The following is a 115343-nucleotide window of genomic DNA, read 5'->3' as shown; positions in this document are numbered from 1 at the left end:
CCAGTGGACAGGGTAGTTCAGCCGCCGCCGGTCTCTCAATCCTCCTCACTACCCTCCGCCTTCCAATACCCCACCGCCTTCACAAAGTCCTGGTCCAACCCTTTCTCCTCCAGCAACACCTTGCGAATCTGCCGCGACACCTTGCTCTCGGTCGCGACCCAGGCGTACAGCTTGCCGCCGGGCATTTCCAGCTGTTGCACGGTTCGCAGCAGGTTGTCCTGGCGGCCTTCGCGCAATACCCAGATCACGTGGACCTGCGCCGGGCTCTGGAGGATCTGTTGTTCGGCACCGTTTTCCACTTCCACCACCACCAGGGCCCGTCGGTTCGGTGCCAGGCCTTCGAGGCGGCGGGCGATGGCGGGCAGGGCGGTTTCGTCGCCGACCAGCAGGTAGCTGTCGAAGATGTCCGGCACGATCATCGAGCCCCGGGGCCCGGCGATATTGAGGTATTGCCCGGGTGCGGCCTGGGCCGCCCAGGTCGAGGCCGGGCCGTCGCCGTGGAGCACGAAATCGATGTCCAGCTCCAGGGTGTCCAGGTCATAGCGGCGTGGCGTGTAGTCGCGCATCTCGGGCATCGGGCCCTGGGTCTTGCCCGCGCTGGGGTTGAAGTTATCCAGGGCGGCCTGTTCCTCGGCGTTCTGCGGGAACAGCAATTTCACATGGTCATCCGTGCCCAGGCTGACGAACCCGGCCAGTTCCGGCCCGCCGACGGTGATGCGGCGCATGCGTGGGGTCAGGTCCACTACCCGCAACACTTGCAGGCGGCGACGCTTGATCTCGTGGCTGACGCGGTGAATGGTGTTTGGATCGTGTTCAGTCATTGCTTGACTCCGAAACAGAGGGACGGGCAGGGCCGTCGACGATGGCTTTGGCGGTGTCGTTGAGCAGGCCGCGCACCCGCAGGATTTCTTCCGGGCTCCAACGGCCCTGGTGCATCTGTAGCGCATCACGCAGGTGACCCACCGCCTCGTGGATCTCGGCCGGCCGATCCTGGTCACGCAGGGTGCGCTTGCTGGTTTCGATGCGCATCCGCACGCCGTCCAGCGCTTCGGCCTGGTCTCGAAGGAATAGACGTCCGGCATCGGTCGCGCTGTAACACTTTTTTCCAGCCTCGGCGTCGCCGCTGATCATCTTACCCATTTCAAGGTGGGTCAGGGTCGGGTAGATCACGCCGGGGCTGGGGCTGTAGGCACCGTCGAACATGGACTCGATCTGCCGGATCAGCTCGTAGCCGTGGCAAGGTTTCTCGGCAATCAGGGCCAGCAACAGCAATTTCAAGTCGCCGGGGGCGAAAACCCGAGGGCCGCGACTGCCGCGCTCGCGACCGGGCGGGCGTCGTTCGAAGCCATCCTGACGACCCTGTTCATGAGTGGAAGGGGGATAAAGGACTGTCATGTGTTTGCTCTCTGTTCCGCATAAATAGAACCGAGATATATCTTTGACTTCAGATATATCTTCGCTTATATAGATATATCTTGAAATGAAGATATATCTTCGTTGGGTCCTACAAGAAGTGAAGTGTGACCTTACCTGAATCCCTTAAGTTTGCGGGACGAAACCGGGTGGGTATCAGGAAGTATTAACCGTAACTAGTGGGAATGTGGGAATGCTCTTACATTAAAAGTTACGTTTTATCGAAAATTGCGTATTTTTCCTTGTGTTGCATGTTCGCTTTACTACAAGTCTATGCGAACTTTCCTGCTTATTTTTAATTAAAGAGCGACGATCATGCACCGGCGTTGAAGGGGCACGCCAAGCTGTATTTGGCCTGCAACTTCAACCCTCCCTCTTTATTGCTATGAACAGGTGTTAACAATGCTCATGAAAATCGTAACCGCAGCTTCCCTGACCGCCGCGGCCCTGAGTTCTTCGCTGGCGTTCGCTGCAGACGACGCACGTTCGTCCATCCACATCACCGCGAACATCCCGACCGAGCAGTTCCACGTGCAGCCACGTGACGGGAACTGGGGTAAGGACGAGACCATGACCTACAACACGGTCAGCGGCACCCTGACTTCGCTGCGTCAGACCTACGATGTGAAAAACACCAACGGTTCGGTCAATGCCTACATCGAAAACGGCCCGGCTGCGCTGTACAACGGCCGCGATGCCATCGACCTGACCACCACTTTCAACGGCGTCACCCTGACCGCCATGTCCCAGGAAGTGGTTGACGATGCAACCTCCACCCCAGGGACCCAGGCCGAGATGGTCATCCTTCCAGCCAAGCCTCTGGCAACCCAGAACGGCAAGTACACCGCCGACATGACCGTCATCTTCGACGCCGTGCCGCGCCCGTAAGGCCATTCTCTGCCCGGTGAGTCTCACCTTCCCCCGGGCCTGGCAGCAGGCCGACCGGTTCTCCCCGACCGGTCGGCCCGCATCTGAAATACCCCGATAGCTCGCTGATTATGAGAGTCCGTTGATGTTACCGATGACACCCATCGCGGGTGCGCTCGCGCTGTTGATGTGCGTCAGCGCATTGGCCGCGCCGACTGCCCCCGGTACGACGCCGAGAAGCCTGCTGTCTCAGGCCAAGGGCCTGCCGGCGGAGTTTGAATCCCACTTCTTCGATGTGCCCATCGCGGTTCGTATTGAACTCAATCAACAGCTTCTCGGTGAAGCCATGGTGGTCTTGACGCGCGATGATCGCATCACCTTGCTTGAGTTCAACGACACCCAGGACAGCACCATCAAGGCCGTCGAGCGCGAGCAATGGGAGCAACGGCTCAAGCAGGGAATGGCATTGGGCGCCTGCGAGACCAATTGCACGGCCGGACTGCTGGCGGTGCATTACAGCCTCGAAAACTCGCTGGTCACGATTCTGACCCGCGACGTCGAACGTGGCACCGAAACCCAGCGTTACTACGAACAACCGGAAGGCGGCAGCCTTGGCCTGATCTTCAACAACCAGCTCAATCTCAATGGCGGCCAGGAACAGGACACGGGCGGGCGCTATGGCCTCAACGCCAGTTCCAGTATCGGCAACTGGAGCCAGTCGCTGGACCTTCAGCTTTCCCGCCTTGGCGGGCCGGACGACAAGCTGTATCACGCGGTCCATGAGCTGTTCACCCAGCGGGAAATGGAAGGCAATTTCTTCCGCCTGGGCTACTTCACCCCCAGTTCCGATGGCTTGAATCGTCAGATCCGTTCCTTCGGCGCCAACCCGGATACCGCCCTGGGGCTGATGTTCGGCAGCTCCGACAGCCTGGCGATCGACAATCCCAAACCCAGCGTCTACCCCATTTATGTCACCGCCAGCCGCCAGGCGTCGGTGGAGATTTATCGCAATGGCCTGTTGATCAACACCCAGGCCGTCGCCGCAGGCTTGCAGAGCCTCGATACCCGGCCGTTGCCCGGTGGTATCTATGAAGTGGAAGTCCGTTTGATCGAGGACGGGCAAACCACCGCCACCAGCCAGGAGCTGGTCTACAAACCGAACAACTGGAGCAACGCCGAGGACCGCTGGCGCTACAACCTGTTCGCCGGCCGGGAAACCCGCCTCTGGAGCAACTGGGAAGAGCAGCCTTCCGGCTTCACGACGGCGGGCTTCGGCCTCAACTACCTGCTGCATCCCCGGGTCATCTTGGGGGCTTCTACCCGCAAGGTGCAGGACAAGATGCAGGTGGGCACCTCGGTGGACTGGACGCTTGCCAGCAGCACCAGCCTGTACGCCAACGTCTATCACACTGAGCAGTACGGCAACGGCATGGACTTGCAGGCGCTCTACAGCTACGGCCAGGGCAGCGTCGTCGCCAGCCACAACCGTAGCTGGCTGGACACCCGTAACACCTACGAAACCCTGCCGGACGGCACGCGCATCCGTCAGCGCAACGTCTACGTCGGCCAGACCAGCAACTCGTCGTTGTCGGTCAATCATCGCTTGAGCAACAAGACTTCCATCAACGGACGGCTGGCGTACAGCGAAGGCAACGTTCAGGGCACCGGCCTGGACCTGGGCTGGACCCAGCGCGGCAAGCTGCGCGGCAGCGATGCCAACTGGCGGGTGTCGCTGTTCGACCGTCCCGGCACGTCGAGCACCAACGACCGGCGCAACCGCGGCATCGACCTGAGTGTCAGCGTGGCCCTGGGCGGCCCGGGCGAATACTGGTCCGGCAGCATCGGCACCCGCACCTCACGCGAGGGTGACCGGGACAACAACGCGTCGCTGACCTATCGCCGCGACCTCGAAGACCATGTGTTGCAAAGCGTCTCCGCCACGGCGCTGGCCGATACCTATGGCGTGGGCCTGTCCGGCATCGCCAGTTTCAGTACCGAATCACTCTATGGCGACGGCTTCCTGCAGCGCTCGTCCTACAACGACAACCTCACCGGCGGCCTGAACCTGAGCAGCACCGTGGCCGTGGGCGGACAGAAGGCTGCCTTCACCGGCCTGCCCCATGGCCGTGGCGCGGGGATGATCGTCGACGTGGAGACCGACCTGGACGACGTCGTCCTGCGTGCCGACGATCTGACAGGGGGTAGCACCACCCTGCATCCGGGCCGCAACTTCGTTCCGATCACCGCCTACCGCAACAGCATGGTGACCTTCGACTTCGAGGGCGTCCATCCACCGGCGGCGAACATCGAGCCTGCTCGCACCCGCTATCACCTGAACAAGGGCGGCGTGGACTACCGCAAGGTCAGCGTGATGAGAACCGTGACCGTCCTTGGTCGGCTGCTGGACGAAAACGGCGAACCGCTCAAGGGCCATCACGTGATCAACCACGCCAGCCGTGGGGTCAGCGAGGCGGACGGGTTCTTCTCCATGGAAATGAACGCCGCGTCCCCGACCCTGGAAGTGCGTTACGGCAACGAACTGTTCTGCCGCTTCCGCCTCGACCCGGAAAGCGCCAGCGACGATGGCGACGTGCTGATGATCGGCGACCTGCGTTGCACGCCGGACACCCTGGCCGACAGCTCGCTGGCCGAGGCCGGCAAGGACAGGCAGCGCTCCTGATTCTTGGATGTGGTGGGGAGCAAGGGTTGCTCCTCACGCAAGGATTTTCCTTCCAACTTGCAGGGATTCGCTTTGATGTATGAGGTTGTATAGATGAAACCCTTTTCGGTAGCCGTGCGCAGCGTGGTTTCGGTGTTGTTGTTTGCCTGCGTGCCGGTGGCCAATGCCGTGAGTCGGGATATCAGCGCGATATTCAGGCCTGATGCTTCGAAGCCCCAGGAGAATACGTTCCTCAATACCACGCCGGTCAGTGGTTATTGCGCAACGCGTCCGGATGATTGTGCGAAATCCAAGATGTTCAGTCTTCGATTACCCGTTACCTCTAATTCGGTCGCCCCTATTCAGGCCAGTCATGGTGACGTCCGACAAGGTGCAATGTTCAAGGTGCCTGTTGACTGGCGCCCAGTACAGGTCACTCATAGCGTAACGGGTGAAACCGAAGTGGTTGAAATACGCTTTTCCGGAATCGGCTCCAGATACCGGATTCCTGGTGGGGCGGTCAATCTGGTAGGTGGCGGGGTGAACCCTCTTGTCGCCCACCAGCGGTTATGGCGAGGCTCCTCTTGGGTGAATGCCCCCGCGCCATGTGGGAACACTGGTGTTGGCCTTGTCACCGATCCGGATTACGAGTTTTTTTGGAAAACTCCGCGCGAAGGGATATGTGCCAAGCAGGCCCTTTATTCGATTCCTGACATGCGTTACACCCACTTGGATTTCGCCTACGAGCTGCGAACCCCTAATCCATTGAAAATGTCGTCGGGTCAGTACACCGGGGCGCTGACGTATGGTATCGGGCCGGGCCAGGATCTCGACCTGGGCGATGTCATGATCCCTAATGATTCAGTGGTTACCTTCAACTTCAAACTCGACGTCGAACACACCCTCAAAGTCGAAGTGCCTCCCGGTGGCAACCGTGTGGAACTGGTGCCTCAGGAGGGCTGGCAGTCCTGGCTCAACAGCGGAAGCAAACCGACTCGGCTGTTCCGCGACCAACGTTTCCATATTTCCGCCTCTTCCCGTTTCAAGATGGCGCTCGAGTGCGAGCGTATCAGTGGCAATACCTGCGCGATCTCCGATAGCAGCACCGGCCATGCCGTACCGGTGGACGTCAGCGTGACCCTGCCCGATGGCTTGACGGACGCCGGTGGGCAACCGGTCAACCGTCGCCGATTGCTGCGCGACGGCAGTGGCACCGAGCTGTTCCAGCCGGGCCTGTATGTCGACCGCAGGTCGGGGATGCTGCACTTCGAAGTGGCCCGCAGCAATGTCGAAGAGATGCTCGACAGTGGTGCGAAAGCCTACGCCGGCAATGTCACGGTGATCTGGGATTCGGAAGTATGAAAGGCATGAATGTGTCAGCCCGAGCGGATGTGAAGGGCGGGGAGCAGATGAAGCTGTTATCAGTGGCAGCGCGTGGCCTGGTTTCGCTGTTGTTATTGGCCTGTGTGCCGACGGCCCATGCGTTGAGCCGGGATATCAGTGCGGTGTTCAGGCCTGACCCTTCGAAGCCGAACGAGAACACATTTACCAATACCACCCCGGTCAGTGGTTACTGCGCGCAATATCCGGCGCAATGCGGGACGGCAAGGATGTTCAGCATTCGATTGCCCATGACATCCAATTCCACCAGTCCTATTCAGGCAGGCCATGGAGACGTTCGGCAAGGTGCGATGTTTAAAGTGCCCGCCGGCTGGCGTACCGCACAGGTGACTCACTCAGTTACAGGTGAGACTGAAACCGTTGAAGTACGCTGGTCCGGTATCGGCTCACGTTACCAATTCCCTGGAAGCGTCGTCGATCTGGTCGGTGGAGGCGTGGATGTCATCGCTGCCCATAAGGCGTTATGGAACGGCTCAAGTTGGGTGAATGCACCCTCGCCATGCCAATACAGTGGTGTCGGGGCTTATGGCAGTAACTGGTACATGTTCTTCTGGAAGACGCCAGTAGAGAGTGCGTGTGCCAAAAGAGCCAATTATCTGATTCCCACTATGAGTTACACGTACCTGGACTTTGCCTACGAGTTGCGCACCCCAAACCCGCTGAAAATGTCGAGCGGTCTTTACACGGGGTCGTTGACCTACAGCGTTGGACCGGGCCAGGACCTCGACATGGGCGATGTCATGATCCCTTCCGATCCGATACTCACCTTGAACTTCAACCTGACTGTCGAACACACCCTCAAGGTCGAAGTCCCCCCCGGCGGCAACCGCGTCGAACTGGTCCCCCAGGACGGCTGGCAAGCCTGGCTCAACAGCGGGCGCAAGCCGACGCGACTGTTCCGCGACCAGCGCTTCCATATCTCCGCCTCTTCCCGTTTCAAGATGGCGCTGGAGTGCGAGCACATCAGCGGCAATACCTGCGCGATTTCTGAAACCGGCACCGGCCACGCCGTACCGGTGGACGTCAGCGTGACCCTGCCCGATGGCTTGACGGACGCCGGTGGGCAGCCTGTCAACCGTCGCCGATTGCTGCGCGACGGCAGTGGCACCGAGCTGTTCCAGCCGGGCCTGTATGTCGACCGCCGGCCGGGCATGCTGCACTTCGAAGTGGCTCGCAGCAGCGTCGAGGAGATGCTCGACAGCGGTGCGAAAGCCTACACCGGCAACGTCACGGTGATCTGGGATTCGGAAGTTTAAGGGCATGGATTGTCCAGCCTGAGGCGAAAGGACGGTGAGGTATCGATGAAACAGTTACCGATGGCAGTGCGTAGTGTGGTTTCAGTGGCGTTGTTGGCGTGCGCCTCGACGGCCAGTGCCGCGAACAAGGATATCACCGCAGTCTACAGGCCAGATCCTTCGAAGCCCAATGACAACACCTTCCTCAACACGACGCCAGCCTCGGGGTATTGCCAGCTTTATGCAGCGCTCTGTGAAAGGGAGAAAATCTACAGTGTGCAATTCCTGCTCAAGGCCCACTCGAACGCACCCATCCAGCCGGGACACAGCGACTCGCGACAGGGGGCGATGTTCCATATGCCTGCCACTTGGCGTCCGGCGCTGGTGACGCATACGGGGACCGGTGAAACGGAAATCGTCCAAGTACGCATAGCCGGCATAGGGACGTACTACCAGCTCCCCGTCAGCGTAATCGACCTGGTCGGTGGCGGTGTGGATATGGGAACCGCCCATTCGAAGCTTTGGGGCGGTTCTCCTTGGAGGTATGCCCCTTCGCCCTGTCAATCCTCGGGGCACTCGGGTCTGAATACCCTCGTCTACATATTCTTCTGGAAGACGCCGGTCGAAGGGGTGTGTGCCAAAAGGGCCAGTTACCTGATTCCCAGCATGACTTACCACGGCTTGAACTTTGCCTATGAGCTGCGCACACCCAATCCATTGAGAATGTCGTCCGGTCAATACATCGGTTCTGTCTCCTATGGCGTTGGTCCGGGGCAAGACCTGGACATGGGCGACGTCATGATCCCCGATGACTCGGTGCTCACACTCAATTTCAAACTGGATGTGGAGCATGCCCTCAAAGTGGAAGTACCCCCCGGCGGCAACCGCGTGGAACTGGTACCCCAAGAGGGCTGGCAAGCCTGGTTGAGCAACGGTAGCAAGCCGACGCGGCTGTTTCGCGACCAGCGCTTCCATATCTCCGCGTCCTCGCGTTTCAGGATGGCAATCGAATGCCAAACCATCAGCGGCAACACCTGCGCGATCTCCGACACCGCTACCGGCCACGCCGTGCCGGTGAACGTCAGCGTGACCTTGCCCGAAGGGTTGACGGATGCCGGCGGGCAACCGGTCAACCGGCGCCCGTTATTGCGTGACGGCAGCGGCACCGAGCTGTTCCGGCCGGATTTTTACCTCGACCGTAGAGCCGGAACGCTGCACTTCGAGGTGGGCCAGAGCAACGTCGAACAAATGCTGGACTCCGGTGCAAAAGCCTACAGCGGTAACGTCACGGTGGTCTGGGATTCAGAAGTCTAAGCGGCCCATCGGCCCACAAATTTTTAGTGAGTTGCGTCAAATGCATGAGGTTCTAAAAGCGATGAAACATTTATTGGCATGGGTTGGTTTTTCTCTGTTTTGCGGCGTGGCCCAGGCCGGTCCGCAGATTGGGGTAGGGGTGGTCTACGACTATCTGGACAGCAACAAGACCACCTACATGAAACGGATATTCAACGGCGGCACGTCTACGGCGTTCGTCAAGGTCAACATCCTGGAGATTATCTATAACGAGGACGGCACCTACCAGGAAGTGCCGCTGAAAAACCAGGACAGTGCCCAGGCCAAGGATGGCCTGATGGCCAGCCCGGCGCGGCTGATCGTGCCGGCCAACGGTGTCCAGGGCACGCGGTTGTTGTTCATGGGCAACCGCGACAAGGAACGCTACTTCCGCGTGCGCTTCGTGCCGGTGGTGCCGGAGGCCGAAGACGAGTTTGCCGTCAGCAAGGAAGAGCGCGAGCAGTATAAAAAGGAGCGTGTGGGCGCTGGGGTCAAGGTCCTGGCGGGCTACGGCACAGTGTTTTTCGTGCGGCCCAAGGAAACCCGTTTCGAGTCGGTGATCGAGGACAGCCCCAACCGCTATCTGCTGCGTAACAAGGGCAACAGCGTGGTAGTGATCGATGAGTTCAAGGACTGCGAGGCCAAGAAAGACAACGAATGCCGACCCACCACCAAGCACCACGTGATGGCCGGCCGTACGTTCTCCTTCGACAAGGAAGCGGGGCGGGAATATCGCTTCACCCTGATCGAAGGCAGCGAGAAGAAAAACGTCGAGATCAAAGGCTGACGGCTGCCGTCGCCGAACCGTCGTAGACGCCACAGGTATACAGATATGTTCAAGACACTGCTGCGCCCCCTTGCTCTGACTGCGCTCACGTTGCCCTGGGTTCCGGCCTGGGGCGCGGTCGAGCGGGAGACTTTCGAAGTCTACGTGACCATCCCGACGGCTGACTTTCATGTGGTACCCCTTGACCCGCAACTGGTCCAGCGCGAACAGCGCTTGCCCTTCAGCACCATCACCGGCGAGCTCAGCCCGTTGCGGGCCACCTATCAGGTGAAGAACAGCAACGGCTCCATCGGCGCGCGCCTCGGGGAGGAGGCGTACCTGTCCAATGGGCGTGATCGCATCGATCTGCGGGTGAAATTCAACGGCGTCGAATTGACCCTGGACTCGGCCCAGGTGGTCACCGCCATCGATGCCAGGCCGGGGCGCCAGGTGCCACTGGAAATCGCCGCGATCAAACCTTCTGACGATTACAAGCCGGGTGACTACTACGGCACGGTGCACATGGTGTTCGACGCTACCGCGCCGTAACACCCAATAAAAATCATCGAAACAACACAAAACCCTGTGGCGAAGATCATTTGAACCAGCACCGATCCCTGTGGCGAGGGAGCTTGCTCCCGCTCGGCTGCGTAGCAGACGCAACGTATCCGAAGAACGCGGTGTTTCAGGAAAAGAGCGGGGGCAAGCTCCCTCGCCACGGGGTGTGTGTTGGGTCAATGAAGGTGGGAGCAAAGTTTGCTCCTGCGCGGTTTATTACTACAAAAAGGTATCAAGCATGTTCAAGAAAGTTCTATCCGTTATTACCCTGGGCGCTGCCGCCCTTAGTCCGTCCCTGGTACTGGGCGCCGACGACGCACGTTCATCCATTCACATCGAAGCGAACATCCCGACCCAGCAATTCCATGTGCAGCCACGGGATCCGGAGTTCGGCAAGGATGAATACATGTATTACAACCCGGTGACTTACAAACTCACCTCGTTGCGCCATACCTATGATGTGAAGAACACCGACGGTTCGGTCCACGCCTACCTCGAGAATGCCAACCAGACAGGTGCCATTCATTTAACCAACGGTGTGGATATCGTGTCCCTGAGGGCTATATTCAACGGAGTACTTCTGGACGACCGACCTCAGGAGGTCGTGGACGATGCCACGTCCACACCGGGTACCCAGGCTGAAATGCGTGTCGTTGTTGCGAACCAGCCTACTCGTCCACTCTCTCCTGGCATGTACAACGCTGACTTCACGGTGATTTTCGACGCAGTGCCTCGAATCAACCCCTGATTTTGGAATGCGTGTAACGGCGGGATGCAGACAACGCTCCCGCACTTCCATAACGATAAAAAAAAGGTTTAACCGTGTTCGAAAAATTTGTATTCATCGCTGCCCTGGGCATTGTGGCCCTGGGTTCTTCGCTGGCGTGGGCTGGCGATGACGCGCGCTCATCGATCCATATCAGCGCGAACATCCCGAACAAGCAGTTTCATGTACAGCCACGCAATCCAGACTTCGGTAAGGACGAAGTCATGCATTTCAATCCTGTGAACAGAATGTTGTCCCCAGTGCGTCAGATCTTCGATGTGAAAAACACCGACGGTTCGGTTCATGCCTACATTGAAGGGAATTCCTGGTTGTTCAACGGTACTTATGGAATCCACACTGTCACCATGTTCAACAACGTTTGGTTGGAAAAAGTGCCTAAGGAAGTGGTGGATGACGCTACGTCCACGCCAGGCATGACGGCTGAGATGCGCATCTTCGTCCCTCTCCCGGTTTCTCCCATGTTGTCCGGTTTGTTCACGGGGCATATCACTGTGATCTTCGACGCGGTGCCTCGGGTTAATTCCTGATCTGAGGGCAACCCCTGATCTTTGTGGCGAGGGGATTTATCCCCGTTGGGCTGCGCAGCAGCCCTGAAAGCCGACACCACGGTGGATCAGGTTAATGGCGTGCTTTTTTAGGGGCTGCTGCGCAGCCCAGCGGGGATAAATCCCCTCGCCACAGGTACCTGCCCCAACTTGCCGTGACTCATTGACGCGCCACCAACGGCTTGCACTGGGTATGGCTTCCCGGTTGCAGGTAGGGCGAGAGAAACGGCGCCATGCCCTTGAGTACTTGTACCGGCAAGGCCGAGGTGAACTTGAAGTTCTGCGCCGACGCGCCCGGTACATAGGCGGTGAGGGTGCCGAAATGACTGTCGCCGATATAGAACACGAAGGTGGCGGTGCGGTTGATCGATTTGGAACTGATCACTCGTCCGCCGGAGCCGACCGCTTCGATGCGGTTGTCACCGGTGCCGGTCTTGCCGCCCATGGCCAGCGGCGTGCCGTCGGCCAGCTTGAAACTGCCGGCCACGCGTTTCGCGGTGCCGGCATCCACCACCTGGGACAGTGCCCCGCGCAAGGCCCGGGCCACTTCCACGGGCATCACGCGCTTGCCATTGTCCGGGTTGCTCACCAGCCGTGTCTCGTAAGGCGTGTCGATGGCAAAGTCGAGGCTGTCCACCCGCAACGCCGGTTGGCGGATGCCATCGTTGAGAATGGTGCCCACCAGTTCGGCAAGCGCAGCCGGGCGGTCACCGGAGCTGCCGATGGCGGTGGCCAGGGACGGCACCAGGTGATCGAACGGATAGCCGACTTTCTGCCAGCGCTGATGGATATCCAGAAAGGCTTCGATTTCCAGCATGGTGCGGATGCGACTGTCGCGGGCGCTCTTGTGTCGGCTCTTGAACAGCCAGGCGTAGACTTCCTGGCGCTCGAACTGGCTGGCCTTGACGATCTGGCTGAACTTGGCGTCGGGGTTGTTCAGCAGGTAACCCATCAACCACAGGTCCAGCGGGTGGACCTTGGCGATGAAGCCCTGGTCCGGCAGGTCATAGGCGCCGGGGCCATAGCTTTGGTAGAGCCGTTCGAGGCGTTCGTCGGTGAGTTTTTCGGCGCTCTTGGCTGACTTCAAATGGGCGCGCACGAAGCGGTTGAAGCTCTCCTGGCTGTCGTTGGGAAAGAAATAGCGGTGCACGGCGGCCAGGCGGATAGCGGTGGGGCGCATGCCGTCGAGGAATGTTTCCAGGCGCTGGCCGGTGTCCTTTTTCTGGTATTTCTTCCAGAACCTGAGCAGGAACGAGGTGCCTTCGCGGTCGGCGAATTGGGCCAGGTATTCCTGGCGGCGCGGGTCCTTGTCGTCCTTGAGCAGTTCGGAACTGTTGTTGGGCCCGGCATAGGTGGCGTAGCGCACCAGGTCGCGCATCAGACGGATGAACGGCAGGTTGATCGACTCCCGCAGGGCGTCGCGCAACGTCGGGTTGCGACCGTTGTCCTCGTTGCGGAAGTTGTGGAAGGTGTGCAGCCCGCCGCCGGTAAAAAAGGCTTCGCCAGGGCTGGCCGAGTAGGTCCGGTCCAGCGCGGCCTCGAGCATCGTCGGCAGGCTGCGGTCGGTGTTCTGGATCAGGTAGTCGACGGCCCAGCGGGAGAGGCGGTCCTGCTCGGCGACTTCGGTTTTCTTCAACGCCGCTGGGGTCTGCTGGGCATAACGGTCGTGCAGTTCGGCGATGATCTGCAGGTAGGTGGTGAGCACCCGCAACTTGGCGGTGGAGCCCAGTTCCAGCTTGCTGCCTTCATTGATGTCGAAAGGCTGGTCGGTGCTGTCGGTCTGCACCCGCACGCGCGAGCCATCGGGGGTCAGTTCCAGCAGGGTGAAGCTGTAGCGCACCTGGGTGGTGCTGGTGGGGGTCAGCAGGCGTTCTCCCATCAGGCCGATCTCGGTCGCGAAGGCCGGGTCGGCCAAGCGCTTGAGGTAGTCGGTGGCCTGGGCCTGCAAATCGCTTTGCAAGGTGCTGGTGGCGGACAGGTCGAGGCGATCGAGGTCGTACAGCGGACGGTTGAGCAGGGTGGCGAGGCGACTGCGGGCGGCGCTGATGCCTTTGTTGGTTTCGTTGGGCTGCACGGTCGGGTCCTGGACCCAGTCGCGATAGCTGACCTTGCTCGCCAGGGCCGCCTCGGCCAGCGCCGCGTCGATCACGCCGTTCTGTGCCAGCAGGCGGATGTGGCTATCGGTCAGGCGCGCCAGTTCATCGTGACCCTTGGACAGGTAATGGGACGGCCGGCGCTGGGCGATCATCAGCGACAGCATCTCGCGCAGGGCTAGGCCTTTTTCCGCCAGGCTCTGGGGATCGGTCGCGGTGCTGGCCAAGCGCTCATTGGCCCGATTGAAGTCGGCGCCATACCAGACCCGCAAGCCTTCGGCCATGCCATGGACTTCACCATGCCCCGGCACGGCGGAAAGCGGCACGCTGTTGAGGTAGTCACGAATGATCCGCTGCCGCGCCTCGAGGGTTTGCGGGCCGCCCTGGTAAGCGCGCACGCTGGCGGAAATCATCTGGCGGATTTTCTCCGCGCCGGACACGGTCAGGCCCTCAGGCGAGTGACGGTATTTCTCCAGTTGCGTGGCCAAGGTGCTGCCCCCGGCGGATTGCCCCGGCAGGCTCAACAGCTTGGCGACTTGCGACCAGGCCGCCATGCCGAAGCGCGGCCAGTCCACGGCCGGGTTGGCCAAGGGTTGCTTGGGGTCGAGCAGAAAACGGTTCTCGATGAACAACAGGCTCTGCACCACCACGGGCGGGATCGCTTCGAAGTTCGCGTACAGCTGTTGCGGGTACTTGAACTGATAGACCGGCGCGGCGCGGCAGTCGGTGATGGTCAGTCCAGCCTGGATCTTTTCCGCGTAGGGTACGAACAGGCCTTTTTCGACGTAGTCCATCAACGCCGGCGAAAACCGCGCCTGTGCCTGGATAACGTAGTCACGCTTGAGCAGCCGCGGCAGGAACTCCCCCAGCGCGCTGTAGCCCAAGCGCCGGTCGAACGGGCCTGCGCCAGGGTAGACGATGGCATCGCTGGGCCCCGGCTGCACCGAGTAACTCAGGGACGCGGCATACTGGCTGAGCTCCCGGGCCTGAAACCGCGACGTGCGCATTTCCTTGGTCACTGCGAGGCCGACCACCACCACGATAATCAGCAACAACAACCAGAATGCCCGCCAGCCATGTCGTGCGCGGCGTTTTTTTTGAGGTAAAGGCGCTTCTTCCATACGTTCAGTCGGGACCACAGGTTCATTTGAATCGGTTTGCCACAAAGCGCCCATAGTCGACTGATCCATTAAGCAGATTGATCGGACTTGCTTGAAGCTTAGACGGTGGTTGGCGTGGGGGAGGGGAAATTGTGGGCAAGCCCATACACGAACACTTGTGAGAGGCCATTGGCTGAGGAACTTTTGTGGCGAGGGAGCTTGCTCCCGCTCGGCTGCGCAGCAGACGCAACGGTGGCATGGGCTGAAGCGTTTTCAGCGGTTGAAAAGCGAGGGCGGCTTCGCCCCCCAGCGGGAGCAAGCTCCCTCGCCACGGTCGGTATGCCTTCAGGATGGGGACTGCCTGCCTGGAGTGAAGAAATGCCCGGGTGTTTGGGGGGGGGATGGTCTGACAGGCTTTTGTGGCGAGGGAGCTTGCTCCCGCTCGGCTGCGCAGCAGACGCAACGGTGGCATGGTTGAAGTGTTTTCAGCAGTTGAAAAAGCGAGGGCGGCTTCGCCCCCCAGCGGGAGCAAGCTCCCTCGCCACGGGTACTACGTCGTTTTCGGAAAAGTCGCTCAACCATCATCGCGTCGGATCGTCGTGGGAGAGGCTACCGTAAGTAGGTCTCCCAACCACAGGAAGCCAAAGCATGCATCCTCCACGCCCAAACTCCCATTGCTTGCGTCGCGGACGCTCTTCGGAACCGGGGCGAGGTTACCTCGTCACTACGGTCGTTCACCGACGCATACCTATCTTCAAGAACTGGCAGTTGGGCCGCTTATTGGTGGCAGAAATGCGCTTGGCCCATGAGCGAGGCCAGGTCAATTCGCTGGCCTGGGTTGTGATGCCGGATCACCTGCATTGGTTGGTGCAGCTAGAGCAGGCTCAGCTCCCCCATGTGATGCAGATGGTCAAATCCCGCAGCACGCTCACAATCAACCGAGCAATGAACAGAAAAGGCGCGTTCTGGCAAAGCGGCTTCCATGATCGCGCGATCCGGGACAACGAGGACCTACGGCCTTGCGCACGCTACATCATTGCCAATCCGCTTCGTGCAGGTTTGGTGGATCGCATTGGCAATTATCCACTGTGGGACACAGTGTGGCTCGGTGAGGGACGTGATGTCTGAAAGCTTTGCACTAGAGCCATCGCCCCATGCCAAAACATGACGCTGCACCATCACTGTGCAATACTCGGCGGCGTTTCCGAGAGGTCTGAATCCCAGACAACACCTCTCTAAAAGTCGATTCTGGCGCAGGCTTATCCCTGAATTTCCCTGGTTTTACAGTGAATCTTTCTATCCCTGGCTTTTTATACTGCATGACCCGCTGATCCTGAGGTTGTCGTTCCACAGGACGGTCTGCCCACAAGACAGACCCGGTTTCGGCAAGGCGGCAGGCTTACCGGCCTGCGGCTTTGGACACTCGGTGGCTAATCCAATAACAAGACGAGGTTATCCCTATGCCTGTCGGCAATCATCTGCCCCATGGCGAGACCGCTCAGGGCGGTCCGCTCAAACGTGAACTCGGCGAGCGGCATATCCGCCTGATGGCGCTTGGCGCCTGCATCGGTGTCGGGCTGTTCCTCGGTTCGGCCAAGGCCATCGAAATGGCCGGCCCGGCGATCATGCTGTCCTACATCATTGGCGGCCTGGCGATCCTGGTGATTATGCGCGCCCTCGGTGAAATGGCCGTGCACAACCCGGTGGCCGGTTCGTTCAGCCGCTATGCCCAGGATTACCTCGGCCCACTGGCAGGTTTCCTGACCGGTTGGAACTACTGGTTCCTGTGGCTGGTGACCTGTGTGGCGGAGATCACCGCCGTGGCGGTGTACATGGGCATCTGGTTCCCCGATGTGCCCCGCTGGATCTGGGCCTTGGCGGCACTGGTCAGCATGGGCTCGATCAACCTGATCGCGGTCAAGGCCTTCGGCGAATTCGAATTCTGGTTCGCGCTGATCAAGATCGTCACCATCATCGCCATGGTCATCGGTGGCGTCGGCATCATCGCCTTTGGCTTCGGCAACGACGGTGTAGCCCTGGGCATTTCCAACCTCTGGGCCCACGGCGGCTTCATGCCCAACGGCGTGTCCGGCGTGTTGATGTCCCTGCAAATGGTCATGTTCGCCTACCTGGGTGTGGAGATGATCGGCCTGACCGCCGGTGAAGCGAAGAACCCACAGAAAACCATCCCCAACGCCATCGGTTCGGTGTTCTGGCGGATCCTGCTGTTCTACGTCGGCGCGCTGTTCGTGATCCTGTCGATCTACCCGTGGAACGAGATCGGCACCCAGGGCAGCCCGTTCGTGATGACCTTCGAGCGCCTGGGCATCAAGACCGCCGCCGGCATCATCAATTTCGTGGTGATCACCGCCGCACTGTCGTCCTGCAACGGCGGCATCTTCAGCACCGGGCGGATGCTCTACAGCCTGGCGCAGAACGGCCAGGCCCCGGCCGGTTTCGCCAAGACCTCGACCAACGGCGTGCCGCGTCGCGCATTGCTGCTGTCCATCGCCGCGCTGCTGCTGGGCGTGTTGCTCAATTACCTGGTGCCGGAAAAGGTCTTCGTCTGGGTGACCTCCATTGCCACCTTCGGCGCGATCTGGACCTGGGTGATGATCCTGCTGGCCCAGCTCAAATTCCGCCGAGGCCTGAGCGCTTCCGAGCGTGCGGCCTTGAAGTACCGCATGTGGCTGTACCCGGTCAGCTCGTACTTGGCCCTGGCGTTCCTGGTGCTGGTGGTGGGGTTGATGGCGTACTTCCCGGATACCCGCGTGGCGTTGTATGTGGGGCCGGCGTTTCTGGTGTTGCTGACTGTGTTGTTTTATGCCTTCAAGTTGCAGCCGACGGGGGAGGGGCAGGGCGCGGTGGGTTCGGTTTCATAGCTCCGGTCCGTCAGGCCCTGTAGCGGCAACGCTACTGTCAGGTTTGACAGTAGCGTCGTTCAAATCATGCGGGTTATGGTCGGGGGATACTTCCGAAATCACGGTAACTCCCGATGTATTTCTCATTAGGCCAGCCGTTTTGCGCTTTAACCCGTGCACCGGAAAAGACCCTGAAGCGGATAGCATGGGGGATTGTCTTCGCTGCGCTGTTGATCGGATGTGCGACGATACGCAGTGGCGATGATTGGGTAACAGTCATCAACGCTACGTATCCGACGGGCTGTGCGGAGGAGGACAACGTTTATGTGAAACTGGTCGGAAACGCCATCCAGACGTTCCGAATCGAAGCGTTGCATCCGGCCTACATCGACTCGCTGGGATCAGATCGGTCGGCCCCGGATTTTTCCGGTTGCTCTTTCGATGGAAGCGCCAATGCACAGGACCCGGTATTTACCTTCACCCCCTGGCGCAGGGTGCTTTGGGAATCGGATGAGCTCCTGGTCAACGGGATTACGCTGGAGCGTTTCTGGCGTGCTCAATCCGTCGATGTCAATGTCCTGGGCGAGCAACAAGGCACCGTGCATCTGGTTCAGGTGTTCCTTAAAGACAAGCACCGGCCGGAACAAGCTCCCGAGGAGTTCCTGGTATTTTACCCCACGGATGGGTATTGGCGTCTCAAGCCGCTTGCGGCACCTCATCTCAAAACGGGCGCATATGGCACGTCTTTTCTCGTTGGCCCGATCGAAGAGGCTCTTCGACCTGTAGTCGATTTGGCAAAGGTTGAGTTCGTACCGGCAACCTGGACGTTTGAGCTCGACTATCGAGACGGCTCTCACGGCAGCATGAAAATAGTCGAAATCAATCAGCAACGTGCCGTGCTGGATTATTCCCATAACCGGCCATCGACTCTGGACAGGCCTTTCGCCGCTGTCCGTTCCATGTACGTTGCCGCTGATAATGCCGATGTCTCGCAAGTATCTTTTCATCGGCCGGGTTCGAGCGATGAAGTCGATGAGCCCTTGGATGAGTTCAGGCGTGCGGATGTGCAGACTGTCCGGTTGGGGCGCACGACGCTCTCAAGGCATAACGCTTCGGCACCTGATATGTGGTTTGGTCGTTTCGAGCGGCAGTGAAGACTTAACGCACGGGCGTATCGTCGCGTAACCACCGCGGAATGGCCGAGCCACGCCCCATCAGTTGGGCGCCTTTGGTCACCTCGAAACTGGCCTGATTGTCCGTGGTGGAGCTACCCCCGACGAAAACAGTGAATGTCCCGGATTCGACAAGTCGCAGATAATCGGTGCCCAGCAACGCGAAGTCGTCCTGATCGAGTAAAAACTCGACGGTCTTCGATTCGCCGGGCGCCAGTCGAACCTTGGAAAAACCACGCAATGTCCGCACGGGGCGCGTCACGCTTGCGGTGTTCTGGCGCAAATACAACTGAACTGTTTCGTCACCTGCTCGTTGACCGCTGTTGCGGACCGTCACCTGTACCGTCAGCGTTTCGTCGAAGGCCAGGCGCTGCCTACTGAGGGTTGGCGTTCCATAGGTGAAGGTGGTGTAGCTCAAGCCATGACCAAACGGGTAGAGCGGGGTCCAGGGTTCGTCCATGTACTTGGACGAAAAGACACTGGTTTTGCTCGGTGGTCGACCGGTGTTCTTGTGACCCTGGTAAAGAGGGATCTGTCCGACCGAGCGTGGAAAGGTGATGGGAAGTTTGCCGCTGGGATTGAAATCGCCAAATAGCACATCGGCTACCGCATGGCCCATTTCCGAACCCAGAAACCAGGTTTCGAGGATTGCCGGTACCTGTTCGTCGAGGGAGGGTATGGCCAGTGGGCGGCCATTCATCAGGATGACCACCAACGGTTTGCCGGTTTCGAGCAACTGAGCGAGCAGTGCGTTCTGCGCGCCAGGCAAGCCAAGGGAGGCGCGGCTGCGGGCTTCGCCACTCATCTGTGCTGTTTCGCCGAGTACGGCAACCACCGCATCGGCGTCCCTGGCGTCGCGCTGGATCTGGTCGATATCCACAAGGTTGGTGTCGTCGGGGGAGGCTCCAGGTCGGTAGACGATCTGGGTTGTGGATGCTACGGCGCGTTTTATGCCTTCCAGCACGGTGATCGACTCTTCGGCCCGCCCCACGCCTGACCAGGGGCCCAATGTGGATGGCGCATCGTTCGCCAAGGCTCCGACTACGACAAGCTTGCGCAGTTGCTTGGACAGCGGCAGCAGCGAGTGGTCGTTTTTCAATAGAACGATGGATTTTTGCGCGGCTTCCCGGGCCAGCGCACGGGTGGGGAGGGTCAGCAGCAACGCCCGTTCACGCGCCTGATCGCTGTAGCGATAGGGATCCTCGAACAACCCCAGCCGCTGCTTGACCAGGAGGATTCGTCGTACTGCATCGTTCAGTTGGCGTTCTGAAAGTTGACCGTTGCGCACCAATGTCGGTAGCTCGCTAGCGTAGTCGCCGCCCACCATATCAATATCGACCGTCGCGTCGAATGCCCGCAACGTGGCGGTTCGGGACGTCGATGCGATACCGTGCAGAATCAGTTCGTGAATGCCACTGTAATCACTGACGATAACTCCCTGAAACCCCCAGTCGTTGCGTAACTTATCCTTAAGCAACGATTGATTAGCATGCATCGGTACGCCATTTACTTCGTTGAATCCGGGCATGATCGCATCGACGCCGGCCTGCACGGCTGCACGAAATGGAGTGAGATAAACTTCCTCCAGTGTGCGTTCGGACATATCAGAGGTGTTGTAGTCGCGCCCCCCTTCGGCCGCACCGTAACCGACGAAATGTTTCGCGGTAGAGAGCATCTTCGAGGTGTCGGGAGCTCCGTCGCCACGAAAACCGCGGACGCGTGAAGCGGCCAGCGCCGCACCCAGAAACGGGTCTTCCCCGGCGCCTTCTACCACCCGGCCCCAGCGGGGATCTCTCGCAATGTCCACCATAGGCGCGTAGGTCCAGTGTACGCCTGCTGCCGTTGCTTCGGCGGCGGCGGCCCTTGCGGTGCGTCGTGATAAGTCAGGGTCCCAGGCCGATGCCTCGGCCAGCGGCACGGGGAAGAGGGTTCGGAAGCCGTGGATCACATCGAAGGAGAACAGCAGTGGGATATGCAAGCGCGAGCCTTCGACGGCTTCGCGTTGCAGTTTTCGGGTGTCCTCGGCGCCATACACGCCCAGCACAGAACCGACATCAGTGAGGGCAAGGGGGCGCGAACTTTTGTTATCCACCACCGGGCCGGTGGGGGTGGGTTGCATACCCATTTGAGTCAGCTGACCGGCTTTCTCTTCGAGGGTCATCCGCCCGATCAACTGTTCTATAAAGGCGTTTTTATGCCTGACCAAGCCGCCATCGGCGTCGGTCGTAGACTCGAGCCAGAGCAACGCAGCCAGCGTACCGAGCAGGACGGCTGTGGCAAGGCGCATCAGATTCATGGTGTCAGACCCTTCGTATGCACGTCAGGTGAGCACTGGCTGCGTCACCGCAGCTTATGACGGCTCGAACGGGTGATATTGATAAAGCCACGTCTCTGAGAGCGTTTCGCTCTGCAGACCCAGGTACAGGCGCATTTCCACAGGGTCGCCACCTTCGACATTCAGATCGAACTGAGCACGCCAATGGCCCGCCTCGTCATCCGGCACGGGTTCGGTGAACACGTTTGAAAACGTTCCCCTGGAAGCCCAGAGCACGGCATCGGGTTTCACGCCGAAGGGCAGCTTTTTCAGCGGAGCGCCCGCGAACTCCACGACAAATTTACGCACACCCTTGGGACGTGGCTGGCCAGGTTGGCCTCCGTTCCCTAGCCGTGTCGCTACACAACGTGCCAGATCGGAGGGATAGGGCTCGTCGGCCAGCCAGTGCAGGCGATATTTCAACCGGTATTGATGACCTGCCTCGGCGGGTTCCTTGGGTACCCACATCGCGACGATGTTGTCGTGGATTTCATCGTCAGTGGGAATTTCCACCAGTTGGACGCTGCCTTCCCCCCAGTCTCCGAGCGGCTCGACCCACAAACTGGGGCGACGCTGATAATTCACGCCGTCCAGGTAGTGATCGAAATTGCGGTCGCGCTGCAGGAGCCCGAAACCTCGCGGTTGCTTGTCCGAAAACGCCGACGCCATGGTGCGCGGAGGATTGTTGAGCGGGCGCCAGATATGCTCACCCGTCCCGGTCCATAACGCCAGGCCATCGGAGTCGTGGATTTCTGGGCGCCAGTCGACCGCGGTACGCTTGGCCGCTTCGCTAAACCAGTACATGGAGGTCAGCGGGGCGATGCCGAAGCGATCGACGTTCTGACGCAGGAACAGGGCCGTTTCGATGTCCATGATCACCCCTTTGGTGCGGTTGATCACGAAGCGATAGGCACCACACAGGCTGGGACCGTCGAGCAGTGCGTACAGGGTCATGCTCGGCTGGCGATTGTCGGCGGGTGTCTCGATCCAGAAATCGGTGAAGGTGGGAAACTCTTCGGCCATACCCGCTTGTGCGACGTTCAATGCGATCCCCCGCGCAGAAAGGCCGTATTGGTACTGTTCTCCTATGGCTCGAAAATAGGAGGCGCCGAGAAATGCCACCCAATCGTTCTGCTTCCAGTCGAGATTCTTCTGCTTGCCCAGCCGGCTTTCCTGGAGGCGCAAACCGGCAAAGCCGCTATTGGGCGCGAGTGCCTGGGCCGGGCTGTCGGCGGGCATATCGAAGAGCGTTTTGTCATAAGGGATGTCATGGGCGATGCCGTCGGTGACGACATGCATTTTGACCGGGGTGCGAAAGAATTTTCCCATATGGAAGAAGGTGACGGGGTACTGGCCGGGCCCGTTGGCAAAAAGCGCACGTGCGCTGTCAAATCGAACCTTGCCCAGCACCTCGTAATCGATGTTCGCCAGCAGGTGCTCGGGGACAGCGGTCGACTTGACGTAGGGCTTGAGCGCCGTTGCTTCGGCGAGCTGGATCAGTGTGTCAAAGCTGAAGGGGAGCGGGGTGTCGGGCTTCACGTCGCTGGCCAATACCGAGATAGGCAGAGGCAACGAGGCCAATGCTGCACAAAGTGATGTGATGCTCACCAGATCGCGGCGCGTCAACATAGTATCGTCCCTGCAATTGAACTCTGAAGGGATGTTCAATTGAAGGGACATAGCCGTCTACTGTCAGAGTTGACAGGTGGGGAGCGCCGACACCTCGGTCATTCGAGGCTTTCGGGCCCTCCGTTCACGGTTACGCAGCCCCCGCTTCCAAAGGCTCAAAACTGTCCGCCCGCGCCATCTGCCACATCCGCGAATAAAACGCCCCATTGACCTCACCGGTCAGCAATTCCCCCGGCTTCAGAAACACGTGCAACTCAGAGAACAACTTGACCTCGGTGGCCGACATCCGCCGTACCAAATGCTTGGGCTGCAATTGCGACGGGTGTTCGAGCCCGGCGGCGGCGAGCATTTCGGCCAGGGCCTTGAGGGTGTTGCGGTGGAAGTTGTAGACCCGCTGGGCCTTGTCCGGGACGACCAGGGCGCGCTGGCGCAAGGTGTCCTGGGTGGCGACGCCGGTGGGGCATTTGTTGGTGTGGCAGCTTTGGGACTGGATGCAGCCGATGGCGAACATGAAGCCGCGCGCGGCGTTGGCCCAGTCGGCGCCGATGGCCAGGACGCTGGCGATGTCGAAGGCGCTGACGATCTTGCCACTGGCGCCGAGCTTGATCTTGTCCCGCAGGTTCAGGCCCACCAGGGTGTTGTGCACGAACAGCAGGCCCTCGCGCAGCGGCACGCCGATGTGATCGGTGAATTCCACGGGCGCCGCGCCCGTGCCGCCTTCCTTGCCGTCCACTACGATGAAGTCGGGCAGGATCCCGGTTTCCAGCATGGCCTTGGCGATGCCCATGAATTCCCAGGGATGGCCCAGGCAGAATTTGAAGCCCACCGGTTTGCCCCCGGACAGCTCACGCAGTTGCTGGACGAATTGCATCAGTTCGATGGGGGTGGAAAACGCGCTGTGACGTGATGGGGACACGCAATCCTCGCCCATGAGGATGCCACGGGTCTCGGCGATTTCCCGGGTGACCTTGTGCTTGGGCAGGATCCCGCCGTGGCCGGGTTTGGCGCCCTGGCTCATCTTGATTTCGATCATCCGCACCTGCGGGTTCTGTGCCTGGGCGGCGAAGCGCTCGGGGTCGAAGCGCCCGTCGCTGGTGCGACAGCCAAAATAGCCACTGCCCAGTTCCCAGGTCAGGTCGCCACCGTGTTCGCGGTGGTAGGGGCTGATGCTGCCTTCACCGGTGTCATGGGCGAAGTTGCCTAGCTTCGCCCCCTGGTTCAACGCCCGGATGGCATTGGCGCTCAGGGAGCCGAAGCTCATGGCCGAGATGTTGAACACCGATGCTGAGTACGGCTGGGTGCACTGCGGGCCGCCGACGATCACGCGAAAACCGCTGGGGTCGCTCAGCGGGGCCGGGCGCATGGAATGGCCGATGAATTCGAAGCCGGTCTGGTACACGTCGATCAAGGTGCCGAACGGCTTGTCGGCGCTTTCGTTCTTGGCCCGGGAATACACCAGCGAGCGTTGGGCCCGGGAGAAGGGCAGGGCATCGCTGTCGGATTCGAGCAGGTACTGGCGGATCTCCGGGCGGATGCCTTCGACCAGATAGCGGATGTTGCCCAGGATCGGGTAATTGCGCCGTACGGCATGGCGGCTTTGCAGCAAGTCGAACACTCCCAACAGGCTCAACAGCCCGGTCACCAGCGCAATGGGCCAGAGCCAGTCGTGTTGCAGGAATGGCAGGCTGGCGAGGGTGAAGATGACACAGCCAGCAAAGAAGGCGTAACGACTCAGCAGAGACAGGCTCATACGGTTTCCTTGGGGGGAGCGATTGGCGAGACATTAGCTTGGAATTCAGCTTGTGGCGAGGGTGCTTGCTCCCGCTGGGCTGCGAAGCAGCCGGCCTACCGCTATCGCGAGCAAGCTCGCTCCCACAATTGGATTGGCGGCGACGCTCGGCAGTTGTGGTGAGGGAGCTTGCCACAGGGGCTGTATGTTGGCTGGAGTAACGAACGCCAGAAAAACCTGTGGGAGCGAGCTTGCTCGCGATGGCAGTCGTCCGCTCGACACCTGCATTGACTGGCCTATCGCTATCGCTATCGCGAGCAAGCTCGCTCCCACAATTGGATTGGCGGCGACGCTCGGCAGTTGTGGTGAGGGAGCTTGCTTCCACCGTTTGAACCGCCGGGGTGGCTCAGCTCGCCTGCTTCATCTGCCGCAACGGCAATTCCACGCGGAAGGTGGTGCCGACGCCGACTTCGCTGCGTACGGTGATCTCGCCGTTGTGTTTTTTCACGATGCCGTAGGACAACGACAGCCCGAGCCCCGTGCCCTGGCCGATGGGTTTGGTGGTGAAGAACGGGTCGAAGATTTTCTGCAGGGTCTCGGGGGGAATGCCCGAGCCGTTGTCCGCCACTTCGATCCAGACGGTTTCTTCACCGACTCCGTTGCGCAGGGTGATGGTGCCGCGTTCGGGGCCGATGGCCTGGGCGGCGTTGACGATCAGGTTCATGATCACCTGGTTGATCTGCGATGGCAGGCATTCCACCTCCGGCAAGGGTGTGTATTCCTTGACCACGTCGGCCTTGTACTTGATTTCATTGGCGACGATGTTCAACGTCGAATCCATGCCCTGCTGCAAATTGGCCATCTGCCATTCCTGGCTGGAATCAACGCGGGAGAAATCCTTCAGGTCCTTGACGATCTGCCCGACCCGGCCAATGCCATCCTTGGATTCCTTGATCAGCAGGGGGATGTCCTCGACCAGGAAATCCAGCTCTACCTGTTCGCGCAGCTTTCTCAAGTTCACCACCAGCTCCGGCGAGGCGATGGCCTCCTCGGCGCTGCCGTAGGCCGTGAGCATTTCCTGGAGTTTGCCGAAGTAGCCGTCCAGCGCCCCCAGGTTGGAAGAAATGAAGCCGATCGGGTTGTTGATCTCGTGGGCCACCCCGGCCGCCAACTGGCCCAGCGAGGCGAGCTTTTCCGATTGCACCAACTGGGTTTCCAGCATCTTGCGTTCGTCGATCTCCATCTGCAGCAGCTCGCTGGCCTGTTTGAAAGCCTGGGTGCGTTGTTCTACCAGGTCTTTGAGCTTGTTCATTTTCAATTGCGCGCGCGAGGTCATTTCCCATTTGGTGGTCAGGGTGTTGGCCATCTGCTGGACTTCGATGTTGTCGAACGGCTTCTTCAGGATCAGCAAGCGGTCGTGGCCGTTCAGACGGTCGAGCAATTCATCCCAGGAATAATCCGAATAGGCGGTGCAAACCACCACCTGCAACTGCGGGTCGCGCTTCCAGAGTTCTTCGATGGTCTTGGCGCCGTCCCAGCCTTCGGGCATGCGCATGTCGACAAAGGCCAGGGCATAGGGACGCTCCTTGGCCATGGCCTCCAGCAATTTGTTCAGGCCTTCCTGCCCACCGTAGGCCGAGTCGAGTTCGAACACGGTGGTGGCAGGTTTCGGCGCTTCGCCAAACAGCGCGCTTTCCATGTCCTGCAAATCCGTGTTGCCGTCATCCTCCGGGGTGAGGATCTTGCGGAAATCTTCATGAATGGCGGGTGTATCGTCGATCAACAGGATGCGGCGGTTACTCAGGCTGTTCATGGTTCACCTTCTGCAAGTTTCAGGGGCACCTGCAATTGGAATGTCGCCCCTTTGCCTGGCCCCTCACTGTGGGCGGTGAGGTGGCCGTTCATTTCGATGGCCGCCAATGCGCAGCTGTGCAGGCCAAAGCCATGGCCTTCCTTACGCGTGGTAAAACCATGGGCGAAGATGCGCGTCATGTTTTCCTCCGGGATGCCTTCGCCTTCGTCCTTGACGCTGATTTGCAGGGTCTGGCCATCGACGACGGCGGCCTTGAGGGTCATGTTCCGCGCATCGTTGGACACCCCGGCCATGGCGTACTTGGCATTGCTGATCAGGTTGATCAGGATCAGCAGCAAGCGGTGCTTGTCGCCCATGATCCGCGGCACGTCGCCGTATTCCTTGATCACCGTAACATGATGGCGGGTCAGGGCGCCGGAGTTCATGCGCAAAGCGTCTTCGAGCAGTTCGCTGACCACCAAAGGTTCCTGCAGGCTGCTGGCCCCGGCGTAGGATTGCTGGGTGGAGACGATGTCCTTGATGTGGTCCACGCTCTTGCTCAATTGGGCCAGTTCATCGGTCAGGCTCTGCTGCTCCGACGCGATGGCCTCGACCAGTTGGTTGAGGTAGCCGGGCAGCAGCTTGCCCTTGGCGTCCTCGGTGAGGAAGTGCCCGAGGTCATCGGCGTGTTCGTTGATCAGTTGCATCGCCTTGCCCAGCCCCAGGGCCTTGCTGCTGCGCAGTTTGCGGCTGACCAGGTCGGCGGAGATGTTCACGCTGTTGAGGACGTTGCCGACGTTGTGCAACACGTTGGTGGCGATTTCCGCCATGCCGGCCTGGCGGGCGGTGTCCATCAACTCGCTCTGGGTGTCCTTGAGCTGGCGGGTACGCTCCTCGACCCGTTGTTCCAGCTCATCATTGGCGGTTTGCAGGGCGTTGTTGACCCGATTGATTTCGGCGAAGCTGCGTATCAACCGGATCGCCAGCCAGATCAATATCAAGACCAGGAACGTGGCGAACACCAATAGGTAAATGTGGTTGCGCTCGTACTGGGCGGCGGCTTTTTCCTGGTCCGTCTCGAGCAGGTGGCTGATGGTGTCCAGGCGATCGGCCACGGGGATCGCTCCGATGCCCAGCAATAACTCATTCACCTTGGGTTGTTCGCGCAGGATCACCCCGATGTGCCTGCGCAGGACTTCGATGGAGTTGAGCAACCCCTCAGGCAGGCGCTCCTTGTTGACATCCAACTGGTTCAAACCCAGCAGGACCTCGGCTGCGATCTCCGGGGAGCTGACCTGGGCGAACTCCATACTGCTGAGCAACAGATCGTAAGTGTCGATGGCAACGTTCTGCAACGCCAGTTTGTACGTGTCGGGCAGCCGGGCGAACTGGCCTTGGATGTCGTCCTCGCCGGTGGGCAGAAAGGCCAGGGAGTTACGCAACACCGCGTTATGGGACTTGAACTGTTCTATCAGACGGGTTTTTTCCTTGACCAACTTGAGGTATTCGTCGCGCTGGGCGTCCCAGAGCGACGGCCCGTGGCGCCCCGGTTCCGATTCGATGGCGTCCAGGCGCTGCCACAGGCGTGCCATTTCGTGCAGGGGGGAGACCAGCGGGTCATAGTTGTGGGTCAGGGCGATTCGCGACTTGAGGACTTCGTTGTCCCAGATGGCGTCCTGTTGCTTGAGCAGGCGGATCAGGTCCCGGGATTCAATGTACGAGGCGGCCTGCTGGGCCCCCGAATTGACATACATGAACAGCAGGACCGAAGCCAGTAACAGGCCGATGAAGGCAAGACCGAGGCGGCGCAGAGTGGTCATAGGGGCTTGCCCTCCGATTCACCGGTCAGGGTCTTGAGGAACTCGACGATCAGTGTCGTATCGTTCTTGAGGGGCTCACGACCCAGTTGGTACTTGAACATCACCTCCACCGCGTGCTCCAGCGTCATCGCCGACCCATCATGGAAATACGGCGCGGTGACGGCCACGTTGCGCAGACTGGGTACCTTGAAGACTTGGCGGTCCGCTTCATCGCCAGTGATGTTGAAGCGTCCTTCGTCGGCCCGGGTCGGGTTGCCCCGGTCGCCGATGTAGTCACCCATGATGCCGAATTTCTGGAACATGTTGCCGCCGATGTTCACGCCCTGGTGGCAAGCGATGCAGCCGTACTCCTTGAACCGCTGGTAACCGAACTTTTCCCGGGGCGTGAGGGCGTCGGTATTGCCCAGCAGGTACTGGTCGAAACGCGAATTGGGCGTTTGCAAGGTGCGTTCGTAGTCGGCCAGGGCGCTCTGGATATTGGGCTTGGTCACGCCGTCGGGGTAGGCGTCCTTGAAGTCCTTGGCATAGCCGGGGTCTTCGGCGATGCGCTTGACCACCGATTCCCAGGTGCTGCCCATTTCCACCGGGTTGGTCACGACCTCGTGGACCTGTTCTTCCAACGTATCGACGCGGCCATCCCAGAACTGGTGGAAGTTCAGGCCGGCGTTGAATACGGTAGGTGTATTGACCTCCACCGGCTTGCCGTCGAAGCCCAGGGAAAACGGCTTGTCGTCGGCGCCGCCCTTGTCCAGGCGATGGCAACTGGCGCAGGACAGGGTGTTGTTGACCGACAGCCGTGGGTCATTGAACAGCCGCAGCCCCAGCTGGACGCGCTTGGGGTCCAGGGCCGGCACCGGTGGCAGGGGCTTGAGGGGTTCATCCAGGGGGGCGGCGTGAGCGGTTACGCTTGCTCCCACGAGCAGGCCGAGGGCCAGAATCAGTCCATGTGACGCCATGGGATGTTTTCCTTGAAACTTTTGGTTGAGGACTCAGCTGTTCACGAGAACGGGTTCTGGCGTTTTTCCCACTCGGTCATCCAATCGGCAAAGGCCTGCGGTTCGACGGCCTTGCTGAAGTAGTAACCCTGGGCTTCCTCGCATTGGTGCTTCTTGAGAAATTCAAGCTGTTCAAGGGTTTCCACCCCTTCGGCGATGATGTGCAGATTCAGGCTCTTGCCCAGGCTGATGATAGTGCTCACCAGCTTGGCGTCATTGCTGTCGATGCTCAGGTCACCGACGAACGACTGGTCGATCTTCAGCACATCCACCGGAAATTTCTGCAAATAGCTCAGGCTCGAATAGCCGGTGCCGAAATCGTCGATGGCCAGGCGTATCCCCTGTTGCTTGATGGCCTTGAGGATGGCGACCGTGGTATCGATGTTCTGCATCAGTACGCTTTCGGTGATCTCCAGTTCTAACTGTGTCGGGTCCAGGCCGGTTTCCTTGAGGGTGCGGGCGATGCCTTCGACGAAGCCGCGCTGGCGAAAATCGATGGCCGAGATGTTCACCGACAGGCACAGCGGCCGCATGCCTTGGGCTTGCCAACGGCAGGCCTGCTGGCAGGCTTCCTGGAGTACCCATTGGCTCAGCGGAACGATCAAGCCACTGTCCTCGGCCACCGGAATGAAGTCCCCCGGGTAGACCAGGCCATGTTCCGGCCTGTTCCAGCGCACCAATGCCTCGACACCGACCACCTTGCCGTTCTTGAGGTCGAGCTTGGGCTGGTAATGCAGCACGAATTCCTTGCGTTGCAGGGCCAGGCGCAGGCCCGATTCGATGGTCTGTTGCTGCCGTGCCCGGCGGTTCATGTCCTCGGTGAAGAAACGGTAGTCGTTGGGGCCGGTCTCCTTGACGTTGCGCATCGCCGTCTCGGCTTTCTTGATCAGCGCCACGGCGTCGAACCCGTCGCTCGGATACACGCTGATGCCCAGGCTCGCGGTGACGCTCAGGTCATGGCCGTCGATGGGCTGCGGGGTGCTGATGGCCGCCAGCAGTTTTTCGGCCACGCCTTTGGTTTGCTGCGCCTCGGCGAGGTCCCCCATGATCACCACGAATTCATCGGAACCGTAGCGGAACACCGAATCGGACTCACGCACCACGCTCGCCAGCGCCCGGGCCACGCGCTTGAGCATCTCGTCGCCCACCGGATGGCCCAGCGCGTTGTTGATGCGCTTGAAGCGGTCCAGGCCGATGAACATCACCGCCAGTTGCCGGTCGTGCCGACGGCACTGGGCCATGGCCTGGGTCAGGCGGTCGCCGAGCAACATGCTGTTGGGCAGCTCGGTGAGTACGTCGTATTGCAGCAGGTGGGACACCTTGAGCAATTCCTGGACGCGCTCTTCGATCGTGCGTTCCAGGCTGCGCATTTTTCTCGCCGCGTCCTGGGCCAGCTGCCATTTCCAGGTCATGGCGCTGGCCATCTGGCGGATTTCCAAGGTGTCGAACGGTTTCTTGAGAATCAGCAATTGATCATCGAACTCGATCCGTTCGGACATGGTTTCCCAGGAATAATCCGAGAAGGCCGTGCACAGGGCGATTTGCAGGCGTGGGTCGGCTTTCCACAGTTCTTCGATGGTTTGCAGGCCATCCCAGCCCGGTGGCATGCGCATGTCGGCGAACACCAGCGCATAGGGCTGGCCTTCGGCCTGGGCGCGCTTGACCAGTTCCAGTGCCTCCTCGCCCTGGTAGGCCGAGTCGATCTGAAATTGCAGCCGGTTGACCTGCGGGGTGCCGAACAGCAGGCTTTCGGTGTCGTTCAGCGAGTCATCGCCGCCGCCGCTGGGGCTGAGGATCTTGCGAAAGTCCTGGTGGATCGCCGGCGTGTCGTCCACCACCAGGATCCGCCGGTTGGCAGGCACCGACATGGGGTTCATGGATTGTTCTCCGATAGCTGGCTCGCTGGTCGGGTCCAGTGGTCTGTCGCGGGAATGATCGTGCCGGCCTTGAGCAGTTCGGCGGCCTGGCCGCTGTCGACCACGGTGCTGAAGTAATGCCCCTGGGCCTGCATCGCGCCGCCGCTGGACATCAGTGTGGTGCGTTGCTCCTGGGTCTCGACGCCCTCGGCAATGATCCCGATGCCCACGTCCCTGGCGAAATTGATGATCGCCCGCAACGTCGTCGCGTTCTCGGGGTCGGCGTTGGCGCTGTCGAGAAAGCGCTGGGCGAGCTTGAGGTGATTGACCCGGTAGGTCTTGAGGTAATCGAAGGAGGAATATTCGGTGCCGAAGTCATCGATGGCGATCTGCACGCCCAGTTCGCAGAGGCGCGGCAGCACGTCGTTGTGGGTCCACTTGGTCTGGGCCAGGGTGGCTTCGGTGACGTCGAAACGCAGGTCCCAGGGTGCCAGCTCCCAGCGCGCGGTGGTGCGCAGCACGTCGTAGATCAGTTCCGGGCCGGTCTTGAGCTGGGTCAGGGACAGGTCGATGGCGATCACCGGCGGGGCCATGCCCTGGTCGCGCCATTGGCGCATCTGTTGGCAGGCCTGGTCCAGCACCCAATGTCCCAGGCCAATGATGATCCCGGTCTTCTCGGCCGCTGGCATGAAGGCCTCCGGTTCCAGCCAGCCCCGTTGGGGGTGGTTCCAGCGCACCTGCACGCCCATGCCGAGGATCTTGCCGGAGCCGAGGTCGACTTCGGGCAGGTAGTGCAGGTGCAGTTCCTGGTTTTCGATGGCTTGGCGCAGATCGTTGGCCAGGGCGACCCGGTCGGTGACTTCCTGGTTAATTTCCTCGTTGTGGAAGTGATACTGGTTGCGTCCCTTTTCCTTGGAGCGGTACAGGGCCATGTCGGATTGCGCCATCAGGCTGTCGGCACTCAGGCTTTGTGGGGTGTACAGGGCGATGCCGATGCTCACCGAGATCCGTATGTCGTTGCCGTCCAGGGAGTACGGCGCCACCAGCGCATCACGGATCTTGCCCGCCAGCGCGGCGCAGTGGGTCGCTTCATGGACGTCCAGTTGCAGCAGGGCGAATTCGTCGCCGCCCAGGCGTGCCACCACATCGTTTTCCCGGGTACAGGACTTGATGCGGGCGGCGACTTCCTGCAACAGCAGATCACCGATGGGATGGCCCAAGGTGTCGTTGATGCGTTTGAAGTGATCCAGGTCCAGGTAGAACATGGCGAACGGCGCCGCTCCCCGACGAGCGGCGGCGAAGGCCTGGTGCAGGCGCTCGATCATGGTGGCGCGGTTGGCCAGCCCGGTCAGGCCGTCGGTGCGGGCGAGCAGGGCGATCTTCTCTTCGGCCAGCTTGCGCTCGGTGATATCCAGGATGATGCCTTCCACTTCCAGCAACAGGCCCTGGTCGTTGCGCACCGGAATGTAGCGGTTCTCCACCCAGCGGAACGTGTCGTCGCCAGTGCGCATGCGAAACTCGATGGAGGCCCCGGCAGTGTCACGGTCGAGGACGCGGACCATGGCCTCCTGGACTTTGCCCTGGTCGTCGGGGTGGATCAGGGTTTGCGCCCAGTCCGGCGCGTCGATCAGTTGCGCCGCGGAATGGCCGAACTTGGTGATGTTATGGGAAATGTACATCAACGCGAACGGCGGCTCGCCCCGCAGGCGATAGAGAATGGTCGGGCTGTTCTGCACGATGATGTTGGCGTCGGCCAACTCACGGGTGCGTTCCTCGACCGCCCGTTCGAGCATGTCCATTTTCAGCGCCGCGTCCTCGGTCATCTGCCATTTGACGGTCAAGGCGCTGGCCATCTGGCGGATCTCGATGGCGTCGAAGGGTTTTTTCAGGATGAGCAGGCGGTCGCCCAGTTCGAGGCGCTCGGAAATATCTTCCCAGGAATAATCCGAATACGCGGTGCACAGGGCCACTTGCAGCTTGGGGTCGGCGCGCCACAGCCGTTCGATGGTTTCCAGGCCGTCCCAGCCCGGCGGCATGCGCATGTCGATGAACGCCATGGCGAAGGGCTGCCCTTGGGCCAGCGCCGTCTCGACCTTGTTCAACGCTTCCATGCCCTGGAACGCCGAATCGAGGACGAAACTCATGGCGGCAACGGCCACCGGCGCCCCGAACAGAGCCTCTTCGGCGCTGCTCAGGTTGTCTTCGGCGTTCATCTGGGGGCTGAGGATCTTGCGAAAATCCTCATGGATGGTCGGGGTGTCGTCGACGATGAGGATCCGCCGATTGGTTTTATCCAAAGGCAGGCTCATGGCCGTGCACCACTTTGATGCTGACTATAGAACCCTGGGAACATCTGATATCCCTTTCACTGGCATGAGTATTCGGCCTGTACATGGCCCTTCATGGGGTAGAGCATAGTCGCCTCATCGCGATGCGCTCGGCCACTGATGGCAAATGTGTCTAAATTTTCGCAATCTACTAGGCTGTATTTCGGGGCTAGTAGAACGGTTGTCGTGAACAGGAGGGGGTTTCAAATGGAAGATCAATCGCCGGACGTTCCGGTAAAGAAGCCGGTGGTGCTGCTGGTCGATGACGAAGAGTCGATTCTCAATAGCCTGCGTCGGCTATTGCGCAGCCAGCCGTACGAGATCCTGCTGGCCGACAGCGGCGCCAAGGCCCTGGAGATGCTCAAGGAGCGGCCCGTCGACCTGGTGATGACCGACGCGCGCATGCCGAACATGGATGGCGCCACGCTGTTGGCCGAGATCCGCAAGCTGTACCCATCGACGTTGCGCATCCTGCTCACCGGTTATGCCGATGTGGACATGATGACCAAGGCCATCAACGAGGGGCAGCTCTATCGCTACCTCAGCAAACCCTGGAACGATGAGGAGCTGGTGCAGGCCTTGCGCCAGGCCCTGGCCCACCAGCATTCCGAAAGCGAGCGCCAGCGCCTCGAAGCGCTGAACCGCGAGCAGAACCAGCAACTCAAGACCCTGAACGCCACCCTGGAAAAACGCGTGGCGTCGCGCACCTCCGAGCTGCAGCAGACCGCCGACATGCTCGACCTGGCCTACGACGAGCTCAAGCGCAGTTATGTGACCAGCACCGAGGTGTTTTCGCTGATCGCCAACCTGCGCCTGCCCAAGGCCAAGCAGACCAACCGGCAGATCATTGAGTTGATCAGGGTCTACAGCCGACTGCATTTCCTCGATGAGTCCACCGACCGCGACCTGACCATGGCCGCGGCGCTCTACAACATCGGCAAGCTGAGCTGGACCGACAATATGATGGTCACGCCCGCCGACTTGCTGCACCACAATGAACTCGATCTCTATCGGGCCTATCCGAAGCAGAGCGAATCGCTGCTGATGACCCTGGACCCGATGAAGGACGCGGCCCGGATCATCCGCCATCACCAGGAGCGCTGGGACGGCAGCGGTTTCCCCGAGCACCTCAAGGGCGAGGCCATTCCTTTCGGCTCGCGACTCTTGAAACTGGCGGTGGATTTCATCGAGCTGCAGCGCGGGTTGATCCTCGAACGACAGATGAACAGCGACGAAGCGCTGGTCTACATCCGCAAATACGCCGGCAAGCTGTACGACCCGGGCATGGTCGAGGATTTCATCAAGGCCTGCGGCGAGTACCTGGAAGACGTGACCTTGTCGGATCCGACGGTGAAGGTCATGTCCACCCGGGAGTTGGCGGCCGGCATGATCCTGGCGCGCAACCTCAACGCCGACAACGGCATGCTGCTGCTCAACGCCGGCAAGGTCCTGAGCGGCCCGCTGGTGGAAAAGCTCATCGCCTTCGAGTCGATGGAGGGGGCCCGGTACAGCGTGTTCGTCAAGATCCCCGAAGAACTGGCCGACCCTTCGGCGCCGAAGCCGATTTTGGGGTGATACGGATCGGACAGACGACGCAGTCCAACCTGTGGGAGCGGGCTTGCTTGCGAAGGCGGCGTATCAGTCGCAGCCAATGTCGCCTGATACATCGCCTTCGCAAGCAAGCCCGCTCCCACATGGGTATGTCTGGATTCTGAAACCAGCGCCAGGCTTTGCTCCCTGCCACTGTGTCTGTAATCTCCCCGGCATTTTTCCTTCCAAGGCTTTGACTCATCATGACCACCTCCCTCATCCGCATCGCCGCCGCCCTGTTGCTCGGGCCGGACGGGCGAACCCTGCTGGTGCGCAAGCGCGGCACCCGGGCCTTCATGCAGCCGGGGGGCAAGATCGAGGCCCATGAACAACCGGTGCAGGCGCTCGCTCGGGAGCTGGAGGAAGAGCTTGGGTTGCGGATCGATCCGGCCCAGGCCCGCCATTTGGGCGTATTCAGCGCGCCGGCGGCCAACGAACCGGGGTTTATCGTACAGGCCGAGGTGTTTTTGCTGAACATCGACGCCCCGGTTTCGCCGGCGGCCGAGATCGAAGAGGTGTGCTGGATCGACCCGGCCGGCGACGGCGATCTTGTACTCGCACCGTTGACAGGCGAGGTGATCCTGCCGTTTTATCGAGCGACACACCTCGCCACTTGCTGATTCATGCCTCAAGGACTGACGCCCATGATTCCATTGCCAGACCTGTTGATTTTCGCCGCCGCCGCGTTACTGATGGTGCTGACGCCCGGCCCGAACATGATCTACCTGATTTCCCGTTCGATCTGCCAGGGCCGCAAGGCCGGCGTCACGTCGCTGTTGGGCGTGGTGGCGGGGTTCTTCGTGCACATGTTCGCCGCCGCCGCGGGGCTGACGGCGGTATTCCTGGCGGTGCCCATGGCCTATGAAGTATTGAAATGGGCCGGCGCGCTGTACCTGTTGTGGCTGGCCTGGCAGGCGGTGAAGCCGGGTGCGCGTTCGCCCTTCGAGGCCCAGCGGTTGCCGGCGGACCCGGCACGCAAGCTGATCACCATGGGTTTTCTCACCAGTGCGCTGAACCCCAAGATCGCGGTGTTCTATCTGTCGGTGTTCCCGCAGTTCATCAGCCCGGAACACGGTTCGCTGTTCACCCAGAGCATCATCCTCGGGCTGACCCAGATCAGCGTCAGCTTCAGCGTCAACCTGCTGATTGCCCTGTTCGCGGCCGGCATTGCCTCGTGGTTTGTCCACAACCCCACCTGGCTGGCGGCCCAGCGCTATTTCATGGGGTTTGTGCTGGGTGCATTGGCGCTGCGTCTGGTGCTTGAGCAACGCAGGGCGGCGTGAGCGTGTGGATCGAACGATTGGATGCCAATCACGCCCTGGCCTACCGCGAGCTGATGCTTGAAGCCTACGATCGCCATCCGCAGGCGTTCACTTCCAGTGTGCGGGAGCGGGCGCTGATGCCGTTGAATTGGTGGGAAGAGCGGTTGAGCAGCAAGCTCGATGTGGTGCTGGGTGCGTTCGAAGCAGGAACGTTGGCCGGCATCGTTGGTCTTGCGTTCGAGCCGCGGGAAAAGGTCCGCCACAAGGCAACACTGTTTGGCATGTATGTGTCGGCCGAATTTCGTCAGCGCGGTTTAGCTCATGAACTGGTGCAAGCGGCACTGGCCGAAGCGCAAAACCACCCTGCGGTACAACTCATCCAGCTCACCGTTACCGCTGGCAATGAGGCTGCCTTCAAGTTGTACCAGCGCTGCGGCTTCATCCAGTTCGGGCTTGAACCTTTGGCGGTGCGGGTGGGCGAGGATTACTTCGACAAAATCCACATGTGGCGCCAGATATCGATGCTTGGGATCAAGGGCGAAGAGGTCGATTCGCCCCTGTCCCGATAGTCGTCAAGGGTATTTGATCTCTGGCCGTGGCCCGGTATAAACGGGCAGATCGGATTCCTCCGCAGGCGTGCTCATACTTCCTGCTCCACTGTTCAATCGCACGATTCTTATGTCCCGTATGCCGAAATCGTTGCCGTTACTGCCATCCTGGTCGTTGTTTATATACATCCGTACCATCCCTCGTTCGATGATGGTGAATACGATTGAAAACACGTACCAAACTCCGTCCTTGGGGACATGACGGGGAACGCCACGCCATTGCGGCATGCCGGTATCGGGGTAAAGGATCGGGTTGACCAGCCCTGGAATGTGGCTGCCGTCGGCAACATGGGTTGCTTCGAACGTGAACTGGTACTGCCCGGGAATGAAAAGGAAGTCTTGATAGAGGATGACCCCGGCGAAGCCGTATGGGGCGCCTTGGTCAGTGAAGTTGAAAAACGCGTTGACTAATTGATGGTTCATGACGTGCGGGCGGATAGATCCGGAACGGGCCGCCAGATAGGGAATCCAGCCGTTATAGGAGTCCGCCAGTGAAGTGTAGTGATCCTCCCATTCCACCGGTGCCGTGTTGATGACGATCGAACTCGTAGGGGATACATCGCTGTTGTCCAACTGATCGACTATCCGGGCACTCACCGTATGGGTGCCGTCGCCGATTTGCTGAAGTTCGGCCGCAGTCAAGGTGTAGGTGATCGGATTAGCAGGATGGACATAGGGAATGTTTTTACTCCAGGTCCCTACGGTCAGTGTCACCACATCATATTCGCGCGGGTAGCTGCGGTTTAACGTAAACGTGCCTGGCTGTGCCGGGTTGACGTTGGCCGGATGGCTGACAGTGATCCCGGATGGCGGGTAATGGAACAACAGGTCCAGGACCGGGGTCGAGTCATCGAAATTCCCGCTGGGCCGGGTCACTCGGTAAAACATTGTATTGTCTCCGTTCACCAGCCACCCCCATGGCAATTCCATGTCTATGCGGTCGTTCTCCTCGCCCGCCTTGATGATCTTGATCACGGATGTCGGTTGGTCATTGACCCACAGCTCTACGGAATCGTTGACGGCCAGTGGTTTAGAGAGCGTCTTGAACGGATCAATCACCATGTACAGGCGGATGGACGGCGAGTGAATGCTCAGGGGAATGCCGCCGTGGTAGGCCCCTGTCGGCAGCACGGGGGTCTTCCATCCTGGAATATACATGGGCCACAGCGCAAGAGCTGCGTCGGCCTGGGATGAGTTGTGGACGCTGTCCATTTTTCTCCTCGGCTACGGTGCCTGAACTGACTCGGGACAGACACCATCAGAGCGCGAAAGGAGAGGAGTGTCACCTGTCAGACCTGACAGGTGAGTGTGACATTAAGATGACTGGTCATCTTGCAGGCCGAGTGAAAAACACGCTGAGCTTCAGCGCACGGCACTAACCCCATCCAATGTGGAAAACGAAGTGTCCTTGGCCGTCAGCAAAAAATCGCGCATGTACGGCGCGTCGAGCATGTCGGTACGCACCGCCGCGTACAGCGTGGCGAACAGACCTTTCTCCCCCAGCCGCTTGGCCTTCACGTAGCCCCGCGAGCTGTATTCATGCAGCGCCCAGTGCGGCATGCCGCAGACGCCACGACCGCTGGCCACCAATTGCATCATCATCACCGTCAGCTCGGAGGTGCGCACCTGAGCCGGTTCGATGTCGGCCGGTTCCAGGAAACGGGTGAAGATGTCCAGCCGGTCTCGCTCCACCGGGTAGGTGATCAGGGTTTCGCTGATCAGGTCCTCGGGCACGATGTAGGGTTTGCCCGCCAACCGATGTTGGTTGGCCACGGCGAGCATCGCTTCGTAAGTGAACAGCGGCACGTACGTGATGCCGGCCAGTTCCAGCGGGTCGGAGGTCACCACCAAATCGAGATCGCCCCGGGCCAAGGCCGGCAAGGGGGCGAAGGCGAAACCCGAGGCCAGGTCCAGCTCGACTTCCGGCCAGGCATCGCGGAACTGGTCGATGGTCGGCATCAGCCACTGGAAGCAGCTGTGGCACTCGATGGCCATGTGCAGGCGTCCGGCGGTGCCGCCCGCCAGACGGGCGATGTCCCGTTCAGCACTGCGCAGTAACGGCAGGGCGGCATCGGCCAGTTGCAACAGGCGCAGGCCGGCGCTGGTGAAACGTACCGGCTTGGTCTTGCGCACGAACAACTGCATGCCCAAGCGCTCTTCCAGTTCCTTGAACTGGTGGGAGAGGGCTGACTGGGTCAAGTGCAGGCGTTCGGCGGCTTCGACCAGGCTGTCGGCTTCGCGCAGGGCGTGCAGGGTCTTGAGGTGACGGAGTTCAAGCACCGGAGTTGCTCCATGAGTAAAACTTGTGATCAACACGAAAAGGTTGAGTTTGTCTCATGCAGGTCGAGCTGTCGACAATGGCGCCATCTTTTACAGGAGGACGCACACCATGGCCCTGGCCCACACCCTCGGTTTTCCCCGCATCGGCGCCGACCGCGAATTGAAAAAAGCCCTCGAAGCCTACTGGAAGGGCGACCTGGCCCCGGCTGCGTTGCAAGCCGTGGGTCGTGAACTGCGGGCCCGGCACTGGCAACTGCAGAAAGACGCCGGCATCGACCTGCTGCCTGTCGGCGACTTTGCCTGGTACGACCAGGTGCTCAGCCACACCTTGACCCTGGGCGCGGTCCCGCAACGTTTCCACGGCACCTTGGATGCCCAGGGCCGACCGACCCTCGACACCCTGTTCGCCATGGCCCGTGGCGCCACGGCCAGTTGCTGCGGTGCCGAGCACGGCCAGGCGCAATATGCCCAGGAACTGACCAAGTGGTTCGACACCAACTACCACTACCTGGTCCCGGAGTTTTCCGCCGACCAGACCTTCGCCCTGAGCTGGGAACAGTTGTTCGACGAAGTGGACGAGGCCCATGCCTTGGGCCACCGGGTCAAACCGGTGATCATCGGTCCGTTGACCTACTTGTGGCTGGGCAAGGCCAAGGGCGAGGCGTTCGACAAGCTCGACCTGCTGGAGCGCCTGTTGCCGGTCTACGGTGAAATCCTCAACCGCCTCAAGGCCCAGGGCGTGGAATGGGTGCAGATCGACGAGCCGATCCTCACCCTGGACCTGCCCCTGGCCTGGAGGAGCGCCTTCGAGCGGGCTTACCACATCCTCCAGTACTCGCCGTTGAAAAAGCTCGTGGCCACCTACTTCAGCGGCCTGCAAGACAACCTCGGCCTGGCGGTGAGCCTGCCGGTGGACGGCTTGCACATCGACGCGGTACGTGACCCGGAACAACTGGGCCAGGTGCTGGACCGCCTGCCGACCTACAAGATTCTCTCGGTGGGCCTGGTCAACGGTCGCAACGTCTGGCGCTGCGAACTGGAACAGGCGCTGGCGCAATTGCAACCGGCCCAGGAGCGCTTTGGCGACAATCTTTGGGTCAGTACTTCATGCTCGTTGTTGCACAGCCCGGTGGACCTGGAACGTGAAGACCGGCTCGACCCCGAACTCAAAAGCTGGCTCGCCTTTGCCGTGCAGAAGTGCGGTGAAGTCGCGGTGTTGCGCGATGCGCTGAACGATCCACAGGCCCCCGCCGTGCAGCAGGCCTTGAGCGACAGCCGCGAGGTGCAGGCCCGTCGCGCCGGCTCGGCGCGCATTCACAAAGCCGAGGTCCAGGCGCGCCTGGCGGCGATCAGGCCACAGGACAGCCAGCGGCATTCACCGTTTGCCCAGCGCATCGAACGCCAGCGCGCACGCCTGGCGCTGCCGATCTTTCCTACCACCACCATCGGCTCCTTCCCGCAGACCCCGGCCATACGCCTGGCCCGTCAGGCCTACAAGCAGGGCAAGTTGTCGGCCAACGACTATCAGGACGCCATGCACACCGAGATCCGCCATGCCGTGCAGATCCAGGAACGCCTGGGCCTGGACGTGTTGGTGCACGGTGAAGCCGAGCGCAACGACATGGTGGAATACTTTGCCGAGCAACTGGACGGCTACGCCTTCACCCGTTTCGGCTGGGTACAGAGTTACGGTTCGCGTTGCGTGAAGCCGGCGATCATCTACGGCGACATCAGCCGCCCGAAAGCCATGACCGTCGACTGGATCCGCTACGCGCAAAGCCTGACCGACAAGGTCATGAAGGGCATGCTCACCGGCCCCGTGACCATGCTGATGTGGTCGTTCCCCCGCGAAGACGTGTCGCGCCAGGTCCAGGCCCGACAACTGGCCCTGGCCCTGCGCGACGAGGTGCTGGACCTGGAAAAGGCCGGGATCAAAATCGTGCAGATCGACGAGGCGGCGTTCCGCGAAGGGCTGCCACTGCGTCGCGGGCAATGGCAGCACTACCTGGACTGGGCCGTGGAGGCTTTCCGCTTGTGCGCCTCGGGCGTGGGTGATGACACCCAGATCCATACCCACATGTGCTACAGCGAGTTCAATGACGTGATCAAGGCCATCGCCGACCTGGACGCCGATGTCATCACCATCGAGACCTCCCGTTCGGACATGGAGTTGCTGGAAGCATTCGAGGCATTCGACTATCCGAACGATATCGGCCCGGGCGTCTACGACATCCACTCGCCAAGGGTGCCGGATACGGCCGAGATGGTTGCGCTGATGAGCAAAGCGGTGAAACGCATCGCCGCCGAGCGGCTGTGGATCAACCCCGACTGCGGGCTGAAGACCCGGGGCTGGCCAGAAACGGAAGCGGCACTGGTGAACATGGTGGCGGCGGCGCGGCAGTTGCGGAGCCAGTTGGCCTGAGGCCCGGCTGTTGCGGGCGAGCACCCTGTCCCTGGCAAGGGGGGCTTTTTTGTGGCGAGGGAGCTTGCTCCCGCTGGGCTGCGCAGCAGCCCCAAATGTCATGCCTTGATCATATTTTGAGGTCGAAACCTTTTGGGACCGCTTCGCGCTCCAGCGGGAGCAAGCTCCCTCGCCACAGGGTGCCCGCATGACTTCAGATCACCACTCGGCAATCTTCATCAAACTGTCACGCAACTGTGGCAGCGCGCTTGAACAAACTTCATCAGACTCGCGCTCTACTGGGGTTCTGCGTTTCGGTGTTTCTTCATGCGTGTACTTATTTTTCTGGCCGCGTTGTTTTTCGGCCTGCCGTCGATGGCGGCGTCTCGTTGCGATGTCAATGTTGCGACCCAACGGGTCGATCTGGATCAGGTCAGCCTGGCCTACCAGAGCATTGGCCGTGCCTCGGATCCTGCATTGCTGTTGGTGATGGGCCTGGGTGGGCAGTTGATCCATTGGCCGGACGAAGTGGTGGTCGCCCTGTGCGAGCAGGGTTTCCGGGTGATTCGCTACGATAACCGCGATGTCGGCCTGAGCACCTGGCGCCAGGCGCCCGGCAGCGCCAACCTGACCTTTGAAGCCCTGCGCTACAAACTCGGCTTGCCCGTGGCCGCGCCCTATACCCTCACCGACATGGCCGACGACGGGCTCGGACTGATGGACGCGTTGCATGTGCAAAGCTTCCATGTACTGGGCGCGAGCATGGGCGGGATGATCGCCCAGCACATGGCGGCCATGGCGCCTGAGCGGGTTGAAAGCCTGACCCTGATCATGACCAGTTCCAGTGCCGCCGGCTTGCCCGCGCCCAGCGAAAGACTGGTGCAACTGTTGTCCCGGCGCGGTGCTCCGAATCGCGAAATGGCCCTCGAACAGCAGGCCGATCTGCTGGCCGCGTTGGGCAGCCCGATGGTGGTGGATGATCGCCAGGCCTTGCTGCATCAGGCTGCACTGGCCTATGACCGGGCCTTCAACCCCGAAGGCGTGAAGCGCCAGATCATGGCGATCATGGCCGAGCCGAGTCGGGTCGCACTGCTCAATCAACTGCGGGTGCCGACCCTGGTCGTCCACGGCACCGCCGACCCGTTGCTGCCGGTGATGCATGGCGTGCACTTGGCGGCGCACATCCAAGGCAGCCAACTGAAACTGATCCCGGGCCTGGCCCATCGCTTCCAGGACGCGTTCAAGGCGCCGTTGCTGGGGGCGGTGTTGCCGTACCTGCAGCAGCACCGAGAAGACACCTCTCATTGGGCGCAGATCGAACCGGTGCAGGCGCCGAACCTGCTCTGATAACCCTGATGGCTGGCTTTTGTGGCGAGGGAGCTTGCTCCCGCTGGGCTGCGCAGCAGCCCCCTAGGGTTCAGCCCGAGGCATCAAGGTGGCTGGATAGATTATGGGTTGCTTCGCAACCCAGCGGGAGCAAGCTCCCTCGCCACAGTTTCATTCACCCTCGAAGGGGCAGTCGCTACCGCACCTGAGCCTGCGCCACCAACCAGTCCATCAACGCCAGCAACGGCGCCGAGGCCTGGGGCTTGCGCGGGTGCACCAGGTGATAACCCAACCCGGTCTTGACCTTCAGCTCGAACGGCACCACCAGCCGGCCGGCGCTCAGGTCGTCGCCGATCAGCGACCAATCGCCAATCGCCACGCCGGTGCCCTGGGAGGCCATGGACATCGCCAGGTCCAGGGTTTCGAAATGCTGGCCCTTGCTGACCTGGTTCAAGTGCACATCGGCCGCCGCCAGCCAGGCGTTCCAGTCACGCTCGTCAAGGGCCGGGTGCAACAGCAAGTGGTGCTGCAGGTCGGCGGGTTCATGCAGCGGCACCGGTCCTTCCAGGGTCGATCGGGAGCAGACAGGCGTCAGCTGTTCATCGAACAGGTGCAGGCACGCCAGCGAGGCATCCGGTGGTGGGCCATAGACCACCGCGGCGTCGAAGGCTTCGCGCTGGAAATCCACACCGTGCCTGACCGTGGTGGTCAGTTCCACCGGCACGTCCGGCCGTTCCTTTTGCCATTGCAACAGGCGCGGCAGCAACCAGCGCATCACACAGGTCGGGGCCTTGAGCTGTAGGGTCTGGCGCTTTTCGCCGATCTGCTGGACCGCTTCGCCGATCAGGCCGAACACCTGCTGCACCCGTGGCAGCCACGCCTGGCCCTCGGCGGTCAGGCTCAGGCCGCGTGCCTGGCGCTGGAACAACGCATAACCCAAATGGTCTTCCAGCCCGGCGATCTGCCGGCTCACCGCGCCCTGGGTGATGTGCAACTGTTCGGCGGCCCGGGTGAAGTTGCAGCATTGGGCCGTGATCAGAAACGTGTGCAGCGCCGGCAACGGGGGGAGTCGTTTCATTTCGATCCAAGCCATGACGTGAGGACATGGCTAGTATGACTTTTTATCCATTGTTGTCGCCATGCCTCGCCCGTTCCAATAACGCCATCTCCAAGACAAAAGGGGCCCGCTCCCTAGTGCTGCGCGGCCTTTTACCCGACCAGAAAAAGGCAATGGCAATGGCGACGTGCGGCGAAGTATTGGTCAAGTTACTCGAAGGTTATGGCGTGGAGCAGGTGTTCGGCATTCCCGGCGTGCATACCGTCGAGTTGTACCGCGGGCTGGCCCGTTCCAGTATCCGCCATGTGACGCCGCGTCATGAACAGGGCGCAGGTTTCATGGCCGACGGTTACGCCCGGGTCAGCGGTAAGCCCGGCGTGTGTTTCATCATCACCGGTCCCGGCATGACCAACATCACCACCGCCATGGGCCAGGCCTACGCCGATTCGATCCCGATGCTGGTGATCTCCAGCGTGCAGTCGCGCAGCCAGTTGGGCGGCGGTCGTGGCAAGCTGCATGAACTGCCGAACCAGTCTGCGTTGGTAGGCGGTGTCGCGGCGTTTTCCCACACGCTGATGTCCGCCGCCGAATTGCCCAGCGTGCTGGCCCGGGCGTTCGCGGTGTTCCAGGCCGGTCGCCCGCGGCCGGTGCACATTGAAATCCCGCTGGACGTTTTGGTCGAAGACGCCGACGCCTTGCTCGCCAGCGTGCCGGTGAACATCAGCCGCGCCGGTGCCGCACCGGGGGCGGTAAAACAAATGGCCGGCCTGCTGGCGACGGCTCGACGGCCTTTGATCCTGGCCGGTGGCGGGGCCATTGACGCAGCGGCTGAATTGACCGAACTGGCCGAACGTCTCGGCGCGCCAGTGGCGTTGACCATCAATGCCAAAGGCCTGCTGCCTGCGCGCCATCCGTTGTTGATCGGCTCCACCCAGAGCTTGGTGGCCACCCGTGCGTTGGTGGCCGAGGCGGATGTGGTGCTGGCCATCGGTACCGAACTGGCCGAAACCGATTACGACATTACCTTTGCCGGCGGCTTCGAGCTTCCCGGCGCGCTGCTGCGCATCGACATCGACCCGGACCAGACCGTGCGCAACTACCCGCCGCACCTGGCGCTGGTGGCCGACGCCGGTGTCGCCGCCCGGGCCTTGCTCGACGAATTGAACCAGCGACCCTTGGCCGAACGCCAAGCCGATTGGGGGCCGGCCCGTGCCGCCCGGTTGCGCGCCGAGCTTCAAGGCAGTTGGGACGCCGCGACCCGCGCCCAGACCGTGTTTCTCGACACGGTCTTGCAGACGCTACCGGAGGCGGTGTTCGTCGGCGACTCCACGCAACCGGTGTACACCGGCAACCTGACCTTCAACCCGGAGCAGCCGCGCCGCTGGTTCAATTCCTCCACCGGCTACGGCACCCTTGGCTACGCGTTGCCGGCGGCCATCGGCGCCTGGCTCGGCGGCAAGGACCTGGGCCACGGCTGCCCCGCGGTAGTGTGCCTGATCGGTGACGGCGGGTTGCAGTTCACCCTGCCGGAACTGGCCAGCGCCGTGGAAGCGCGCACACCGGTGATCGTGCTGCTGTGGAATAACCAGGGCTACGAAGAGATCAAGAAATACATGCTCAACCGCGCCATCGAACCGGTGGGGGTGGACATCTACACCCCGGATTTCATCGGTGTCGCCAAGGCCTTGGGCTGCTTTGCCCAGGCCATCGACGATGTGCCGTCGTTGTGTGCCGCGTTGCTGGCGGCCCGTGAGCGGCAGGGGCCGACGCTGATTGAGATTGACCAGGGTGTCTGGACATCGAAGTGTTGAGGTGTTTTTACTGGCCTTATCGCGAGCAAGCTCGCTCCCACATCGGACCTGTTGTGAACAGAGAATCTGTGTTCAATGAAGATCCCCTGTGGGAGCGAGCTTGCTCGCGATGAGGCCGGCCCAGCCAACAAAACCCGGGTCAAACGGTCATCCGCAACCGCGCCAGGTCCCGCAACGGCGGCGCGCCGAACAACCGGCTGTACTCGCGGCTGAACTGCGAAGGGCTTTCATACCCTACCCGATACCCCGCCGCCGAAGCTTCCAGCCCTTCGGCCAGCATCAGCCGGCGGGCTTCCTGCAAGCGCAGTTGCTTCTGGTATTGCAGTGGGCTCATGGCCGTCATGGCCTTGAAACGGTGATGCAGGGTCGAGACGCTGAGGTTCACTTCCCGGGCCAGGTCATCGATGCGCAGCGGCTGTTCGAAATGGCCGTTGAGCCATTTGATCGCCTGGCTGATGCGATGGCTCTGACTGTTGGCGATGGCGATTTCATACAGCCGATAGCCCTGTGGACTGCGCAGCAGGCGATAGAGGATTTCCCGGCGCACCAGGGGCGCGAGCATGGCGATGTCTTTCGGCGTGTCCAGCAGCCGTGCCAGGCGCAGCACCGCGTCGAGCATCGGCGTGTCCAGGCGTTCGACATACAGCCCGCGCCCGGCGGGGCGGGTCGGCACGCCCAAGGGGCCGGCATCGGCGATCAACGCAGTGATTTCCGCCGGGTCGATGTCCAGGCGCAGGGCCAGGATCGGCTGCTCGGGCGTAGCGTTGGGCATGCAGCCGCTCAACGGCATCGACACCGAGACCACCAAGTAATGCAGTGGATCGTAGTTGAACAATTCTTCGGCCAAGCGCACCTGTTTGCTGCCTTGGGCCATGATGCACAGTGCCGGTTGCGCCAACACCGGGGCGAACGTCTGGGGCATGCTGTGGCGCGACAGGTGCAGCGAGCCGATGGCCGTGGCGTAGCTGCCGTCTTCGCTGGTATTGCGGTCGATGATCGACGCCAGTTCGGCGCGCTGTTGTTCCAGGTACGTGTCCAGCGGGGCGTGGGCGTGATCGAGTGGCGACATGCCGGAAATCCTCGAAATGATAGGAGCGATGAACAAAGCTTATGTTTGTGCAAGGCGCAGCGGTAGCAACATCCTGTTAAAAGCTTGCCTGATCCTGCACGGCGCGATGGGCCATGACGGGTCAACGCGGGTGAAACTTGCTTGAAACCTTTTGTTTCAACTTCGCGGCTGGCAAGCGCTTCGACGGTGGATTTTGTGCGACCGATGCGCAGGATTGTGCAACGGGTCGGCAGGAATCGACTAACGAAGCTGGCGTCGTGACGCTTAACCTTTGATCCTGTCGCAGCCTGTCCCCGGCTGCACAACGGATTACCTGGGAGGGTTGAACATGACTACACAGATCCCCGTCAGCCACATGGCTTTTGTCCGGGCCCGCAGTGGTTGCTCCAAGCAACTGGGTGCACGCCTGAGCACGCTGATCGCGCCCTCGCGCCAGACGCCCGGCTGCCTGCATTTTGCCTTGCAGCAATCGCAATGCGACGCTGATTTGTGGCTGGTGTCCGGGCTCTGGGTCAATCAGCCGTCGATGGACGCCTACTTCAATTCACCGGCCATGGCGATTTTCGCCGAGCTGGTGCAGGACCTGGTGGTGAGCAGCCTGGATTTCCACACCTTCAGGGAAGTCTCCGCCGCCCAGGCGACCGAAGGGTGCCGGGCACAGGTACACAAGCTGGCCGGTTGAAGGTTTAATGACCGTCATTTTCCACCGCCAGGATGCACAAGAGATGGCACGTAAAGCCTTTGAAACCTTTGAAGCTGTTTCCGCCGTTGTTCCCAAGGAGGGCGGCGGTTACCACGCCGCCATTGCCACCAAGGCCATCGGTGGTTCCGGTGCGCCGCGTTTCAACAAGGTGCTTGAAGACCAGTCCTTCAAGACCGCGACCGAAGCCGATGAAGCCGCTGCCATGCAGCTCACCCATCTGCAGGGTGTCAGAGAGGATGGCGGGTTGGTCTGGTAAACCCGTATCACACCTGTTGGGATGACCTACACCTGTGGCGAGGGGATTTATCCCCGCTGGGGCGCGAAGCGGCCCTAAAACCAGTCCAGGCAACTCAGTGTCAGGAAGGTATTGGGGGCTGCTCCGCAGCCCAGCGGGGATAAATCCCCTCGCCACAGAGTGTGATGGGCAAGCTTCTATTGGGGACGATGCATCTTGAACAACGCCTCAGGCCCCAGCTGGAAATAATCCGCCGGTCCACCCCCGCGCAAGATCGGTTCGGCGGCGGCGGTGTCGTACACCCCATCCTTCAACAGCCACTGGGCGATATGCACGGCGACCACTTCGCCGAGGATCAGCCAGCTTGGCACCAGCCCTTTGTCCGCCCGCTGCAATTGAATGATCTGCGTGACCTTGCATTCGAAGGACACCGGGCTTTCGGCGACGCGCGGCACCTGGATCACCCGTGACGGGGCGGCCGTCAGGCCCGCCAGTTCGAACTCATTGACCTCTGGGGCGACCATCGCGCAGCTCTGGTTCATCTGCTCGGCGAGCGGGCGGGTGGCCAGGTTCCAGGCGAATTCACCGGTCTGTTCGATGTTGTTCAGGCTGTCTTTGCGCCCGACGCTGGAGAACCCAATGATCGGTGGAATGTAATTGAAGGCGTTGAAGAAACTGTAGGGCGCCAGGTTCAAGCGGCCTTCGCCATCCTGGGACGAAATCCAGCCGATGGGGCGCGGACCGACAATGGCGTTGAATGGATCGTGTGGCAGGCCGTGACCATTGGCGGGTTCGTAGTAATGGATGTCATCGGGCATGGCGGGCGTTTCCTGGAAAGGCATTCGTAGGCGACCAATAGTGCAAGGCTGGGCCTTTTATTTCCAGATTGGGTGATGCAAAAAAAGATCGCAGCCTCCGGCAGCGTCTACAGGACCGTGTTCAATCCGTAGGCGCTGCCGAAGGCTGCGATCTTTTGACGTTCAATCGTTAACCAATTGCTTCGGCGGTGCCGGTCTTGTCGAAGCCGTCAGCGGCGATGGCGTCGGCGGTGCCGGTCTTGTCGAAGCCGTCAGCGGCGATGGCGTCGGCGGTGCCGGTCTTGTCAAAGCCGTCAGCGGCAATGGCGTCGGCGGTGCCAGTCTTGTCGAAGCCGTCGGCGGCGTAATGACCCGCAGAGCTGCGTTCGATGGCTGCGCTGGCGTTGGCACCGAAGGAGGCGGTACCGGTCTTGTCGAAACCGTCAGCGGCGAAGGTGTTGGCGGCCAACACGGACAGGGTCAGGGCGAGGATCAGTTTGGTTTTCATGGTGGTCACTCCGGGTTCGTGGCGATGTGTGTCTTGCATGGGTTGAATGCTACGCCAAATAAATTGATTAAAAAGCGCAAAATAATGCTAAAAACAATCGATTAACTAGATATTAAGGGCGACGTATTCAGTCGCTTCCATCGTCGGAGCGAACATCGCGCAGGTCATCGATTCAGTGAGCCAAGGGTGTGGCAAGTGCATTAACGGGCGATTAATCCCAGTTCAATGATTTTTCATACCACGATTCGGGCTTGGGCTTTGCTGCGGGGATATTGATCGTGATGATCGCTGGCGCGACCTATGCGCAGAACCGTTATGGCAAGCAGGGCACTGCTGAGTTGACTTGAGACCGAGTCGTCTCCAATCGCGAGCAGGCTCGCTCCCACAGGGATTTACGCTAACCCTGTGGGAGCGAGCCTGCTCGCGATGGGGCCATCACCGTCACCGTTGCGGTGACGGTTGGACCCTGTCAGTCGGTCACGATCCGCGAATGCTTGCGGGTGTCTTTCATGGTGATGTACACCAGCAGCGACACGGCGATGCAGGCCGTCACGTACCAGTAGTAGCCGGTTTCCATGCCGATGCTCTTGAACCACAGGGCGATGTATTCAGCGGTACCGCCGAAGATCGATACGGTCAGTGCGTAGGGCAGGCCGACACCCAGGGCGCGGATTTCGGTGGGGAACAGCTCGGCCTTCACCACGGCATTGATCGAGGTGTAGCCACTGACGATGATCAGCGCGGCCATGATCAGGAAGAACGCACCCCACCAGGTCTGGATGGTGTGCAGGGTGGTGAGGATCGGTACGGTGAACAGCGTTCCCAGGATGCCGAAGGCGATCAGGATCGGCCGGCGACCGACCTTGTCCGACAGCCCGCCGATCACCGGTTGCAGGCACATGAACAGGAACAGAGTGGCGGCGGAAATGGTGGTGGAGTCGGAGATGCTCATGCCGACGGTGTTCACCAGGTATTTCTGCATGTAGGTGGTGTAGGTGTAGAACGCCAGGGTACCGCCCATGGTCAGGCCGACCACGGTCATCAGTTCCTTGGGGTGGCGCAGCAAGGTGCGCATCGCGCTTTCCTTGGACTTCTCTTTCTTGGTGAACGACTCGGTTTCTTCCATGCCGCGCCGCAGGTACAGCGCCACGATCGCACACAGTGCGCCGATGGCGAACGGGATGCGCCAGCCCCAGGCGTACAGCTGTTCGGTGGTGAGGAACTGCTGCAGTACGATCAATACGCCCAAGGCGATGAGCTGGCCGGAAATCAGGGTCACGTACTGGAAGCTGGAGAAGAAGCCACGACGTTCCTTGGTCGCCATCTCGCTCAGGTAGGTTGCCGAGGTGCCGTACTCGCCACCCACCGACAGGCCTTGGAGCAGGCGGGCGAACACCAGCAGGATCGGCGCGCCGACGCCGATGGTTTCGTAGCTCGGGCTCAAAGCGATGATCAGCGAGCCGAAGCACATCAGGTACACCGAGGCCATCAACGCACGTTTGCGCCCGGCGCGGTCAGCGTACAGGCCCATCAACCAGCCGCCGATCGGCCGCATCAGGAAGCCCACGGCGAAGATCGCGGCGGTGTTGAGCAATTGGGCGGTGGTGTCGCCCTTGGGGAAGAAGACTTTGGCGAAGTACAACGAGAACGCGGCGTAGACGTACCAGTCATACCACTCGACCATGTTGCCGACCGAGCCGCTGAAGATCGATTTGATCCGGCTGGCGGTGGTTCTTTCACGGGCGGGCACGGCAGCCGACCCAATGGGTAGGGCGTTGGAGTTGTCCATTGAAGGATCCTTCATTTAATTGTTTTTGTGGAGCGCGCGGGAGCGCAGCCTGACAGGGCTATAGCAGGAGCTGTGCCAGCCGCTGGAGGGCCGTTCTAGAGGGGTTTGCGGTGTTGAGTGAGCGGAAATCCGCTTGTTTTTGATGGGTGGTGAGCGGAAATCCGCTTATTCGTGGGGCTGCTCTGGCCTCATCGCGAGCAAGCTCGCTCCCACATTTTTGTCCTGTGTACACATCATCCTGTGGGAGCGAGCTTGCTCGCGATGGCGCCAGTGCAGGCGCCACAGAAACCTACAAAAACATCTCCCGACTCAACCCATGCCGCTGCATCTTTTCATTGAAGGTGCGGCGTGGCAGTTGCAGCTCTTCGAGCACGGCTTTCACATCGCCTTTGTGTCGCGTCAGGGCGGCGCGCAGGCATTGGGCTTCGAAGGCTTCCTGCTGGGCCGCGAGGGACTGGCCCGGCTCCGTCTCCAGGACGGGCAGTTGATCCAGCCCCAACACCTGGCGCTCGGCGACGTTGGCCAGTTCCCGCACATTGCCCGGCCAATTGTGGCTGAGCAGATGGCCCAACTGCGGGCCGCTCAGGGGCGCGGCGGGGCGGCCCAGGCGTTCGGCGGCGTTGTGGGTGAAGTGTTCGAACAGCAGGGGAATGTCCTCGCGCCGTTCTCGCAGCGGCGGCAGGCGCAGCTCGGCGATGTTCAAGCGATAGGCCAGGTCTTCGCGAAAACGCCCGGCCCGGGCTTCGTCCAACAGGTCGGGCTTGGTGGCGGCGATGATGCGCAGGTCCACGGCGATGCTCTGGTTGGAGCCCAGGCGTTCGAGCTTCTGTTCCTGCAACACCCGCAGCAACTTGACCTGCTGGGCCAGGGGCATGCTTTCGATTTCATCGAGAAACAGCGTGCCGCCGTCGGCGTATTCGAGCTTGCCGATGCGCTTGCCCTGGGCGCCGGTGAAGGCACCGCTTTCATGGCCGAACAGCTCCGCCTCGAACAGCGGTTCGGGGATGGCCGCGCAGTTCAACGCGACGAAGGGTTTGTTCGCCCTCGGGCCGAAATCGTGCAGGCAGCGGGCGACCAATTCCTTGCCGCTGCCGGTTTCGCCGCGGATCAATACATTGACCGGCAGTGCCGCCAGGTCCAGCACTTGGCGCCGCAGAGTGTGCAGCGCACGGGAAACCCCTAGCAGCGTGCCATCGAGGCGGGCGCGGGCGTCGGCCTGCTCATGCAGGCGGCGGTTTTCCAGAACCAGGGTGCGCTTGTCCAGGGCCCGGCGCAGGCTGCCGAGCAGAGCTTCGGGGCTGAAGGGTTTTTCCAGGAAGTCGTAGGCACCGTCGCGCATGGCCTCGACGGCCATGGGCACGTCACCGTGGCCGGTCAACAGAATTACCGGCAGGTCCGGATCGCGGCGGCGTACTTCGGCCAGTAGCTCCAGGCCGTTGAGGCCGGGCATGCGCACGTCGCTGAGGATCACCCCGGGAAAATGCTCCGGCAACCGGGCCAGGCATTCCTCGGCTCGACTGAACAGCTGCACCTGGAACCCCGACAGGCTCAACCATTGCTCGACGGCACTGCGGATGCTGCCTTCGTCATCCACGACCATGACTGAATCAAGCATGCAGTTGTGCCTCCTGATCGATGGGCAAGGTCATGCAGAATACCGCGCCGTTCTCGTGGTTGTCCGCGCTCAGGCGCCCGCCGGACTCATGGATGATTGCAAACGAAACCGCCAGCCCCAGGCCCAGGCCATCGCCCACGGGCTTGGTGGTGAAAAACGGATCGAACACCTGGGCCAGGTGTTCCTCGGCGATGCCGGTGCCGCTGTCGCTGACGGTCAGGCGCCACAATTGATCATCGGTCTCCAGGCGCACTTCCAGGCGCTTGAGAGGTTGGCCGGCCATGGCGTCGAGCGCGTTGCGCAGCAGGTTGATCAACACTTGCTCGAGGCGGATCGCATCGCCGCGCACCCACGCCGGGCGGGTCAGGTGCAGCACGGTGCTGACCTGCTCGTCCCGCAGGCGCGTGTCCAGCAGTTGCAGCGCCTGGTCCACCACCGCCGCCAGGTCCAGGCGTTCGCGCAGGCCGCTGGGGCTTTTGCGGGCGAACGTCTTCAAGTGGCCGGTGAGGGCGGCCATGCGGGTCAGCATGTCGTCCACCGGCTTGAGGGCCTTGTAGGCGTCATCGACCCGACCGTGATCCAGCAGCAAGCGCAGGGTTGCCAATTGCATGCGCTGGGCGGTCAAGGGTTGGTTGATTTCATGGGCCAGGGCCGCCGACATCTGCCCCAGCGCCGCCAGCTTGGCCGATTGCACCAGCCCGTCCTGGGCTGTGCGCAGGTCTCGGGTACGCTCCTCCACCAGCCGTTCCAGCTCTTCGCGGCTGCGCTGGCGCAACTTTGCCAGGCGCCAGCGCTGGTTGAGAAACAGCAACAGGAACACCAGCGCCAGCCACAACCCGGCGGCGGCGAGCCCGGCGTTGCGCAGGTCCTCGAAGGCGATCTGCGGACGGCGCAGCAAGTGCAGGGTCCAGCCTTCGGCGGTCAACGGCAAGGATTCCCACAGGTAATCCGCCGAGCCATCGGGGGCCTCGACCCGGGCCAGGTGGCTGTTGTCGTCGAAGCGGCGCAGCGGTTCATGGGCCAGGGCTTGCAACGGTTGTTTGTCGTATTGGCGGGTGGCCTTGAGTTCGGCGCGGTCGCTGTCGGTCAGCGGTTGCAAGTGGCGATAACGCCAGCCCGGGCGATTGGCGATGAAGATGATGCCCCGGGCATCGCTGACCAGCAGGGTGTCGCTGCCCTGGCGCCATTCGCGCTCCAGCTCCGGAAACTCCAGCTTCACCACCATCGCGCCAAGGAACTCGCCGTTGTCGCCGGTCACGGCGCTGGAGAGGAAGTACCCCGGGATGCCGCTGGTCACGCCCACCGCATAAAACCGCCCGGTGCCCTGGGTGCGGGTCTGGATGAAGTAGGGGCGAAAGCCATAGTTGTGCCCGACATAGCTGCTGGGCAGGCGCCAGTTACTGGCCGCGACGGCCAGGCCGCTGTGGTCGAGCAGTTCCAGTGTGGATGACTGGGCGGCGCCATTGATCTGTTCGAGCTTGCGACTCAACGCATCCTGCTGCGCCGCGCTGACCGGCCCCTTGAGGGCCGAGCGCAACTCCGGATCCAGCGCCAGCACAGCGGGCAGGGCGCGGTAGCGTTCGATCAGGGTGTGCAACGAATTGGCGTACAGCGTCAACTGCTGGCTGGCACGGCTGGCATCTTCCTTCAAGGCCTCGCGTTCGGCGTGGCGCACGGCGAGGGTAGCGGCAACCGCCGCGCCGGCGAGGATCAGCAGGGTGTACAACGACAGGCGCAAGGTACGGGTGGTCGGCAGCATGCTGGCGTAAACCAGTGGAAAGTCGGGCGGGCACGATAGCATGGCGGTTGCTCTGTGGGAGCTGAGCCTGCTCGCGATGGCAGTGGGTCATCCAGAGATGATATTGACTGACAGGTCGCTATCGCGAGCAAGCTCGGCTCCCACAGTAGATAGGTGCCGTGCACAAGATTTGTATCCAATGATAGCCACAGTGGGAGCGAGCCTGCTCGCGATGGCAGTGGGTCATCCAGAGATGATATTGACTGACAGGCCGCTATCGCGAGCAAGCTCGGCTCCCACAGGATTACCACAGGTACCTGTAGTGAGCATCACTGACATGGACACAAAAAAAGGCCGGTGGGCTTGTCGCTCACCGGCCTTGTTCATGGCACTGAAGTATTACTGCACTTCGACCGCCAGGCTGTCGCTGATCTTCTTCTGCCAGATGGCAGGACCGGTGATGTGCACCGACTCGCCTTGGCTATCGACCGCAACGGTCACCGGCATGTCCTTGACTTCGAACTCGTAGATCGCTTCCATGCCCAGTTCGGCGAACGCCAGGACCTTGGACTTGCGGATCGCCTGGGCCACCAGGTAAGCAGCACCGCCGACGGCCATCAGGTAGACGGCCTTGTTGTCCTTGATCGCTTCGATAGCGGTCGGGCCGCGCTCGGATTTGCCGATCATGCCCAACAAGCCTGTCTGCTCGAGGATCTGGCGGGTGAACTTGTCCATCCGCGTGGCGGTGGTCGGGCCGGCTGGGCCGACGACTTCATCGCCGACCGGGTCGACCGGGCCGACGTAATAGATGAAGCGGCCCTTGAGGTCCACTGGCAAGGTCTCACCCTTGTTCAGCATCTCGACCATGCGCTTGTGCGCCGCATCGCGACCGGTGAGCATTTTGCCGTTGAGCAGCACGGTTTCGCCCGGCTTCCAGCTTTGCACGTCTTCTGGCGTCAGGGTATCGAGGTTGACGCGACGAGCCGACGGGCCGGCTTCCCAGACGATTTCCGGGTAGGCGTCCAACGGTGGCGCTTCCAGCGACGCCGGGCCCGTGCCGTCCAGCACGAAATGGGCGTGACGGGTGGCGGCGCAGTTGGGGATCATGCACACCGGCAGGGAGGCGGCGTGGGTCGGGTAGTCCATGATCTTCACGTCGAGCACGGTGGTCAGGCCACCCAGGCCCTGGGCACCGATGCCCAGTTGGTTGACCTTCTCGAACAGCTCCAGGCGCATCTCTTCGATACGGTTCTGCGGGCCGCGGGCCTTGAGCTCGTGGATGTCGATGGACTCCATCAAGACTTCCTTGGCCATGACCGCGGCTTTCTCGGCGGTGCCGCCGATGCCGATGCCGAGCATGCCCGGTGGGCACCAGCCGGCGCCCATGGTCGGAACGGTTTTCAGCACCCAGTCGACGATGGAGTCGGACGGGTTGAGCATGGCCATCTTCGACTTGTTCTCGGAGCCGCCGCCCTTGGCCGCCACGTCCACTTCCACGGTGTTGCCCGGGACGATGGAGTAGTGGATGACCGCCGGGGTGTTGTCCTTGGTGTTTTTACGCGCGCCGGCCGGGTCGGCCAGGATGGAAGCGCGCAGGACATTTTCCGGCAGGTTGTAGGCGCGACGCACGCCCTCGTTGATCATGTCGTCCAGGCTCATGGTCGCGCCATCCCAACGCACGTCCATGCCCACGCGCACGAACACGGTCACGATGCCGGTGTCCTGGCAGATCGGCCGATGGCCGGTGGCGCACATGCGCGAGTTGATCAGGATCTGCGCCATGGAGTCACGGGCCGCTGGCGATTCTTCGCGCAGGTAGGCCTCGTGCATCGCCTGGATGAAATCCACGGGATGGTAGTAGGAAATGAACTGCAGGGCGTCGGCAACGCTCTGTATCAGGTCATCTTGCTTGATCACGGTCATGAGTCGCGCTCCTCTCTAAAGACGGGAACATTCAATAAGGTGCCGCCCGTTTGGGTGCATCGGTCGACGGACGACACCTCTTTAAGGCACGCCGGGCATGCTGGCGCGACGCTAAAAAGGCGCGGCAGTATATCGCAGGCCGGCACCCTGTGGGAGCGAGCTTGCTCCCGATCACGACGGATTGATGAGGTGGAAAGTGAAACCTGTGGCGAGGGAGCTTGCTCCCGCTCGGTTGCGCAGCAGCCGCAAAATCTTGGGGCCGCTTCGCGCCCCAGCGGGAGCAAGCTCCCTCGCCACAGGGGCATCAGGTGCGCCAGCCACTGCGTCAATTGGGCCATTGCTTTGACGCCATTTTTCTGCTCCAGAATTGAATGGTCATTTGCCCTACACGCCACTAAAGTGGCGTCTGGCCTGTAGCGTAGGACGCCTCCTGTCAGTTTCCTTTCCCATGGTGAGTCAACGATTGACCCATAACGCCATTCAACGTCTTTTGCTGAAACGCTTCGCTTTGGCGGCCGCGACGTACGCGCTGGCACTGGTTTTGTTGTGGCTGGCATTTTTCAGTGGGCATTACCTGGACTCGTTGCGCGGTGTCATCATCGGCAGCGTGTTGGTGGTGCTGTGCCAGGCCGGGCTGTTCGCGCTGTTTATCACCGACCGCAACCTGCGCTTCGCCGATCCCAGCCTCACCGAAGTGCAGGTGTTGATCGGCCTGGGCTGGCAGACCTGGATGATGGCGCACCTGGACCAGGCCCGGGGCGTGTTCCTGGTGTTTTATGTGCTGATCCTGCTGTTCGGGTTGTTCCATCTGTCGCGCCGGGCCTTTGTGCGCTGCGCGTCGCTGGTGTTCATCAGCTTCACCGCGATTACCCTCTGGGACGGTTACTTCTTCAGGCTTCCCGATCCCACCCTGGCCGGGTTGCAGGTGGCCGTGCTGTTTCTCGTGCTGGTGTGGCTGGTGTTTTACGCCCGCTACGTCCAGACCTCACGCCAGCGCATGCGCCAGCGGCGGTTTGCCTTGCAGGCGCACCAGGACACCTTGCGCGGGATGATGCGCCAGCTCGAAGACCTGGTGGCCACCGATGAACTGACCGGGCTGTTCAATCGCCGGCACTTCCTGCGCCTGGCCTCCCGCGAACTCAACACCCTCAGGCCTGGCGTCGCCCATGGCCTGGCCCTGATCGACCTCGACCATTTCAAGCGCATCAACGACCTGCATGGCCATGCCGCGGGCGACCAGGTGCTGCAGGCGTTTGCCGCGGTCGCCACGGCGTGCCTGCGCGAGGGCGACGTACTGGCCCGTTACGGCGGCGAGGAATTCGTCATGCTGCTGCCCGCTTGCGACCCCCATCGCCTGACGGCCTGTTGCGAGCGGCTGCGGCTGGCGTTCACCGAAGTCGAGCTGATCGGCCTGCAGGTCGGCGCCCTCAGTCTCTCGGCGGGCATGACCATGCTGGACATGGGCGATGACCTGGACAACGCGTTGCAGCGTGCCGACCAGGCCCTGTACCGTGCCAAGCGAGACGGCCGCAATCGTTGCGCCGCCGCTTGGGAGAACGTCGATGCCTGAACTGACAGTCGCCGGCCGGCAATGGACGGTGGCGGCGGGCAGTAACCTGCTGGACACCTTGAACGGCGCTGGCGTGGCGGTGCCCTACAGTTGCCGCGCCGGGAGCTGCCACGCCTGCCTGGTGCAGTGCGTGGGGGGCGATGTGCGCGACAGCCGCCCCGACGCCTTGAGCCCGACGCAGCGCGACCAGGGTTGGCGGCTGGCCTGCCAATGCCAGGTGGTCGAGGATGTGCGGATCCACACCTTCGACCCGCAACGTGACGGCCAGGCCGCCCAGGTGATGGCGGTGGATTGGCTGGGCGGTGAGGTGCTGCGTCTGCGCCTCACCCCCGAGCGGCCGCTGCGGTATCGGGCCGGGCAGCATCTGGTGCTGTGGACCGGCGAGGTGGCCCGGCCGTATTCCCTGGCGAGCCTGCCCGAAGAAGACCGTTTCCTGGAGTTCCACCTCGATTGTCGCGAGCCCGGGCTGTTCATCGACGCGGCCCGGCAGATGAAGGCCGGCGACCCGATCCGCCTGGGCGAACTGCGTGGCGGTGCCTTGCACTACGACGCCGACTGGCACGACAGGCCGCTGTGGTTGCTCGCCGCTGGCACGGGTTTGGCGCCGTTGTTCGGTCTCCTGCGCGAAGCCTTGCGCCAGCATCACCAAGGCGCGATTCGCCTTATTCATGTGGCCCATGATACGGCCGGGCATTATCTGGCCAAACCCCTGGCGGCGCTGGCGGCCAAGCATGAAAACCTCTCGGTGGAGCTGCTGACCGCGGCCGAGGCGTCGTCCGCCTTGGCGCAACTGCGGCTTGTTTCCCGGCAAACCCAGGCCTTACTCTGCGGCCATCCCGACCGGGTCGAGGCCTTTGCCAAGCGTTTGTACCTGGCTGGCTTGCCGCGCAATCAACTGCTGGCCGACGTCTTCCTGCCCCGTGGTTGAGCGCTGATTTCCAGACGCGAGACCGATCATGACCGAAACCCTGTTGCTCGACCGTCAACGCGGGCTGCTGACCGTGCGCTTGAACCGCCCGGACAAGAAGAACGCCCTGACCCGGGCCATGTACCGTCAATTGGCCCAAGCCCTGGCGATGGCGGACAGCGATCCGCAGATTCGCGCGGTGCTGCTCAGCGGTTCCAGCGACTGTTTCACTGCCGGCAACGACATCGTCGACTTCCTCGAACAGCCGCCGAACGATCTCGATAACCCGGTATTCCAGTTCATGCTCAGCCTGCTCGATTGCCGCAAACCGGTGATCGCCGCCGTGGCCGGGCCGGCGGTGGGCATTGGTACTACGTTGCTGTTGCATTGCGACCTGGTCTACGTCAGCCGAGACGCGCGGCTGCGCATGCCGTTCGTCAACCTGGGGCTGTGCCCGGAATTCGGTTCCAGCCTGATCCTGCCGCGGCTGCTGGGTCAGGCCAGAGCTGCGCAATTGTTGCTGTTGGGTGAGGGCTTCAGTGGCGAACAAGCGGTGGCGTGGGGCATTGCCACCGAGGCGCTGGACAGCGGTGAAGCGGCACTGGCCAAGGCGCGGGAGATGGCGCTGCGCTTCGAATCGCTGCCACCTGACGCGGTGCGCATCAGCAAGCAACTGATGAGGGCGCCGGACCGGGAACTGTTGCGCAAGGTGATTGAAGAAGAGGGCAAGTTGTTCACCCAACGCCTGCGCTCGCCCGAGGCGGTGGCGGCGTTGATGGGGTTTATCAACAGGCAATAAGTTCTGTAGGGCCTGGCTTGGCCCCATCGCGAGCAAGCTCGCTCCCACAGGGGTTCATGGACACCGCAGACCTACTGTGGGAGCGAGCTTGCTCGCGATGGCGGCAGACCAGACAGCACAGGCTTCAAGGCAAAAACCAAAAAGCCCCACCATTCACATGGCGGGGCTTTTGTTTTTCAGCGCTCGGTCACTCAGACCATCGGGTCGCCAACATGCAGGATTTTCATCCCGTTGGTGCCGCCGATGGTGTGGTAGCTGTCGCCCTTGGTCAGGATGACCCAGTCACCGGTCTGCACGACGCCGCGCTTGACCAGCTCATCCACCGCCGCCTGGCTGACTTCGCCCGGTTGCAGGGCGGCCGGGTCGAACGGCACGGTGTAGACGCCACGGAACATGGCGGCGCGGGCCTGGGTCTCGCGGTGCGGGGAGAACGCGTAGATCGGCACCGAGGAGCGGATGCGCGACATGATCAGCGGCGTGTAGCCACTTTCGGTCAGGGCGATGATCGCCTTCACGCCCGGGAAGTGGTTGGCGGTGTACATCGTCGCCAGGGCGATGCTTTCGTCGCAGCGCTCGAAGGTCTTGCCAATGCGGTGGCTGGAGGTCTTGCTGGTCGGGTGCTTTTCAGCGCCGATGCAAATACGCGCCATGGCTTGCACCGCTTCGAGCGGGTAGAGGCCGGCGGCGCTTTCGGCCGAGAGCATCACGGCGTCGGTGTAGTCGAGCACAGCGTTGGCTACGTCGGACACTTCGGCGCGGGTCGGCATCGGGTTCTGGATCATCGACTCCATCATCTGGGTCGCGACGATCACGGCCTTGTTGTGGCGGCGTGCGTGCAGAATGATTTTCTTCTGGATGCCCACCAGCTCGGCGTCGCCGATTTCCACACCGAGGTCGCCACGGGCCACCATCACGGCGTCGGACGCCTTGATCAGGCCATCGAGGGTTTCGTCATCGGCCACGGCTTCGGCGCGTTCGATCTTGGCCACCAGCCAGGCAGTACCGCCGGCTTCGTCGCGCAGTTGACGGGCGTATTCCATATCGGCGGCGTCACGGGGGAAGGACACGGCCAGGTAGTCGACTTCCATTTCCGCGGCCAGCTTGATGTCGGCCTTGTCTTTTTCGGTCAGGGCCGGCGCCGTCAGGCCACCGCCGCGACGGTTGATGCCTTTGTGGTCCGACAGCGGGCCGCCGATGGTCACGACGCAGTTCAGTTCGGTGGCGGAGGCGGTTTCGACGCGCATCACCACGCGACCGTCGTCGAGCAGCAGTTCGTCGCCCACGCCGCAGTCCTTGACCAGGTCCGGGTAGTCGATGCCCACCACCTGCTGGTTGCCTTCGGTCAGTGGATGGCTGGTGGAGAAGGTGAATTTGTCACCGATCTTCAGCTCGATGCGCTTGTTGGCGAATTTGGCGATACGGATCTTCGGACCTTGCAGGTCACCCAGCAGGGCAACGAAGCGGCCGTGCTTGGCGGCGAGGTCGCGCACCAGCTTGGCACGCGCCTTGTGTTCTTCGGGAGTGCCGTGGGAGAAATTCAGACGGGCAACGTCCAGGCCAGCCAGAATCAGCTGTTCGAGAACTTCCGGCGAATTACTGGCCGGGCCAAGGGTAGCGACGATTTTGGTGCGACGGACGGACATGCAAGACTCCTCAAGTTCAAGCGCCAGCGAAGGCTACTATGCTCTTTGGGTGTAGTCATTGTTCATATGCACTACTTTTTCGTTTGTTTTTCGAAATGAACATTCTTGAAAATTTTTGCGCCTTTATGAGCAGCATATATGAACGCCTGGCGCTGCTCTTGTGGCGAGGGAGCTTGCTCCCGCTGGGCTGCGCAGCAGCCCCAGAACAGGGCCGCCTCGCGCCCCAGCGGGAGCAAGCTCCCTCGCCACAGGGGGTGTGCCAGCCATGGTAAGCGTTTTCAGGCTGAAGATTTTCCCAGCCAGGTCGATACAGGGCTCAAGACAGGAGAACCTCCCATGCGATTCGTGCTTTTTGTTGCCCTGGCCCTGAGCGTCACGGGCTGCACCCGTTGGTCGATGAACCACCACATGAACCTGGCCTACAAGGCCTACGATCGTGGCAATTGCGAGCAGGTCATGCTCGAGTTGTCCAAGGTCGACCGCGCCAGTCGCGCCCGCCGCTACATGCAGCCGGAAGTCTCGATGCTGCGCGGCCAGTGCCTGGAACGGCAGAAGCTGTTTGTCGATGCGGCGCAGACCTACCAGTTCATCATCGCCCAATACCCTAACAGCGAATACGCGTTCCGCGCCCGTGCCCGGCTCGAAACCCTGCAGAGCCTGGGCCACTACCCGACTCGTAGCGCCTCGGCCATCCGTCCAGCTTCTTGATTCTCCCTCTCGTGGCCAGGCGCAATCCTGGCCACTCTGCCTCTGCCCACCGTGTTTATGAAAATTAATACATGGGACTGGTTGCCATCCGACCTTGGGCTATATTTGTACAAGTCGTAATTAGAGCTAGATCTCTACTGTAGAAGCACCTGAGACCGGCAGAAGTAGGCTCAAGGCGTTTGATAGCGTCTGGCACCGGGATTGGGGAGAGCGGGCTCGCTTGGGCTCGTTCCGAAGTGACCGGTCGGCCCTGTGCGTGGCCGCTAAAAAAGCGATACAAGACATGTACAAAGAGCGTCGGATCGAACGGCATCAGTTGCCGTATTTCCTCAAAGTGTTCAACGGCATCAACGACAGGCCCATCGGTTTTTTGGGCAATGTTTCTGAAAATGGGCTGATGCTGATCAGCCATCTTCCGCTGATGATCGGTGCGGATTTTGACCTGCACCTGAAAATCCCCGCTGATGAAGGGCCACAGCAAAACGTCAAGTTGAAAGCCAGGTGCCTGTGGTGCCAGGAAGACGTGACGCCGATGCATTTCGACGCCGGCTTCAGCGTGACGTGGGCGCCGCCGGAGTACGGGCAACTGATCAATGCGTTGCGGCAATATTTCAGTTTTTATCCATTGCCGGAATCGGCTTGAGCAGTACGGGCTACCGACTTTGTGGGAGCGAGCTTGCTCGCGAGGGCGGCGGTACATTCAATATTGCCGCAAGCTGATCCACCGCTATCGCGAGCAAGCTCGCTCCCACAGGGCTTGCTGTTTCCTACAGGTCATTCGGCCTTCAGCGCTGAATCCTCGTTTCGTTATCCAGCAATCTTTCCAGCAACAACACGCCCATCTCGCCCATCTGGTGAATCGCCAGGGCCAGGTTGCGCGGGGCGCCTTCCAGGTCTTCCGATAAATCCAGGATCAGCGTGCTCACCGAGCAGAAGGTTTCGTAGGTGTGGGCGAGCATGCCTTCGGGGTCGGCGTCGGGGGCGACGATGAAGTAGTCCAGGTGTTTGGCGGTTTTCTGGTCTGGCTGGCCGTGGTTGGGCTTGAGGTAGTAGTCCAGGGCTCTTTGGGCTGCTTGGTCGAGCTTTTCGGGGTCGAGGGTTTCGTGGGGGGAGAGCGGGTCGGTATGGGGTGGATTGGGGGTTGGCTTGATCATATTCGTTTTTCCATGATTGGTGCTGCCACCCGGTTCGCGACTAAACGAGGGGTGGCGGCTGGACGCAGGTTAGTCGACCGGTGGAAAAACGAAGCCCGGCGCGCCCGAGGGCGCCCTGCGCACAGCCACCATCAAGTGCGGGGATAGGGGAACCCGACTGGATGACGCTTGTGCACACCGTTTTTACCGCCGGGCGACTAAACCCGATCGCTGGATATCAGCGACGCGAATCAAGTTACGGGGCAAGGCCAAGGTGCACAAGCCGGCGGATTCTGGCGGATCTGTAGTCCGTTGCGCAAGGCGCTGTAGTCAGCTGGAGCTTCGCTGGCTCGCTGTAGGACCTAGGCGGTCCCGGCCTTTTTCCAGGCCAGGTATTGGGTGACCAGGTCCGCCCCCAACTCGCTGGGGCGCGAATCCAGGGTGGGCACGCCATGGGCGGCCAACTGCTTATGCAGCTCGGCCCGGGCGTTCAAATAATCCACCGTCCCGCAATAGGCCAAGGCTTCAGGCAGGGTTTGCACCGGTGCCTGGCGCAAGCGGTCGAGGGCTTCTTCCCGCAGGCTGGCCACCAGTACCCGATGTTGTTGGCCCAGCCGTTTCACGGCGGCGAGCAGTTGCGCATCGTCTTCATCCCGCAGGTTGGTCACCAGCACCACCAGGGCCCGGCGTTTTTGCCGGGCCAGCAGTTCGGTGACGGCGGCCTGGTAGTCGGCGGGGCGTTGGCTGCTGTCGAGGTCGTACACGGTGTTGAGCAGCACATTGAGCTGGCCGGTGCCTTTGACCGGGGCCAGGTAGCGGCTTTGTTCGCTGGCAAAGGTGCTCAGGCCCACGGCATCGCCCTGGCGCAGGGCGGTGTAGCTGAGCAGCAGGCACGCGTTGAGGGCGTGGTCGAAGTGCGCCAGCTCGCCGTCCTGGCTGCGCATGCGCCGGCCGCAGTCGAGCATGAAGATGATCTGCTGGTCGCGCTCGTCTTCGTATTCCCGGGCAATCGGCGTGCGGTGGCGGGCGGTGGCTTTCCAGTCGATCTGGCGCAGGCTGTCGCCCTCGCGAAATTCCCGCAGTTGATGGAATTCCTGCCCCTGGCCACGACGTTGACGCTGGCGGATGCCGAGTTGGCTGAGCCAATTGTCCACCGCCAGCAGTTGACCGTCGTAGAGCCTGGCGAAGTCTGGGTAGACACGGGTGTGGTCGACGGCCTCCAGCAGGCGTTTGTCGGTCCACAGGCCCAGCGGGCTTGGCAGGTTGGTTTCGCACTGGGCGAAGGTGAAGTGACCGCGTTTGAGCGGGCGCAGGCGGTAGCTGACCTGGCTGTGCTGGCCGGGTTGCAGCTCGACCGACAGCGGCAGGTTTTCGAAGTCCAGGCCGTCGGGGACATGATCGAAAAACTGCACGTGCAGCGGCTGGGCAAAGTCATGGCTGATGTCCAACCGCACGTCACCCCAGCGGCCCAGGGCCAGGCTCCCGGGCATTTGCCGTTGCAGTCGGGGCGAGGGCAGGCGCCGGACGCGCACCGCGTCGAGCAACGCCAGGGCCAGTACGGCCAACAGCAACCCCCAGTTGATCGACAGCAGCGTCGCCGGCACCGCCACGCCGAGTGCCCGCAGCGCGCCCAGCACAATGCCGAGGGCCAGCAGCAGCGCGAGCCAGATCAAGAGCAGGCGCGAGGGTTTCATGGGTGCATTCCCTCGCAGGGGGTATTTGCCTTGGCAAAGGAGTTTGCCGCTGTGAGATTCCCCGTGGCGAGGGAGCTTGCTCCCGCTGGACGCGCAGCGTCCCCTGACGGTGTGGCAGATAGAACCTGGGGGCTGCTTCGCAGCCCAGCGGGAGCAAGCTCCCTCGCCACAACCAGCGTTCCAGGCACAAAAAGCGTGCTTGTCACAGATGCCCTCATCACAACCGCGGCGCCGGCACTTGATCGAGCAGTTGCCCCAGCACCTGATCCACCGACAGCCCTTCGATGTCCAGTTCCGGCGCCAACCGTACCCGATGGCGCAGTACGGCCAGGGCGCAGCCCTTGATGTCGTCCGGCACCACGAACTCGCCGCCGCGCAACAACGCCCGGGCCCGGGCGCATCGCACCAGCGCAATTGAAGCACGGGGCCCGGCGCCGAGGGTCAAGCCCGGCCAACTGCGGGTGGTGCGGGCCAGGCGCACGGCGTAGTCGAGCACCTGGTCGTCCATCGGCAGGTCGCTGGCGATGCGTTGCAACGCTTGCACGTCCTTGGCCTGCAGCACCATGCGCAGCGGTTGCACGTCGAGCATGTCGGCACGGGTCGAGCGGCTGACCTGACGCACCATGTCCAGCTCCTGGTCGGCGTCCGGGTAATCCATGCGCACCTTGAGCATGAAGCGGTCGAGCTCGGCTTCCGGCAGCGGGTAGGTGCCTTCCTGTTCGATGGGGTTCTGGGTGGCGAGCACCATGAACGGCTGGCTGATGGGCAGGGCGCGGCCTTCGAGGGTGACCTGGCGTTCCTGCATGGCTTCGAGCAGCGCGGCCTGGGTCTTGGCCGGTGCGCGGTTGATCTCGTCGGCCAGCAACAGGTTGGTGAACACCGGACCCTTGCGCAGTTTGAACTGCTCGGTCTGCAAGTCGTACACCGCGTGCCCGGTGACGTCGCTGGGCATCAGGTCGGGGGTGAACTGGATGCGTGCGAACTCACCGTTGAAGCAGCGAGCCAAGGCGCGCACCAGCAACGTCTTGCCCAGCCCGGGAACGCCTTCGAGCAGCACGTGGCCGCCGGCGATCAGTGCCGTGAGCACATCGTCGATCACGCTGGCCTGGCCGACCACCGCCTTGCGCAGCTCGGTGCGGATCGCCTGGGCCAACTGACTGGCGCGCTGGCGCTGTTGGGCGGCGTGGGCCTGGCCGTCGGTAGGTTCGTTCTGTTCAGTCATAAGGCATTCCTGAGGGTTTGCAAATGGGCGACCTGGCGGCAGAACTCAGCGTTCGACATCCGCTGTTTCGGCCGTGGGCTCAAGGCCTGGCTGATGGCCCGCGTGGGTTGCCGGGTCAGGCGGGCGAGTACTTGCCATTGTTCGGCGACGGCCAGTTGTTCGAAGCCTGGGTGAAGATGGCGGGCCCGGCGCAGCACGTCTTGTTGCAAGGCGTGCAACAGGTGCTGCTGGCCGTTGTGGCGCAGGTGGAAGCCGGCGCTGGCTTGTACGTGTTCTTCCAGCTGGCGCCGGGCCTGGGAGGCCGGTGGTTGCAGCGGGCCGTGGCGCACCGCCGAATGCCAGAACCACAGGGCAACCAAGGCCAGCAGTGCCGCCAGCGCCTGGGGGAAATAGCGCAGCAACAGGGTCAGCAAGGTGTCGTGGTCGGTGTTGAACAGCAGGGTGACATCCGTGTCGGCGCTCAAATACCAGAGCAGCCAGGCGTTGTCGTACTGGTCGATGGCGTCGTTCTTCCACAGCTCGGCGTCGGTGATCACCGTGATCGAGCCGAGGCCGAGGTTCAATTGCATCATGTGGGTCGACAACGCGCTGTTGGCCCAGGCCTGGGCCAGGTTGTACGGGTCTTCGAGGTGGAAGTCGGTGTCGAAGCTGGCATATGCCGGCGCCTCTTCGTCTTCCAGGTAGAGCTTGGTCAGTTCCGGGTAACGGTCCTTGATCAGTTCGGGCGCGGGCTCCTTGAGGTCTTCGCTCAGCAGTTGGCGCAGGCGCACGCGGTCGAGCAGCAGGTCGCCGCTGCTGCCGGTGCTCTTGTCCCACAAGGCTTCGGCCACAAAGACCAGGCGTCCGCCGGCCCGGGTCCAGTTCATCAACTGTTCGACTTCCCGTGGCGTCATGTGGGTGCGCTCGCCCAGCAACAGCAGGCTATGCTGGCGTGGCTCCAGGGCGGGCAGCACCTCCAGGCTGTTGGCGTGCTCGACGTTGATCCCCCGCTGGCGCAGGAACCGTTCGGCGGCCAGGTAAGGGTTGGCCTGTACTTCTGGAGAGGGGCCGTGCTCGACGACCTCTTCATAGGGCACGGCCTGGGTGTAGAGGTAAAAACCGAATGCGCACACCACAGCGGCCAGCACGGCGCCGACCAGCCACCCCGCGTGCCGGCTCATCGAGACGCTCCAGGCCCGAACAACCCGCGCCAGCCGTCACACAGTTCCTGTTGCAGGTGGGGCGGCGGCGGACGATGCCCATAGGCAATGTTCTGCCAATGCAGGGTCAGGCTTTTGCTGAAGCCCAGCAGGTTGTCCTGCTCGAGCCGTTCGACGCGTTGCAGCACCTGGCCTTCGGTGTCGGACGGTTTCAAGGGGATCTTGAAGTCATGATGCAACCGGCTGAGCAGTGCCCGGTACAGCAGGCCCAAGGCTTCTCGGGGCTGCGTGGCCCACAGCTGTTCGACGCTGGCGGCGACGTCGGTCGGCAGGCTTTCTTCACGAATATCCAGGCCGAACATGTGCGCCGGTGCCGTTCGTTCCACGGGCAGGCGTTGCGTCGGTCGCCGATTGACCAGGGCCTTGAGTCGTTCCCGGTAATGCCAGGCCAGCCAGACGATCGCACCTGCCAGGCAGGCCCACAGCGCGACCTGGATCAGCGCGGCGGCGATGTCGAAGCGTTGGCCGCCGAGCCATTTGAACAGGGCCTTGAGCCAGCTCGGTTTTGCCTCGGTCTCGTCGGTGGGTTCGGCGGTTTCTTCGCCGAAACGATAACGGGTGACGGTCTCCGGGTTCTTGAACGGCGCGGCCTCGAGAATCGCCTTGATGCCGGCCCGGGAGGCTTCGCTGGTCAGGGGCTGGTTGAGCAGCCGCGGGCTGTCGGGGGCGTTGGGCTCTTCGTCGGCCCACGCCGGGGGCACCAGCGGCAGCATCACCAGGGCCAGCAGCAACAATGCCGGCGCCACGCCACTCAGACGCTGGCGCAGGCGCCGGAACACCAGTTCGATGTCCCACGCTTCGAGGATCGTGCGCCGGTTCAGGTAGAGGCTGAAGCCGCAGGCGACGTACACCGGCTCCCACAAGATCAGCAGCAGTGGGTAGAGGAAGTTGACCAGGTGTTCGAACCACAACCAGTCGTGCTCGGCTGCTGACACCAGGGTCTCCCAGTCCCATTGCAGTTCGACTTGTTGCGGCACGAACAGATAGAACAGGGCCATCAGGCCGAACCACAGGGCGGTTTCCAGGTGCATGCCGATGATGGTCAACCATTGCGCCGCGCCGCGGTTGCGTTGCAGCAATACCCGTATGCGTTGCTCCCGTGCCTCACCGGTGAGCCCTTCGAGTTGCACCACCGGCAGCAGGAAGCTGCGGCTCAGGCTCAGTCGGCGCCAGGTCAGGCTGGCCAGCAACTGGGGCTTGAGCAGCGCCGGCCATTGGCGCAGGGCCTGCCTCAAGGTGGGGGTTTCGCCAAACAGCGCCTTGGACAGGATGTACAGCGGCAGACGGTCAAAGGCCGGTTTCAACCACCAGAACAGCATCACCACCAGGGACGGTGAGTCCCATAGCAGCAGGGTCAGCAACAGGTACACCGGCAGCGTGATGATCGCCCAACTGGTCATCAGCAAGCGTCGATGCTTCTGGCTCATCAACACGCCAAGGTCCATGGCTTCCCAGGTGGTGCGTGGGCGAATGACGACGGTGGCATCACTCAGGCGCATGGCGGGCCCGTCCGGCAAGCGACAGATAGCTGATGACCAACAGCCACAACAAGCCGCCCACGGTGTATTTGGTGGCGGGCGTTACCGTGCTGGAAGACCAGTAGGCCTCGATGAACGCGGCGATGAGCAGGAACAGCATCACGCCGCCGATCATCAGCACGCTTTTACCCGCCGCGAGCCGCAAGGCCTCGCCACGGGTCAGGCGTCCCGGGGCGATCAACGCCCAGCCCAGTTGCAGGCCCGCGGCACCGGCCAGGGCGATGGCGGTGAGTTCGAAGGCGCCGTGGCCGATCACGAACGACCAGAACGTTGCACCGGAACCGATCTGCGTCAGGTGCCCGGCCACCGCGCCAATGGTCAGGCCATTGAAAAACAGGAAGAACGCGCTCCCCAGCCCAAACATCAAGCCACTGGCGAACGTCTGAAAGGCAATGCCGATGTTGTGCATGATGTAGTAACCGAACATGACCCAGTCTTCGCTGGCGGCCCGTTCGACCGAGCGCCCCAGGTGCCCGGAGGCCGGGTCATACATGCTGCGGATCTGGCTGATTTCGTCGGCGCCCAGCACGCTGTAGACCAGTTCCGGAAACAGATAGACCAGCAGCCCGATGCCGACCAGGCTGCCCAGGAACATCAGGCTGGCGGCCAGCACGAAGCGCCATTGTTCACGCACCAGTCGAGGGAAACCGACCAGGATAAAGGCCGAAAGGCTGGCCGATGGTCGGCTGCGATCCCGGTAGAGTTGCTGGTGACCGCGCAGTGCCAGTTGTTGCAGGGTGTCGACCAGCAAACTGCTGTAGCCCCGGGCCTGGGCCAATGCCAGGTGATGGCAAAGCCGTCGGTAGGCGGCAGGGAAGTCACCGCTCTGGGGCACGTTGCGGCTGCGCTCCAATTGATCGAGTTGCTGGGCCAGGTGCGCCCATTCTCCTTGGTGGCGGCTTTCGAACAGGCTCTGCTTCATGTCGGCCCCAGCAGGCCGCGGGCGATGCCATTGAGTTCGGCGGTGGCGTTCGGCACCTGGACGTTCAGTGGCGCGGCCAGGATCGCGGCCAGTTCGTTGACCCGCGCCTGGGACAGTTCGGCCTGGCGTTCGGCGAAGCCCAGCACGGCGCGTTGCTCATGCAGGTTCAGGGTGAAAGGCGCGCGTATCGGCGGGGCCATGGGCAATGCGGGGCGCTTGACCGGTTGTTCGCGATAGACCACCAGCGTACCGGCCGCGAGATCGCCCAGGCGCTTGAACGCCGGATGCTGCAGGCAGCAGATGGCCCCGAAGGTGTAGCCAAAGGGTAGCATGTCGACGAAGCGCAGCAGGTTACGGATCAACGACGCCGACCAGCCAATGGGCCGGCCATCGTCCTGCACCACGCGCAGCCCCATGATCTGCTTGCCGGGAGAACGCCCCTGGTTGAGTACTTCGAACAGCACCATGTACCACCAACTGACGACAAACAGCAGGATGGACCCCAGGCCGAGCCCCAGCTCGCCGAAAAACGCCAGGACCAGGAAAAAAACACCCAGGACCAAGCCGCGTATACCCAAATCGATGGTGAAGGCGATTGCACGCGGCATCAGCCCCGCCGGGCGCAGTGGCAGGTCGATGCCCTCCGGCGTTTCCACCTGATAACGCGTGTCCAGGGGCGCGGGCAGCGTCGCGTTCCTTTGCAGTGCTGGTGTCTCGAGCATGGGCAACCTGTGATGGGCCGATCCGAACATTCAATCTCGGCCCCGATGCTAGCAGTCTTCGTGCGGGCAAACGATAGAACTGTGCAGGTCATTTCATGGTTTGCAACAGGATTGAGAGGGTGAACACTGCCTGCATCATTCTGCGACCCCTCAGTGTTCACAGATCCTTGTGGGAGCGGGCTTGCTCGCGAAGACGGCGGTACATTCAACATTGATGTCGCTGACCCACCGCTTTCGCGAGCAAGCCCGCTCCCACAAGAATTCTAGAGTGTTCACAGATCCAGTGTCCGACACCGCTCGCACATTGGTATTCAAAAGTTACAGCACTGCTGGTCGCAGGCGGGTTCGAGCGCCTAGACTTCGCCAGTCTTCAGTTCAGGAACAGCCCGTGACTTCCATCTTCTGGTACGACTACGAAACCACCGGCATCAACCCGCGTTGCGACCGGCCCTTGCAGGTGGCGGGTATCCGTACCGATTTCGAGCTCAATGAAATCGACGAACCGGTGAATCTGTATTGCCGGCCCAGCGATGACATCCTGCCGCATCCGGCGGCCTGTGCGATTACCGGGATCACCCCGACATGCCTGGCCGAAAAAGGCTTGAGCGAAGCCGACTTCATGACCCGTGTCCACGGGCAACTGGCCGCGCCCGGTACCTGTGGCGCCGGCTACAACACCCTGCGTTTCGACGATGAAATGACCCGCTACAGCCTCTATCGGAATTTCTTCGACCCGTACGCACGGGAATGGCAGGGCGGCAACAGCCGCTGGGACTTGATCGACCTGGTACGCGCGGCCTATGCGCTACGCCCGCAAGGCATTGTCTGGCCGCAAGAGGACGGTCGCGTCAGCCTCAAGCTCGAACGCCTGACCGCCGCCAATGGCATCGATCATGGCCAGGCCCACGATGCGTTGTCGGACGTGCGCGCCACCATCGCCCTGGCCCGCCTGGTCCGTCAGCGGCAGCCGCGGCTCTACGACTGGCTGTTCCAGTTGCGCAGCAAACAGAAAGTGATGGACCAGATCCGCCTGCTGCAGCCGATGGTGCATATTTCCGGTCGCTTCTCGGCGGCGCGCAACTACATCGGCGTGGTATTGCCGTTGGCCTGGCACCCGAAAAACCGCAACGCCCTGATTGTCTGCGACCTGCATCTGGACCCCCAGGGCCTGTTGGACCATGACGCCGAAAGCCTGCGCCAGCGTTTGTATACCCGCCGCGAAGAACTGCTCGACGGTGAGTTGCCGGTGCCGCTCAAGCTTATCCATATCAACAAATGCCCGGTGGTCGCGCCGTTGTCGGTGCTGCGCGTCGAGGACCAGCAGCGGCTGGAGCTGGACATGGAGGGCTATCGACAGCGCGCATTGCGGCTAACTGACGCACAGAAAGTTTGGCAGGACAAACTTCAGGCTATTTATGGCCGCGAGGACTTCACCGCCAGCGAGGATCCCGAGCAACAGTTATACGCGGGTTTCTTGGGCGATCGCGATCGGCGTTTATGTGAACAAGTGCGCATGGCGGACCCGGTGCAATTGGCGCAAGCGCAATGGCCTTTCGATGATGAGCGTCTGCCGGAACTATTGTTCCGATATCGTGCACGCAACTTTCCAGACACCTTGAATCCCGAAGAGCAGGAGCGCTGGAGAATTTTCTGTCAACAACGTCTGTCCGCCCCGGAATGGGGAGCGCCTAATACCTTGCAAAGTTTTGACGAGGCGATGGGAGAGTGGCTGGCCCTGTCTACGCCGATGCAGCGAGAAGTACTCGTGGAATGGCAGGGCTACAGCCAGCAATTGCGCAAACGTTTAAGCCTTGTATCGCAATGAAATGAACAGATAACAGGCATAAAAAACGCCAGTAATCACTGGCGTTTTTTGTTCGCAAAGAAGCTTGCGCCGCGGTGAGGCTTAGCCCAGCAGGGTTGCCCAGCCTTCTACCACGTCACCGCCCCACTTGGCTTTCCACTCTTTCAGCGTCTTGTGGTTGCCACCTTTGGTTTCGATGACTTCACCGTTGTGCGGGTTCTTGTATTGCTTAACTTTGCGAGCGCGCTTGGTGCCGGTAGTTTTCACGGCGCCACGTGGGGCTTTGCTCGACTTGGCTTCTGGATCCAGCAGGGCAATGATGTCGCGCAGCGACTTGGAGTATTCGCCCATCAGCGTGCGCAGTTTGCCTTCGAATTCAAGCTCGGTTTGCAGTTTGTCGTCTTGCGACAGGTTTTTCAGGCGAGCTTGCAGTTCTTTGATGGCTTCTTCTGTGGCGCGGTATTCATTGATCAAGGACATGTGGACTACCTTATGTAGGACGCGGGTGACAAGGAGACAGTGCGACAATAGTAATCAGACAGTTTCATCAAGTAAACATTTAACCGGTGTTTTATTTAATTAATTAGTGCCGCGCCACAAAAACGCCTGTTGCAGTTAAATACCGCGACAGTGTCTTCACATCTGTTCACATATAATCTGCCTTCCCGGGCCTCGCCGGCCATGGCCTGGGGCTGTCGCCCAGGATCCGGCGTGTCATCGATACTGCAGTTTTGCCGCGCAATGGCTAGAATGGCCGCCTTTGCGAAGTTCTGGAGTTCCCCTAATGCGCACTTTTCGTCTGGTGATTGCTTGCCCGGACCGCGTCGGCATCGTTGCTAAAGTCAGTAACTTTCTGGCGTCCCATAACGGCTGGATCACCGAAGCGAGCCATCACTCGGACAATCAAAGCGGTTGGTTTTTCATGCGTCACGAGATTCGTGCCGACTCGCTGCCCTTCGGCATCGAAGCCTTTCGTGAAGCGTTCGCCCCCATTGCCGAAGAGTTCTCGATGGACTGGCGTATCACCGACACCGCGCAGAAAAAACGTGTGGTGCTGATGGCCAGCCGCGAGTCTCATTGCCTGGCTGACTTGCTGCACCGCTGGCACAGCGATGAGCTCGATTGCGACATCGCCTGTGTGATTTCCAACCATGATGACTTGCGCAGCATGGTGGAATGGCATGGCATCCCGTACTACCACGTGCCGGTCGACCCGCAGGACAAACATCCGGCGTTCGCCGAGGTCTCGCGACTGGTCAAGCAGCACGACGCCGAGGTGGTGGTACTGGCTCGCTACATGCAGATCCTGCCGCCGGCCTTGTGCAGCGAATACGCCCATAAGGTCATCAACATCCACCACAGTTTCCTGCCGTCGTTCGTCGGGGCCAAGCCGTACCACCAGGCGTCGATGCGCGGTGTGAAGCTGATCGGCGCCACCTGTCATTACGTGACCGAAGAGCTGGATGCCGGCCCGATCATCGAGCAGGACGTGGTGCGCGTCAGTCACAGCGACAGCATCGAAGACATGGTGCGTTTCGGCCGTGACGTCGAGAAGATGGTATTGGCCCGGGGCCTGCGTTATCACCTGGAAGACCGGGTGCTGGTGCACGGCAACAAGACCGTAGTCTTCTGACTAGACTGCCAAGGGCCTGGACGAGCGATCGCCAGGCCTTTTTTCATGAGGTTCGCCATGACCGATCCATTGGACAAAGCCACCTCCAAGGCGCCAGCCACTCTGGGCGAGGGCTGCCTCAGCCGCTATGACCCCGACGCGTTGAGCCCGGAGGATGGCACCGAGTTCCCCGACGCCGCGCAATTGTGGGAGCAATTGCATCCCCAGGACGCGCCCGAACAGACGCCGTGACCGGTCAGGCTTGCCTGAGCCTGATCAGCTTCTTGATCAACGGCCGCCCGACCATCAGGAAGAACACCGGCCCACCGGCCACCAGGTAAAAATAATAGGTCACCGCCCGCCAGATCAGGATCGCCGCCGCTGCGGTGGACTTGCCCACCATGGGGGCCAGCAGCGCCGCCGACGTCAGCTCGGCCGCCCCGGCACCGCCCGGCAGCAGGCTGAACTGCCCCGCGCTCAAGGACAGCATCTGGATCAGGAAGCTCCACGCCCACTGCAGGTCCGCGCCCAGCCCCTTCAATGCCAGGTACAACACGCTGTAGCGCAGCGCCCAATGCAGGCAGGTCAGGCCGAAGACCTGGAACAGCGTCTGTCGTGGCAATTTCAAGGTGTCGGTGAAGGCCGCGAGGAAGTTCAGGATCTTGCGGCCCCAGCGTCGGCGGGTGGCGGTTTTCACACGTAGGTGCCGCAGCACGCGAGCGCCCAGCAGAATCAGCCGGCGGTGATAACGGGCCACCAGCACGCAGCCGAACAGCCCGCCAAACAACGAAATCGCGCTCAACGCCAGCATCCATTCCAGGCGCTGGCTGAGGTTCTGGAACAGCGCGTAGAACAGAATGCCCACCAGGGCGCAGAGGAAGAACAGCAAGTCGCTCAGTTGATCCATGGCGAACACCGCGCTGCCATGGGCCGGGCGCACACCGTTGCGCGCCAGCAGGGCCATCAGCGTCAGTGGGCCGCCACTGCCTCCGGGCGTCGCGCACATGGCGAACTCGGTGGACATCACCACGCCCATGCTTTTCCACCCGCCGATGCGCCCACGGTATTCACCCAGCAACAGGCGCAGGCGCACGGAATTCAAGCCCCAGCACAGCACGATCATGCCGAGCATGGTCAGCAGCAGGGACAGGGGAAAGCGCTGCACCCGCGACCACATTTCCCCGCCGCCGACCAGCAGCGGCACCAACAGCGCCGTGAGCAGGGCGGCGCCCAGCCAGATCAGCCGTTTCATGCGGCGCTGCGGGCCCGCAGCCCCTGGGTTGCCAGCCAGCCGACCTTGGTCATCGGCACGCGACCGTCGTTGAGCAGGCGTTCGAGGATGCGCAGCCAATAGTCCCGGGAAAACCCGTGGCGCATGTCCACCGGGTGCAGGCCCAGACGAATCACCGGAGCCTGGCGCCAGCGCTGTTCACGCTGGTCGCTGATGACCTTCGACAGGCCACGGCGCCAGGCACTGCGGGCACTCCAGACCAGGCCCGGCGCGTCGATGGCACTGAAGTCGGGCAGGCGATAGAGGTGTTGGGTGTCACTGGTGTAGCTCAGCGGTAACTGGCGCAAGGCCTGGCGCGTGCCTTCGCTCATCAGCCAGGCCGGGGCGACGAAACCTTCCAGCGGCCAATGGTAGCGCTCAAAGGTGGCGATCCCGGCGCGCAGGCGGGCCAGGGCGGCGGCCTCGGACAGGTTGTAGAACTCCCCCTCATGGGTATAGACCCGGCGCATGAACCACTCCTTGGGGTGGCGGGCGACAGGGCCGTCGTCGCAATGGTAGTAGCCATGCAGCACCAACTCGTCGCCGCGCTCGACCCGGCGGTCGAGCAGGCGGCGGAAGTCGGGGTGAGCCTCCAGGGCATTGGTACGGTGAAAGTCCGGCACCACCAGCCAAGTCATCGGCACCTGGCCGAGGGCATCCACGGCTTCGACGAAGGGCTGGTAGTCAGGCCAGGTTTGCGGTGCCACGTCGTGCAACACCAATAGCACGCTGGGCGAAGAACTCATCGACACGCTCCTCGCCTCAACCATTGGCCAGCAACGGCATTTGTTCGCCGAGTACGGCGTAGTAGTGCCCCAGCAAGCTGTTGACCACGGTGTCCCAGGCGTAATGACGCTCCACATGCCGGCGCGCCAGCAGGCCACGGCGTTGGCAGCCTTCGCTGAACAGTTGCCGCACGGCATTGGCCATGGCCTGCGGATTGTTGGGCGTGCACAGCAGGCCGCAGTCCTCGTGGACGATTTCGGTGAAAGCCCCGGCCGCTACCGCCACCACGGGAATACCGCTGGCCATGGCTTCGAGGATCACCAGGCCGAAGGTCTCCTGGTCGCCGGCGTGCACCAGGGCATCGGCGCTGGCCATGAGCCGGGCGACTTGCGGCGCCGGGCAGAATTCGTCGACCACCGTGACGTTGTCCGGCACCACGGCGGGCATCGATGAGCCCACCAACAGCAGGTGATAGCGCTCGCCCAGGCGTTTCATGCACTTGAGCAGCACCGGCAGGTTTTTTTCCTTGGAACCGCGACCGGCGAAAATCAGCAGGCGCGCGTCTTCGGCGATACCCAGCTCGGCCCGCAGTTCCGGGTCGCGGGCGGCGGGGGTGAAGGTTTGCAGGTCAACGCCCAAGGGTTGCACATAGACGTTCTTGACCCCCAGCCCGGTCAGTTTGTCGGCCATGACCTGGCTCGGCGCCAGGACCCGGTCGAAATTGCCGTACAACTTGCTGACATAGGCTTCGATATTGGGGGTGAACCAGTTGCCCATGCGGTTGCTCACCAACAGCGGCAGGTCGGAGTGATAGAAGCCGATGACGGGCACGTCGAGCTGACGGCGGGCATCCAATGCGGCCCAGGCGGTGAGGTACGGATCCCCGACTTCGATCAGGTCCGGTTGCAGATCGCGCAGGACATTGCGCCAGGGCGCCAGGCGAAGGGGGAAGCGATAGCCCTTGCCGAACGGCAGTGCAGGAGCTGGCACCTTGTAGATTCCGTCGTGCTCGCTCAAATGCGCGCCGGGGATCAACAGGCTGTGGCGAATACCGGGCCGATCGCCCAGGCGCCGGTGCTTGGCATCCAGATAAGTGCGCACGCCTCCACTGGCGGGGGCGTAGAACATGGTTATGTCCGCTATATGCACGATGAACGTCCCTCCGGTCTGTGTTCTCCTGTGTTGACCTTTATGAAGAATAGATGTTCGGTTGGGGTTGTGGGGTGGGTGCATCGCCAGTGGAGTATTGCTGGGTTTGACAGGGCCTCATCGCGAGCAAGCTCGCTCCCACATGGGATCTGTGCCTCGCCCCAAATCTCTGTGGGAGCGAGCTTGCTCGCGATAGGGCCAGCCCAGGTTCGCAGCTATTATTCCTGCTGCCAGGGCCTTGATGCGCCAGGCATGCTTTTATATAAGCGTGCAAAATGGCGTCATATCGCAAACACCACGGGTGACCACATGCCTGACTCATCGCAACTCGTTATCGGTGCCGACCTCAGCGGCCAGCCCATCGCCCAGGCCATGCGCCTGGCGAACCGTCATGGCCTGGTGGCCGGTGCCACCGGGACCGGCAAGACCGTCACCTTGCAGCGCCTGGCCGAAATGTTCAGCGATGCCGGCGTGGCGGTGTTCGCGGCGGATATCAAGGGTGACCTGTGCGGCCTGGGTGCTGCCGGCAACCCCCAGGGCAAGATCGCCGAGCGCATCGCCGGCATGCCCTGGCTCAACCACAAGCCCCAGGCTTATCCGGTGACCTTGTGGGATATCCACGGCCAGTCCGGGCATCCACTGCGCACCACCCTGAGTGAGATGGGCCCGTTATTGATCGGCAGCCTGCTGGAACTCACGGACAGCCAGCAGTCGGCGCTCTACGCCGCGTTCAAGGTGGCCGACCGTGAAGGCCTGTTGTTGCTGGACCTCAAGGACCTGAAGGCGCTGCTCAATCATCTCAAGGACAACCCCGAGCTGCTGGGGGACGACGCGGCGCTGATGACCACCGGCTCCAGTCAGGCGCTGCTGCGGCGCCTGTCCACTTTGGAACAGCAGGGCGCGGACGCGTTGTTCGGCGAACCGGCGTTGCAGCTCGAAGACATCCTGCAACCGGCCAGCGACGGCCGTGGCCGCATCCACTTGCTCGACGCCAGCCGCCTGGTCCACGAAGCGCCAAAGGTCTACGCGACGTTCCTGCTGTGGCTTTTGGCCGAGCTGTTCGAACAGTTGCCCGAGCGCGGCGATGCGGACAAGCCGCTGCTGGCGCTGTTCTTCGATGAGGCGCACTTGCTCTTTGCCGGTACGCCCAAGGCTTTGCAGGAGCGCTTGGAGCAAGTGGTGCGCCTGATCCGATCCAAGGGCGTGGGGGTGTATTTCGTGACCCAGTCGCCGGGCGATTTGCCGGACGATGTGCTCGCCCAGTTAGGGTTGCGCATCCAGCACGGTTTGCGGGCCTTCACGGCCAAGGAACAGAAATCCCTGCGGGCGGTGGCCGACGGTTTCCGGCCCAACCCGCAATTCGATGCCCTGGCGGTGCTGACCGAGCTGGGCATCGGTGAAGCCCTGGTGGGCACCTTGCAGGAAAAAGGCACGCCGGAAATGGTCCAGCGCGTGCTGGTGGCCCCCCCGCAATCGCGCATCGGGCCGCTGAGCGAGGCCGAGCGCGCCGGGTTGATCGCCAGTTCGTCGCTGCAAGGGCGCTACGACAAGCCCATTGATCGCGAATCGGCCTACGAAGTGCTGATGGGACGCAAGGGGCTGGAGCCCCAGGCCGAAGCGGTGCCGGGCAAGTCCACGGCCGAAGAACCCAGCTTCACCGAACAGGCCGGCGAGTTCCTTGGCACGGCAGCTGGCCAGGCGCTCAAATCGGCGATGCGCCAGGCGGCCAATCAACTGGGCCGGCAGCTGGTGCGCGGGTTGATGGGGTCGTTGCTGGGGGGCAGCAAGCGGCGCCGTTAGTCGAGACCGAGTTGCCCCCTTCGCGAGCAAGCTCGCTCCCACACGGGTTTGGTGTCGTACACAAAATAGGTGGCCGCTGCAGATCCACTGTGGGAGCGAGCTTGCTCGCGAAGGCGGTTTGGCAGGCGAAAAGTGTGCTGGCTGAGCTGCCGCTATCGCGAGCAAGCTCGCTCCCACACGGGTTTGGTGTCGTACACAAAATAGGTGGCCGCTGCAGTTCCACTGTGGGAGCGAGCTTGCTCGCGAAGGCGGTTTGGCAGGCGAAAAGTGTGCTGGCTGAGCTGCCGCTATCGCGAGCAAGCTCGCTCCCACACGGGTTTGGTGTCGTACACAAAATAGGTGGCCGCTGCAGTTCCACTGTGGGAGCGAGCTTGCTCGCGATCGCTATCTAGCCGACGCCGAAAATCTCAATCCTTGGGCCGCGCATGCGCCGCCAACCGCTCCAACGCCGCCCGCAGGTTAGGATCGCTGATGCCATCGGCGGTGGCCTGGATGGTCGCCGCGGCGTCGGTGGACAGGTCCAGCGTATGGCCCTTGGCGCCGACCTGGACAGTGGGCGGTTGCACCTTGAACAGTATCCGCGTCAGGTTGGCGAATTCTTCGAACGCCTGGAGTTGGCGCAGCAGGCGTTTTTGCTGGTAGCGCAAACGCGTGGCCCAGTGGCCGTCGGTGACGATCAACAGCAGGCTGCCTTCGCGCCAGGACGCCACGTGGCAATGCTCGCGGGCGGCCGGTTGCAACTGGCTGTCCAGCAGGCGCTGCAAGTGGCCCAGGCGTTTGGCGTGGCCGAAGATGGCTTTCAGCGGCTTGGCTTCGCGCAGCAGAACGGCGGGCGCCTTGGCTGGAAGAGGGCGGAAGGCCATGAATGAATACCGCAAGTGACAGAGGCGCCATGGTAGCAGAAAGCGCCGGACGCGCCTCGACCCTCTCGCCCAGCGGCTTTTGGCTACACAATCAGTGAGAACTTCTGCGCTTTGTGGGTTGAAGTTCGCGCAAAAGCCCTTATTTTAGGGTGGCCCCGTCACAGCGCTGTGCCAGCATCGTGGAATAACGCCACTTTCCTCTCCATCGTTTCCGGGTAGAATGCTCGTTCGCATGCGGCCATGAGGGCTGCACGGGCGACTCATGGGGCCGCCCTCCATCCCTTTAGTGTGGAAGATCCTGCCGATATGTTTGCGCCTTTGTTAAAGAAACTTTTTGGAAGCAAGAACGAGCGTGAAATCAAGCGCATGCTCAAGACGGTACAGACTGTCAATGCCTTCGAAGAGCAAATGGTGGCCCTTTCGGACGATCAGTTACGCGCCAAGACTGCCGAATTCAAGGACCGCATCGCCAAGGGGGAAACCCTTGACCAGCTCCTGCCCGAAGCCTTTGCGGTCGCCCGTGAGGCCGGCAAGCGGATCATGGGCATGCGCCACTTCGACGTTCAGTTGATCGGCGGCATGACCTTGCACGAAGGCAAGATCGCCGAAATGCGTACCGGTGAGGGCAAGACCCTCGTGGCGACCCTGGGCGTGTACCTCAACGCACTGTCCGGCAAGGGCGTGCACGTGGTGACGGTCAACGACTACCTGGCCCGCCGCGACGCCAACTGGATGCGCCCGCTCTACGAATTCCTCGGCCTGACCGTCGGCGTCGTCACGCCGTTCCAGCCGCCGGAAGAGAAGCGTGCCGCCTACGCCGCCGACATCACCTACGGCACCAACAACGAATTCGGGTTCGACTACCTGCGCGACAACATGGCGTTCAGCATGGAAGAAAAATTCCAGCGTGAACTCAACTTTGCCGTGATCGACGAAGTCGACTCCATCCTCATCGACGAAGCCCGTACCCCGCTGATCATTTCCGGTCAGGCCGAGGACAGCTCCAAGCTGTACATCGAGATCAACAAACTGATCCCGCAGCTCAAGTTGCACGTCGAGGAAGTCGAAGGCGAAGTGACCCAGCCCGGGCACTACACCATCGACGAGAAGACCCGCCAGGTCGAACTCAACGAAGCCGGTCACCAGTTCATCGAGGAAATGCTCACCCGCGTCGGCTTGCTGGCCGAAGGCGAGAGCCTCTACTCGGCCCATAACCTGGGCCTGCTGACCCACGTCTATGCCGGCCTGCGTGCCCACAAGCTGTTCCATCGCAACGTCGAATACATCGTCCAGGACGGCCAGGTCGTGCTGGTGGACGAACACACCGGCCGTACCATGCCGGGTCGTCGCCTGTCCGAAGGCCTGCACCAGGCCATCGAAGCCAAGGAAGGCCTGAACATCCAGGCCGAGAGCCAGACCCTGGCCTCGACCACCTTCCAGAACTACTTCCGCCTGTACAGCAAGCTGTCCGGCATGACCGGTACCGCCGACACCGAGGCGTTCGAATTCCACCAGATCTACGGCCTGCAAGTGGTGGTGATCCCGCCGAACAAACCGCTGGCCCGTAAGGACTACAACGACCTGGTGTTCCTGACCGCCGAAGAGAAGTACGCGGCGATCATCAACGACATCAAGGAAGGCATGGCCCAGGGCCGTCCGATCCTGGTGGGTACCGCCACCATCGAGACCTCCGAGCACATGTCTGCCTTGCTCAACAAGGAAGGCATCGAGCACAAGGTCCTCAACGCCAAGTTCCACGAGAAGGAAGCCGAGATCATCGCCCAGGCCGGTCGCCCGGGTGCGCTGACCATCGCCACCAACATGGCCGGCCGTGGTACCGACATCCTGCTGGGCGGCAACTGGGAAGTGGAAGTCGCCAGCCTGGAAGACCCGACCCCCGAGCAGATCGCGCAGATCAAGGCCGACTGGCAGAAGCGTCACCAGCAGGTGCTCGAGTCCGGCGGTTTGCAGGTGATCGCCTCCGAGCGTCACGAATCGCGTCGTATCGACAACCAGCTGCGTGGCCGTGCCGGTCGCCAGGGCGATGCCGGCTCCAGCCGTTTCTACCTGTCCCTGGAAGACAGCCTGATGCGCATCTTCGCCTCTGACCGGGTGAAGAACTTCATGAAGGCCTTGGGCATGCAGCCCGGCGAGGCGATCGAGCACCGCATGGTGACCAACGCCATCGAGAAGGCCCAGCGCAAGGTCGAAGGCCGCAACTTCGATATCCGCAAGCAACTGCTCGAGTTCGACGACGTCAACAACGAACAGCGTAAAGTGATCTATCACATGCGTAACAGTTTGTTGGCCGCCGACAACATTGGCGAAACCATCGCCGATTTCCGCCAGGACGTGCTCAACGCCACCGTCAGCGCCCACATCCCGCCGCAGTCGCTGCCGGAACAGTGGGACGTCGCCGGCCTGGAAGCCGCCTTGCAGAGCGATTTCGGCGTGGCATTGCCGATCCAGCAATGGCTCGACGAAGACGATCACCTGTACGAAGAAACCCTGCGTGAAAAACTGCTGGCCGAACTGATCGCTGCCTACAACGAGAAGGAAGACCAGGCGGGCGCCGAGGCACTGCGCTCCTTCGAGAAGCAGATTGTGCTGCGGGTACTGGACGATTTGTGGAAAGACCACCTGTCGACCATGGACCACCTGCGCCACGGTATCCATTTGCGTGGTTACGCCCAGAAGAACCCGAAGCAGGAGTACAAGCGCGAGTCCTACACGCTGTTCTCCGAGTTGCTCGATTCGATCAAGCGCGACTCGATCCGCGTGCTGTCCCACGTACAGGTTCGCCGCGAAGACCCGGCCGAGGAAGAAGCCCGCCTGCGCCAGGAAGCCGAAGCCCTGGCTGCGCGCATGCAGTTCGAGCACGCCGAAGCCCCTGGCCTGGAAGTGGTCGCCGAAGAGGGCGTCGATGTGGATGTCGCCCTGGCGACCGCACCGGTGCGCAACGAGCAGAAGCTGGGCCGTAACGAACTGTGCTATTGCGGTTCGGGCAAGAAATACAAGCATTGCCACGGGCAGATCCAATAAACCCGTCTCAACGCTGAACCACCCGCGCCGCGACCGGATTTTATCCGTCGCGGCGTTTTGCCATTTTGATTCGCCGTCCCAATGAGGATGGCGTCGATAGACATCTAATTTAGGAGCGCATTCATGGCTGTTGGTCTTGGTCCGTTGCCCACGCTGCACCCGGTTGCCGGTTTTGAACTCGGTATTGCCTCGGCGGGCATCAAGCGCCCTGGGCGCAAGGACGTCGTGGTCATGCGTTGCGCCGAAGGCTCGACGGTGGCGGGTGTGTTCACCCTCAACGCCTTTTGCGCCGCCCCGGTCATCCTGGCCAAGCAACGCGTGCAGGGGCCGGTGCGTTACCTGTTGACCAACACCGGTAACGCCAACGCCGGCACCGGCGCGCCTGGCCTGGCCGCCGCCGAGCGCACCTGCGCCAAGCTGGCGGAATTGACCGGCGTCGACGCCAGCCAGGTGCTGCCGTACTCCACCGGCGTGATCGGCGAACCGCTGCCGGTCGAGAAGATCGAAGGCGCACTGCAAGCCGCCCTCGACGACCTGTCGGAAAACAACTGGGCCGCCGCCGCCACCGGCATCATGACCACCGACACCCTGCCCAAGGGGGCGAGCCGTCAGTTCGAGCATGACGGCGTGACCATCACCGTCACTGGTATCAGCAAAGGCGCTGGCATGATCCGGCCGAACATGGCGACCATGCTCGGCTACATCGCCACCGACGCCAAGGTCTCGCGCCAGGTGCTGCAAGACCTGATGCTCGACGGGGCCAACAAGTCGTTCAACCGCATCACCATCGACGGCGACACCTCCACCAACGACTGCTGCATGCTGATCGCCACCGGCCAGGCCAACCTGCCGCAGATCAACGAGGCCAGCGGCCCGCTGTTCGCTGCGTTGAAGCAGGCGGTGTTCGAAGTGTGCATGGACGTGGCCCAGGCCATCGTCCGTGACGGCGAAGGCGCGACCAAGTTCGTGACCGTGCAGGTCAATGGCGGGGGCAATCACCAGGAATGCCTGGATGTGGGCTATACCGTGGCTCACTCGCCGCTGATCAAGACCGCACTGTTCGCCTCCGACCCGAACTGGGGCCGCATCCTCGCCGCTGTCGGCCGGGCCGGCGTGCCTGAACTGGACGTGAGCAAGATCGACGTGTTCCTCGGTGACGTCTGCATCGCCAGCCAAGGCGCTCGTGCTGCCACTTACACTGAAGCCCAGGGCGCGGCGGTGATGCAGCAGGAAGAAATCACTATCCGTATCGAGTTGGGACGGGGGGATTGCAGCGAAACCATCTGGACCACCGACCTGTCCCACGAGTACGTCAAGATCAACGCTGAGTATCGGACTTAAACCGAGTCGTCCCCATTCGCGAGCAAGCCCGCTCCCACAGGGGATTGCGGGGTGACATAGCAAGTGTTCACACCACAAATCCCCTGTGGGAGCGGGCTTGCTCGCGGAGGCAGCCTGACAGACATCGCAAATGTCTCTAATTGACCATAAGAAAGGAATCCGGATATGAGCCTGCACCTGATCATCGGCGACCAACGCATTTCTTCCTGGTCCCTGCGCGGCGCGCTCGCCCTGGCGCTGACCGGCGCGAAGTACTCCGAAGAACTGGTCAGGCTCGACCAGCCCGACACCCGCGAAAAGCTGCTCAAGTACTCGGCCACGGCCAAGGTCCCGTTGCTCAAGACCGAATTCGGCGTGATCGCTGATTCCCTGGCGATTGCCGAATACCTGGCCGAACAGTTCCCGCAGGCCGGTCTCTGGCCCAAGGATGTGGCCGCCCGGGCCCAGGCACGCTCGGCCTGTGCGCAAATGCATAGCGGTTTTTTCGCCATCCGCAGCCACATGCCGTTTGACCTGCTGCGCGATGCACCGTTGTCGCCCATGCCGGCTGATGTCCAAGTGGAAATCGAGCGGATGCTGGCGCTATGGGCCGAATGCCGCGCCGCGGCGACCGAGGCCGGTCCCTACCTGTTTGGCCGCGTCAGCCTGGCCGACGCGTTTTTTGCCCCTGTTGCCGTGCGTTTGCGCACTTATCAGGTGAAACTGTCCGAGGTCGATGAGGCCTACGTCGAAACCCTATATCAATGGCCAGCGTTCAAGGCGTGGCAACAGGTTGGCCTGGAGGACACTGCGCGGTGAAACGAGTCCATGTGGCGGCAGCGGTCATCCGCGATGCCGCCGGTAAAATCCTGATCGCCCGACGGGCCGACACCCAGCACCAGGGCGGCCTGTGGGAATTTCCAGGCGGCAAGGTCGAGGCCGACGAATCCGTCGAAACCGCCCTGGCCCGTGAACTTCACGAAGAGTTGGGCATTGTCGTCGACGCCGCCCGGCCGTTGATCAAGGTGCGTCACGATTACCCGGACAAGCAGGTGTTGCTGGATGTCTGGGAAGTCTCGGCGTTCACCGGCGAGCCCCATGGCGCCGAAGGGCAGCCGTTGGCCTGGGTGACGGCCCGCGACCTGACGAACCATGAGTTCCCGGCGGCCAATCAGCCGATCGTCGCGGCGGCCCGTTTGCCGGGCGAATACCTGATCACCCCGGAAGGCCTTGAGACGCCGGCCTTGCTGCGCGGCATGCAGAAAGCGATTGCCGGCGGGATCAAGTTGGTCCAGCTACGCGCCCCCAACGGCTACGATCCGCAATACCGCGACCTGGCGGTGGATGCGGCGGGGTTGTGTGCCGGCAAGGCCCAACTGATGCTCAAGGGGCCGTTCGAATGGCTGGGGGATTTTCCTTCCGCTGGCTGGCACATTACCGCCGCGCAACTGCGCAAGCATGCCGCGGCCGGTCGACCGTTTGGCAAGGACCGTTGGTTGGCGGCTTCCTGCCATAACGCCGAGGAGCTGTCCCTGGCGCAGCAAATGGACGTGGACTTCGTCACGCTTTCGCCGGTACAGCCGACCCAGACCCATCCCGATGCACAGCCGTTGGGGTGGGCAGAGGCGGCGCGGTTGATCGATGGCTTCGACCGGCCGGTCTATCTGTTGGGCGGGGTCGGCCCCGGTGAGCGGCAAAAAGCCTGGGAGGCCGGGGCCCAGGGTGTGGCGGGGATTCGGGCTTTTTGGCCTGGGGCATGATTCTGGGGTGTGGCTGCTGGCCCCTTCGCGAGCAAGCCCGCTCCCACACGGTGATCGGTGGTGAACACAAATTTTGTGTCTGACGCAGATCCAATGTGGGAGCGGGCTTGCTCGCGAAGGCGGCCTGACAGGCGATGCATCGCGTTGATCAGCCCCCAGGCTTGGCCGCCGCTTCCCACAGGACCTCCGCCACCCCTTGCCGCCGGGCAATGACCCGCGCCGCCACGAACAACAGGTCCGACAACCGATTGATATAGGCCAGCCCCGGCCCCGTCAGCGGCTCCACCGCGTTCAATTGCTGGCAACGCCGCTCGGCGCTGCGGGCGAGGCTGCGACAGACGTGGGCCTGGGCGATCAGCGTCGAGCCACCGGGCAGGATGAAGTTTTCCAGTGGCCCCAATTCCTCGTTCCACACATCGATCGCCGCTTCCAGCCGCTCGATTTCCGCCACGTTCAAGGCTTGGTAGGCCGGCATCGCCAGCTCACCGCCCAGGTCGAACAATCGATGCTGACAAGGCTCCAGCACTTCGCTGACTTCCTTGAGTGCCGGGTACCGGGCCGTTTCGGCGGCGAGCCCGGCCAGCAACAAGCCCAACTGGCTGTTCAGTGTGTCCACTTCGCCGATGGCCTCGACCCGTGGGTGGTCCTTCGCCACGCGGCGACCATCGCCCAACCCGGTTTCACCTTTATCGCCGGTGCGGGTGTAAATCTTCGACAGGCGAAAGCCCATGCTCAACGCTCCAGTGGTTTGTTTTCCTGCGCCACCATCGAAGGGCCCGTCAGGGGCAGGCGCAAGGTGAAGCAGGTGCCTTGGCCTGGCGCCGACTGCACTTCCATCTGGCCCTTGTGGTTGTTGGTGATGATGAAATACGAGACCGACAGCCCAAGGCCGGTGCCCTGGCCGATCTCCTTGGTGGTGAAGAAGGGTTCGAAGGTGCGCTTGCGCACGTTCTCGCTCATGCCGATGCCATTGTCCTCGACCTGGATTTCCGCCCACGGCGGATTCAACCGCGTACGCAGGATAATGCGCCCGGGTTCGCTGTCGTCCTGGCGTTGGTGGATGGCTTGGGCGGCGTTTTTCAGCAGGTTGAGCAGCACCTGTTCCAGTTCGTTGGCCGTGCCGGGCACCGGGCCCAGGTTCGGGTCGAACTGACGGATGATCGCCTGGCCCTTGAAGTCGAAGCCGATCGTCAGATCGAAGTCATTACCGGCGATTTCCACCGCCTGGTCGATCAGCGCCGGCAGGTCGCAGGGCGCCATCTGCCGCGTGCTGCGCCGGCTGAAGCTGAGCATGTGGGTGACGATTTTCGCCGCCCGGGCGCCGGCCTGCTGGATGCCGTCGAGCAATTGTGGGATTTCCCGGCTTTCCAGGTAGCGGTTGACCACTGGTAATTCGATGCCCAGTTGCTCGGCCTGTTCGAGGTTCTTCGGCAATTCCGGCGACAAGCGTCGGCGGATGTTCTGCACGTTGTGCAGGATGGCGCCCAGGGGGTTGTTGATCTCATGGGCCATGCCCGCCGCGAGGCCGCCGACCGAGAGCATTTTTTCCGACTGCACCATCATTTCCTCCAGCGACAGGCGCTGGGTGATGTCGTCGATGCGGATCACCACGCCCCGCCCGGCGCCGCCCATCAGCGGATAGAACGTCAGGGCGTAATGCCGGGCCTCGTCGTCCTTGGTCCAGGTGACGCGTTCGATCTTGGCCACCGTATGTTGCTCGACGGTCTGCTTGAGCTGGGGCAGGTACGGCTTGAGCGGTTCGAAGGCAAGGAAGATCGGTTGGTTCAGGGCCTCGTCCAGTCGCGTGCCGGAGAGGGCGCTGGCTTCCTGGTTCCATTGGGTGACGTAGAGTTGCTCATCGAGGGCGATCAGGGCCGACGGCATGGAGTCGATGATGCTGTTGAGGTAGTTCTGGAAGCCCGTGAGTTTTTTCTCGATCTTGCTGCGCACCTGGACTTCCAGCTCCAGCTTGCGATTGGTATGGCGGGTCTCTTCCGCCAGGCCCTGGGCCTGGTCGTAGGCGGCCTGGGAGTCGTCCCGCGCGCGCTTGAGTTGCTGCTCCCGGGCTTCGATCCGCGACAGCATGGTGTTGAACGCTTCGGCCAGGCTGCCGATCTCGTCGTGATTACCGCGGGCGGCGCGCAGGGAGTAGTTCTCTTCGCGGGTGACCTGGCGCGACAGTTCTTCGAGTTGATGGATCGGCTGGGTGATCAGGCGTTTGATTTGCTGGGCGATGACCAGCCAGAGCAACACGCTGAAAATCAGGATGCCGAGGCTGGCGGTCAGGGTGCCGGTGTAGAACGCCGTGGGCAGTTCGCTGCTGGCCACCAGCAGCAGGTGGCCGGGTTCGGTGCCGGGGCGGGGCAGGGTAATGACCTGGTTGCTGCGGAACTCGCCCGCCTGCCAGGCTTGTATGTTGCGGAAATGGTCCGGCAGCTTGAGCTTTTCGCCCTGTTGCAGCTGTGCCAGGCGGTCGCCCTGGCCGTCGTACAACGCCGCCGCCCGCAGCGGTGCGTAGCTGTTGAGCTCGTCGAGCAGGCGCTGGGCACTTTGTGGCGACTGCAGGGCGTCAGAGATCAGGCTCGGGTTGGCGACCAGTCGGCCAATGGTCTGCAGGGCCTGGGGCGCCATGCTTTCCTGGGAGATGTAGTAGGCGGCGCTGATAAAGGTCAGGTTGGCTACCAGCAGGACAGTGGTCAACAACACCAACAGGGCGGCCAGCAGTTTCTGGCCGACCGGAAGGTTTTCAAGGCGCTGGCGCAATGGCATCAGACTCGTCGCTAAGAAAGGAACACGAGGGCCAGCGTAGCCGCTGCTCAGTCGCTGGGCAATCCGAGGTTGTCCAAGTGGACAATCAGTCGCTGGCGCAGTTGTTCCAGGTGCGGCACGGTCAGCTCATGGCGTTGGGCGACCTTGCAGGCGTAGCCGAGCAAATAGCTGATTTCGGTACGACGCCGATTGGCCACATCCTGGTACATCGAGGAGTAATTGGCGGCCGTGGCCTGGATCACCCGTTCGACTTCCGGCTGCAAATCCTCGGCCGCCGCGGGCTGGCCGCACCGTTCGAGCACATCCGTGAGTTCCGCGCACAGGGTCGCCACTTCGCAGTGATGTTCCAGCAGGCCGCCGTTCTTGCAGTGATGCAGCACGGTCAGTGGATTGATTGCACAGTTGAGTGCCAGCTTGCGCCAGAGACGGGTGAGGATGTCGGCGCTCCATTCGTGGGGAATGCCGGCGGCGGCCAGGTCGTCCAGCCAGAACGGCGCCACCGGGTGAGCCGTGTCGCCCAACCAGGTGTAGCCATGGCCGGCGAATACCACGCGCCAGTCACCGTCGCGGAACGCGCCTTCGGTGCTGGAGGCGCTGATGCAACGAGCCTGGGGCACACAATTGGCCACTGCGTCCTGGCTGCCGAGGCCGTTCTGCAACAGGATCAGTTCCGATTCTGCGTCCAGGCGATGGGCCACCGACGTCACCGCCGCTTGCGCGTCGTAGGCCTTGCAAGCCAGCAGCAGGCGTTTGATCGGCTCCGGGCTGTCCGCCGTTTCGCCCGGCACCGGGTAGCACTGCGCCTGGCCTTGTTCCACCAGCGTCAGGCCCGCGGCGCCGCGGTAGGCCTGCAAGCGCGCTTCGTTGCGCAGCACCAGCCGTACCGGTAATCCGGCCCGGGCCAGGCGCGTGGCCCACAACATGCCGAGACTGCCGGCCCCGAGGACATGCCAGGTGGTGGGCATCAGTTTTTTACTCGGATTGGCGCAGGCATCAGAGGGCTCGCAGTGTCGGCAGGAAAAGAGCCGTTATAATGAGCCCGATTTTAACCACAAGCCAAGCGCGCGCCGTTGATACTGGCGCGCCTTTTTATTTGGAGAACACTACATGCCGTCATTCGACGTGGTATCCGAACTGGACAAACACGAGGTCACCAACGCGGTTGAAAACGCCGTCAAGGAACTCGACCGTCGTTATGACCTCAAGGGCAAGGGCAGTTTCGAGTTCAAGGAAAAAGACCTGACCGTGAACCTGACCGCCGAGGCCGAGTTCCAGCTCGAGGCGATGATCGAGATCCTCAAGCTGGCGCTGGTCAAGCGCAAGATCGATGTGCAGTGCCTCGAGGTCAAGGACGCCTACGCCTCGGGCAAGCTGATGAAGCAGGAAGCCGTGCTCAAGGAAGGCATCGACAAGGAACTGGCGAAGAAAATCGTCGCTCATATCAAGGACGCCAAGCTCAAGGTGCAGGCCGCCATCCAGGGCGAGCAGGTGCGGGTTACCGGCAAGAAGCGTGACGACCTGCAGGAAGCCATTGCGGCATTGCGCGGCAAAGAATTCGGCATGCCCCTGCAATTCACTAACTTCCGCGATTGATACTTCAGTTGTATGAAGATCCTGTGGCGAGGGAGCTTGCTCCCGCTTGGGTGCGAAGCGCCCACCTGTAAGGGGCTGCTACGCAGCCAGCGGGAGCAGGCGCCCTCGCCACAATGCCGCGTGCAACAGGAATAAGGAGAGAGAGATGGACTTGAATGCTGAAGTGGACAACTTGGTCAAGGCTTCCCAGACCTGGATCCCCATGATCATGGAGTACGGCAGCCGGGTGCTGCTGGCGGTCATTACCCTGGCCATCGGCTGGTGGTTGATCAACAAAGTCACGCAGAAACTGGGTGCGCTGCTGGCCCTGCGTAACGCCGACTTGGCGCTGCAAGGGTTCATCAGTACCCTGGCCAACATCATTCTGAAGATATTGTTGATCGTCAGCGTCGCTTCGATGATCGGTGTGGAAACCACTTCGTTCGTCGCCGCCATCGGTGCCGCCGGCCTGGCGATTGGCCTGGCCCTGCAAGGCAGCCTGGCGAACTTCGCCGGTGGCGTGCTGATCCTGCTGTTCCGCCCGTTCCGCATCGGTGACTGGATCGAAGCCCAGGGTGTGGCCGGTACGGTCGACAGCATCCAGATCTTCCACACCGTGTTGCGCACCGGTGACAACAAGACCGTCATCGTGCCCAACGGCAATCTCTCCAACGGCATCATTACCAACACCAACCGCCAGCCGACCCGCAAGGTCGTGTTTGATGTCGGCGTGGATTACCAGGCTGACCTGCAAAAGGCCCGGGAAGTGTTGCTGGAGCTGGCCAAGGATGAGCGTGTGCTGGCGGATCCGGCGCCTGAAGCGGTGATTTCCACCTTGGGCGACAGTTCCATCACGGTGTCGCTGCGCATCTGGGTGAAGACCGCGGATTATTGGAGCGTGATGTTCATGCTCAATGAACAAGCGCGGGATCGCTTGAAGGACGCGGGCATTGATATTCCGTTTCCACAACGCGTGATTCGGGTGGTTCAGGAATCAACTTCGGCGTAATGCCCGATCGATTATGGTCTGACCTTCAAGTCAGGACTTGCGTAATAAAGTTGATCCAATAAAAAAGGCCCATCCGAAGATGGGCCTTTTCTTGATTACCGCAAACAGACTTTCGGCAATTACAGAACCGAAATCGGGTAGTCGACGATCAGGCGGAACTCTTTGATGTCGCCTTCACCTTCGTCAGCGTTAGCGTAGTGCCAGGCTTGACGAACACGGAAGGAAAGATCTTTTGCCGGGCCAGACTGAACAACGTACTTGGCTTCGAAGTTGGTTTCGTTGTGCTTGCCGTCACTTCCGTACAGCGGGTTGCCCGAACTATCACGATACTGGCTGTTGGCAGACAGGTGGGTGCCATCGATGTCCCAACCTTTGACGTAACGGGTCATGAAGCTCAGACCAGGAACGCCGTACTCAGCCATCTTGATGTCGTAACGGATCTGGGCAGATTTCTCGTTAGGCGCGTTGAAGTCGGAGTACTGGATGGAGTTGGCGAGGAAGATCGAGTCGCCGCCGCGGTTAACGGAGCCACTGTGACCGCCCACACCGATGTAATCGAACGGGGTGTCGCCGTTGATTTTCTGGAAGGCAACGGTGATGGTGTGCGCTTTCAGGAACGAGAAGGCAGCCGCCAGGGAGTACGCGGTGTTGCTGATGTCGCCGGCTTTGGCGCTACCGGTGTCGGTGGTGCGGTAGATGTTACCGTCCAGGTTCAGCGACTGATCGCCACCCATTGGGATGGTGTAGTTCAGGTTCGCGTAGTACTGGTTCCAGATGTCTTCCAACTGGGCGCCATACAACGATGCGGACAGGTTTTCACTGATGGCATATTTGCCGCCAGCGTAGTCGATGCTGTTGGCTTCGACACCGGCATAAGTTGCATACAGGCCGCCGTTACGAGCATTTTTGTCCTGGCTGGTCGCCGAGTAGAAGTGACCGGCTTCCAAGTCAAGGTCTTTGATTTCGCTGCTCTGCAGTTGGAAACCGCTGGCAGTTTGAGGAAGGATACGGGAGCCGCCAACCGCGAACACTGGAGCAGTGCTTGGCTGCTGGTCACCGATTTTCAGCTCGGTCTTGGATACGCGGAATTTGACCGCTGCACCGGCTTTGCCTTGGCTGTCGTTGACGTCGCCATCGGCATCGCGGCTCATGTTGCCGGTGCCGCCAGTGCCATCGCCGCCGTCCAGTTTGACCGCCAGGTAACCGAATGCATCGATACCGACGCCTACGGTGCCTTGGGTGTAACCGGAGTTGAAGTTACCCCAGATACCCTGGGTCCAGTCTTTCTGATCGGTAGCGCCGTCTTTGCGGTCACGGTTGTAGTAGTAGTTGCGCAGCAGCAGTTTGGCGCTGGCATCTTCAACAAAGCCTTTGGCTTCAGCCTGGTCACTTACGAAAGGTGCGGCCGAGGCCATTTGAGTACTGGCTGCTGCAGCAACGGCCAGTGCGATCATGCTCCACTTCATCACGCGCATCGTGATTTGCTCCTTTGGTTTTAAGAGTACTGCCGTCCCACCTGTTTTATTATCTGGGCGGCTCTTTCTTTTTGTGTCGGCGCAAACTTATATCACGCCGACATTCTTTGGCGATACTTGCCCATTCAACCTTTCAGCTTCTTTACGACCATGTCGCCAATGGCTCGATCCATGTCGTATTTGGGCTGATCCAATGCAATCGGATTCACAACTTAAATGTTGTGTTTTCTGTTCCTGCATCGGTGTAAAGAGTCCGTCATTACTGCGCTTGAAGCTCCTTGGGGCAGCCTTGCCACTTTAATTTTGTAGTCCGCAGGTACTCGCTTCCGGCGTGGTCCTGTGGACGATGTGGGGATGAATGCAACAAGCATGCACAAACCCGGATTTCGTTTACATTTTTTTCACATTCTGGCGTCTGTCGCGGTGAAACCTCATGAAACCGGGCTCCAAAGGCCTTGTTTTAAATAGGGTTGACTGCGTACAGCCGCCGTGTTTGGCGACGATAAAAATGCCGCGACAACCAAAAACGTTACCGGTTCACCCTTCACAGTGAGTAAATCCCGGATGCTTTGTGCACTGAGCGTAGACGCACTGTGCTGTTTTGGTGCAAAAAATTTGTGTCTTGTACGAAAATCTTACAGCGCCTAGGGAATCGCCTGACCTTTTGGGCGGCGATGTCAGGGCTTTACCTAGTCGTTGCGCCGTGTTGGTGCGTGGGACTGCACTTGTTCATGCCAGGCCGGGCCGTTGGGTCGAAAAAAATAGCCGTCGGGGTGAGCCGGGGGCGGTTCGCCGTGATCGATCCTGCGTTCGCGGGTATGCTGCGGGTCTGTGCCCGATGCAGGCCTGCGGGCCGTTGCGCCGGGCAGAATTCATTAGCGAGGAGTACGCGCGGTGTTTGCCTTAGACCCACGACTGCAACAAGACACATTGCCCATCGGTGATTTCCCGCTGTGCCGGTTGCTCTTGTCCAACGATTCCAATTACCCGTGGTTCATCCTCGTACCGCGGCGGGAAAATATCAGTGAATTGTTTCAGTTGGATGACATCGATCAATTGCAACTGTGGAAAGAAACCACCGCACTGGCCGAAACCCTCAAGGATTCGTTCGACGCCGATAAACTCAACGTTGCAACCTTGGGTAACGTCGTCAGTCAATTGCATATGCATGTCATCGTGCGCAAGCGTGATGATGCCGCCTGGCCGGCGCCGGTCTGGGGCAAGCATCCGGCCCAGCCTTATAATGAAGAACAGGTAACGGCCATTCGCGAACGCTTGCGCATGGCGCTGGCCGATGATTTCAAGTTTCTGGAGGGCTGAACCATGAACCTTGAAGAACGCGTAACCGACCTGGAAAGCCGCCTGGCCTTTCAGGATGACACCATCCAGGCGTTGAATGACGTACTGGTGGAGCAGCAACGAATCGTCGAACGTTTGCAGCTGCAAATGGCGGCGCTGCTCAAGCGCCAGGAAGAAATGGCCGGGCAGTTCGAATCCTTCGAAGAAGAAGCCCCGCCTCCGCATTACTGACCTGGCCGATTGGCAGGCAATAAAAAACCGCGAGCAGCCAGGGCTGCATCGCGGTTTTTTTACGCTTGGATCAGCGGCGCGGCAGCGCAGCGATCACGTCTTCGGCCTGCAGGCCCTTGTCGCGGTTCATCACGGAAAATTCCACGCGCTGGCCTTCCACCAGGACGCGATGGCCTTCGCCACGAATGGCCCGGAAATGCACGAAGATGTCATCGCCGGAGTCGCGGGAAATGAAGCCGAACCCTTTGGATGTGTTGAACCACTTCACCGTGCCGGTATCGCGGTTGGACATGTCGTAGTTCTGCGCAGCGGCGGTCGGCGACGACTTCTTGTAGAAGCTGACGGCCAGGTGCAGTGCTACGGCGAGCAGTGCCGCGCCCAGGCTGAACAGAATGGCCGGTTGACCGCCAATTTCCGGCATGGGCGCCAGCAGGGCCAGGGTTTGCAGGGCAACGGCCAGCACCAGCAAGGCGCTGACAAGGTTTTGCAGTTGGTGGCGTGGACCTTTGTTCCAGTGAGGGATGACGGGGGCAAGGGTCAGGTTGAGCAGGCCGAAAAAGGCCAGGTACAGTGCATCGGGGTGTTGCAGGTAAGGTGTGGCTTCGGAACCCAGGCTAGGGATGAAGGACAGCAGCAGGGCAGCTGCGCCCATTAGCAAGTGGACGATTTTCAACATTTTGATTGGCTCACGGTTAAGACAGATCACAAGGAAGAGCGGGTCGGGCACGGTTCGCTTCGAAACAATGAGAGGCGTTGGACACGTACCCGAATCAGCCTATGCGTTACGCCCGGGAAAATTAGGCGTAGCGACACACTGCCTATTTAACAGCAAAGCTCGGGCCTTCTCAAACCCGTTACGGGCGCGTACCGCGCTGTTCGTCGGCCAGAAAAGCACCGCGGCTGCTTGAACGCGCCTGGCAAGCGGCGTTGAATTTCCCGGGTGTCGGAACCGTCGGCTGCCTTGGCTGGTCGGTTCTGCAGGGCTGGCAATCTGTCGCAGGCCGTAGGCGGCCAGAACCACTAGAGTGGTAGGGCCGTTGTCGAATTCATCACCCTAAGGAGATCTACCCCATGGCAATTGATATCGGTATCAGTGAAGAAGACCGCAAGTCCATCGTCGACGGGCTTTCGCGCCTGCTGTCGGATACCTACGTGCTGTACCTCAAGACCCACAATTTTCACTGGAACGTCACCGGGCCGATGTTTCGGACCCTGCACCTGATGTTCGAGGAGCAATACAACGAGCTGGCCCTGGCGGTGGACCTGATTGCCGAGCGAATCCGCGCCCTTGGCTTCCCGGCCCCGGGTGCCTACTCGGTGTATGCGCGCCTGTCCTCTATCAAGGAAGAGGAAGGCGTGCCTGCTGCCGAAGACATGATCCGGCAACTGGTCGAGGGCCAGGAAGCGGTGACGCGTACGGCCCGTGGCATCTTTCCTTTATTGGACAAGGTCAGCGACGAGCCCACGGCCGACCTGCTGACCCAGCGCATGCAGGTTCACGAAAAGACCGCGTGGATGCTGCGGGCGCTGTTGGAAAACTAATAAGGCGCGCGTTGTATCGTGGCGAGGGAGCAAGCTCCCTCGCCACAAGGGCGATATCGCCTGCACGCTGGGTGTAGGACGGCGTAATTCGTCGCCGGCCTGCTGTTGGCTTGTCCTACGTCCATGGTCATAAAGTCGTCTGGAACTGGCGATGCCGTTGAGCTTCCATAGAGCCACAGATGGGTTGTTCCAACCCAGAGGCTCGTATGGCAAAGGAGTGTCAACGGTATGATTCAAGGAAAGGAACCCGGGGAAGGGCGGCTGGGGCGTTTTCAGCCTATCAGCGTCGACCCGTTCATCCGGGGGTTCGATATGCAACTGGCCCGGCCCTTGGCCCGATCCATTCGCCTGAACGGGTTCGCCACCTGTCTGCGGCTGGAACAGGTCTATTGGGATATCCTCGGTGACATGGCCGAGCTCAATCGCTGCTCCATCAGCACGTTGCTGTCCCATGTGGACAGGGAAGTGCACCTGCGCCATGGCGGGGTGCGCAATTTCAGCGGGTTGGTGCGCGTGGTCTGCGTGGTGCACAGTTTGAAGGAAACCGGGATGGATCATGGTGCGGCGTAGGCGCTGCCGGAGGCTGCGATCTTTTGATCTTGCGCTTGGGACTCAAAGGGCTGGGGCAAGATCGCAGCCTCGTTGCACTCGTCAGCTCCTGCACGGCGTCTGCTCGACAATGACTGTGCGGTCTTACGGCTGCACAGGCCGCATTTAATGGATATAATCCCGCTCTTTGCCGCAAAGCCCCGCCTTTGCGCGTGTAACCTGATCGCCGAGACAACCCCATGCCGATGTACGACTATCAATGTGCTTCCTGTGGTCATCAGATGGAAGCCATTCAAAAGATCAGCGCGGCACCGCTGGTCGACTGCCCTGCCTGCCAGGCGCCGGAACTGAAAAAGATGCTCTCCATGCCTGGTTTCCGCCTCGGCGGCACGGGCTGGTATGAAACCGACTTCAAGACCGGCGCCAAGAAAAACCTGGCCGGTGGCGACAAAGCTGATTGAGTTGAATACGCGCGAGTTCTTGCACGGGCAGGGCCTCCAACCGAATGTCGAATTACGAGAAGTGAAACCACTACCATGATGCGCAGCCATTATTGCGGCCAACTGAACGAAAGCCTGGAAGGTCAGGAAGTTACTCTTTGCGGATGGGTCCATCGTCGCCGTGACCATGGCGGGGTGATTTTCCTCGATATCCGTGATCGTGAAGGCCTGGCCCAGGTGGTGTTCGATCCGGACCGCGCTGAAACCTTCGCCACCGCCGACCGCGTGCGCAGCGAATACGTCGTCAAGATCACCGGCAAGGTGCGCCTGCGCCCGGCCGGCGCCGGCAATGCCAACATGGCGTCGGGCATGATCGAAGTGCTGGGCTACGAGCTGGAAGTGCTCAACGAGTCGGAAACCCCGCCGTTCCCGCTCAACGAATACTCCGACGTGGGCGAGGAAACCCGCCTGCGCTACCGCTTCATCGACCTGCGTCGCCCGGAAATGGCCGAGAAGCTGCGCCTGCGTTCGCGCATGACCACCAGCATCCGTCGTTACCTGGACGAAAACGGCTTCCTCGACGTCGAGACGCCGATCCTGACCCGCGCCACGCCGGAAGGCGCCCGCGACTACCTGGTGCCGAGCCGTACCCACCCCGGCAGCTTCTTCGCCCTGCCGCAGTCACCACAGTTGTTCAAGCAACTGCTGATGGTGGCCGGGTTCGATCGCTACTACCAGATCGCCAAGTGCTTCCGCGACGAAGACCTGCGTGCCGACCGTCAGCCTGAGTTCACTCAGATCGACATCGAGACCAGCTTCCTCGACGAAAAAGACATCATGGGCCTGACCGAAGGCATGATCCGCAACCTGTTCAAGGAAGTGTTGGGTCTGGAGTTCGGCGAGTTCCCGCACATGACCTTCGAAGAGGCCATGCGCCGCTACGGTTCCGACAAGCCGGACCTGCGTAACCCGCTGGAACTGGTGGACGTTGCCGATCAGCTCAAGGACGTCGAGTTCAAGGTGTTCAGCGGCCCGGCCAACGACCCGAAATGCCGTATCGCGGCCCTGCGTGTTCCAGGCGGCGCCAGCATGCCGCGCAAGCAGATCGACGATTACACCAAGTTCGTCGGTATCTACGGTGCCAAGGGCCTGGCGTATATCAAGGTCAACGAGCGCGCCGCCGGTGTCGACGGTCTGCAATCGCCCATCGTGAAAAACATTCCGGAAGCCAACCTCAATGTGATTCTCGATCGCGTGGGTGCGGTTGACGGCGACATCGTGTTCTTCGGTGCCGACAAGGCCAAGATCGTCAGCGAAGCCCTGGGCGCGCTGCGTATCAAGCTGGGCCACGACCTGAATCTGCTGACCTGCGAATGGGCACCGATGTGGGTCGTTGACTTCCCGATGTTCGAAGAAAACGATGACGGCAGCTTCTCCGCGCTGCACCACCCGTTCACCGCGCCGAAGTGCTCGCCGCAAGAGTTGGAGGCCAACCCGGCCACCGCTCTGTCCCGCGCCTACGACATGGTCCTGAACGGTACCGAGCTGGGTGGCGGTTCGATTCGTATCCACCGCAAGGAAATGCAACAGGCGGTGTTCCGCCTGCTGGGCATCGACGAAGCCGAGCAGGAAGAGAAGTTCGGCTTCCTGCTGGACGCGCTGAAGTACGGTGCACCGCCCCACGGTGGCCTGGCCTTCGGCCTGGATCGCCTGGTGATGCTGATGACCGGTGCCCAGTCGATCCGTGAAGTGATCGCGTTCCCGAAAACCCAGAGCGCGGCCGATGTCATGACCCAGGCGCCGGGCATGGTGGACGCCAAGGCGTTGCGCGAGTTGCACATCCGTCTGCGTGAACAGCCAAAGGCTGAGTAAGGCTGGCACCTGAGAGGGCGCATCTTCGGATGCGCCTTTTCATTGGGGTCGATATTTCTGATTGCCGGCCACTGCCCACGCGCAGGGCGGGCAATGTTCCAAAGAGAAACGGAGCGAGTTATGGCAGGTCATTCCAAGTGGGCGAACATCAAGCACCGCAAAGAACGTCAGGATGCCAAGAGAGGCAAGATCTTCACCAAGTGGATCCGTGAGCTGACGGTCGCGGCCCGCCAGGGTGGTGGTGATCCGGGTTCCAACCCGCGTCTGCGCCTGGCCTTGGACAAGGCCTTGGGTGCCAACATGAGCCGCGACATCATCGACCGGGCCATCGCCCGTGGCGCGGGTGCGACCGAGGCCGACAACGTCGAGGAGCTGACCTACGAAGGCTATGGCCCGGGCGGCGTGGCGGTGATGGTCGAATGCATGACCGACAACCGCAACCGTACCGCTGCCGCCGTGCGTCACGCTTTCAGCAAGTGCGGTGGCAACCTGGGTACCGATGGCTCGGTGGCCTATCTGTTCGAGCGCAAGGGGCAAATCAGTTTCGCCCCGGGCCTCGATGAAGATGCCCTGACGGAAGCGGCCCTGGAGGCCGACGCCGATGACGTGGTCAGCCATGAAGACGGCTCGTTCGACGTGTTCACCTCGTTCGCCAGCTTCTATGCCGTGCGCAATGCCCTGGAGGCGGCCGGTTTCAAGCCCGCCGACGCGGAAATCGTCATGCAGCCGACCACCGGTGCCGAACTGGACCTGGAAGGCGCCGAGAAGGTGCTCAAGCTGATCGACATGCTGGAAGACCTGGATGACGTGCAGAACGTTTATTCCAACGCCGATATTCCGGAGTCGGTGGCTGAACAGCTGGGCTGATATTGTTGTGTGCAATGCGTTCTATCCAAATGCATGATTGCCAGGGTGGGAGCGGGCTTGCTCGCGAATGCGGTGCATCAGTCGATATTCATGTCGGATGTGGCGCCCTCTTCGCGAGCAAGCCCGCTCCCACATGTCCAGGTAACCCCCTCTTCAAACCGCAGGCGTTATGACTTTAATCCTTGGTATCGACCCTGGTTCGCGCATCACCGGCTACGGTGTGGTTCGCGATACCGGGCGCGGCTGCGTGTACGTCGCCTCCGGTTGCATCCGTACCGGTGCGGGTGAGCTGCATGAGCGCTTGCAGATCGTTTATCGCGGCGTGCGCGAAGTCATCCAGACCTACGGCCCGGTGACCATGGGCATCGAACGGGTCTTCATGGCGCGCAACGCCGATTCGGCCCTGAAGCTGGGGCAGGCCCGGGGCGCGGCCATTGTGGCCGGTGCCGAGGAAAACCTGGAGATCGCCGAGTACACCGCGACCCAGGTCAAGCAGGCGGTCGTCGGCACAGGGGCGGCGAACAAGGAGCAGGTGCAAATGATGGTGATGCACCTGTTGAAACTGGTCAGCAAGCCGCAAATCGACGCCTCCGACGCCCTGGCCATCGCCATTTGCCATGCCCATACCCGTTCCAGCCTGTTGCCTCATGGCCTGGGGACTGCACGCAGTCGTGGCGGGCGCCTGCGTCTCTGATAGCATCAGCGCAATCTTCGTGAGCCCGAGCATCTTGCGCCTGTGTCGTCGGCCTTCCTGCCCGGGCTGTTATTCGCCAGCCCGCGGGCTGGCCAACACCCAAGGATCTGAAACGTGATTGGACGCTTGCGCGGCACCCTGGCTGAAAAACAGCCGCCGCACCTGATTCTGGATGTAAATGGCCTGGGTTATGAGCTGGAAGTGCCCATGACCACGCTGTATCGCTTGCCGTCGGTCGGCGAGCCGCTGACCCTGCACACCCATTTGGTCGTGCGCGAGGATGCGCAGTTACTCTATGGTTTCGTCGGCAAGCGCGAGCGGGATTTCTTCCGCGAGTTGATCCGTCTCAATGGCGTAGGCCCGAAACTGGCCCTGGCCTTGATGTCGAGCCTGGAAGTCGACGAACTGGTGCGCTGCGTGCAGTCCCAGGACACCTCGGCGCTGACCAAGGTGCCGGGGGTGGGCAAGAAAACCGCCGAGCGCCTGCTGGTCGAACTCAAGGACCGCTTCAAGGCCTGGGAGGCGGTGCCGGCGATGTTCGCCCTGGTGCCGAACCAGCCGGACGCGCCGGTGCCGGTGGTCAGCGCCGAAAACGATGCGGTCACCGCGTTGATCTCCCTGGGCTACAAGCCGCAGGAGGCCAGCAAGGCGATTTCCGCCATCAAGGAAAAAGGCCTGAGCACCGAAGACATGATTCGCCGTGCCCTGAAGGGAATGATTTAAGTGATTGAAGCTGACCGTCTGATCGCCGCCACGGGCGCACCCCGTGACCGCGAGGAAATCCAGGACCGCGCGATTCGTCCTGTCAGCCTGGCCGACTACATCGGCCAACCGACCGTGCGCGAGCAGATGGAGCTGTTCATCCAGGCGGCCCGTGGGCGCAGCGAGTCGCTGGACCACACCTTGATCTTCGGCCCGCCGGGCCTGGGCAAGACCACCCTGGCCAACATCATTGCCCAGGAAATGGGCGTCTCGATCAAGAGCACGTCGGGGCCGGTGCTTGAACGGCCGGGCGACCTGGCGGCGTTGCTGACCAACCTTGAGCCCCATGACGTACTCTTCATCGACGAAATCCATCGGTTGTCGCCGATCGTCGAGGAAGTGCTGTACCCGGCCATGGAAGATTTCCAGCTCGACATCATGATTGGCGAAGGGCCGGCGGCGCGCTCCATCAAGCTGGACCTGCCGCCCTTCACCCTGGTGGGCGCCACCACCCGCGCCGGCATGCTGACCAACCCGCTGCGGGATCGTTTCGGTATCGTCCAGCGCCTGGAGTTCTACAACAACGCCGACCTGGCGACGATTGTCAGCCGCTCGGCGGGCATCCTCGGCTTGCCGCTGGACCCGGACGGTGCTTATGAGATCGCCCGGCGTGCCCGGGGGACGCCGCGGATCGCCAACCGCTTGTTGCGCCGGGTCCGGGATTTTGCCGAAGTCCGGGCCAAGGGCCACATCACCAAGCCGATTGCCGACCTGGCGCTGAACCTGCTGGACATCGACGAGCGTGGTTTCGACCACCAGGACCGGCGCCTGCTGTTGACCATGATCGAGAAGTTCGACGGTGGCCCGGTGGGCGTGGACAGCCTCGCGGCGGCCATCAGCGAAGAGCGCCACACCATTGAAGATGTGCTGGAACCGTACCTGATCCAACAGGGCTATATCATGCGCACGCCTCGCGGGCGCGTGGTGACCCGCCATGCTTATCTGCACTTTGGCTTAAACATCCCGACACGAATGGGCGAGATGCCGGTGGTAGACGAATTCCTCGATGCCGTGGACGATTGAACGAGCTCTATACGCCGACTTTTTTCCGGTTCGTGCTGTCCCAGACGAAGCCCGGAGCGTCAATGCGTTCGAGAATGAAAAAACAGTTGCCTGGCCGATTGGCAACCTGAGGAGTAAGCACTAGAGTATGCGCGCGCAAAACGGGCTGGAGTCGTTCGCACATCGCTGTCGCGTTTATTACGAGGACACCGATGCCGGCGGCATCGTCTACTACGTCAATTACCTCAAGTTTATGGAACGGGCTCGAACCGAACGGCTGCGGGAACTGGGTTTTGCCCAATCCGCGCTGGCAGGGGAGGACCTGTTATTCGTCGTGCATTCCAGCGAAGCGCGTTACCACGCGCCGGCGCGACTGGACGACGAACTGGTGGTAAGTGCCGATGTCATCGAATTGAACCGTGTCAGCCTGCGCTTCAAGCAGCAGGTCAGGCGGGCTACGGATAACGTGCTGCTCTGCGAAGGGCAGTTTTTGGTGGCCTGTGTGCGCACCCATAGTTTGAAACCCCGGGCCATTCCCGAAGCTCTACGTGCGGCCTTTGCCGGCGTGAGCGGCGCGGGTACACACTCAGAGCAGGAGATAAAGCGTGGAAGCTAACGTCGTCGACCATTCCTCCATGTGGAGCCTGGTCAGCAATGCCAGCGTCGTGGTGCAACTGGTAATGCTGACCCTGGTAGCCGCATCGGTGACCTCATGGATCATGATCTTTCAGCGCAGCAACATGCTGCGCGCCGGTCGTCGTGCCCTGGAGAGCTTCGAAGAGCGCTTCTGGTCCGGCATCGACTTGTCCAAGCTCTATCGCCAGGCCGGCAGCAACCCGGACCCGGACTCGGGCGTCGAGCAGATCTTCCGTGCCGGCTTCAAGGAGTTCTCTCGCCTGCGCCAGCAGCCGGGCGTCGACCCTGAGGCGGTGATGGAAGGTGTGGCCCGTGCCATGCGCGTCGCCATTTCCCGCGAGGAAGAAAAGCTCGAACAGGGCCTGTCGTTCCTGGCTACCGTTGGTTCGGTCAGCCCGTACATCGGTCTGTTCGGTACCGTGTGGGGGATCATGAACTCCTTCCGTGGCCTGGCTTCCGCCCAGCAAGCGACCCTCGCCACCGTGGCCCCGGGCATCGCCGAGGCACTGATCGCCACCGCCATCGGTCTGTTCGCGGCCATTCCGGCCGTGATCGCCTACAACCGCTTCGCTGCCCGCAGCGAAATGCTGACTGGCCGTTACTACACCTTCGCCGATGAATTCCAGGCGATCCTGCACCGTAAAGTGCACACCAGCGAAGAATAAGCAGGTATTTCCCAATGGCTTTAATCGCTCGAGCCCGAAAAAAGCGCAAGCCGGTCGCCGAGATGAACGTGGTGCCCTACATCGATGTGATGTTGGTGCTGCTGGTCATCTTCATGGTGACCGCGCCCATGCTCAATCAGGGCGTGAAGGTCGATCTGCCCAAGGTTTCCAGCGAAGCCTTGCCGCAGGACAACAACACCCAGGTACTGACCATTTCGATCAAGGCTGACAAGACCTACTACTGGAACCTTGGCAGTGAAGTGGACACCGAGAAGCAGCAGGACCGGGCCATGACCTTGCCGCAGATGACTGATGCGGTGACCAAGATCATTCGTGTCGGCAACGATGCCGGCAAGCGCACGCAAGTCTTCATTCGCGGCGACAAGACCGTCGACTACGGTGCCGTGATGGGCGCCATGGGCGGCCTGCAGAAAGCCGGGGTCGGTAATGTTGGCTTGATTACCGAGGCCCCCTGATGCAGCAACAGCGAGAGCCGTCCGCCTCGGAAAGCTACTTCTGGCCCAGTGTCCTGGCCATCGGCCTGCATGTGCTGGTGTTCGGCATGCTGTTCGTCAGTTTTGCCATGACCCCGGAGTTGCCGCCGGCCAAGCCGATCGTGCAGGCGACGTTGTACCAGCTCAAGTCGAAAAGCCAGGCGACGACCCAGACGAACCAGAAGCTTGCCGGTGAGGCGAAGAAATCCGCCGCGCGCCAGACTGAAGTCGAGCAGATGGAACAGAAGAAGGTCGAGCAGGAAGCGATAAAGGCCGCGGAACAAAAGAAAGAGGAAGCGGCTCAAAAGGCCGAGGAAGCCAAGAAGGCCGATGAGGCGAAGAAAGCGGACGAGGCGAAAAAGGCTGACGAAGCCAAGAAAGCCGACGATGCGAAGAAAGCCGCCGAGGCCAAAAAGGCAGAAGAGAAACAATTGGCTGATATAGCCAAGAAGAAAGCCGAAGAAGAAGCCAAGAAAGCCGCTGAAGAAGAAGCCAAGAAAGCGGCCGCTGAAGAAGCGAAGAAAAAGATCGTCGAGGACGCCAAGAAGAAAGCGGCCGAAGACGCCAAGAAAAAAGCTGAAGCTGAAGAGGCGAAAAAGAAAGTCGCCGAAGACGCGAAGAAGAAAGCCGCCGCCGACGCCGCCAAGAAAAAGGCCCAGGACGCAGCGCGTAAGTCCGCCGAAGACAAGAAGGCCCAGGCCTTGGCAGATTTGCTTTCCGACACGCCGGAGCGCCAGCAGGCCTTGGCCGATGAGCAGGGTGATGAAGTTGCCGGCAGCTACGATGATCTGATTCGGGCTCGAGCGGCAGAAGGCTGGGCTCGTCCACCTTCGGCGCGCAAAGGCATGACGGTAGTATTGCAAATCGGCATGTTGCCCGACGGTACGGTTACCTCGGTCAGCGTCGCCAAGTCCAGTGGTGATGGTCCGTTCGACGCTTCGGCGGTCGCGGCGGTCAAGAACATTGGGCGTTTGACGGAAATGCAAGGAATGAAACCGAGCGACTTTGCTCCCTATCGTTCATTCAAGATGACATTCACACCTGAGGATCTAGCCTTGTGAGAAACCTTCTTCGATCAATGCTGGTCGTTATCTGCTGCCTGGCAGGGATAGCGGTAGCAGAGGAAAAGAACATTCTGGTCACCAGCGGCAGCGACCGGGCCACCCCGATCGCCGTCGTACCGTTCGGCTGGCAGGGCGGTAACGTCCTGCCGGACGACATGGCGGAAATCATCGGCAACGACCTGCGCAACTCGGGTTACTACGCGCCGATTCCGAAGCAGAACATGATCAGCCTGCCAACCCAGGCCAGCGAAGTCATCTACCGTGACTGGAAGGCCCTGGGCGCCCAGTACATCATGGTCGGCAGCATCGTTCCGGCCGGCGGTCGCCTGCAGGTGCAGTACGCCCTGTTCAACGTCGCCACCGAGCAGCAGGTGCTGACCGGCAGCGTGTCGGGCAGCGTCGATCAGTTGCGCGACATGGCGCACTACATCGCCGACCAGTCGTTCGAGAAACTCACCGGTATCAAGGGTGCGTTCTCCACTCGCATGCTCTATGTGACGGCCGAGCGTTTCTCCGAGAACAACACCCGCTACACCCTGCAGCGTTCCGACTATGACGGCGCGCGTGCGGTGACCTTGCTGCAATCGCGCGAGCCGATCCTGTCGCCGCGCTTCGCCCCCGATGGCAAGCGCATCGCCTATGTCTCGTTCGAGCAGAAGCGTCCGCGTATTTTCGTGCAGCACATCGACACCGGTCGTCGTGAGCAGATCACCAACTTCGAAGGCCTGAACGGCGCGCCAGCCTGGTCGCCGGACGGTTCGCGCCTGGCGTTCGTGCTGTCCAAGGACGGTAACCCGGACATCTATGTGATGAACCTGGCTTCGCGCTCGATCTCCCGCGTCACCAACGGCCCGGGCATCAACACCGAACCGTTCTGGGGCAAGGATGGCTCGACCATCTACTTCACCTCCGACCGTGGCGGCAAGCCTCAGATCTACAAGACCAGCGCCGGTGGCGGTGGCGCCGAGCGCGTGACTTTCGTCGGTAACTACAATGCCAACCCTAAACTGTCGGCGGACGAAAAGACCCTGGTGATGATCCATCGCCAGGACGGTTTCACCAATTTCAAGGTGGCGGCCCAGGATTTGCAGCGCGGAAGTGTAAAAATCCTCACTGATAGCACTCTGGACGAGTCACCCACTGTTGCGCCCAACGGCACCATGGTAATCTACGCCACCCGCCAGCAGGGCCGGGGAGTCTTGATGCTCGTGTCCATTAATGGACGCGTGAGGCTCCCGCTTCCTACCGCACAAGGCGAAGTCAGAGAACCGTCCTGGTCCCCTTACCTGAACTGACGCGGCGCAATACGTTTTACTTAACACACTGGGGTTCATTAGGAGTTTCACGATGGAAATGCTGAAGTTTGGTAAATTTGCTGCGCTGGCTCTGGCCATGGCTGTGGCTGTAGGTTGCTCGTCCAAAGGCGGCGACAATGCCGGTGAAGGCGCTGTTGATCCAAACGCTGGTTACGGCGCTAACACTGGTGCCGTTGACGGCTCCCTGAGCGAAGAAGCTGCTCTGCGCGCAATCACCACCTTCTACTTCGAATACGACAGCTCGGACCTGAAGCCAGAAGCCATGCGCGCTCTGGACGTTCACGCCAAGGACCTGAAAGCCAACGGCGCTCGCGTTGTTCTGGAAGGCAACACCGACGAACGTGGTACTCGTGAGTACAACATGGCACTGGGCGAGCGTCGTGCGAAAGCCGTTCAGCGCTACCTGGTACTGCAAGGTGTTTCCCCAGCTCAGCTGGAACTGGTTTCCTACGGCGAAGAGCGTCCAGTTGCCACCGGCAACGACGAGCAGTCCTGGGCTCAAAACCGTCGCGTCGAACTGCGTAAGTAATTCGTCATGCGAACGTGCCGTCGTGCTGTAACTGTTCTGGCTCTCAGCCTCGCGCCGCTTGCGGCGTGGGCTGCGGTTCCTGTGGTCGATAACGATGCCGGCTATAACAATAGCGGGAGCAGTTATCCGCCTGCAGGTTACGGTACGAACGGCGCCTATGCCGGGGGAGGGGTTTCGGCCCCTGTCTCGGCACAGGGCCAGCTGTTCAACCAACTGCAGCAAATGCAGGATCAGATCTCGCGCCAACAGGGTGTGATCGAAGAACTGCAAAATGATATTTCGCGCATGAAGCAGGAAAACCTGGAGCGATACCAGGATCTTGATCGGCGCATAGGATCCGGCGTTGCACCTGCCGCGACTCCTGAGAATTCTCCAGCCGGTGGCGACTTGAATGCCCCCGGTGCAGCCGCAGGCGCGGGGGCAGCTGCTCCAGCAGCGCCTGCCGCCGGTGGCGAGCCGGCTGATCCGGCGAAGGAAAAGCTCTACTACGATGCTGCCTTCGACCTGATCAAGGCCAAGGATTTCGACAAGGCCAGCCAGGCCTTTGCCGCTTTCCTGCGCAAATACCCGAACAGCCAGTACGCGGGCAATGCCCAATACTGGCTGGGTGAAGTGAACCTGGCCAAGGGCGACCTGCAAGGTGCCGGCCAGGCGTTCGCCAAGGTTTCGCAACTGTATCCCAAGCACGCCAAGGTGCCGGATTCGCTGTACAAGCTGGCTGACGTGGAGCGCCGTCTCGGTCACGCCGACAAGGTGAAAGGCATTCTGCAGCAGGTGGTGGCCCAATATCCGGGTACATCCGCGGCTCAGTTGGCCCAGCGTGATCTACAACGCATGTAAGCCGGTTTGACCTGTTTTGAAGAAACCCGCGCCTGTCGCGGGTTTTTTCGTTAGAATTCACGCCCTTTTTATGAAACACGCTTTTTGGGATCTGCGCGTTGGCGGGGTTCCTTGAAGTGCCTGACGGAGGCGGACAGCCTGTTTAGCTGTTACGCCCGTGGCGACTATGCAAGACACATTGAGAATCACCGAAGTTTTTTACTCGTTGCAGGGTGAAACGCGAACGGCTGGGCTGCCCACGGTATTCGTGCGCCTCACCGGTTGTCCGTTGCGTTGCCAATACTGTGACAGCGCCTACGCCTTCAGCGGCGGCACCGTGCGAACCCTCGACGATATCCTGGAGCAAGTGGCCAGTTATCGTCCGCGTTATGTCTGTGTCACGGGCGGTGAGCCCTTGGCGCAACCCAACGCCATCCCCTTGCTCAAGCAGTTGTGTGATGCCGGTTACGAGGTTTCGCTGGAAACCAGCGGCGCCCTGGATATCTCGGCCGTCGACCCGCGCGTCAGCCGCGTCGTGGACCTGAAAACCCCAGGCTCCAAGGAAGCGCACCGCAACCGCTATGAGAATATCGAACTGCTGACGCCCAACGATCAGGTCAAGTTCGTGATCTGTTCGCGGGAGGATTACGACTGGGCCGTGTCCAAGTTGATCCAGTACGGACTCGACCAGCGGGCCGGCGAAGTGTTGTTGTCGCCGAGTCATCACGATTTGAACGCGCGGGATCTGGCGGATTGGGTGGTGGCGGATAACTTGCCGGTGCGCCTGCAACTGCAGCTGCATAAATATCTTTGGAACGACGAGCCGGGGCGCTGAGATGACTGAACATTCGAACATGGTTGAAAAACGTGCGGTCATCCTGTTGTCCGGGGGACTGGATTCGGCCACGGTCGTGGCCATGGCCCGTGCCGAAGGCTACCGCTGCTATACCATGAGTTTCGACTATGGCCAGCGCCACCGCGCTGAGTTGCACGCCGCGGAACGGGTTGCCCGGGATTTGGGCGTGGTGGAACACAAGGTGATCGGCCTGAACCTCAACGGCATCGGCGGCTCGGCCCTGACCGACAGTTCCATCGACGTGCCCGAGGCGCCTAGCGAGGGCATTCCGGTGACCTATGTGCCTGCGCGTAACACGGTGTTCCTGTCCCTGGCGTTGGGGTGGGCCGAAGTGCTGGGTGCCCGTGACATTTTCATTGGCGTCAATGCCGTGGATTATTCCGGCTACCCGGATTGCCGCCCGGAGTTCGTCGAAGCGTTCGAGCGCATGGCCAACCTGGCGACCAAGGCCGGCGTGGAAGGGCAGGGTTTCCGCATCCAGGCGCCGTTGCAGAATCTGAGCAAGGCCGACATCGTCAAGGCGGGTGTGAAGCTTGGCGTGGACTACGGGCTCACCGTTTCCTGCTATCAGGCCGACGATCAGGGCCGCGCTTGCGGCAAATGCGACAGCTGTCGCCTGCGTGCGGAAGGCTTCGCCGCGGCGGGTGTGAGCGATCCAACCCGTTATTTTTGATTTATTTCAAATTAAGTGTTGAATAGTCCTTAGAAATCAGTATTATACGCGCCACCACACAGCGGGTCGTTAGCTCAGTTGGTAGAGCAGTTGGCTTTTAACCAATTGGTCGTAGGTTCGAATCCCACACGACCCACCATTTTTAGCTGTTTTAAAAGTCTGGAAGGCCCACGAAAGTGAGGATTTCCGGATTTTTTTTTGCCCGCGAAAAAGTCCACCAACCGAAGTGGCCCTCAGAGCAGGCCCTCCTCGGCGCATACTTTCATGATCTGCTCGCGAAGCCAGATGTTTGCGCTGTCCTGGCTCGCTTTCTCGCTCCACATCATGTCCAGCGTAAAGTTCGGTAGACCCGCAGGTGGCTGGCGTTCGCCGAATCGTTCTTGATCGCAAATCAATGCCTGGATGCGCCGGGGCAATGTCAGGATAAAGTCGGTTCCGGCGATCAGGTTTAACGCTGCTACGTAGCTGTTGGCTCTTGCGATTATCTTGCGGCTATAACCCTGTCGAGCGAGCCAGCCATCGATCATGTTGGTGTCAGATGTCCACGGTGTCGGAAATACGTGCTGGCGGGCGGTAAACGCTTGCAGGCTGAAGTCTTCTTGCGGCGCTGGGGCATTTTTATCTAGGACGCACACCAACTCGTCTTCGAGCAGTACCTGTGAGCGCAGACCTTTGACGTCGCCATGGAAGTTCGGCCCGAAACAGACGATAAGATCGAAGCGATCGTCTCGCAGTGCATCAACTGGGATATCCCGTTTAAATTTCGTCGTGTTGATGACCACCGCAAAGCGCTTGCCAATGAAGCGTTTGATCAATTTGGGCAGGATCAGCAGTTCGAAGTATTCCGGTGCACAGAGGTTGAACGTGATTTCTTCCTGATTCGGATCGAATGTCTGGAAACCGGAATGGCATTTATTGATAGCCTCGAGAGCCCCCAGTATCTGGCCGTACATGGCGGTGGCTTTATGAGTGGGGCTCATGCCGGAGCGGGTATTGATGAACAGATCGTCTTCGAAACTGGTGCGCAGTTTCTTCAGGCAGTAGCTCACGGTTGACTGGCTGACGCATAAGGCCTCGGAGACCTGGGTGACGCTACCCTGTTCGTACACCGCCACAAATACCATCAGGTCCTGCATGTCCAGCTTTCTGAGCAGGTTACTGACCAGCATCAGCTATTCTCGGCGTCATCCCTGCGTCTCTCTTTGTCCTGACGAAAGTCTCCATTTATACATGAGCCTGGGTTTTTTATCCTTCAAGCAGGGTGCTGGGCTCGCGGCAAGCGCTGCCTAGTCAATATGCCGCGCGTACTGCTTGGGATTGAAGCGCAGGACCATCAGGAGCATCAGCGCCATGACGGCGGTGAGCGACCACCAGGCCCATTCGAAGCTGCCCAACTGATCGCGGATCATCCCGGCAATCAATGGCGAGAGCCCGGCGATCAGGTAGCCGATGCCTTGCACGAACGCGGTCAGGCCACCGGCCCGTCGCGGGTTGTCCAAGTGGTCGAGGGACACGATCAGGCTCATCGGGAACAGGCCGCCGATGCCCAGGCCCAGCAGGCAAGGCCACAACAGGCTGAAGCGTTCCGGGCTGAGGATCAGGCCGCAGAAGCCGCCCATGATCAGGACCAGCAACACGGCGAGGACCACGCGCTTGTCCTGGCTGCGGTTGGCAATCGCCGGGGTGACGAGGCCGGACAGCACTTCCATGGCCGTGAGGAACCCCAGCAGCAGGCCCGCGTGTTGTTCACTCCAGCCCTTTTCCACGTAGTACGGGGCCAGCCAGGCCAGTACACAGGTGTAGGAGGCGGTGCCCAGACCGAAGAAAATCGCCAGCAACCAAGCCCGGGAATTGCTGAAGAATGACTCTTGCTGCTGGGCAGGGGCTGCGGGTAACGGGGTCACGGCTGAGCGCTGGGCGTACCAGCAACCCAGGGCGACCAACGCCAACAGCGCCCAGATCGCCAGGCCGATGCGCCAGCTGCCGGTCTGCGCCAGGACAAACGGCGAAAACGACGCGGCAAGCGCCGCGCCGCCCATGATCGACGTGACATACAGGCCCATGAACAACGAGACGTTGTCGACGTAGCGTGACTTGATCAGCGCCGGCATCACCGCTTGGATCAGCGCGATGCCGAGTCCGGCCAGCACTGCGCTGACGATCAGCTCGGCGGAGCTGTCCAGGTACAAGCGCGATGCGGTGGCGATACCGATGATCAACAGCGACAGGACAATGGTGCGGTGCTCACCGATGCGCAGGGCGATGCGCATGCCCAGGAACATCGCCAGGCCCATGGCCATGACCGGCAACATGGTCAGCAGCGAGGCCGTGCTGAAGCTCAGGGGGACCTCGCCGCGAATGGCTGACAGCAACGGCCCGACCGCGGCCATCGAGGGCCGCAGGTTCAGCGCCACCAAGACGATGCTGACCATCAGCCAGATGGCGTGGGTGCTTGATGTTCGAACGTTTTCCATAACAGAGCCTTGGTTAACAAAGCGTCATTTAGGCTGGGGCGGCCTGTTATGGGCAAACTGAAAACTGGCGGGGGGTATTGAAAAATTAAATGCGGCGCGCAATCAGTCAAGACCCAGGGCTTTTGTGGTGAGGGAGCAAGCTCCCTCGCCACACTGTAGTTCACAGCCTCTTATTCCATCCCCGGGCTCAGCGTGCCCAACCACGCCACCAACCCCAGGATGACCACCGCCACGGCGAACTCCAGGACCATGCTGAGCCGCAGGGCCTTCACCGCAACCCCGTGCTCGCCGCTCTGTCGGGCTTGTTCCAGCAGCGGGCTCAGGTGAAAACGGTTCAACGCGGCGAACACCAGCATGGCCGCGAACAAGATGAGTTTGAGCGCCAGCAACTGACCATAGGTGCTGTCCAGCAGCCCTTCGACACTCGGGCCGACGATAAACAGATAGTTCACCACCCCCGTCACGCCGATGACCAGCACGATCACCGCTCCGGCGGTTTCGAACCCGGTCAATGTCCGGGCCAGCACCGCCAACGCAGGTTCGGCCTGGCGAAGCAGCAGGGCAAACGCGGCCAAGGCACCGACCCAGCCACCCGCGGCCCACAGGTGCAGGAAGTCGGTGATAAAGTGCCAGTTGCGACGGCTGCCTTCGTCTATGGCGCCGTGACCTGCCCAAGCCAGTGTCGCCAGCGCTACGGCCCCGGCCAGTGTGACCAGGCCGAGGCTGGCGCTCGGCCAACGGTGATTGAGGGTCACGGCGAAACCGGCCAGCAGCAGCGCCGCCATGCGCAGCGTCCAACTCAAGCCGACATCGGTTTGCACGACCATCATTTCAATGTGCGGCCACAGTTCGGCCCACGCCGAAACACCGCTCATGGCCCAGGCCATGCACGCCATGGCCGCCAGGGAGAACAAGCCCCCCAGCGCCGCCGTGATCAACAGCAGCGGCGCGAAAGGCAACTGTACCCCCGAGACCCGCTCCTGGCCTCGCAGGCTATAGAGGCCAAACGCGGCCAGGCCGAACAGCAACATCAAATCCAGGTACAAGGCAAAGCGCAGCGCGATGTTGAACGAGTCGCTCATCAACTCACTTCACCTTGAATGTGACGTTGCCGGTGATCGGGTGAGTGTCGGACGACACCGCGCGCCACTGGACTTGGTAAGTGCCGGTGGTAAGCGGGGCATTCGGCGTGATGACCATGGTTTTCGGATCATCGCTGCCGGACACCTTGGCCGGCATGGGCATCGGCGAATGCGCCGCCATGCCCGGCATCGCGGTCATCATCAGCTTGGCGCCGGAAAACTGGGTCATCAGGTTTTCGGAAAAGTGCAGCTCGATTTTCGCCGGCGCCGCCCCTTCGGCGCCTTCGGCCGGGGAAGAGGACAGCAGTTTCGGGTGGGCCTGGGCCAGGCCACTGAGCAACAGGCCGGCGGACAAGGCGACGGCGGTTTTGATGAATGACATGCAAGGACTCCTACAGCTCGGTTTTTAGTTTTAGTGAAACAGGTCAGAACCACAGGCGCAGGCCCAGCACCAGGCGCGCTTCGCTGCGGTCTTCGCCGTCTTCTCGGGCGTAGTCGGCGGTGTTGCCGTAGGCCCGATTCCAGGTGACGCCAATGTAGGGCGCGAATTCGCGGCGTATTTCGTAGCGCAGCCGCAGGCCCAGCTCGGTGTCCGACAGCCCCGAGCCGACGCCACGGGCGGGATCGTTCTTGCCATAGAAGTTGGCTTCGGCGGTGGGCTGCAGGATCAGGCGGTTGGTCAGCAAGATGTCATAGTCGCCCTTCAGGCGCGCCGCGCTCTGGCCACCTTCGCCGATGAACGCGGTGGCCTCGGCTTCGAAGTTGTAGAGCGCCATGCCTTGCACACCGAAGGCGGCCCAGGTTTGCGGATCGCCTGGCTTGAAGTCCTGGCGCACGCCGGCCACCAGATCCCACCAGGGGCTGACGGCGTGGCCCCACAGGGCCTGCAATTCGGCTTCTTCGGTCTTGCCGTTGAGGCGTTCACCTTCGGAGCGCAGCCATAAACGATCGATGTCGCCGCCGATCCAGCCCGATGCATCCCAGCTCAGGGCGCTACCGTCATCGGCGTCCTGCCATTCCAGTTGGTCGATGAGGAAAAACGAATGGATGGCGCTGTCATGCACCGCGTGTCCGCCATGATCCTCGTAGACGGCGGCGCGGTCGGCGGCGGTCAGCGCCGGGATCGGCGTGCGGCTGCTGGCCGGCGCTGATTGCATGGGTTCCATGCCCTGCATTGAATCCATGCCTTGCATCTGGCTGTGGTCCATTCCCGGCATCTGGCTGTGATCCATGCCGGGCATGTCGTTGCTGGCCGCCCAGGTCGGGGTGCCGAGGGCCAGGCTGGCAATGAGTGCCGTGGAATATTGAAAAACAGTGGTCATGGTCGGCTCCTCATTCCTGCACCCGAACTTCACGGAACATGCCCATCTCCATGTGAAACAGCAGATGGCAGTGATACGCCCAGCGCCCGAGGGCATCGGCCGTGACCCGGTAGCTGCGCCTGGCACCCGGTGGCACGTCGATGGTGTGCTTGCGGACCATGAACTGGCCGTTCTCATCCTCCAGGTCGCTCCACATGCCGTGCAGGTGGATGGGGTGGGTCATCATGGTGTCGTTGATCAACACGATGCGCAGTCGCTCGCCGTACTTGAGCAGCAGCGGCGCGGCGTCGGCGAACTTCACGCCGTTGAACGACCAGACGAATTTCTCCATGTGCCCGGTCAGGTGCAGCTCGATCGTGCGGCCCGGCTCGCGGCCGTCGGGATCGGGAAAGGTGCTGCGCAGGTCAGCGTAGGTGAGCACTTTGCGGCCGTTGTCCCGCAGCCCCATGCCCGGGTCATCGAGCTTGGGCTTGACGCTCATGGCCTGCATGTCCACCAGGGGATTGTCTTTCTCGGTGTCGGGGTGCGCGAGCATGCTGTCCATGCCCTGCATGCCGCCGTGATCCATGCCGGCCATGTCGCCCATGCCCTGCATCTGGCTGTGATCCATGCCTTGCATCGAGCTGTCGTCCATTCCCGCCATGCCCTGCATCGAGCCGTGGTCCATGCCGCTCATTTGCCCCATGCCGCCGTGGGCCATGCCACCCATGCCCATGTCATCCATGGTCACCAGGGGCCGAGGGTCCAGGGGCGGCACCGGTGCCGACAATCCGGCCCGGGTCGCGAGGGTGCCGCGGGCATACCCGGTGCGGTCCATGGACTGGGCGAACAGGGTATAGGCCTCTTGGGTCGGTTCGACGATGACGTCATAGGTTTCGGCCACGGCGATTCGGAACTCATCGACGCTCACCGGTTTGACGTATTGGCCGTCGGACGCCACCACTGTCATCTTCAAGCCGGGAATGCGCACGTCGAAATAGCTCATGGACGAGCCGTTGATAAAGCGCAGGCGAAGGCGCTCGCCGGGCTTGAACAGGCCGGTCCAGTTCATGGCCGGCGCCTGGCCGTTCATGAGGTAGGTGTAGGTGGCACCACTGACGTCGGCCAGGTCCGTGGGGTTCATCTTCATCTCGGCCCACATCTTGCGGTCGGCCACGGTGTTGGCCCAGCCGTTCTTGCCCACGTCGTCGATGAAGTCGCCGACGGTGCGTTTGTTGTAGTTGTAGTAGTCCGATTGCTTCTTGAGCTTGCGCAGGATGTTGGCGGGGTCTTCATCGGTCCAGTCGGTGAGCATCACCACATAGTCCCGTTCGTACTGGAAGGGCTCGGGCTCCCTGGCGTCAATCACCAGCGGACCGTAGACCCCGGACTGTTCCTGGAAACCGGAGTGGCTGTGGTACCAGTAGGTGCCGTTCTGCCGGACCTTGAATTGATACACGTACAGGCCGCCAGGCTCGATGCCTTTGAAACTCAACCCCGGAACGCCGTCCATGTTGGCCGGCAGCAGGATGCCGTGCCAGTGGATGGAGGTGGTGTCCTGCAAGCGATTGCGCACCCGCAGGGTCACGGTGTCGCCTTCACGCCAGCGCAGCAACGGGCCGGGGATGCCGCCGTTGATGGTCTGGGCGGTGCGGGGGTTGCCGGTGAAATTGACCGGGCTTTCGCCGATGAACAGGTCGAACTCGGTGCCGCTCAGTACGTTGGGCTGGCCCGGGCCGGTGACTGCCCAGACGGGCGCGCGCCACAGACCCAGGCCGCCGAGGATGCCGCCGGCCGTCAGGCCCTTTACGAAGGTTCGGCGGGAAGTTTTTGTTTGCATGCGATGAAAGTCCGTCAGTCGATTCGCTGCGTGTATGGGGGGCGGCCCCCCGTGCAGATTTGAGCGAAAGATGACACAGGCGGACGAGGCGAGTGATTACATTTCAGTCAGCTTGGCGGGGTGCGAAGTCGCCTGGCGGGGCACA

The 115343-nt window shown here is 61.5% G+C and carries 101 protein-coding genes and 1 tRNA gene; 57 read left to right on the top strand and 45 right to left on the bottom strand.

Annotated features, from left to right (window positions below; translation table 11 throughout):
* Positions 1-35: 35 nt before the first annotated feature.
* Both BLO80_RS11550 and BLO80_RS11545 read right to left on the bottom strand, forming a co-directional pair.
* Positions 36-821: a siderophore-interacting protein gene (locus tag BLO80_RS11550; RefSeq protein WP_092332274.1), complete on the bottom strand. Its 786-nt coding sequence runs from the start codon at positions 819-821 to the stop codon at positions 36-38.
* A complete protein-coding gene (locus tag BLO80_RS11545; protein WP_092332278.1) occupies positions 814-1395 on the bottom strand; it encodes a PadR family transcriptional regulator in 582 nt (193 codons plus the stop codon). Before BLO80_RS11545 ends, BLO80_RS11550 begins: the two co-directional genes overlap by 8 nt.
* A 420-nt stretch (positions 1396-1815) precedes the next feature.
* Here BLO80_RS11545 and BLO80_RS11540 point away from each other — a divergent pair, with 420 nt between their 5' ends.
* The 9 genes from BLO80_RS11540 to BLO80_RS11500 all read left to right on the top strand — a co-directional run bounded on the left by BLO80_RS11540 (position 1816) and on the right by BLO80_RS11500 (position 11545).
* Positions 1816-2301 (top strand): CS1 type fimbrial major subunit, encoded by a 486-nt coding sequence (locus tag BLO80_RS11540; protein ID WP_092332280.1) that lies wholly within the window; start codon positions 1816-1818, stop codon positions 2299-2301.
* Positions 2302-2425: 124 nt separating this feature from the next.
* On the top strand, positions 2426-4960 hold the full coding sequence (locus BLO80_RS11535) for a CS1-pili formation C-terminal domain-containing protein (protein ID WP_092332283.1): 2535 nt from the start codon (positions 2426-2428) through the stop codon (positions 4958-4960).
* A gap of 93 nt (positions 4961-5053) precedes the next feature.
* Positions 5054-6301: a hypothetical protein gene (locus tag BLO80_RS11530; protein WP_092332286.1), complete on the top strand. Its 1248-nt coding sequence runs from the start codon at positions 5054-5056 to the stop codon at positions 6299-6301.
* A 47-nt stretch (positions 6302-6348) separates the two neighbouring features.
* Complete coding sequence (locus BLO80_RS11525) at positions 6349-7596, top strand: hypothetical protein (protein ID WP_092332390.1); 1248 nt, start codon at positions 6349-6351, stop codon at positions 7594-7596.
* A 60-nt stretch (positions 7597-7656) separates the two neighbouring features.
* The gene (locus BLO80_RS30605) at positions 7657-8889 is read left to right on the top strand and encodes a hypothetical protein (protein ID WP_092332392.1); all 1233 of its coding nucleotides are present in this window, start codon (positions 7657-7659) and stop codon (positions 8887-8889) included.
* Between the two features lie 61 nt (positions 8890-8950).
* Positions 8951-9694, top strand: coding sequence for a molecular chaperone (locus tag BLO80_RS11515; RefSeq protein ID WP_175459488.1), 744 nt, complete (start codon positions 8951-8953; stop codon positions 9692-9694).
* A 45-nt stretch (positions 9695-9739) separates the two neighbouring features.
* Positions 9740-10222: a CS1 type fimbrial major subunit gene (locus BLO80_RS11510; protein ID WP_092332291.1), complete on the top strand. Its 483-nt coding sequence runs from the start codon at positions 9740-9742 to the stop codon at positions 10220-10222.
* Positions 10223-10469: 247 nt separating this feature from the next.
* On the top strand, positions 10470-10979 hold the full coding sequence (locus tag BLO80_RS11505; protein ID WP_092332293.1) for a CS1 type fimbrial major subunit: 510 nt from the start codon (positions 10470-10472) through the stop codon (positions 10977-10979).
* 74 nt (positions 10980-11053) lie between these two features.
* Positions 11054-11545, top strand: coding sequence for an adhesin (locus BLO80_RS11500; protein WP_092332296.1), 492 nt, complete (start codon positions 11054-11056; stop codon positions 11543-11545).
* A 178-nt stretch (positions 11546-11723) separates the two neighbouring features.
* On the opposite strand, the gene BLO80_RS11495 is transcribed toward BLO80_RS11500, so the two are convergent.
* Positions 11724-14831, bottom strand: a complete 3108-nt coding sequence (locus BLO80_RS11495) for a transglycosylase domain-containing protein (protein ID WP_092332298.1) — start codon at positions 14829-14831, stop codon at positions 11724-11726.
* A gap of 573 nt (positions 14832-15404) precedes the next feature.
* Between BLO80_RS11495 and BLO80_RS11490 the strand changes: the two genes are divergently transcribed.
* The 3 genes from BLO80_RS11490 to BLO80_RS11480 all read left to right on the top strand — a co-directional run bounded on the left by BLO80_RS11490 (position 15405) and on the right by BLO80_RS11480 (position 18771).
* The gene (locus tag BLO80_RS11490) at positions 15405-15884 is read left to right on the top strand and encodes an REP-associated tyrosine transposase (RefSeq protein WP_092332301.1); all 480 of its coding nucleotides are present in this window, start codon (positions 15405-15407) and stop codon (positions 15882-15884) included.
* Between the two features lie 332 nt (positions 15885-16216).
* The gene (locus tag BLO80_RS11485) at positions 16217-17638 is read left to right on the top strand and encodes an amino acid permease (protein WP_092332304.1); all 1422 of its coding nucleotides are present in this window, start codon (positions 16217-16219) and stop codon (positions 17636-17638) included.
* A 113-nt stretch (positions 17639-17751) separates the two neighbouring features.
* On the top strand, positions 17752-18771 hold the full coding sequence (locus BLO80_RS11480; protein ID WP_092332306.1) for a hypothetical protein: 1020 nt from the start codon (positions 17752-17754) through the stop codon (positions 18769-18771).
* A 4-nt stretch (positions 18772-18775) separates the two neighbouring features.
* On the opposite strand, the gene bglX is transcribed toward BLO80_RS11480, so the two are convergent.
* From bglX to BLO80_RS11440, 8 genes are all read right to left on the bottom strand, one after another.
* Positions 18776-21085, bottom strand: a complete 2310-nt coding sequence (bglX, locus tag BLO80_RS11475) for a beta-glucosidase BglX (RefSeq protein ID WP_092332309.1) — start codon at positions 21083-21085, stop codon at positions 18776-18778.
* A 54-nt stretch (positions 21086-21139) separates the two neighbouring features.
* On the bottom strand, positions 21140-22732 hold the full coding sequence (locus BLO80_RS11470; protein ID WP_092332312.1) for an OpgD/OpgG family glucan biosynthesis protein: 1593 nt from the start codon (positions 22730-22732) through the stop codon (positions 21140-21142).
* Between the two features lie 130 nt (positions 22733-22862).
* Positions 22863-24482, bottom strand: coding sequence for an FMN-binding glutamate synthase family protein (locus BLO80_RS11465; RefSeq protein ID WP_092332314.1), 1620 nt, complete (start codon positions 24480-24482; stop codon positions 22863-22865).
* A 385-nt stretch (positions 24483-24867) separates the two neighbouring features.
* Complete coding sequence (locus BLO80_RS11460) at positions 24868-26274, bottom strand: ATP-binding protein (protein ID WP_092332317.1); 1407 nt, start codon at positions 26272-26274, stop codon at positions 24868-24870.
* On the bottom strand, positions 26271-28073 hold the full coding sequence (locus BLO80_RS11455; RefSeq protein WP_092332319.1) for a DAHL domain-containing protein: 1803 nt from the start codon (positions 28071-28073) through the stop codon (positions 26271-26273). The genes BLO80_RS11460 and BLO80_RS11455 overlap by 4 nt, the downstream gene beginning before the upstream one ends.
* Positions 28070-29029: a cytochrome-c peroxidase gene (locus BLO80_RS11450; RefSeq protein ID WP_092332322.1), complete on the bottom strand. Its 960-nt coding sequence runs from the start codon at positions 29027-29029 to the stop codon at positions 28070-28072. The genes BLO80_RS11455 and BLO80_RS11450 overlap by 4 nt, the downstream gene beginning before the upstream one ends.
* Positions 29030-29070: 41 nt before the next feature.
* On the bottom strand, positions 29071-30945 hold the full coding sequence (locus BLO80_RS11445; protein WP_092332324.1) for a GGDEF/EAL domain-containing response regulator: 1875 nt from the start codon (positions 30943-30945) through the stop codon (positions 29071-29073).
* Positions 30942-33233, bottom strand: coding sequence for a GGDEF/EAL domain-containing response regulator (locus BLO80_RS11440; RefSeq protein ID WP_092332327.1), 2292 nt, complete (start codon positions 33231-33233; stop codon positions 30942-30944). The genes BLO80_RS11445 and BLO80_RS11440 overlap by 4 nt, the downstream gene beginning before the upstream one ends.
* 225 nt (positions 33234-33458) lie before the next feature.
* Between BLO80_RS11440 and BLO80_RS11435 the strand changes: the two genes are divergently transcribed.
* From BLO80_RS11435 to BLO80_RS11420, 4 genes are all read left to right on the top strand, one after another.
* Positions 33459-34826: a response regulator c-di-GMP phosphodiesterase, NosR family gene (locus BLO80_RS11435; protein ID WP_092332329.1), complete on the top strand. Its 1368-nt coding sequence runs from the start codon at positions 33459-33461 to the stop codon at positions 34824-34826.
* Positions 34827-35044: 218 nt separating this feature from the next.
* The gene (locus BLO80_RS11430; RefSeq protein ID WP_072409054.1) at positions 35045-35461 is read left to right on the top strand and encodes an NUDIX hydrolase; all 417 of its coding nucleotides are present in this window, start codon (positions 35045-35047) and stop codon (positions 35459-35461) included.
* A gap of 24 nt (positions 35462-35485) precedes the next feature.
* Complete coding sequence (locus BLO80_RS11425; RefSeq protein WP_092332332.1) at positions 35486-36124, top strand: LysE family translocator; 639 nt, start codon at positions 35486-35488, stop codon at positions 36122-36124.
* A gap of 2 nt (positions 36125-36126) precedes the next feature.
* Complete coding sequence (locus tag BLO80_RS11420; RefSeq protein ID WP_092332394.1) at positions 36127-36672, top strand: GNAT family N-acetyltransferase; 546 nt, start codon at positions 36127-36129, stop codon at positions 36670-36672.
* A 3-nt stretch (positions 36673-36675) separates the two neighbouring features.
* Here the strand turns inward: BLO80_RS11420 and BLO80_RS11415 are convergent, their stop codons facing one another.
* Both BLO80_RS11415 and metR read right to left on the bottom strand, forming a co-directional pair.
* Complete coding sequence (locus tag BLO80_RS11415; protein ID WP_092332334.1) at positions 36676-37923, bottom strand: hypothetical protein; 1248 nt, start codon at positions 37921-37923, stop codon at positions 36676-36678.
* 150 nt (positions 37924-38073) lie between these two features.
* Positions 38074-38991 (bottom strand): transcriptional regulator MetR, encoded by a 918-nt coding sequence (gene metR, locus BLO80_RS11410; protein ID WP_060740854.1) that lies wholly within the window; start codon positions 38989-38991, stop codon positions 38074-38076.
* A gap of 109 nt (positions 38992-39100) precedes the next feature.
* On the opposite strand from metR, the gene metE reads away from it, so the two are divergent.
* Together metE and BLO80_RS11400 are read left to right on the top strand one after the other, a co-directional pair.
* The gene (gene metE, locus BLO80_RS11405) at positions 39101-41413 is read left to right on the top strand and encodes a 5-methyltetrahydropteroyltriglutamate--homocysteine S-methyltransferase (protein ID WP_092332337.1); all 2313 of its coding nucleotides are present in this window, start codon (positions 39101-39103) and stop codon (positions 41411-41413) included.
* A 306-nt stretch (positions 41414-41719) separates the two neighbouring features.
* Entirely contained in the window at positions 41720-42739 is a 1020-nt protein-coding gene (locus tag BLO80_RS11400) for an alpha/beta fold hydrolase (protein WP_060740856.1), read from the top strand.
* Positions 42740-42914: 175 nt separating this feature from the next.
* On the opposite strand, the gene BLO80_RS11395 is transcribed toward BLO80_RS11400, so the two are convergent.
* Positions 42915-43796, bottom strand: a complete 882-nt coding sequence (locus BLO80_RS11395) for a LysR substrate-binding domain-containing protein (RefSeq protein WP_092332396.1) — start codon at positions 43794-43796, stop codon at positions 42915-42917.
* 158 nt (positions 43797-43954) lie between these two features.
* On the opposite strand from BLO80_RS11395, the gene BLO80_RS11390 reads away from it, so the two are divergent.
* Positions 43955-45586 (top strand): 5-guanidino-2-oxopentanoate decarboxylase, encoded by a 1632-nt coding sequence (locus tag BLO80_RS11390; protein WP_092332340.1) that lies wholly within the window; start codon positions 43955-43957, stop codon positions 45584-45586.
* Positions 45587-45725: 139 nt separating this feature from the next.
* Here the strand turns inward: BLO80_RS11390 and BLO80_RS11385 are convergent, their stop codons facing one another.
* Entirely contained in the window at positions 45726-46655 is a 930-nt protein-coding gene (locus tag BLO80_RS11385; protein ID WP_092332342.1) for an AraC family transcriptional regulator, read from the bottom strand.
* On the opposite strand from BLO80_RS11385, the gene BLO80_RS29920 reads away from it, so the two are divergent.
* The 3 genes from BLO80_RS29920 (at position 46654) to BLO80_RS11375 (ending at position 47614) form a co-directional block, all read left to right on the top strand.
* Positions 46654-46800, top strand: coding sequence for a hypothetical protein (locus BLO80_RS29920; RefSeq protein WP_175459487.1), 147 nt, complete (start codon positions 46654-46656; stop codon positions 46798-46800). The two genes, BLO80_RS11385 and BLO80_RS29920, sit on opposite strands and share 2 nt — an antisense overlap.
* Before the next feature lie 183 nt (positions 46801-46983).
* On the top strand, positions 46984-47337 hold the full coding sequence (locus BLO80_RS11380) for a putative quinol monooxygenase (RefSeq protein ID WP_092332345.1): 354 nt from the start codon (positions 46984-46986) through the stop codon (positions 47335-47337).
* A 43-nt stretch (positions 47338-47380) separates the two neighbouring features.
* Positions 47381-47614: a hypothetical protein gene (locus BLO80_RS11375; RefSeq protein WP_092332398.1), complete on the top strand. Its 234-nt coding sequence runs from the start codon at positions 47381-47383 to the stop codon at positions 47612-47614.
* A 176-nt stretch (positions 47615-47790) separates the two neighbouring features.
* On the opposite strand, the gene BLO80_RS11370 is transcribed toward BLO80_RS11375, so the two are convergent.
* From BLO80_RS11370 to BLO80_RS11345, 6 genes are all read right to left on the bottom strand, one after another.
* Entirely contained in the window at positions 47791-48411 is a 621-nt protein-coding gene (locus tag BLO80_RS11370; protein WP_092332348.1) for a flavin reductase family protein, read from the bottom strand.
* Positions 48412-48580: 169 nt separating this feature from the next.
* Complete coding sequence (locus BLO80_RS11365; RefSeq protein ID WP_092332350.1) at positions 48581-48898, bottom strand: hypothetical protein; 318 nt, start codon at positions 48896-48898, stop codon at positions 48581-48583.
* A 469-nt stretch (positions 48899-49367) separates the two neighbouring features.
* Positions 49368-50687, bottom strand: coding sequence for an MFS transporter (locus BLO80_RS11360; protein WP_092332353.1), 1320 nt, complete (start codon positions 50685-50687; stop codon positions 49368-49370).
* Positions 50688-50976: 289 nt separating this feature from the next.
* Positions 50977-52302 (bottom strand): sigma-54-dependent transcriptional regulator, encoded by a 1326-nt coding sequence (locus tag BLO80_RS11355; RefSeq protein ID WP_092332355.1) that lies wholly within the window; start codon positions 52300-52302, stop codon positions 50977-50979.
* Positions 52295-54061: a sensor histidine kinase gene (locus tag BLO80_RS11350; RefSeq protein WP_092332400.1), complete on the bottom strand. Its 1767-nt coding sequence runs from the start codon at positions 54059-54061 to the stop codon at positions 52295-52297. The genes BLO80_RS11355 and BLO80_RS11350 overlap by 8 nt, the downstream gene beginning before the upstream one ends.
* A gap of 378 nt (positions 54062-54439) precedes the next feature.
* Positions 54440-55963: a fumarate hydratase gene (locus tag BLO80_RS11345; protein WP_060740866.1), complete on the bottom strand. Its 1524-nt coding sequence runs from the start codon at positions 55961-55963 to the stop codon at positions 54440-54442.
* 463 nt (positions 55964-56426) lie between these two features.
* On the opposite strand from BLO80_RS11345, the gene BLO80_RS11340 reads away from it, so the two are divergent.
* Genes BLO80_RS11340 through BLO80_RS11330 form a run of 3 tightly spaced genes read left to right on the top strand, consistent with a single transcriptional unit; the run spans position 56427 to position 59239 of the window.
* Entirely contained in the window at positions 56427-57533 is a 1107-nt protein-coding gene (locus BLO80_RS11340) for a GGDEF domain-containing protein (RefSeq protein ID WP_092332402.1), read from the top strand.
* Positions 57526-58461: an iron-sulfur-binding ferredoxin reductase gene (locus tag BLO80_RS11335; protein WP_092332358.1), complete on the top strand. Its 936-nt coding sequence runs from the start codon at positions 57526-57528 to the stop codon at positions 58459-58461. Before BLO80_RS11340 ends, BLO80_RS11335 begins: the two co-directional genes overlap by 8 nt.
* 28 nt (positions 58462-58489) lie before the next feature.
* Positions 58490-59239, top strand: a complete 750-nt coding sequence (locus BLO80_RS11330) for an enoyl-CoA hydratase-related protein (protein WP_092332361.1) — start codon at positions 58490-58492, stop codon at positions 59237-59239.
* Between the two features lie 191 nt (positions 59240-59430).
* On the opposite strand, the gene pyk is transcribed toward BLO80_RS11330, so the two are convergent.
* Complete coding sequence (gene pyk / locus BLO80_RS11325) at positions 59431-60882, bottom strand: pyruvate kinase (protein WP_092166364.1); 1452 nt, start codon at positions 60880-60882, stop codon at positions 59431-59433.
* Positions 60883-61218: 336 nt separating this feature from the next.
* Between pyk and BLO80_RS11320 the strand changes: the two genes are divergently transcribed.
* Together BLO80_RS11320 and BLO80_RS11315 are read left to right on the top strand one after the other, a co-directional pair.
* Entirely contained in the window at positions 61219-61590 is a 372-nt protein-coding gene (locus BLO80_RS11320; protein ID WP_092332363.1) for a tetratricopeptide repeat protein, read from the top strand.
* A gap of 283 nt (positions 61591-61873) precedes the next feature.
* On the top strand, positions 61874-62233 hold the full coding sequence (locus tag BLO80_RS11315) for a PilZ domain-containing protein (protein ID WP_092332366.1): 360 nt from the start codon (positions 61874-61876) through the stop codon (positions 62231-62233).
* 142 nt (positions 62234-62375) lie between these two features.
* On the opposite strand, the gene BLO80_RS11310 is transcribed toward BLO80_RS11315, so the two are convergent.
* The 7 genes from BLO80_RS11310 to BLO80_RS11280 form a co-directional block, all read right to left on the bottom strand.
* Entirely contained in the window at positions 62376-62744 is a 369-nt protein-coding gene (locus tag BLO80_RS11310; RefSeq protein ID WP_092332368.1) for a DUF6124 family protein, read from the bottom strand.
* A gap of 341 nt (positions 62745-63085) precedes the next feature.
* Positions 63086-64417: a DUF58 domain-containing protein gene (locus BLO80_RS11305; RefSeq protein ID WP_092332370.1), complete on the bottom strand. Its 1332-nt coding sequence runs from the start codon at positions 64415-64417 to the stop codon at positions 63086-63088.
* 217 nt (positions 64418-64634) lie between these two features.
* The gene (locus BLO80_RS11300; RefSeq protein WP_092332372.1) at positions 64635-65639 is read right to left on the bottom strand and encodes an AAA family ATPase; all 1005 of its coding nucleotides are present in this window, start codon (positions 65637-65639) and stop codon (positions 64635-64637) included.
* On the bottom strand, positions 65636-66799 hold the full coding sequence (locus BLO80_RS11295; RefSeq protein WP_092332374.1) for a DUF4350 domain-containing protein: 1164 nt from the start codon (positions 66797-66799) through the stop codon (positions 65636-65638). Before BLO80_RS11295 ends, BLO80_RS11300 begins: the two co-directional genes overlap by 4 nt.
* Positions 66796-68337: a DUF4129 domain-containing protein gene (locus BLO80_RS11290; RefSeq protein WP_092332376.1), complete on the bottom strand. Its 1542-nt coding sequence runs from the start codon at positions 68335-68337 to the stop codon at positions 66796-66798. Before BLO80_RS11290 ends, BLO80_RS11295 begins: the two co-directional genes overlap by 4 nt.
* On the bottom strand, positions 68324-69298 hold the full coding sequence (locus BLO80_RS11285) for a stage II sporulation protein M (RefSeq protein WP_092332378.1): 975 nt from the start codon (positions 69296-69298) through the stop codon (positions 68324-68326). Before BLO80_RS11285 ends, BLO80_RS11290 begins: the two co-directional genes overlap by 14 nt.
* Positions 69295-70020: an RDD family protein gene (locus tag BLO80_RS11280; protein WP_092332380.1), complete on the bottom strand. Its 726-nt coding sequence runs from the start codon at positions 70018-70020 to the stop codon at positions 69295-69297. Before BLO80_RS11280 ends, BLO80_RS11285 begins: the two co-directional genes overlap by 4 nt.
* A 388-nt stretch (positions 70021-70408) precedes the next feature.
* On the opposite strand from BLO80_RS11280, the gene sbcB reads away from it, so the two are divergent.
* Positions 70409-71845: an exodeoxyribonuclease I gene (gene sbcB / locus BLO80_RS11275; protein WP_092332382.1), complete on the top strand. Its 1437-nt coding sequence runs from the start codon at positions 70409-70411 to the stop codon at positions 71843-71845.
* Between the two features lie 81 nt (positions 71846-71926).
* On the opposite strand, the gene mvaT is transcribed toward sbcB, so the two are convergent.
* Positions 71927-72304 carry a histone-like nucleoid-structuring protein MvaT gene (gene mvaT, locus BLO80_RS11270; protein ID WP_003205091.1) on the bottom strand — a complete coding sequence of 126 codons (378 nt, stop codon included), beginning with the start codon at positions 72302-72304 and terminating at the stop codon, positions 71927-71929.
* A 304-nt stretch (positions 72305-72608) separates the two neighbouring features.
* Here mvaT and purU point away from each other — a divergent pair, with 304 nt between their 5' ends.
* Both purU and BLO80_RS29915 read left to right on the top strand, forming a co-directional pair.
* The gene (gene purU / locus BLO80_RS11265) at positions 72609-73457 is read left to right on the top strand and encodes a formyltetrahydrofolate deformylase (protein ID WP_060740880.1); all 849 of its coding nucleotides are present in this window, start codon (positions 72609-72611) and stop codon (positions 73455-73457) included.
* A gap of 57 nt (positions 73458-73514) precedes the next feature.
* A complete protein-coding gene (locus BLO80_RS29915) occupies positions 73515-73688 on the top strand; it encodes a hypothetical protein (RefSeq protein WP_175459486.1) in 174 nt (57 codons plus the stop codon).
* 4 nt (positions 73689-73692) lie between these two features.
* On the opposite strand, the gene BLO80_RS11260 is transcribed toward BLO80_RS29915, so the two are convergent.
* From BLO80_RS11260 to BLO80_RS11250, 3 genes are read right to left on the bottom strand one after another with little or no spacing between them, the layout of a single operon-like run.
* The gene (locus tag BLO80_RS11260) at positions 73693-74688 is read right to left on the bottom strand and encodes a glucosaminyl phosphatidylglycerol flippase (protein ID WP_092332384.1); all 996 of its coding nucleotides are present in this window, start codon (positions 74686-74688) and stop codon (positions 73693-73695) included.
* Positions 74685-75452: an N-acetylglucosaminyl phosphatidylglycerol deacetylase gene (locus tag BLO80_RS11255; RefSeq protein ID WP_092332386.1), complete on the bottom strand. Its 768-nt coding sequence runs from the start codon at positions 75450-75452 to the stop codon at positions 74685-74687. Before BLO80_RS11255 ends, BLO80_RS11260 begins: the two co-directional genes overlap by 4 nt.
* A gap of 16 nt (positions 75453-75468) precedes the next feature.
* The gene (locus tag BLO80_RS11250; RefSeq protein WP_092201443.1) at positions 75469-76560 is read right to left on the bottom strand and encodes an N-acetylglucosaminyl phosphatidylglycerol synthase; all 1092 of its coding nucleotides are present in this window, start codon (positions 76558-76560) and stop codon (positions 75469-75471) included.
* Between the two features lie 330 nt (positions 76561-76890).
* Here BLO80_RS11250 and BLO80_RS11245 point away from each other — a divergent pair, with 330 nt between their 5' ends.
* Positions 76891-78381, top strand: a complete 1491-nt coding sequence (locus BLO80_RS11245; protein WP_092332388.1) for a helicase HerA-like domain-containing protein — start codon at positions 76891-76893, stop codon at positions 78379-78381.
* 407 nt (positions 78382-78788) lie between these two features.
* Here BLO80_RS11245 and BLO80_RS11240 read toward each other — a convergent pair whose 3' ends face one another.
* A complete protein-coding gene (locus BLO80_RS11240) occupies positions 78789-79244 on the bottom strand; it encodes a DUF721 domain-containing protein (RefSeq protein ID WP_018614283.1) in 456 nt (151 codons plus the stop codon).
* A 306-nt stretch (positions 79245-79550) separates the two neighbouring features.
* Between BLO80_RS11240 and secA the strand changes: the two genes are divergently transcribed.
* The 4 genes from secA (at position 79551) to BLO80_RS11220 (ending at position 85366) form a co-directional block, all read left to right on the top strand.
* Entirely contained in the window at positions 79551-82286 is a 2736-nt protein-coding gene (gene secA, locus BLO80_RS11235; RefSeq protein WP_092331998.1) for a preprotein translocase subunit SecA, read from the top strand.
* A gap of 123 nt (positions 82287-82409) precedes the next feature.
* Positions 82410-83627: a bifunctional glutamate N-acetyltransferase/amino-acid acetyltransferase ArgJ gene (gene argJ, locus BLO80_RS11230; protein ID WP_092332001.1), complete on the top strand. Its 1218-nt coding sequence runs from the start codon at positions 82410-82412 to the stop codon at positions 83625-83627.
* Positions 83628-83792: 165 nt separating this feature from the next.
* Positions 83793-84425: a glutathione S-transferase family protein gene (locus BLO80_RS11225; protein ID WP_092332003.1), complete on the top strand. Its 633-nt coding sequence runs from the start codon at positions 83793-83795 to the stop codon at positions 84423-84425.
* Positions 84422-85366, top strand: coding sequence for a Nudix family hydrolase (locus BLO80_RS11220; RefSeq protein ID WP_092332006.1), 945 nt, complete (start codon positions 84422-84424; stop codon positions 85364-85366). The genes BLO80_RS11225 and BLO80_RS11220 overlap by 4 nt, the downstream gene beginning before the upstream one ends.
* Positions 85367-85514: 148 nt before the next feature.
* On the opposite strand, the gene BLO80_RS11215 is transcribed toward BLO80_RS11220, so the two are convergent.
* The 3 genes from BLO80_RS11215 to BLO80_RS11205 are packed head-to-tail and all read right to left on the bottom strand — an operon-like array spanning position 85515 to position 89100.
* On the bottom strand, positions 85515-86096 hold the full coding sequence (locus tag BLO80_RS11215; RefSeq protein ID WP_092332009.1) for a cob(I)yrinic acid a,c-diamide adenosyltransferase: 582 nt from the start codon (positions 86094-86096) through the stop codon (positions 85515-85517).
* A gap of 2 nt (positions 86097-86098) precedes the next feature.
* Positions 86099-88135 carry a sensor histidine kinase gene (locus tag BLO80_RS11210; RefSeq protein ID WP_092332012.1) on the bottom strand — a complete coding sequence of 679 codons (2037 nt, stop codon included), beginning with the start codon at positions 88133-88135 and terminating at the stop codon, positions 86099-86101.
* A 47-nt stretch (positions 88136-88182) separates the two neighbouring features.
* Entirely contained in the window at positions 88183-89100 is a 918-nt protein-coding gene (locus BLO80_RS11205; RefSeq protein ID WP_092332014.1) for a putative 2-dehydropantoate 2-reductase, read from the bottom strand.
* Positions 89101-89242: 142 nt separating this feature from the next.
* On the opposite strand from BLO80_RS11205, the gene BLO80_RS11200 reads away from it, so the two are divergent.
* Both BLO80_RS11200 and BLO80_RS11195 read left to right on the top strand, forming a co-directional pair.
* On the top strand, positions 89243-89728 hold the full coding sequence (locus tag BLO80_RS11200; RefSeq protein ID WP_092166399.1) for a YajQ family cyclic di-GMP-binding protein: 486 nt from the start codon (positions 89243-89245) through the stop codon (positions 89726-89728).
* 145 nt (positions 89729-89873) lie between these two features.
* The gene (locus BLO80_RS11195; protein WP_072348934.1) at positions 89874-90716 is read left to right on the top strand and encodes a mechanosensitive ion channel family protein; all 843 of its coding nucleotides are present in this window, start codon (positions 89874-89876) and stop codon (positions 90714-90716) included.
* Between the two features lie 119 nt (positions 90717-90835).
* Here BLO80_RS11195 and BLO80_RS11190 read toward each other — a convergent pair whose 3' ends face one another.
* Positions 90836-92191, bottom strand: coding sequence for an OprD family porin (locus tag BLO80_RS11190; protein ID WP_092332017.1), 1356 nt, complete (start codon positions 92189-92191; stop codon positions 90836-90838).
* 894 nt (positions 92192-93085) lie between these two features.
* On the opposite strand from BLO80_RS11190, the gene BLO80_RS11185 reads away from it, so the two are divergent.
* Together BLO80_RS11185 and BLO80_RS11180 are read left to right on the top strand one after the other, a co-directional pair.
* Positions 93086-93511, top strand: coding sequence for an HIT domain-containing protein (locus BLO80_RS11185; RefSeq protein WP_092201466.1), 426 nt, complete (start codon positions 93086-93088; stop codon positions 93509-93511).
* 3 nt (positions 93512-93514) lie between these two features.
* Entirely contained in the window at positions 93515-93721 is a 207-nt protein-coding gene (locus BLO80_RS11180) for a SlyX family protein (protein ID WP_030140808.1), read from the top strand.
* A gap of 70 nt (positions 93722-93791) precedes the next feature.
* Here the strand turns inward: BLO80_RS11180 and BLO80_RS30455 are convergent, their stop codons facing one another.
* Positions 93792-94397: a cold-shock protein gene (locus tag BLO80_RS30455; protein WP_092332020.1), complete on the bottom strand. Its 606-nt coding sequence runs from the start codon at positions 94395-94397 to the stop codon at positions 93792-93794.
* A gap of 395 nt (positions 94398-94792) precedes the next feature.
* On the opposite strand from BLO80_RS30455, the gene BLO80_RS11170 reads away from it, so the two are divergent.
* From BLO80_RS11170 to BLO80_RS11085, 18 genes are all read left to right on the top strand, one after another.
* A complete protein-coding gene (locus BLO80_RS11170; protein WP_060740897.1) occupies positions 94793-95263 on the top strand; it encodes a Dps family protein in 471 nt (156 codons plus the stop codon).
* Positions 95264-95491: 228 nt separating this feature from the next.
* Entirely contained in the window at positions 95492-95833 is a 342-nt protein-coding gene (locus BLO80_RS11165; protein WP_060740898.1) for a ribbon-helix-helix domain-containing protein, read from the top strand.
* 218 nt (positions 95834-96051) lie between these two features.
* Entirely contained in the window at positions 96052-96273 is a 222-nt protein-coding gene (locus BLO80_RS11160; RefSeq protein ID WP_003178589.1) for an FmdB family zinc ribbon protein, read from the top strand.
* A 75-nt stretch (positions 96274-96348) separates the two neighbouring features.
* Entirely contained in the window at positions 96349-98124 is a 1776-nt protein-coding gene (gene aspS / locus BLO80_RS11155) for an aspartate--tRNA ligase (protein WP_092332022.1), read from the top strand.
* A gap of 120 nt (positions 98125-98244) precedes the next feature.
* Positions 98245-98991 (top strand): YebC/PmpR family DNA-binding transcriptional regulator, encoded by a 747-nt coding sequence (locus BLO80_RS11150; RefSeq protein WP_092332025.1) that lies wholly within the window; start codon positions 98245-98247, stop codon positions 98989-98991.
* Between the two features lie 169 nt (positions 98992-99160).
* The gene (gene ruvC, locus BLO80_RS11145; protein ID WP_014339919.1) at positions 99161-99685 is read left to right on the top strand and encodes a crossover junction endodeoxyribonuclease RuvC; all 525 of its coding nucleotides are present in this window, start codon (positions 99161-99163) and stop codon (positions 99683-99685) included.
* Positions 99686-99799: 114 nt separating this feature from the next.
* Positions 99800-100408 (top strand): Holliday junction branch migration protein RuvA, encoded by a 609-nt coding sequence (gene ruvA / locus BLO80_RS11140; RefSeq protein WP_092332028.1) that lies wholly within the window; start codon positions 99800-99802, stop codon positions 100406-100408.
* A complete protein-coding gene (gene ruvB / locus BLO80_RS11135) occupies positions 100409-101470 on the top strand; it encodes a Holliday junction branch migration DNA helicase RuvB (RefSeq protein WP_003178599.1) in 1062 nt (353 codons plus the stop codon).
* A 127-nt stretch (positions 101471-101597) separates the two neighbouring features.
* Positions 101598-102065 carry a tol-pal system-associated acyl-CoA thioesterase gene (ybgC, locus tag BLO80_RS11130; protein WP_003205037.1) on the top strand — a complete coding sequence of 156 codons (468 nt, stop codon included), beginning with the start codon at positions 101598-101600 and terminating at the stop codon, positions 102063-102065.
* A complete protein-coding gene (tolQ, locus tag BLO80_RS11125; protein ID WP_014339916.1) occupies positions 102055-102750 on the top strand; it encodes a protein TolQ in 696 nt (231 codons plus the stop codon). The genes ybgC and tolQ overlap by 11 nt, the downstream gene beginning before the upstream one ends.
* A 23-nt stretch (positions 102751-102773) precedes the next feature.
* On the top strand, positions 102774-103226 hold the full coding sequence (gene tolR, locus BLO80_RS11120; RefSeq protein ID WP_161798348.1) for a protein TolR: 453 nt from the start codon (positions 102774-102776) through the stop codon (positions 103224-103226).
* Complete coding sequence (gene tolA / locus BLO80_RS11115) at positions 103226-104305, top strand: cell envelope integrity protein TolA (RefSeq protein WP_053186763.1); 1080 nt, start codon at positions 103226-103228, stop codon at positions 104303-104305. Before tolR ends, tolA begins: the two co-directional genes overlap by 1 nt.
* A complete protein-coding gene (gene tolB, locus BLO80_RS11110) occupies positions 104302-105603 on the top strand; it encodes a Tol-Pal system beta propeller repeat protein TolB (protein WP_063324614.1) in 1302 nt (433 codons plus the stop codon). Before tolA ends, tolB begins: the two co-directional genes overlap by 4 nt.
* A gap of 52 nt (positions 105604-105655) precedes the next feature.
* Positions 105656-106153: a peptidoglycan-associated lipoprotein Pal gene (gene pal / locus BLO80_RS11105; protein ID WP_003178634.1), complete on the top strand. Its 498-nt coding sequence runs from the start codon at positions 105656-105658 to the stop codon at positions 106151-106153.
* 6 nt (positions 106154-106159) lie between these two features.
* On the top strand, positions 106160-106993 hold the full coding sequence (gene ybgF / locus BLO80_RS11100) for a tol-pal system protein YbgF (RefSeq protein WP_092201474.1): 834 nt from the start codon (positions 106160-106162) through the stop codon (positions 106991-106993).
* Positions 106994-107159: 166 nt separating this feature from the next.
* A complete protein-coding gene (gene queE / locus BLO80_RS11095) occupies positions 107160-107807 on the top strand; it encodes a 7-carboxy-7-deazaguanine synthase QueE (protein WP_072408778.1) in 648 nt (215 codons plus the stop codon).
* A gap of 19 nt (positions 107808-107826) precedes the next feature.
* Positions 107827-108501, top strand: a complete 675-nt coding sequence (gene queC / locus BLO80_RS11090; protein WP_175459489.1) for a 7-cyano-7-deazaguanine synthase QueC — start codon at positions 107827-107829, stop codon at positions 108499-108501.
* 63 nt (positions 108502-108564) lie between these two features.
* A tRNA-Lys gene (locus BLO80_RS11085) sits at positions 108565-108640 on the top strand.
* 94 nt (positions 108641-108734) lie between these two features.
* Here BLO80_RS11085 and BLO80_RS11080 read toward each other — a convergent pair.
* The 6 genes from BLO80_RS11080 to BLO80_RS11055 all read right to left on the bottom strand — a co-directional run bounded on the left by BLO80_RS11080 (position 108735) and on the right by BLO80_RS11055 (position 115198).
* Positions 108735-109670, bottom strand: coding sequence for a LysR family transcriptional regulator (locus BLO80_RS11080; protein ID WP_092332033.1), 936 nt, complete (start codon positions 109668-109670; stop codon positions 108735-108737).
* Between the two features lie 117 nt (positions 109671-109787).
* Complete coding sequence (locus BLO80_RS11075; RefSeq protein ID WP_092332035.1) at positions 109788-110975, bottom strand: cyanate transporter; 1188 nt, start codon at positions 110973-110975, stop codon at positions 109788-109790.
* Between the two features lie 170 nt (positions 110976-111145).
* Entirely contained in the window at positions 111146-112057 is a 912-nt protein-coding gene (gene copD, locus BLO80_RS11070) for a copper homeostasis membrane protein CopD (protein WP_092332038.1), read from the bottom strand.
* Between the two features lie 4 nt (positions 112058-112061).
* Positions 112062-112439, bottom strand: coding sequence for a copper homeostasis periplasmic binding protein CopC (gene copC, locus BLO80_RS11065; protein ID WP_092166436.1), 378 nt, complete (start codon positions 112437-112439; stop codon positions 112062-112064).
* A gap of 43 nt (positions 112440-112482) precedes the next feature.
* On the bottom strand, positions 112483-113379 hold the full coding sequence (locus BLO80_RS11060) for a copper resistance protein B (protein ID WP_092332041.1): 897 nt from the start codon (positions 113377-113379) through the stop codon (positions 112483-112485).
* A 10-nt stretch (positions 113380-113389) separates the two neighbouring features.
* Entirely contained in the window at positions 113390-115198 is a 1809-nt protein-coding gene (locus BLO80_RS11055; RefSeq protein WP_092332043.1) for a copper resistance system multicopper oxidase, read from the bottom strand.
* Between the last annotated feature and the right edge of the window lie 145 nt (positions 115199-115343).

Source organism: Pseudomonas sp. NFACC56-3 (assembly GCF_900100025.1).
Lineage (GTDB): Bacteria > Pseudomonadota > Gammaproteobacteria > Pseudomonadales > Pseudomonadaceae > Aquipseudomonas > Aquipseudomonas fluorescens_AA.
The sequence above is the reverse complement of the archived record's forward strand: the minus strand, read 5'-3'. Positions and strand labels throughout refer to the sequence as shown.

Excerpts from the sequence above, each read along its gene's own strand:
- BLO80_RS11550 (WP_092332274.1), bottom strand. The coding sequence starts at position 821 with ATGACTGAACACGATCCAAACACCATTCACCGCGTCAGCCACGAGATC.
- BLO80_RS11545 (WP_092332278.1), bottom strand. The coding sequence starts at position 1,395 with ATGACAGTCCTTTATCCCCCTTCCACTCATGAACAGGGTCGTCAGGAT.
- BLO80_RS11540 (WP_092332280.1), top strand. The coding sequence starts at position 1,816 with ATGCTCATGAAAATCGTAACCGCAGCTTCCCTGACCGCCGCGGCCCTG.
- BLO80_RS11535 (WP_092332283.1), top strand. The coding sequence starts at position 2,426 with ATGTTACCGATGACACCCATCGCGGGTGCGCTCGCGCTGTTGATGTGC.
- BLO80_RS11530 (WP_092332286.1), top strand. The coding sequence starts at position 5,054 with ATGAAACCCTTTTCGGTAGCCGTGCGCAGCGTGGTTTCGGTGTTGTTG.
- BLO80_RS11525 (WP_092332390.1), top strand. The coding sequence starts at position 6,349 with ATGAAGCTGTTATCAGTGGCAGCGCGTGGCCTGGTTTCGCTGTTGTTA.
- BLO80_RS30605 (WP_092332392.1), top strand. The coding sequence starts at position 7,657 with ATGGCAGTGCGTAGTGTGGTTTCAGTGGCGTTGTTGGCGTGCGCCTCG.
- BLO80_RS11515 (WP_175459488.1), top strand. The coding sequence starts at position 8,951 with ATGAAACATTTATTGGCATGGGTTGGTTTTTCTCTGTTTTGCGGCGTG.
- BLO80_RS11510 (WP_092332291.1), top strand. The coding sequence starts at position 9,740 with ATGTTCAAGACACTGCTGCGCCCCCTTGCTCTGACTGCGCTCACGTTG.
- BLO80_RS11505 (WP_092332293.1), top strand. The coding sequence starts at position 10,470 with ATGTTCAAGAAAGTTCTATCCGTTATTACCCTGGGCGCTGCCGCCCTT.
- BLO80_RS11495 (WP_092332298.1), bottom strand. The coding sequence starts at position 14,831 with ATGGGCGCTTTGTGGCAAACCGATTCAAATGAACCTGTGGTCCCGACT.
- BLO80_RS11490 (WP_092332301.1), top strand. The coding sequence starts at position 15,405 with ATGCATCCTCCACGCCCAAACTCCCATTGCTTGCGTCGCGGACGCTCT.
- BLO80_RS11485 (WP_092332304.1), top strand. The coding sequence starts at position 16,217 with ATGCCTGTCGGCAATCATCTGCCCCATGGCGAGACCGCTCAGGGCGGT.
- BLO80_RS11480 (WP_092332306.1), top strand. The coding sequence starts at position 17,752 with ATGTATTTCTCATTAGGCCAGCCGTTTTGCGCTTTAACCCGTGCACCG.
- bglX (WP_092332309.1), bottom strand. The coding sequence starts at position 21,085 with ATGAATCTGATGCGCCTTGCCACAGCCGTCCTGCTCGGTACGCTGGCT.
- BLO80_RS11470 (WP_092332312.1), bottom strand. The coding sequence starts at position 22,732 with ATGTTGACGCGCCGCGATCTGGTGAGCATCACATCACTTTGTGCAGCA.
- BLO80_RS11465 (WP_092332314.1), bottom strand. The coding sequence starts at position 24,482 with ATGAGCCTGTCTCTGCTGAGTCGTTACGCCTTCTTTGCTGGCTGTGTC.
- BLO80_RS11460 (WP_092332317.1), bottom strand. The coding sequence starts at position 26,274 with ATGAACAGCCTGAGTAACCGCCGCATCCTGTTGATCGACGATACACCC.
- BLO80_RS11455 (WP_092332319.1), bottom strand. The coding sequence starts at position 28,073 with ATGACCACTCTGCGCCGCCTCGGTCTTGCCTTCATCGGCCTGTTACTG.
- BLO80_RS11450 (WP_092332322.1), bottom strand. The coding sequence starts at position 29,029 with ATGGCGTCACATGGACTGATTCTGGCCCTCGGCCTGCTCGTGGGAGCA.
- BLO80_RS11445 (WP_092332324.1), bottom strand. The coding sequence starts at position 30,945 with ATGAACCCCATGTCGGTGCCTGCCAACCGGCGGATCCTGGTGGTGGAC.
- BLO80_RS11440 (WP_092332327.1), bottom strand. The coding sequence starts at position 33,233 with ATGAGCCTGCCTTTGGATAAAACCAATCGGCGGATCCTCATCGTCGAC.
- BLO80_RS11435 (WP_092332329.1), top strand. The coding sequence starts at position 33,459 with ATGGAAGATCAATCGCCGGACGTTCCGGTAAAGAAGCCGGTGGTGCTG.
- BLO80_RS11430 (WP_072409054.1), top strand. The coding sequence starts at position 35,045 with ATGACCACCTCCCTCATCCGCATCGCCGCCGCCCTGTTGCTCGGGCCG.
- BLO80_RS11425 (WP_092332332.1), top strand. The coding sequence starts at position 35,486 with ATGATTCCATTGCCAGACCTGTTGATTTTCGCCGCCGCCGCGTTACTG.
- BLO80_RS11415 (WP_092332334.1), bottom strand. The coding sequence starts at position 37,923 with ATGGACAGCGTCCACAACTCATCCCAGGCCGACGCAGCTCTTGCGCTG.
- metE (WP_092332337.1), top strand. The coding sequence starts at position 39,101 with ATGGCCCTGGCCCACACCCTCGGTTTTCCCCGCATCGGCGCCGACCGC.
- BLO80_RS11400 (WP_060740856.1), top strand. The coding sequence starts at position 41,720 with ATGCGTGTACTTATTTTTCTGGCCGCGTTGTTTTTCGGCCTGCCGTCG.
- BLO80_RS11395 (WP_092332396.1), bottom strand. The coding sequence starts at position 43,796 with ATGAAACGACTCCCCCCGTTGCCGGCGCTGCACACGTTTCTGATCACG.
- BLO80_RS11390 (WP_092332340.1), top strand. The coding sequence starts at position 43,955 with ATGGCGACGTGCGGCGAAGTATTGGTCAAGTTACTCGAAGGTTATGGC.
- BLO80_RS29920 (WP_175459487.1), top strand. The coding sequence starts at position 46,654 with ATGCCGGAAATCCTCGAAATGATAGGAGCGATGAACAAAGCTTATGTT.
- BLO80_RS11385 (WP_092332342.1), bottom strand. The coding sequence starts at position 46,655 with ATGTCGCCACTCGATCACGCCCACGCCCCGCTGGACACGTACCTGGAA.
- BLO80_RS11380 (WP_092332345.1), top strand. The coding sequence starts at position 46,984 with ATGACTACACAGATCCCCGTCAGCCACATGGCTTTTGTCCGGGCCCGC.
- BLO80_RS11375 (WP_092332398.1), top strand. The coding sequence starts at position 47,381 with ATGGCACGTAAAGCCTTTGAAACCTTTGAAGCTGTTTCCGCCGTTGTT.
- BLO80_RS11370 (WP_092332348.1), bottom strand. The coding sequence starts at position 48,411 with ATGCCCGATGACATCCATTACTACGAACCCGCCAATGGTCACGGCCTG.
- BLO80_RS11365 (WP_092332350.1), bottom strand. The coding sequence starts at position 48,898 with ATGAAAACCAAACTGATCCTCGCCCTGACCCTGTCCGTGTTGGCCGCC.
- BLO80_RS11360 (WP_092332353.1), bottom strand. The coding sequence starts at position 50,687 with ATGGACAACTCCAACGCCCTACCCATTGGGTCGGCTGCCGTGCCCGCC.
- BLO80_RS11355 (WP_092332355.1), bottom strand. The coding sequence starts at position 52,302 with ATGCTTGATTCAGTCATGGTCGTGGATGACGAAGGCAGCATCCGCAGT.
- BLO80_RS11350 (WP_092332400.1), bottom strand. The coding sequence starts at position 54,061 with ATGCTGCCGACCACCCGTACCTTGCGCCTGTCGTTGTACACCCTGCTG.
- BLO80_RS11345 (WP_060740866.1), bottom strand. The coding sequence starts at position 55,963 with ATGACCGTGATCAAGCAAGATGACCTGATACAGAGCGTTGCCGACGCC.
- BLO80_RS11335 (WP_092332358.1), top strand. The coding sequence starts at position 57,526 with ATGCCTGAACTGACAGTCGCCGGCCGGCAATGGACGGTGGCGGCGGGC.
- BLO80_RS11330 (WP_092332361.1), top strand. The coding sequence starts at position 58,490 with ATGACCGAAACCCTGTTGCTCGACCGTCAACGCGGGCTGCTGACCGTG.
- pyk (WP_092166364.1), bottom strand. The coding sequence starts at position 60,882 with ATGTCCGTCCGTCGCACCAAAATCGTCGCTACCCTTGGCCCGGCCAGT.
- BLO80_RS11320 (WP_092332363.1), top strand. The coding sequence starts at position 61,219 with ATGCGATTCGTGCTTTTTGTTGCCCTGGCCCTGAGCGTCACGGGCTGC.
- BLO80_RS11315 (WP_092332366.1), top strand. The coding sequence starts at position 61,874 with ATGTACAAAGAGCGTCGGATCGAACGGCATCAGTTGCCGTATTTCCTC.
- BLO80_RS11310 (WP_092332368.1), bottom strand. The coding sequence starts at position 62,744 with ATGATCAAGCCAACCCCCAATCCACCCCATACCGACCCGCTCTCCCCC.
- BLO80_RS11305 (WP_092332370.1), bottom strand. The coding sequence starts at position 64,417 with ATGAAACCCTCGCGCCTGCTCTTGATCTGGCTCGCGCTGCTGCTGGCC.
- BLO80_RS11300 (WP_092332372.1), bottom strand. The coding sequence starts at position 65,639 with ATGACTGAACAGAACGAACCTACCGACGGCCAGGCCCACGCCGCCCAA.
- BLO80_RS11295 (WP_092332374.1), bottom strand. The coding sequence starts at position 66,799 with ATGAGCCGGCACGCGGGGTGGCTGGTCGGCGCCGTGCTGGCCGCTGTG.
- BLO80_RS11290 (WP_092332376.1), bottom strand. The coding sequence starts at position 68,337 with ATGCGCCTGAGTGATGCCACCGTCGTCATTCGCCCACGCACCACCTGG.
- BLO80_RS11285 (WP_092332378.1), bottom strand. The coding sequence starts at position 69,298 with ATGAAGCAGAGCCTGTTCGAAAGCCGCCACCAAGGAGAATGGGCGCAC.
- BLO80_RS11280 (WP_092332380.1), bottom strand. The coding sequence starts at position 70,020 with ATGCTCGAGACACCAGCACTGCAAAGGAACGCGACGCTGCCCGCGCCC.
- mvaT (WP_003205091.1), bottom strand. The coding sequence starts at position 72,304 with ATGTCCTTGATCAATGAATACCGCGCCACAGAAGAAGCCATCAAAGAA.
- purU (WP_060740880.1), top strand. The coding sequence starts at position 72,609 with ATGCGCACTTTTCGTCTGGTGATTGCTTGCCCGGACCGCGTCGGCATC.
- BLO80_RS29915 (WP_175459486.1), top strand. The coding sequence starts at position 73,515 with ATGACCGATCCATTGGACAAAGCCACCTCCAAGGCGCCAGCCACTCTG.
- BLO80_RS11260 (WP_092332384.1), bottom strand. The coding sequence starts at position 74,688 with ATGAAACGGCTGATCTGGCTGGGCGCCGCCCTGCTCACGGCGCTGTTG.
- BLO80_RS11255 (WP_092332386.1), bottom strand. The coding sequence starts at position 75,452 with ATGAGTTCTTCGCCCAGCGTGCTATTGGTGTTGCACGACGTGGCACCG.
- BLO80_RS11250 (WP_092201443.1), bottom strand. The coding sequence starts at position 76,560 with ATGTTCTACGCCCCCGCCAGTGGAGGCGTGCGCACTTATCTGGATGCC.
- BLO80_RS11245 (WP_092332388.1), top strand. The coding sequence starts at position 76,891 with ATGCCTGACTCATCGCAACTCGTTATCGGTGCCGACCTCAGCGGCCAG.
- BLO80_RS11240 (WP_018614283.1), bottom strand. The coding sequence starts at position 79,244 with ATGGCCTTCCGCCCTCTTCCAGCCAAGGCGCCCGCCGTTCTGCTGCGC.
- secA (WP_092331998.1), top strand. The coding sequence starts at position 79,551 with ATGTTTGCGCCTTTGTTAAAGAAACTTTTTGGAAGCAAGAACGAGCGT.
- argJ (WP_092332001.1), top strand. The coding sequence starts at position 82,410 with ATGGCTGTTGGTCTTGGTCCGTTGCCCACGCTGCACCCGGTTGCCGGT.
- BLO80_RS11225 (WP_092332003.1), top strand. The coding sequence starts at position 83,793 with ATGAGCCTGCACCTGATCATCGGCGACCAACGCATTTCTTCCTGGTCC.
- BLO80_RS11215 (WP_092332009.1), bottom strand. The coding sequence starts at position 86,096 with ATGGGCTTTCGCCTGTCGAAGATTTACACCCGCACCGGCGATAAAGGT.
- BLO80_RS11210 (WP_092332012.1), bottom strand. The coding sequence starts at position 88,135 with ATGCCATTGCGCCAGCGCCTTGAAAACCTTCCGGTCGGCCAGAAACTG.
- BLO80_RS11205 (WP_092332014.1), bottom strand. The coding sequence starts at position 89,100 with ATGCCCACCACCTGGCATGTCCTCGGGGCCGGCAGTCTCGGCATGTTG.
- BLO80_RS11200 (WP_092166399.1), top strand. The coding sequence starts at position 89,243 with ATGCCGTCATTCGACGTGGTATCCGAACTGGACAAACACGAGGTCACC.
- BLO80_RS11195 (WP_072348934.1), top strand. The coding sequence starts at position 89,874 with ATGGACTTGAATGCTGAAGTGGACAACTTGGTCAAGGCTTCCCAGACC.
- BLO80_RS11190 (WP_092332017.1), bottom strand. The coding sequence starts at position 92,191 with ATGCGCGTGATGAAGTGGAGCATGATCGCACTGGCCGTTGCTGCAGCA.
- BLO80_RS11180 (WP_030140808.1), top strand. The coding sequence starts at position 93,515 with ATGAACCTTGAAGAACGCGTAACCGACCTGGAAAGCCGCCTGGCCTTT.
- BLO80_RS30455 (WP_092332020.1), bottom strand. The coding sequence starts at position 94,397 with ATGTTGAAAATCGTCCACTTGCTAATGGGCGCAGCTGCCCTGCTGCTG.
- BLO80_RS11170 (WP_060740897.1), top strand. The coding sequence starts at position 94,793 with ATGGCAATTGATATCGGTATCAGTGAAGAAGACCGCAAGTCCATCGTC.
- BLO80_RS11165 (WP_060740898.1), top strand. The coding sequence starts at position 95,492 with ATGATTCAAGGAAAGGAACCCGGGGAAGGGCGGCTGGGGCGTTTTCAG.
- BLO80_RS11160 (WP_003178589.1), top strand. The coding sequence starts at position 96,052 with ATGCCGATGTACGACTATCAATGTGCTTCCTGTGGTCATCAGATGGAA.
- aspS (WP_092332022.1), top strand. The coding sequence starts at position 96,349 with ATGATGCGCAGCCATTATTGCGGCCAACTGAACGAAAGCCTGGAAGGT.
- BLO80_RS11150 (WP_092332025.1), top strand. The coding sequence starts at position 98,245 with ATGGCAGGTCATTCCAAGTGGGCGAACATCAAGCACCGCAAAGAACGT.
- ruvC (WP_014339919.1), top strand. The coding sequence starts at position 99,161 with ATGACTTTAATCCTTGGTATCGACCCTGGTTCGCGCATCACCGGCTAC.
- ybgC (WP_003205037.1), top strand. The coding sequence starts at position 101,598 with ATGCGCGCGCAAAACGGGCTGGAGTCGTTCGCACATCGCTGTCGCGTT.
- tolA (WP_053186763.1), top strand. The coding sequence starts at position 103,226 with ATGCAGCAACAGCGAGAGCCGTCCGCCTCGGAAAGCTACTTCTGGCCC.
- pal (WP_003178634.1), top strand. The coding sequence starts at position 105,656 with ATGGAAATGCTGAAGTTTGGTAAATTTGCTGCGCTGGCTCTGGCCATG.
- ybgF (WP_092201474.1), top strand. The coding sequence starts at position 106,160 with ATGCGAACGTGCCGTCGTGCTGTAACTGTTCTGGCTCTCAGCCTCGCG.
- queE (WP_072408778.1), top strand. The coding sequence starts at position 107,160 with ATGCAAGACACATTGAGAATCACCGAAGTTTTTTACTCGTTGCAGGGT.
- queC (WP_175459489.1), top strand. The coding sequence starts at position 107,827 with ATGGTTGAAAAACGTGCGGTCATCCTGTTGTCCGGGGGACTGGATTCG.
- BLO80_RS11080 (WP_092332033.1), bottom strand. The coding sequence starts at position 109,670 with ATGCTGGTCAGTAACCTGCTCAGAAAGCTGGACATGCAGGACCTGATG.
- BLO80_RS11075 (WP_092332035.1), bottom strand. The coding sequence starts at position 110,975 with ATGGAAAACGTTCGAACATCAAGCACCCACGCCATCTGGCTGATGGTC.
- copD (WP_092332038.1), bottom strand. The coding sequence starts at position 112,057 with ATGAGCGACTCGTTCAACATCGCGCTGCGCTTTGCCTTGTACCTGGAT.
- copC (WP_092166436.1), bottom strand. The coding sequence starts at position 112,439 with ATGTCATTCATCAAAACCGCCGTCGCCTTGTCCGCCGGCCTGTTGCTC.
- BLO80_RS11060 (WP_092332041.1), bottom strand. The coding sequence starts at position 113,379 with ATGACCACTGTTTTTCAATATTCCACGGCACTCATTGCCAGCCTGGCC.
- BLO80_RS11055 (WP_092332043.1), bottom strand. The coding sequence starts at position 115,198 with ATGCAAACAAAAACTTCCCGCCGAACCTTCGTAAAGGGCCTGACGGCC.